Consider the following 89,048-nt stretch of genomic DNA (forward strand, 5'->3'; position numbering starts at 1 on the left):
CCACTTTCGACAGTAACTCTCGATTGCCCGGAGGAGGGGGCCGACTTCCTCCGGATCTACCACGGCGGCGTGGTGTTTGGTGCTTGCCGGTGCCAGTGCATCCCGGAGATCGGCCGTCACGTCTCGCTCGGCTCGTCCGGTGGCGATGGCGTACCGCATGACCTGCCCGGTCAGTGCCTTCACTCGATGGGCGGTCTCCGTATGCCCCTGGTTGGCCACGCGGCGCAGAACCTGGAGGACCTCCGGGGCCGTGATCTCCGCGATGGGGCGGCGGCCCAGGGCTGGGAAGGCCAGCCGCTCCAGCCGGCGCAGATTGCGATGAGCGTGGCTCTCCGTGACCTCTTGGGTGTGCTTCGTCTCGTACCACTCCCGGGCCACCGCTTCGAAGGTGGTCGCCGCTGCCACGGTCTGCGCGGCCTTTTCCGCTTGCTTATGGGCGCTCGGATCGATGCCCTCATCCAGCAGGTCCCGGGCCTCATTCCTCTTTTTGCGCGCTCCTTTGAGCTTGGTGTCCGGGTAGGTCCCCAGGCTGATCCGCTTCTCCTTGCCCCCAAAGCGGTACTTCAGCCGCCACCGCTTGCCCCCGCTGGGGGTGACCTCAAGATACAGTCCCTTCTCATCGCTGACCTTGTAGGTCTTGTCGGCGGGCTTGGCTTGCCGGACGCCGGTGTCCGTCAGGGGCATGGGGGCAACCTCCGTGGCTTGTGGGGGCAACCTCTGCCCGTTGCCCCCGGGTTGCCCCCAAAGTTGCCCCCACTTACCCATGGCTGTCAACGGATCTCCATGGACCTGGGTGGACGCCAAAACGGCGTATATCACTGATTTAAGGCAATAAAAAAGCCGCCCGAGGGCGGCTTTGGAAGGTTGTTTGGTGGAGGCGGCGCCCGCCGCCGTGGGGCTGCGCCTAGTAGCGCCAAGTAACGCAAGCCCCTGAACGCGCACAGTTTAACCTTTGACCCTTGTAACGTGAAGTAACGACGCGTAGCATCCGATAATACGCCCTTTGTTGGGTAGGTTGGAGGTTACGCAATGCCAAAGAAAGCCAAGGAACTGACCGCCACGCAGGTGCGGAGACTGACCGCTAAACCGGGGCTGCACGCCGTGGGCGGAGTCTCCGGCCTGCTGTTGCAGGTGACCAAGAGCGGCGCCACGTCTTGGGTGCTGCGTTACTCCACCGGAGAGATGCGCACCACGGCCAGCGGGGAAGCGTATGCCGTCCGGCACGACATGGGGTTGGGGCCGTTTCCCGAGGTGACGCTTGCGCAGGCGCGTGACGCGGCGCGAGAGGCCAAGCAACAGATTCGGGAGGGTATCGACCCGGTTGCCGAGCGAAAAGCCGCGAGAGACGCCACCAGGGCCGCACAGGCGAAGCGTAAGACCTTTGAGCAGGTTGCCCGCGAATGCCACCACGTCAAGGCGCAAGACTTCCGAAGCGAGAAGCACCGCGCCGACTGGATTAGCAGCCTTGAACGGTACGCGTTCGAGAAACTGGGCAGCCTGCCGGTGGACGCTATCGAGCTGCCGCACGTTAAAGACGTGCTGGACCCGATCTGGACCAGCAAGACCGAGACCGCCACGCGCGTGCGCCAGCGCGTGGAATCGGTCCTGACCTTCGCCACGGTCTCCGGCTACCGGGAAGGCGAGAACCCGGCCCGCTGGGACGGCAACCTCAAGGAGGTTATGCCGAATGTGGGCAAGCGCAAGCGGACCAAGCACCACCCCGCATTGCCGTGGCAACAGGTGCCGGAGTTCATGGCCGACCTGCACACGCGCGAAGGCGTAGGGGCGCGGGCGCTAGAGTTCGCGATCCTGACGGCGGCCCGTTCCGGCGAAGTGCGCAAAGCAACGTGGGACGAAATAGACCTGAATGCTCGCGTTTGGACTGTGCCGGGCGAACGGATGAAGGCAGGCAAGCCGCACCGTGTGCCCCTAAGCGATCAAGCGGTGGCCCTGTTGGAGTCTTTGCCGCGCATGGAGGGCGGCTATCTGTTTACGGCCCCGCGTGGTGGCGAGCTATCCGATATGAGCATTAGCGCCGTCTGCCGCCGCATGGGCTACACCGAACCCACCACGGGGCGCGTGGTGGTCCCGCACGGGTTCCGTTCATCGTTCAAGGATTGGGCGCGGTCCCGCACCGCCTACCCGGATGAAGTCTCGGAACTGGCCCTTGCCCATGTGAACAGCGACGCCACCCGCGCGGCCTATGCTCGTGACGAACTACTGCCGCAACGGTCGCGCCTGATGGTCGATTGGGCGCGGTTTCTGAATGAAGGAGTGCCGGAGTCGGCGGAAGTGAGAGAAATCGGGGAGGCGCGGGGATGAGTGACGATTTTCTGAAGACGCTGCCGAAACTGGAAAAGGAGCTAGGCCGCGAAGGCGCGCGGCAGTTCCTTGAGCTTCTGCGGCAGCGTGCGTTTGACGCTGAAGCGCAAATGCACGAGGCATGGACGCGCGCCACCGGCGACGTGCCGCCTGAAAGCGTTGTGAAGCTAACCGGGCGCTATGTGCGCCGCGCAGTGGCCGAGCACAGAGACATGGCCGAAGAAATCCGGCGTGCTACCCGCTGGGAGCGCGTGGCGGGAACATCCATGCTCGCAATGGGACAGAAAAAGATTCAGGGCGGAGAGACAACCGCAGAATTGCGAAAGGAAGAAGCTGAAGAAACACGCCGTAAGATCGTGGAGATTTGGCACTCCCTCACGACAATTCAAGAACGAAACCGGGCTGCCGTGATTGCCAAACGCGTTGGGCTCACAGCGCGCCAAGTTCGCGAGCATTTGAAAAAAGCGGAAGTGCGCTAAGCGTCCCCGCCAACCCCCCGCGTGTACTGCACCCGTCGCTACCAAAAACGACGGAGTGCAGACAAATGAACCAAACAAAACCGACCCACCTTTCTGATAAGCAGATCGCTGCCCTTTACAACGTTCACCCGAAAACCCCTTGGCGGTGGGCGCGTGAAGGCACCTTTCCCAAACCCGTAAAACTCACGACCGGCTGCACGCGGTGGCGCGTTGCCGACCTTGAGGCGTGGGAAGCGGAACGGGAGGGCGGCGCCCATGCTTGAAACTAAAAACCCCGCCGCCGGGGTAACGGCGAACGGGGTAGACGCGAGCGGGGGGATGCTCGGGGTTGATTATAGCACTGCGGACACGTCTGCAAAGCTAACGCCAGACCTTGAAGCAGCCAGCGACTTCTTGACGTTCCTGGATGAAGACGCAGAGCGTTTTACATTCCAGACCTTCGCGGATACCCCAGAGGCCAAGGCCGAAGATGCCGCGAATAAAAAAGCAGATCGACCAAAGAAATACGCCCGGACGCTGCATGGGACGCTAGACCAGCACGCGCCGGAACTTGAGCGCCTAAACGGTCTCGGTGCTGGCGTATTCGTCTCGTTAAACGAGACGGACGGCCAAGGCCGTAAGGCGCAAAACATGACGCGGGTTCGCGCTGTTTTTTCCGATACGGACGGCGCGCCATTGGGGCCGATCCTTCAGCACGGGTTGGAGCCGCAACGGATCAACGAGACCAGCCCGGGCAAGTGGCATGCGTTCTGGCTGGTGGATGGGCTAGAGCCTGCCGAGTTTGAAGGCGTACAACGCCGGATCGCGGAAACGTTCGGCTCTGATCCGTCTGTTCACGACCTGCCGCGCGTGGTGCGCGTGCCGGGATTCTGGCACCGCAAAGCCGAGCCGTTCCAGGTGCGCGCCTATCACCAAGGCGGAGGCCGCCCGTATGACGCGGAAACCATCCGCCGCGTATTCCCGCCCCTACCACGCGAGGAAAGCAGCGAGAAACCGGCGCTAGGCGATCTGAACGCGGACATGCAGGCCGCCCATGCTAAGGGGCTTGAGCCGCACCACCTGGGCGGGGGCAAGTGGTCCATTCGGTGCCCGTGGGAAGCTGAGCACACCACGCCCGGCAATGGCAGCGACTCGGTTTATTGGGAACCCTACACCGGCGGTTTCAAGGGTGGCGGGTTCAAGTGCCTGCATGCGCACTGTACCGACCGGACCATCCGAGACTTTCGGGCCGCCGTGGGTGCTCCCGAACCTGACGCCGAAGCGTTCGACACCCGCGACCCGGTGGCCCCGTTCGATATGGACGCCGCCCGAGTGGGCGAACTGCTGGACCGCGAACCGCCCGAGCGCGAATGGCTGGTCACGGATCGCCTGCCGCTTGGCGTGGTGGGCCTGCTGGCCGCAGCGGGCGGTACGGGTAAGAGCATGGCGACCCTGCAACTCGCTGTTTCCGTCTGCACGGGGGTGCCCTGGCTTCAAATGCCGATGGGCGAACCCGGCACCGTGATGATCTTCAGCGCGGAGGATGACCGGGACGAAGTACACCGCCGCCTTGCCCGCGTGGTGGGCATGTACCGGGACAACGTGACCGGATACGGCCTGCTAGACCACCACGCATGGAACGAACACGACGAAAGCATCCGCCGCCGTCTGTTCGTGTTCGACCGCGTAGGCGAGAACAACCAACTCACGAGGAAGGTGCACGGCACCACGGAGCGCACCGAGTTTGCGGAGCGCGTGATCCGCACCGCCCACCAGGCACCCGAACCCCCGCGTCTAATCGTGTTGGACCCGCTAAGCCGTTTTGACGGTGGGGAGCCTAACGACAACGCGGACGGCACCCGACTGGTGGAGGCTGCCGAGCAAATCCGCAAACAGACCGGCGCCACCGTCCTACTACCCCACCACGTCGCAAAAGCCAGCATGAAAGACAGCGAGGCCGGGCAGGAGGCAGTACGCGGCGCGTCCGGGCTGGTGGATGGGGCGCGCTGGGTTGGCCTGCTGCAAACGATGGGAACCGATACGGCCAAGCACTTCGGCATTGATGAAACCGAGGCCGGGCGCTATGTGCGGTTCAGCACGCCGAAGGCCAACTATTCCGCGCCGTGGGGTGCCTTGTGGCTCGAACGGCAAGCCGGGGGCGTGATGGTGCCCGCCGAACTGAAGCCCACCAAGGCCACCACCCGGGAACGGAAGGCCGATGCCGAGTATCACGAACTGATGCGCCGGATCGCCAAGCTAATCGACGAAAAAGGGCCGATGCCGAAACGGCGTATTGCCGACGATTGGGGCGGCACGACCAACACCCTGAAGGCCGGGCAGAAGAAGGTACGCGACACGATCCAGCGCGCCATTGAGGAAGGCCACCTAGTGACCCGCGTAGAGGACAGCAAGGAGCTTGTCGGCCTGCCCGAGACCTCCACGCAAGAGGCGGCGGCATGAACGGGCAACCGGGCGGGCAACGGGCAAACGGGCAACGGGCAAATTGCCCGCCAAAACTGCCCGCCCGTGGTTTTTGGCGTCATGGCGCCGTTTCCCGAGGGCAGCGGGCAAAACCTTATTTTGCCCGTGGGTACGCCACAGCCCGCGCCACACAAGGGCGGGCAACGGTCAGCGGGCAACCCCCTACGGGGGAACGGGCAGTTTTGCCCGCCCCCTTGGGTGGCGGCGCAAAGACCGCCGCAACCGGACAGAAACAGACGAACAGGAGCAAGGCATGAACAACCACACGCAACAGACCATCGGCCCCGGCGTAATCGTTGGGGAGTACCGGGACCGGATTCCGGCGCACTGGCCCGCCATTGATGTAGAGCCATTGGGTAGCAAGCGCACCCGTGTCTCTGTACTGCCCCCGGAAGGCGAGGCGCTCACCCTGGCGATGCTTGCGCCCGTACTGGACGCAATAGCGGTTCGAGCGGATGAAGTCATGGTGACGATGGAGGGTGGAGGGGATCGCGTTTCGATTGTGGTCCCGAGTGCCTACGCGCCCCGATTGGCGCAGCGGCTTTGGCGTCTATGCGGATAGACGAACAAGCGCACCCGGTGGAGTAGCCCCGCATATATCGGGGGCTTTCCGAACCGGGGGAGGGTCGCACCAGCAAAAAACCGAGTTCGATTCCCAATTGCTCCGCCCCGCTCCATTGCTGTGATGCGCCTGAGCCGTAGAATGGAAGCCGTACCCAACAAACTACCCCACCAAAAGGCGCGCGATGAACACAAAACAGGCAGAGATACCCGCGCGGTATTCATCCGACTGGATCGAATCGCTGGACGGGCGCACCCGGCTGGCGCAGGCCGCCCGCGCTCGCCTGGACGCATTGCAGGCCGATCTTGGCGGTGCGGATGCCCTGAGCTATCAGCGCCGGAGCCTCGCCAAGCGGATCGTTTGGCTGGAGGTACAGATTGAACAGCGGGAAGCCGCGCTTGCCCGTGGCGAGGAAATCGACGAAGCCCGGCACACGAACAACGTGAACACGCTGGTGGGCCTGCTGAAATCGGTGGGGCTGGACCGCAAGGCAAAGGACGTGCCCGATCTGGCGACGTACCTGCAACAACGCAGCGAGGCCGCGCAGTGACCGTCACGATTCGCGACGCGATGACCGATCCGGCCCTGTTCGGGCACCAGTTCGGCGCGGATAGCTGGGAAGGCTGGAGGGCGCTGCTGGTGGGCTTTTATGGCCTGCCCCTGACCGATGCCGAGGCCGAACACTGGCACGCGCTGACAGGCCGCGAGAGCGCGCCACAGAGCGCCCATGACGAGCTTTGGATGGCGATAGGCCGCAGGGGCGGGAAGTCCCAATGTGCGGCGCTGTTGGCGGTCTACGAAGCGGCCTTTCGTGACCATGCCGACCGGCTTTCTCCCGGCGAAGTGGCGACCGTCGCGGTACTCGCTGCCGACCGCAAACAGGCGCGGGCCGTGTTTCGGTATGTCTCCGGCCTGATGCGCTCTAACCCGATGCTAGAGCGGATGATCGTTCGCGAGGATAAGGAGGCAATCGAGCTATCGAACCGGGCCGTTATCGAGATCACCACGGCCAGTTTCCGCGCCACCCGTGGTTACACCTTCGCCGCCGTGATCGCAGACGAGATTGCATTCTGGCGTTCGGATGAATCCGCGAACCCTGACGCGGAGATTATCAACGCGGTACGCCCTGGCCTCGCCACGCTACAAGGCCCCCTGATTGCGCTTTCCAGCCCCTACGCCAAGCGGGGCGAACTTTGGAATGCGTACTCGCGGCACTTTGGCGAGGGCGGCCCCATCCTGGTGGCGCAGGCGTCCAGCCGAACAATGAACCCGGAACTTCCCGAGCGCGTGGTGCAGCAAGCCTATGACCGCGACGCAGCCAGCGCCCGCGCAGAGTATGGGGGGCAGTTTCGCGACGATGTTGCCGCGTTCCTGCCGCGTGAGGTCGTTGACCAGGCGTTGCGCGCGTCCCCCCTTGAACTGCCCTGGAGCCGCAAGGCCCGCTATCACGGGTTCGTGGACCCGGCAGGCGGCGGACAAGACGAATACGCGATGGCGATTGGACACCGCGAAGGCGAGCGCCTGGTGGTGGACGTACTGCGCGCCCGCAAAGGAGAACCCGCCGCGATCACAGCCGAGTATGCGGAGGCGTTCAAGGCGTATGGAGTCCGACACGTTCATTCGGACCGCTACGCCGGCGAATGGCCGGTCACGGAGTTCGAGCGCCACGGCGTCACTGTGGAGCAGGGGGCCAAGCCCAAAAGTGACTTATATCGCGACGCCCTCGCCGCCTTCAATTCCGGGCGCGTGGAGATTCCACCAGACGACAAGTTGCAGGCGCAACTGGTCAGTCTGGAGCGCCGCACCGCTCGTGGTGGGCGTGACTCTATCGACCATCCCCCCGGCGGCCACGATGATCGCGCCAATGCGGTGGCCGGATTGGTGGCGATGAATAGCCGCGATTCCCATTCACGCATGGTGGCCTTGACCACCTGGTAACCGAAGCAAACCCCGAGGAAAGACGATGACACCGAAACTCAAACATTCACCGCAGCGCACCCAATGGGTAACGGGCCACGTTGCCCGCAATCACGGCGACGTGAGCCACGCCAAGCTGGAACAGATTGTGGCCGACGCCCTGGAAGGGGCACTGATCCACGATCACGACAGCATGACCACACACCGTAAATTCGGACGCGCAGACGCCGCGCCCGCTGGTGGAATCCGAACTGATGGAGGTAATCCGACCATGACCAAACGAAACCAAGATGACGCAGCCGACCGCATCCGCGCCAAGCAGGATGCGGCGATGGATGATCTGCGCAACGCACACCGCCGTCCCTCGCGAGGCATGACCAAAGCAGACGCCAAGGCGGCCACCGTAGGTACTACCCGTGCCGCGCAGCCGAAGACGACCACCGACGCCAGCGCCGAGAGTGCGTTCGAGGCGATGAAGAATGCGCACCGGAGGGCGAAGTGATGGGTAAGCAAACGCACGTCGCGAAACTGGAAACCGACATTGCCGAGGCGTACCGCCTGAACGAACAGTCCGCCGATGCGGCGGATAAGGCGCGAGCGGAATACGAATCAGCTATTTCGGCTGGCAACTTCGACGATGCCAAGGCCCACCAATCGGCAGCCGCCGAACACGACGCCGAGGCCCGGCGGTGGAAGGATCGCATTGATGCCCTTGAGGCCAAGCGCCCCGAAGCCGAATCGAAGGACGCCATGCCGACCTACCGGCAGGCGCAGAAGGAAGCGCAGGGCGCCATTCAGGCCGAGGCCGATTGCCACCAGCGCGTGGCCGAGGCGATCCAGCATCTAAGCGAACTGCGCCGGGAGCTGGACCAAGTTCACTCCGCTGCCGGTGGTGCCATTGCCGCCGCCCATCGTGCAGCCGACGCTGCCCACCAGCCGCGCGACGAGTTCAAACAACGGTCGCGCTTCGAGGCGGTCGCCGACCTGGGCACGCTGGCCGACCTGTCGCGCGAACTGCGCAACATGGCCGGGCACCAGGCGCAGACCATGCAGGCGGCCCGCGAGCGCGCCCGCAAGGCTGCGTAGAGTTCTCGGGTAGGTTTGCGGCGCACCTTTAAGCGCCGTGGCGCCCTGGCAGTCCTCCGGCTGTTGGGGCGTTTTTTTTGTGTCTCGCCGTTGTTGGGTAGGTGATGGGGCAAAAGAAAAAGGCACCCGTAGGTGCCTGATTTTACTGCTTAACTGGTGGAGGCGGCGGGAATCGAACCCGCGTCCGCAGGCCCTCCGCCCTCGGCTCTACATGCTTATCCTGTCTTTGCGTTTAACCAGCCGCTACCCGACAGGCAGGGAAGACGTCTGGCGATCCCGGTTGAGTTTTAACGGATCCGCGCCGGGCACGCTTCACCGCGAGCTTGTGAGAGTCGACGCCCGATACTGGACGCACAAGCACGGCTCCAGTCGGACGGCACCCTACCGGGTTTTAAGCGGCGAGTGCGTAGTTGTCGTCGTTGGCAACTATTTTTTTGCAGTGATTTTTACGAGGCTCACTACATCCTCGGCATGCACCTCAGGTTTCGCGACCCGCGTCGAATCCAGGTCGCCCCCTTTGCAACTACTCGGACAGGGTACCGCAGTCGGAGTTCCCGTGCACCTCCGACATTCTCCCGGAGGTGGCGGTGCTCCGGTACAATGCGCGGCTCGAAACAGGTCCAACCACGGCACACCGGGTGAAGATGATGCGGGTTTTTCAAGGCGGCACGGCGGTTTCCTCCTTTCGACTGCGGACGCTGGAAGCGGCGCTGGAGGAGCGCACCGGGGTGCCGGTCCGCCTGGCGGCGCGTCATCTGTATTTCGTGCATCTGCACCGCCGGCTCCATGCGGACGAGGAGAAGCGTCTGGCCGCGCTGCTGGACGAAGGCGAGGCCTGGTCCGCTCCGGCATTCGAGGCGGTGCGCGAACCCGTGGTGATCCCGCGCCCGGGCACGATCAGCGCCTGGTCATCCAAGGCCACCGAGATTGCCCGTCATGCGGGGCTGGAATCCGCCGTGGAGCGGATCGAACGGGGTACCCACTGGTACGTGGGTGGTGAGCTGCCGCAGGGGCTGGATCTTGTGGACATGGCTGCGCCCCTGTTCGACCGCATGACCGAGGCGGTCATCGAAGATCCCGCGGACGCGGGCGCCCTGTTCCGCACGGAGACGCCGCGTTCGCTGCAACGGGTGGGCCTGGAGCCGGATGCCCGAAGCGCGCTGGCGCGCGCCAACGGGGAGCTGGGGCTGGCGCTGTCGGAAGAGGAGATCGATTACCTGGCCGAAGGCTATCGAGCGCTGGGGCGGGCCCCGACCGACGCCGAGCTGATGATGTTCGCGCAGGCGAACTCCGAACACTGCCGGCACAAGATCTTCAACGCCCGCTGGGTAGTGGATGGCGAGGAGCAGGACCGCACGCTTTTCGGAATGATCCGCGAGACCCATCGGCTCCATCCGGACGGGGTGCTGTCTGCCTACAGCGACAACGCCTCGGTGATCGCGGGGCATCGCGGGGTGCGGCTGATGCCCGGGCCCGATGGCGAATACCGTCGCGAGGACCTGGATCTTCCGGTGCTTATGAAGGTGGAAACCCACAATCATCCGACCGCGATCTCGCCGTGGCCGGGAGCGGCCACGGGCTCCGGCGGCGAAATCCGGGACGAGGGCGCCACCGGGCGGGGGTCGAAGCCCAAGGCCGGCCTGACCGGGTTTACTGTGTCCAACCTGCGTATTCCGGCGTATCCGCAGCCGTGGGAACGGGATTTCGGGCGCCCGGGACGGATCGAGAGTGCGCTGAACATCATGCTGGAGGGGCCGATCGGTGCCGCGGCCTTCAATAACGAATTCGGACGACCGGCGCTGTGCGGGTATTTCCGCACGCTGGAGTCCGCGTTGCCGCAGCCGGACGGTGGAGAGGTCCTGTACGGTTACCACAAGCCCGTGATGCTGGCCGGCGGCGTGGGGTCGATGCGTGCCGAACACGTGCACAAGGGCGAGGTGCCCGCACAGACGCCCATCGTGGTGCTGGGCGGTCCCGCCATGCTGATCGGACTGGGCGGTGGGGCCGCGTCGTCGATGGCCAGCGGCTCGAGCAGCGAGGCCCTGGATTATGCCTCGGTGCAGCGTGGCAACCCCGAGATCCAGCGGCGCTGCCAGGAGGTGATCGATCGCTGCACCGCGCTGGGTGAAGGCAACCCGATCCGTTCCATCCACGACGTGGGTGCCGGCGGACTGTCCAACGCGATCCCGGAGATCCTCGACGATGCCGGACGGGGCGGGCACATGGAGCTGCGCGAGGTACCCACCGCCGAGCCCGGCCTGTCGCCGATGGAACTGTGGTGCAACGAGGCGCAGGAGCGCTATGTGCTGGCGGTGGACGCCGCGGCCCTCGAAACCTTCCGCGCGATCTGCGAGCGCGAGCGCGCGCCGTTCGCGGTGGTCGGGCAGGCGACCGATGACGGCCACCTGCGAGTGGATGACCGGCTGTTCAACGAGCCGGCGGTGGACATGCCGATGGGCATGCTGCTGGGCGCCACACCGAAGATGACGCGCGAGGACGCGCGCCGGGCCGCGCCGGTCACGACGCTGGAGACGGCCGGTACGGATCTGGCCGAGGCGCTGGAGCGAGTGCTCAATCTGCCGGCGGTGGCCGCCAAGCACTTCCTGATCAGCATCGGTGACCGTTCGGTGGGCGGCCTGGTGGCGCGGGATCCCATGGTCGGCCCCTGGCAGGTGCCGGTGGCCGACTGCGCCGTGACGCTGACCGACTTCGATGGGTATACCGGCGAGGCCATGGCCATGGGTGAACGTTCGCCGGTGGCGATCCTCTCCGGGCCGGCCTCCGGACGCATGGCGATCGGCGAGGTGGTGACCAACCTGGCCGCCGCGGACATCGATGGCACCCGGGCGATTCGCCTGTCGGCGAACTGGATGGCCGCAGCGGGGGTGTCGGGCGAGGAGGCCGGCCTGTTCGATACCGTCCGGGCGGTCGCCGAGGATCTGTGCCCGCAGCTCGGCATCAGCATCCCGGTGGGCAAGGATTCGCTGTCGATGCGCACGGTCTGGCAGGACGCCGACGGTCACGAGCGCCACATGCATGCGCCGGTGACCCTGGTGGTGTCGGGCTTTGCGCCGGTGACGGACGCGCGCCGGACCCTGACGTCGGAGCCGGATGCCCGCGAGGGGGGCAGCCTGTGGTTCGTGGATCTGGCGGCCGGCCAGATGCGGCTGGGCGGCTCGGCCCTGGCGCAGACGGCGGGTGGCATCGGTGAAGTGCCTCCGGATGTGGAAGATCCGGCGGCGTTGCGCGCATTCGTGGACGCGGTCGGCCACCTGCGCCGCGAGGGGCTGCTGTGTGCCTACCACGACCGTTCCGACGGAGGCCTGATCACGACCCTGCTGGAGATGGGCTTTGCCGGGCGTCTCGGCCTGGACATCGACGTGCCGCCGGAGGTGGACCCGGCTGCCTGGCTGTTCAACGAGGAACTGGGGGCGGTTCTGCAGGTGCGGACCGGGGCGGAGGAGGCCCTGCGCGAGGCGATGCAACAGGCCGGTCTCGGCGCGCATCTGCACGAGGTGGCCCGTCTGCGCAGGGACGAGACGGTCACGGTCGCGCAGGCCGGGCAGAACCTGCTGGAGTCGACGCGCGCCGGGCTCCAGCGCCAGTGGCAGGCGACCACCCGACACATGCAGCGGTTGCGCGACAATCCCGAATGCGCCGACGAGGAATACGCACGTATCGAGGCCGATGACGGACTTACCGAACGCCTGCATTTCGATCCCTCGGAAGATATCGCGGCGCCGTTCATCGCCAGCGGGGAACGGCCACGCGTGGCGATCCTGCGCGAGCAGGGTGTCAACGGTCAGCTGGAGATGGCGGCGGCCTTCGAACGGGCGGGCTTCCAGCCGGTGGACGTGCACATGACGGACCTGCTCGAGGGCCGGCGGGATCTGGCCGACATGCAGGGCCTGGCGGCCTGCGGGGGGTTTTCCTACGGTGACGTGCTGGGCGCCGGCGGGGGCTGGGCCCGCACGATTCTCAATCACGAGGGGCTGCGCACGCAGTTTGCGACCTTTTTCGAGCGCAACGATACCTTCAGTCTCGGGGTGTGCAATGGCTGCCAGATGCTGTCGCGGCTGGCGCCGCTGATCCCGGGGGCCGGGCACTGGCCCCGCTTTGTGCGCAATCGTTCGGAACAGTTCGAGGCGCGCCTGTCGCTGGTGCGGGTGGAGCCGGGGCCGTCGGTGCTGCTGGACGGGATGGGGGGCTCGGTGCTGCCGGTGGTGGTGTCGCACGGAGAAGGGCGCGTGGAATATCCCGGCGAGGCCCCGGTGTACGACCAGGCGGCGCTGCGCTACGTGGAGGCCGACGACTCCCCGGCCGAGGCCTACCCGGCCAACCCCAACGGTTCGCCGCGCGGCGCGACCGCCTTTACCAGCGAGGATGGCCGCGCGACCATCATGATGCCGCATCCCGAACGGGTGTTCCGCACGGTGCAGCACAGCTGGCATCCGGCCGAGTGGGGCGAGGACGGTCCGTGGATGCGGCTTTTCCGCAATGCACGGGTGTTCGTCGGTTGAGCCTGATCAGGAATCGAGCGGGGGAGTGACACCATGAGTGAACGGGACTGGAGTGACTGGCTGGGCGAGACCCTGACGGTTAGTACGTCGCTGGCGGTCGGGCCAACCATGCGTCCCGTCACCCACGGCGAGCTGGCCGCGCGACTGGTGGACGGAATCGAGCTGTTCGAGGCCAGTGGCAGCCGCAACCACCCCGCACACGGTGCGGCGGACGAGACCGCGCTGGAACTGCAGCGCCTGGAGCGCAAGCTGGACCTGCTCGTTCACCTGCTGGCCGAATCCCTGGATCCGGAACGGCCACCGGTTCGGCAGGTGGTCATCAGCCGCGGTGGCGTGGTACTCCCGGCGGGCACGCTGCCTGATGATGCCGATCGCCTGGCGTTGTATTTGAGCGACTTTCTGCCGCAGCCGCTGGTGCTGGGTGTGGAACCTCCGACACGTCATGACGAGGCCCAGTTGATCCACTGGAGCCCGCATGATGACCGCATGCACGACGCCCTGGGGCGCTGGATTTTTCGTCTGCATCGACGCGACGTCGCGGAGAAACGACAGAAAGTTGACGGGGGTGGGTGATCGCTATAATACTGTGATCGGCTTCACGCATGAGGCCACTCATACTCCGACCCGGGCCTTACAGCATGGCGACATCCGCGGACGACGAACACGGACTCCACATCGCCCTGGGCGGCGAACCCGAAGCTGCCCGTGATACACGGGCCATCCTGGCCTCCATGGGCTGCGAGGCCGAGACCCGCATTGACGCACACGGCCTGACCGACAGTACCCGCGAACCCGCCGCGATCTGGCTCTGCGGCCCGGCAACGGCGGTTGCGGCGCAGGCCGCCGTTGCCCCGGACAACCTGCCGGTGGTGGCCCAGCCGACCGATGGCGGAAAGGTGGAGCACCAGGCGGTCGACTGGGTGGTGGAACACCCGTTATCGGTATCGCGGGTTACGCAGATTCTGCAGTGGCTGCGCTTCGGCGGGGAGCGCGTCCACGACGACGTACCGGGTCTGGTCGGGCACCACCCGACGATGGTTGGCGTGAAGCGGCTCGTAGCGCAGGTGGCGCGCACGGATGCCACCGCACTGATCCTCGGCGAGACCGGCTCGGGCAAGGAAGTGGTCGCGCAGGCCATCCATGACGCGTCGGACCGTGCCGACAAGCCGTTCGTCGCGGTCAACTGCGGCGCGATTCCCCCGGATCTGCTGGAAAGCGAGCTTTTCGGTCACGAGAAGGGTGCGTTCACCGGGGCCTTCACCGCGCGCACCGGACGCTTCGAGCTGGCGCAGGACGGCACGCTGTTCCTCGACGAAATCGGAGACATGCCCCTGCCCATGCAGGTCAAGCTTCTGCGGGTCCTGCAGGAACGGGTGTTCGAGCGCGTGGGCTCGAACAAGTCCATCACCACCCACGCGCGCATCATTGCGGCGACCCATCGCAACCTCGACGAGGCCGTGGCGGAGGGGAATTTCCGTCAGGACCTGTTCTTCCGTCTCAACGTCTTCCCCATTGAGCTGCCGCCGTTGCGCGAACGCGCCAGTGACATTCCGCAGCTGATCACGGCGCTGGAGGAGCGGCTGCGCGAACAGGGGGGCAGCCCCGCGCACCTGACGCCGGCGGTGGTGGCTCACCTGGAACGTCTGGACTGGACCGGCAACATCCGCGAACTGGGCAATCTGCTGGAACAGCTGTCCATCATGTACCCCGATCTGCCGGTGGACCTGGGGCAGCTGCCGCCGCGCGTGCGTCCGGAAGGGGTGGAGGATCGCAGCGGTGCGGCGGCGGAACCGGGCGGGGCATCGGCCGGGTCGTCGGCATCGGCCACCGGCCCGAACATGCCGGGACCGGATGGCCTGCCACCGGAAGGCGTCGATCTGCGCGATTATCTCAACGACCTGGAACGCTCGATGATCGAAGCGGCGCTGGCCGATACCGGTCATGTGGTGGCGCGGGCCGCGCGGCGGCTCGGCATGCGGCGGACGACGCTGGTTGAGCGCATGCGCAAGTTCGGACTGGGACGGGATTCTGACGGCTGAGCCTCCGTGGCAAGGTGTTGCCGCTGTCGAGATCCCGACGAAAACCGGCAACATTGTTTGCAGGACCCTGAATAAAAAGGGTTTATTCATAGTGGCACACTACCTGCTTGGGGCAGTCCGAATCCCATCGACAGGACTGCACCGATGCCTCGAGCGACCCTTCTTCTGGTCAATGCCGACGCCGCCCTGCGTGAACGCGTGGTGCAGGTGCTGGCCACCATCCCGCGGGTTCGCCTCCAGGACTGCACCGACGGAGAGCTCGAGCGCTCCCTGGAAGCGCAGCGCCCCGAGGTCGTCCTGATCGCCCATCCCGCGACCGCCGCGCTGCGTGAACGGATCCCGGCACGGTTGCCGGTCGCGGTGATCAGTCCGGATGCGACCCATGACAACGAGATCGCCGCCATGCGCGCCGGCGTGGATGCCCATTTCGGCCTCCCGGACATGGCGGCGCCGCTGGCGCAGTGGCTGCGCGATCAGCTCCCCGGCCCCGGCACCCGGGCCCGGATCCCGGAAATGGTGGCGCACAGCGAGCGCATGCGTTCGCTGGATGCCTTTGCCGAACGGATCGCGCAAACCGCTGCGACGGTCTTCATTACGGGCGAGTCGGGGGTCGGCAAGGAGGTGCTGGCGCGGCAGATCCATGCGCGCTCGGCCCGTGCGCAGGGGCCGTTCGAGGCGATCAACTGCGCCGCGCTGCCCGAGGCCATGCTGGAGGCCCTGCTGTTCGGGCACGCGAAGGGGGCCTTTACCGGCGCGATCGAGGCGCGGCCGGGCAAGTTCGTACAGGCGGACGGTGGCACGCTGCTGCTGGATGAGGTGACGGAAATCCCCGTGCATCTGCAGCCCAAGCTGCTGCGTGTGCTGCAGGAACGGGAAGTGGAACCGCTGGGCGGCCGGCGCACCCGTCCGGTCGACGTGCGGGTGATCGCAACCTCCAATCGTGATTTGCGCGAGGCGGTGGCCGAGGGGGTACTCCGCGAGGACCTGTATTACCGCCTGAGCGTGTTCCCGGTGCGGATCCCGCCGCTGCGCGAGCGGCCGGAGGACATTCCGTCGCTGGCGCGGGCGCTGCTGACCCGTGCCAGCCAGGGCCGGCTCGTGGAACTGGCACCGGAGGCCGAATCGCGGCTGATGGGGCATGACTGGCCCGGGAATGCCCGCGAGCTGGCCAACGTGATGGAGCGGGCGGCCACTCTGGCCGGCGAGCGCAGCGACGGGCGGGTCACGGCCGAGTCCATCTGGCTGGATGCCGACATGCTGGAGCATGGCGAAGGTGTCAGTGCGGCTGGCGCTCCTTCCGTTCCGGCGGCTTCGGATGACGACATCCCGTCGGCCCCTCTGCTGGAACAGACCCTGCAGACCCAGGAAAGCCGGGTGATCCTCAACGTGCTGCGAGAAGCGGGAGGGCGCCGCAAGGAGGCCGCGGAACGGCTGGGAATCAGCCCGCGCACCCTGCGCTACAAGCTCGCGCGACTGCGCGAATCGGGCATCCATGTCCCCCGCACCGGAGTGGTCTGAGAGCTGGCCCGGCATTTGCTTGGGATTGGGTTGAGCGGGGGCGAGGCACCGTCGTCCCGTGTGGAAGCCGGAGGTAACGCATGAGTGAAATGCAGATCCAGAACGTGTTGCAGCAGATGCGGCAGCTCTCGGAAAGCGGGAGCGTCGAGGCTCCTGCGTCCGGAGGTGGAACCGGTCAGGCCGGTGGCGCCGACTTCCAGAACGTCCTGCGTGACTCGCTGCGCAACGTGAACGAGGTGCAGCAGGAGGCGACCGATCTGCAGACCCGTTTTGAACTGGGCGATGAAAACGTGTCCCTGCCGCAGGTGATGGTGGCGATGAACAAGTCCAGCCTGGCGTTCGAGGCCACCAATCAGGTGCGCAACCGCCTGCTGGATGCCTATCAGGAAATCATGCGGATGCAGGTGTAGGCCTGTAATCCCTCCGGAGAGACGTGATCATGGCCGCAGCACAGCAAAGTCTGCCCGCCGTCGTCAGCGGCGGCATCAAGGATTTCGGCACCATGCCGGCCGGCCGACAGCTGGCCCTGATCGGCATGCTGGCCGGCGCGCTGGCCGTGATCGCGGGGATCGTATTCTGGGCGATGAGCCCCACCTTCGTCCCGCTGTATTCGTCGCTCGACCAGGACGAGGCCGCGGAGGTGGTGACCGCACTGGACGGGGCCGGCATCCGCTATCGCATTGATGCGAATACCGGTCAGATCAAGGTGCCGCGCGGCGATGTGGGTGAAGCCCGCCTGCATCTGGCCGGTGAAGGGCTGCCGCGTTCCGGGGATGTCGGCTTCGAGCTCCTGCAGGAGGACACCGGGATCGGCACCAGCCGGATGATGGAAAGCGCGCGCCATCGCCGGGCGATGGAAGGCGAGCTGGGCCGTACCGTCTCTTCGCTGGACGCGGTCGAGCGTGCCCGCGTGCACATCGCCGAAGGACAGGATTCGGTCTTCGTGCGTGAACGCACCCCGGCGACCGCCTCGGTAACCGTGCACCTGCACGGGGGCCGCTCCCTGAGCGAATCGCAGGTCCGGGCCATCGTCCACATGGTGGCCTCCAGTACCTCGGACCTGTCGCCCGAAAACGTGACCGTGGTCGACCAGCAGGGCCGGCTGCTGACCGAGGACGGAATGGAAGAGGGCGGCATGCGCAGCAGTGGCGACCGTCTGTCGTTCCAGGGCCAGGTGGAGCGCCGTTATGCCGAGGCGATCCGGGACCTGCTGTCGCCGCTCGTTGGCGGCGACCGCGTGCGGGTGCAGGTGTCGGCGGACATCGATTTTTCCGAAATCGAACGTACCGAAGAACTCTACGACCCCGACACGATCGCGCTGCGTTCGGAGCAGATCTCCGAAGATGTTCGCGGGGACGCCGGCGAAGGGCCGATGGGCGTGCCGGGCGCGCTGACCAATCAGCCGCCCGCCGGGGGCGCCGTGGGCGAAGAAGAAGGCGAAGGCGCGGAAAATGGTGAGAATGGGGCGGCCGGTCAGCGCTCGGGGTCCGCGACGCGCAACTACGAGGTGGATCGTCGCATCGCCCACATCCGGGAAATGCCCGGCGGCGTCGAGCGGCTGTCGACCGCCGTGGTGGTCGATTTCCGCGAGGAAGTGGGCGAGGATGGCGAGGTCCAGCGCGTCGCACGCGACGCCGAGGAGATCGAGCGTCTGGAGAACCTGGTCCGCCAGGCGGTGGGCTTCAGCGAGCAGCGCGGGGATTCGATCAACGTGGTCAGTGCTCCGTTCGAGGCGCCGGTGGAGGAAGAAATCGTCGAGGCAGAACGCCCGTTCTGGACCCAGGCCTGGTTCATGGAGCTGGCCAAGCTCATCGGGGCGCTGCTGCTGGCCCTGATCATCCTGCTGACCGTGATCCGTCCGGCCCTGAAACATCTGATGAGCGGTGCAACCGCGCGCCCGGCGCAGCAGCCGCAGGCGGAGTCGGACGAGAATCTCGCCCTGACCGACCAGAGCGGGGAATCCGCGGCCGGTGGTGGCGGTCCCAGCGGTGAGGGCTCCGCGGTGGCTTCGCTGACCGGGCCGGAAGAGGATCAGCAGGAGATGGACCTCGAGGCCGTGCGGGGGATGGTGAAGGAAGATCCCAAGCGCGTGGCGCAGGTAATGAAGACCTGGTTGAACGAAGATGGCCGATAGCAAGAAGTCCAAACTGGATGGCGCGGAACGGGCGGCCGTGTTCATGATGAGCCTCGGTGAGGATTCCGCCGCCGAGGTCATGCGCCACATGGGGCCCAAGGAGGTCCAGAAGATCGGCGCGGCCATGGCCAACATGGAGCGCATCTCGCGCACCGACGTGAACGCGGTGCTGGAGGACTTCTCCGGGCACGTGCGCGAGCAGACCGCGCTGGGTATCGGCGCCGACGATTACGTGCGCAGCGTGCTGCAGAACGCGCTGGGCGAGGACAAGGCCGAGGGCCTGATCGACCGTATCCTGCTGGGACGCAACTCCAAGGGGATCGATGCCCTGAAGTGGCTGGACCCGCGCGCGATTGCCGACATGCTGCGCAACGAGCACCCGCAGATCGTCGCCATCGTGATGTCGCACGTGGACGCGGATCAGGCCGCCGAGACCCTCAGCTATCTGCCCAAGCGGGTACAGTCCGACGTGGTGATGCGCATCGCGACCCTGGACGGGGTGCAGCCCTCGGCACTGCAGGAGCTGGATGACATCCTCGACCGTCAGCTTTCCGGCAACAACACCGCCAAGACCTCGATGGTCGGCGGGGTGAAGACGGCCGCGGACATCATGAACCTGATGGACGGGTCGCGCGAGGCGGAGATCATGGATACGGTCAGCGAGATGGACCAGGATCTGGCCGGCCGTATCGAGGAGCTGATGTTCGTCTTCGACAACCTGATCGACGTCGACGACCGCGGGATCCAGACCCTGCTGCGGGAGGTGTCCACCGAATCCCTGGTGCTGGCGATGAAGGGTGCCGACGACGACCTGAAAGACAAGATCTTCAGCAACATGTCCAAACGCGCCGCCGAAATGCTGCGCGAGGACCTGGAAGCCAAGGGGCCGGTGCGCGTGTCCGAGGTCGAGGGGGCGCAGAAGGAGATCCTGCAGGTCGCTCGCCGCCTGGCGGAGAACGGTGAGATCGTGCTTGGCGGCAAGGGCGGGGAGCAGATGCTGTGAGCGTGCACGACGCCGGGTCCGCCAGCGCGGCCTCCCTGTGGGAGCCGCCGGAGTTCGACGAGAACGGCAACGAGCCGGAACAGCGGCGCCTGCCCACCGCCGCCGAGATCGAGGCGATCGAGGAAGAGGCGCGCCAGAACGGTTTCGAGCGGGGCTACGCCGAGGGCCATGAACTGGGCAAGCAGGAGGCCGAAAAGGCGGCGCGGGCGCGCGAGGAAAAGAAGCTGCGCGAGGCCGTGGCGGCCCTGGAGTCGGTGGGTCAGGGGCTCAGCGATCCGCTGGCCGATGCCGCGGATTCCCTGGAACCGGAACTCCTGTCGCTGGTGACCGCGCTGGCGCGCCAGGTGATCCGGGTGGAGCTGCAGACCCGTCCGGAGATCATCCGCGAGGTACTGGATGAGGCGATGCGGCAGCTGCCGGGGCGCAATCGCAGCGTGCGGGTCCATCTGAACCCCGAGGACCAGGCCCTGGTCGAGCAATGGGGGTCCGCGCAGGCGGGCGAGATCAGCTGGGTCCCGGACCCGGAACTGGCGCGCGGTGGCTGTCGGGTTGAGGCGGGTGCGTCCGAAGTGGATGCCAGTCTGGAGCGCCGTCTGCGGCAGGCCGTGGAGGCCATCTGGGACGGCCACGCGAACGTGCCGGACACGGATCCGGAGCCGCGCGAGCCGGTCGAGGCCCCCGCGCATGACAGGGCTGCCCCGGAGAAGCGAGAGGAACCCGGGGACGATGCGTCGGCCCGTGATGAGGAGGATCCGGCATGACCGCCAGTATTCGCGATGCCCATACACGCCAGCGCGACGGGCTCACCGCGGGCCTGCGCGAACGGCTGGAGCAGTCGCGCGGGCGGGTCGAACGGGTGGCGGCCCCGCAGTCGCAGGGGATCCTGTCGCGCGTGACCGGTCTGACCCTGGAGGCCGAGGGCCTGCGCCTGCCGCTGGGCGGCCGCGCCCTGATCCATGGCGAACGGGGCGAAACCGTGCCCGCCGAGGTCGTCGGATTCCAGAACGACCGGACGTTCCTGATGCCGGAGGAGGCGGCCGCCGGGCTGGTGCCCGGGGCCCGCATCGAGCCGGTGGACACCCAGCGTTCGATCCCGGTGGGCAATGGCCTGCTGGGGCGGGTGATCGACGCCCGTGGCGAGCCACTGGACGGCCTCGGGCCGATCCGAACGCATGACCGCGCCACCCTCAACGGACAGCCGATCAACCCGCTGTCGCGCGCCCCGGTGCGCGAGCCTCTGGATACCGGCGTACGCGCGATCAACGCGCTGCTGTCGGTCGGGCGCGGCCAGCGGCTGGGGCTGTTCGCCGGTTCCGGCGTGGGCAAGAGCGTGCTGCTGGGGATGATGACCCGCCACACCAGCGCCGACGTGATCGTGGTCGGGCTGATCGGGGAACGCGGGCGCGAGGTCAACGACTTCATCCACGAGATCCTGGACGAGGAATCCCGCCGGCGTACGGTGGTGGTGGCGGTCCCGGCCGATCAATCGCCGCTGCTGCGCCAGCACGGGGCCTGGGTGGCGACCACGGTGGCGGAACAGTTCCGTGACCAGGGGCTGAACGTGCTGCTGCTGATGGACTCGCTGACCCGCTTCGCCCAGGGCGCGCGCGAGATCGCGATGGCCATCGGCGAACCGCCGGCCTCCAAGGGGTATGCGGCCTCGGTGTTCGCGCGCCTGCCGCAGCTGGTGGAGCGTGCCGGCAATGGTGACGTGGGCGGGGGCTCGATCACCGGATTTTATACGGTGCTGGCCGAGGGGGATGACCCCAACGATCCGATCGTGGACGCCGCGCGGGCGATCCTTGACGGGCATGTGGTGCTCTCGCGCGAGATCGNNCGATCTCGCGCGTGATGAGTGCGCTGACGACGCCCGAGCACGAGAAGGCGGCACGGCGGTTCCGTGATCTGGCCGCCACCTATCAGCGCAACCGCGACCTGATCTCGGTGGGGGCCTACCGCAAGGGTGCCGATCCACACCTCGACCAGGCCGTGGCGATGCATGACCGGCTGGAGCAGTTCCTGGCACAGGGCACGACCGAGGCGGTGGATTTTGCCACCGCGCGGGATCAGCTGGTCGCACTCACCGGGGGCGGGGCATGAATCCTCAGCGCATCGAACGGCTGTTGCGCATCCGCCAGATCGGCGAGACCGAGGCGACTCGCGAACTGGGCGAACGCATCGCTCAGCTGAACGCGGCCGAGGCCCAGCGCGAGCAGCTGGAAACCTTCCAGCAGGAATACCTGGCGGCCTCCATGCCGCAGGACCCCAACACCCTCAAGTGGCTGGCCGGCATGCGGCAGAAGCTGCGCGAGGCGCTGGAACAGCAGGCCCTGCGCATCCAGGCGGCCGAAAGCCAGGTGGAGACGGCTCGCGAGCAATGGCTGGAACACCATCGCGACTGCATGTCGCTGGAAAAGCTGCTGGAACGCACGCGAGCCGAAGACCAGCGTCATCAGGCCCGGCGGCAGCAGGTGGAGCAGGACATGTGGGCGACCCGCCAGGCCTTCGCACGGGAACCGGAATCCGGTGAACGTACGGTGAACTGGCAGGAATCTTGAAAGGCACGAGTACGCAGACCCCGCAGGGGCGGACGCGCGCGGTGCGCGCAACAAGGCGAGGACGGGACATGATCGCAGCACAGGCATCGGGACAGGGGCTGGGAGCGCTGGCGCAGCTGCTCGACGGCGGCGAGGGCATGGATCGGCTCAAAGAATTGAAAGACAAGGGAAAAGGCGGGGAAGACGGTTTCCTGAAGGCACTCCGCCCGCAGCTGGAAGCGATGCTGGGCGCGCTCGGGGTGGATGATTCCGAGCTGGCCGAGCTGGATCTGGAAGGACTGATCCAGCGGTTCCAGGATCTCCTGCAGGGGCAGGATCTGACCGCTGTGGACGGCATGCAATTGCCGCCCGGCTGGCTCACCGGCGAGGAAGGTGACGGAGAGATCGACGGCCGCGAGCTGCGCAGTCTGCTGGAAGACGGGCCCGAGTCCGGAGCGGCGGGCGACGGCATCCCGGTTTCCCTGATGCGCCTGTTCCTGCAGGCCGGCCCGGAAGGGCAGAACCCGGGGTCGCGGCTGCAGGAACTTGCTCCGGGGGCGCTGACCGGCGGTGGCTCGCGTGAAGGGACCACCGAGGTCCTGGCCCAGTGGCTGACGCAGGCCTCGGAATCGGCGCGCAGCGGCCGTGAGAATGCGCAGGCACTGGCTCAGCCGGCGGCCCAGGCCTCCGATGCCGAGGGCGCGCGGGGCGGCGGGATGCGGCTGGATCTGACCCGTCTGCTGCAGACTTCGGGCGATCGCCAGCTTGCGGAGCAGATCCAGATGATGGCGCAGGCCCGTGGCGGGCGCACCGAGATGAAACTGCATCCGCCTCAGCTGGGGGTCCTGGATGTGCGGGTCAGCATGGAGGGGGATCGTGCCAGCGTACAGTTCTTCAGTACCAACCCCGTGACCCGCGAGGTGCTGGAAGCGGCAATGCCGCGCCTGCGTGACAGTCTGGCCGACAGCGGGCTCGAGCTCGCCGATGCCTCGGTGTCGGATGAACCGCCGGAGGATTCCGCGGATACCGAGATGGCCGGCGACGGTTACGGCGGCGGGGATGAGCCCGGTGTCGCCACGGGTGCGGATGGCGAAGGGAGCGATGAAGAAGAAGGCCCCGTCGCCCCCGGCAGCACCCTTTCCTTCCTCAACCGTCGGGTGGACCTCTTTGCCTGAGGCCCGTTCCGGCAGACCGCCCGCCAGAATTTCGACGCGTCGCTCGGACGAACAACCGGTTCGTTGACGCATGAATCGGGCGGCGCCTTGACCCCGCAGGGTGTCTTTTCCACTGAAAAGACCACAACCTTCTGTTTCTAAAATAATCTTTGTTCATGGCACCGCGCTTGCTTGGGTTCGGGCAGCGAATCCACGCAACGCGGGTGTGTCATGGCGGAGAAGGAAGTCGAACTCGAGAACAAGGGGGGCGGCGGCAAGAAATGGATGATCATCATCCTCCTGGTCGTCGCCGTTCTGCTCGCCGGCGGCGGAGGCGCGGCCGCCTGGTTTCTGCTGTCTCAGGAGGCTGACGAAACGGCGGAAGATCTGCCGCCCGAGCGCCACTATTCATCGCTCGATCCCATGACGGTGAACATCGATGCCCCGGGAAGCGTGCAGTTCCTGCGCGTGCAGATCGGTCTGGTGTCCACCGACCCGGCGGTCCTGGAAGCCGTGGAGGATCATCTTCCCGTAGTCCGCAACGACATCCTCGGCGTCCTCTCGGATCAGGAATATACCGAGCTGAACACGCGGGAAGGCAAGGAAGCGCTGGCGGAGGACCTGACGGCCACCGTCCGTGTGATCCTGGAGTCGCGCGAAGCGCCCTTCGATCTGGAGCGCGTGGTGTTCACCGAACTGGTCATGCAGTAAGGCGCGCGTCATGGCACAGCAAACCGACATCCTGAGCCAGGACGAGATCGACGCGCTGCTGCACGGCGTCGATGCCGGTGACGTCGAGACCGAGGAGGAAGAGTTCCCCAGCGACGGTCAGGCGCGCGAATTCAACTTTGCTACCCAGGACCGGATCGTGCGCGGGCGCATGCCCACGCTCGAGATGATCAACGAGCGCTTTGCCCGGCATCTGCGCGTGCGGCTGTTCAACATGCTGCGGCGTTCGGCCGAGATCTCGGTCAGCGGCACCCGGCTGACCAAGTTTTCCGAGTACATGCACTCGCTGTTCGTGCCCACCAGCCTGAACCTGGTGCGCGCGCATCCACTGCATGGCACCGGACTGTTCGTGTTCGATCCCAAGCTGGTGTTCATCCTGGTGGACAACTTCTTCGGCGGCGACGGGCGCTTCTACACCCGCATCGAGGGCCGTGACTTCACCCCGATGGAAATGCGGGTGGTGCACAGCATCCTCGAGGGCGCGTTCGAGGACATGACCAAGGCCTGGGAGCCGGTCATGGACATCGACTTCGAGTTCCTCAACTCCGAGGTCAATCCCCAGTTCGCGAACATCGTGAGCCCCACCGAGATCGTGGTGATCAACGAATTCCACATCGAGCTGGATGGCGGCGGCGGCAATCTCCACGTGACCCTGCCGTATTCGATGATCGAACCGATCCGCGAGCAGCTGGATACCGGTATCCAGTCGGATCGCTCCGATGTCGATCAGCGCTGGATGAACGCCCTGCGGGAAGAGGTTCAGGACGCGGACGTGGAGATCGCCTCGGTGCTCACCGAGGCGGAGGTCACCGTGCAGGAGCTGCTGGACATCAAGCCGGGCGACATCATTCCGGTGGACATCCCCGAAGAAGTCACTCTGAAGGTCGAGGATATCCCGCTGCTGCGCGGCAAGTTCGGGGTTTCGAATGGCCAGAACGCGATCAAGATCAACGGTCGCGTACAACGATAGGAAAGAGGACAGGACGATGGCAGACGACGACAAGCGTCCGGATCAGGAAACCGAACAGGGCGACGGCGAGGAGTCGGTGGATCAGGATGCCCTGGCCGATGAATGGGCCGCGGCCCTGGCGGAGCAGGATGACAGTTCCGGGGGCGAGGCGGAGGACCCCGACGCACTGCTGGCCCAGGCACAGTCCAATTCGCACGAGAGCGATGCGGCCAACGCAGCGTCCACCGGCACCGGCGGCCGCAGCAAGGCGGCTACCGGGGGCGAAAAGGAACGCAAGCACAAGCCGGATCCCAACGCACAGCCACTGGAACCGGATGAACTGACCGATTCCGGGGGCGGCGAAGAAGAAGACGTGAATCTGGACATGGTGCTGGACGTGCCGGTGACCATCTCCATGGAGATCGGCCGCACCCGCATCCCGATCCGTAACCTTCTGCAGCTCAACCAGGGTTCGGTCGTGGAGCTGGAACGCCTGGCCGGCGAGCCGCTGGACGTGCTGGTCAACGGGACCCTGATCGCCCACGGCGAGGTGGTGGTGGTGAACGAGAAATTCGGGATCCGCCTGACCGACGTGATCAGCCCCAGCGAACGCATCCGGAAGCTGAAATAGTCATGTTCTCGCGTGTTCTTCCCGGATCGCTGTGGCTGCTGGCGCTGCTGCCGGCCGGCGCCCTGGCCGACGAGGACGGCGGCGCAATGAACGCCGCGGCCTACCTGACGCAGCTGATCGGCGGCCTGATGATCGTGATTGTGGCAATCGTTGTGCTGGCCTGGGTGCTCCGGCGCACGCAGGGGAGCGTGGGCCACGGCCGGCAGATGATCGATGTCCAGTCGGTCCGCTCGGTGGGTGCTCGTGAACGGCTGATGCTGGTTCGCGTGGGCGACGAACAGGTGCTGATCGGCGTGGCGCCTTCGGGGATCCGCACGCTGCACACCATGGAGACGCCGGTCGAGGTGCCGGCCGGCGGCGAAGGCCCCGATTTTTCCGGCGTGCTGAAGCGCGCGGTGCGTTCGCGCCGCGCCAGCGGGGGAGGTCAGGAGTCGTGAGTCTGCGGAGCTATTTCCCCTGGCTGCTGCTGGGGCTGTGGCTGCTGCCCGGCCTGGCGGGCGCTCAGGTGGGGCAGGGCATCGAGGCGGTGACCATCACCACGGACGAGGACGGCGGGGAGACCTGGTCGGTGACCCTGCAGATCCTCGTGCTGATGACGCTGCTGACCCTGCTGCCGGCGGCCCTGATCATGATGACCGCCTTCACCCGGATCCTGATCGTGCTGGCGATCCTGCGCCAGGGCCTGGGCACGTCCCAGACACCGTCCAACCAGATCCTGATCGGCCTGGCGTTCTTTCTCACGCTGTTCGTGATGGCGCCGGTGTTCGAAGAGATCCACGAGGTGGCGGTGGAGCCCTACCTGGCCGAGGAGATCGGCACCGAAGAGGCCCTGGAAACGGGTATCCAGCCGCTGCGGGGTTTCATGCTGGAGCAGACCCGCGAAAGCGATCTGCGCATGTTCGCGGAGATCAACGGTATCGACGGCTTCGAGGATCCCGACGACATCCCGCTGTCGCTGCTGGTGCCGTCGTTCGTGACCAGTGAGCTGAAGACGGCGTTCCAGATCGGGTTCCTGATCCTGATCCCGTTCCTGATCATCGATCTGGTGGTGGCCTCGGTGCTGATGTCGATGGGCATGGTGATGCTGTCGCCGCTGATCATCTCGCTGCCGTTCAAGGTGATGCTGTTCGTGCTGGTGGACGGCTGGGCCCTGCTGATGAACACGCTGGCAACCAGCTTTTTTGTTTAGGAGAGGCGGATGACACCCGAAACGGTCGTGGATATCGGGCGCGAGACGCTGATGGTGGTGGTCCTCCTGGCGGCGCCGCCGCTGCTGACGGCGCTGGCCGTGGGCCTGGCGATCGGCATGCTGCAGGCGGCGACCCAGATCCAGGAAATGACCCTGTCGTTCATTCCCAAGCTGCTGGCGATGTTCGCCGCGCTGCTGATCAGTGGACACTGGATGCTGTCGCTGGTGATCGAGTTCACCGAGCGCCTGTACGAGAGCGCGCCGGGAATGGTGGGCTAGGGGGCCTCGTGGAGATCACCACCGACCAGATGCTGGTGTGGGTGGCCGCAGTGATGTGGCCGCTGGCCCGGATTGGCGCGATGCTGGTGGTCATGCCGATCTTTGGCGGCGACCAGCTGAACGCGCGCATGCGCATGGGTCTGGCGCTGGTGCTGGCGGTGGTGGTGGCGATGCAGGAGCCCGCCCTGCCCGAGGTGGATCCGATCAGCCTGGAGGGGACGATCGTGACCCTGCATCAGGTCCTGATCGGTTTGACCATGGGTTTCATCCTGCAGCTGGTGTTCTCCGCACTGACGCAGGCGGGGGAGGTGGTGGCCCTGTCGATGGGGCTGGGCTTCGCCTCGGTCATGGATCCGGCGCAGGGCATTCAGGTACCGGTGATCTCCACGGTGTTCGTGACCATGGCCACGCTGATCTTTCTCGCCCTGAACGGCCATCTGATCCTGTTCGAACTGCTGCTGGCGAGCTTCGAGACCATGCCGGTCGCGCCATCCGGACTGGATGCGGAGGCCTTCATGCAGGTGGCGCTGTTCGGCCAGACGATGTTTGCCGGGGCGGTGCTGGTAGCACTGCCCGCGGTCGCCTCGCTGCTGGTGGTGAACATCTCCATGGGGGTCATCACGCGGGCCTCGCCTCAGCTGAATATCTTCGCCGTCGGCTTCCCGATGATGATCCTGATGGGCTTCGTCCTCCTGCTGCTGATCCTGCCGGGGCTGCCCGAGCGCGTGGGCGAGCTGGTCATGGAAGGTTTCGGACTGATGCAGGTCCTGCTGGGGTTCTGACATGGCCGAGAACGAGAACGGACAGGAAAAAACCGAAGAGCCGACCGAGAAACGGCTCCGTGAGGCGCGCGAGAAGGGCCAGGTCCCGCGCTCGCGGGAGCTGTCGACCTTTCTGGTGCTGATCACCGCCGGTATCTTCATGCTGTTCTTCGGCCCGACCCTGGGTGGGCAACTGGCCAACCAGACCCGGGCCCGTCTGGACTTCGAGCCGGAGCTGGCCCATGACCCGGATCTGTTGCTGCCCTATCTGGCGGATCAGATCTTCCAGACGCTGATGGCGCTGCTGCCGCTGTTCGGGATCCTGATGGTGGCGGCCGTGATGGCGCCCATCCTGATCGGCGGCGCCAATTTCTCCTGGCAGGCGGCGGCGCCCAAGGCGTCGAAGCTGAACCCGATCAAGGGCCTGCAGCGGATATTTTCCTGGCAGGGGCTGATGGAGTTCGGCAAGACCCTCGCCAAGTTCACGCTGGTCGGCACGGTCGCGATGCTGACCCTGTGGACGTTCTCCGACCGTCTGCTGGGGCTGGGCTACGAGCCACTGCACCAGGGTGTGTCGCATGCGGCCCAGATCGCGCTCGGCACCTTCATCGCGGTGTCGGCGGCGCTGATCATCGTCGCGGCGATCGACGCGCCGTTCCAGATGTGGAATCACCAGAAGCAGCTGCGGATGACGCGGCAGGAGCTCAAGGACGAGTACAAGGAGACCGACGGCAAGCCCGAGGTCAAGCAGAAGATCCGCCAGCAACAGCAGGAAATGGCCCAGCGCCGGATGATGGAAGAGGTGCCGAAGGCCGACGTGGTGATCACCAACCCCACGCACTATGCCGTGGCGATCGTCTACGAGGCCTCGAAGATGTCGGCGCCGAAGGTGGTGGCCAAGGGCGTCGACGAGGTCGCGGCGAATATCCGCGAGATCGCCGACGAGCACGAGATCATCCGGGTCGAGGCACCGAAGGTGGCGCGCGCACTCTATTTCACCACCGACCTGGACCGGGAGATTCCCGACGGCCTGTTCGTCGCGGTGGCGCGCATCCTCGCCTACGTGTATCAGCTCAAGCGGGCCGACCAGGGCGTGGACATGCCGGACGACCTGCCGGTGCCGGACGAATATCTCGATCCCCACCAGGGACGCCACGGCCGGCGCCGGGAGGATGACGCATGAGCTTCCTCGATCGCCTGAGCGGCATGGGCCGCTGGGGGCTGGGCGCCCCGCTGCTGCTGATCGCGATGCTGTCGATGATGGTGCTGCCGCTGCCGCCGGTGGCGCTGGACGTGCTGTTCACCTTCAACATCGCGCTGTCGCTGGTGGTGATCATGGTCGCGGTGTACACCCCGCGGCCGCTGGAATTCGCGGTGTTTCCCACGGTGCTTCTGGTGGCAACCCTGCTGCGTCTGGCGCTGAACATCGCCTCCACCCGGGTGATCCTGCTGGAAGGGCATACCGGAACGGACGCGGCCGGGCAGGTCATCCAGGCCTTCGGCGACTTCGTGGTCGGCGGCAACTACGCGGTCGGCCTGGTGGTGTTCGCGATCCTGATCATCATCAACTTCGTGGTGGTAACCAAGGGTGCGGGGCGCGTGTCCGAGGTCAGCGCCCGCTTTACCCTGGATTCGATGCCGGGCAAGCAGATGGCGATCGACGCCGACCTCAATGCGGGCCTTCTGACCCAGGAAGAGGCGCGCCGACGGCGTGACGAGATCGCCCAGGAGGCCGACTTCTACGGTTCCATGGACGGGGCCTCGAAGTTCGTGCGCGGGGACGCCATCGCCGGGATTTTGATCCTGTTCGTGAACATCATCGGCGGACTCACCATCGGCGCCCTGCAGCACGGGATGTCCATCGGCGATGCCGCCACCAACTATGTCCTGCTGACCATCGGTGACGGCCTGGTGGCGCAGATCCCGTCGCTGGTGCTGTCCTCGGCCACGGCCATCATCGTGACCCGCGTATCCACCACCCAGGACATGGGCCAGCAGGTCATCGGCCAGATGTTCTCCAACCCGCGCGTGATGTACGTCGTGGGTGGGGTGATCGCGTCGCTGGGCATGGTGCCGGGGATGCCCAATGCGGTGTTCCTGGGCCTGGCTTCGCTGGTCGCCGGCGGCGGTTACCTGATGTCGCGCCGGCGGCACGAGGAGGCAGCCGAGGTGGAGCGTCTGCCGGAGGCCGAGCAGGAACCCTCGCCGGAGAACCGCGAGCTGTCGTGGGACGACGTGCCGCCGGTGGACCTGGTGTCGCTGGAGGTCGGCTACCGCCTGATCCCGCTGGTGGACCGGACCCAGGACGGCCAGCTGATGGGGCGGATCAAGGGCGTACGCCGCAAGCTGTCGCAGGAGCTGGGCTTCCTGCTGCAGCCGGTGCATATCCGCGACAACCTCGAGCTGAGTCCGAACACCTACCGCATCGCCCTTCTGGGCGTGACCGTCGCCGAGGCCGAGGTGTTCCAGGACAAGGAGCTGGCGATCAATCCGGGCGAGGTCTTCGGTGAGGTACCGGGGACGCCGACCAAGGATCCGACGTTCAACCTGGATGCCCTGTGGATCGACCCCGAGAACCGCGAACAGGCGCAGGGGGCCGGCTACACCGTGGTGGACGTGTCCACGGTGATCGCGACCCATCTGTCGCAGGTGTTCCGCGAAAACGCGCACCGGCTGATCGGCCACGAGGAGGCCCAGCACCTGCTGGACCAGCTGGCGCAGCGTTCGCCCAAGCTGGTGGAAAACCTGGTGCCGAAGACGCTGTCGCTGAGCGTGATCCTGAAGGTGCTGCAGAACCTGCTGGCCGAGCAGGTCTCCATCCGCGATCTGCGCACGATCGCCGAAACCCTGGCAGAGGAGGGTGCCAAGAGTCAGGATCCCGGCACTTTGACCGCCGCGGTGCGGGTCGCGCTGTCGCGCTCCATCGTCCAGGACCTGGTGGGACCGGAGGAGGAGCTGCCCCTGATCGCCCTCGACCCTTCGTTGGAACAGCTTTTGCATAAGTCTCTGCAGGGCAGCAATGGCGACACCGTCGGACTGGAGCCGGGCCTGGCCGAACGCCTGCAACGATCGGTGGGCGAGGCCGCCCAGCGCCAGGAGGCGGCGGGACAGCCGGCGGTGCTGGTGGTGGCCCCGGAAATCCGCTCCTGGATCGCCGGGTGGCTGCGGGGCGCGGTGCGCAACCTGACCGTGCTCGCATTCACCGAGATCCCGGACAACCGGCGGATCCGGGTGGTGGCCACGGTGGGACAGGATGAAGCAGACAAGAAGTCGGCGTGATGTGCGAACGGGCATGGCCTGAAGCACCAGTCAACGATCGGCGGGAGAGCGAACGATGAATGTCAGACGATACCGGGCACGGGACATGCGCGACGCGATGCGCCAGGTCCGCGAGGAGCAGGGCGAGGACGCCGTGATCCTGTCCAGCCGCCGGGTCGACGGCTGGCTGGAGGTGGTCGCGGCCCTCGATGGCGGCGAGGCGCCCGCCGGAACGGCGGCGGGTGACGGCCGGGGTGCCCCGCGGCAGGACGACGCCGGTAGCGGGGCACGCTCCGCCCGGGAATCGGCGCGACAGGGTGTGCGCGATGAACCGGCCCCGCGCGGTGAGCACCCCCGCGCGCCGGAGCCCGCGGCGGCTTCCGCCGGCGGGGGGGCGGGTGCCGGGTCCCGGCAGCGACCGGCCCCGCAGTGGCCCACCGACCCCGAGGTGTCCGCGATGCGTCAGGAACTGCGGGATCTGCGCAGTCTGCTGACGCGGCAGTACGAAGAGAACGAGCAGGCCCGCTGGGCGGCACGGCATCCACTGGCGGCCGAATGCAAGGCGCGGCTGATGGATCTGGGCTTCCGCGAGCCGCTGGCGCGCAGCCTGTCCGGCAGCATCCTCGACGATCACACCTCGGAGGAGGCATGGGAGCGCCTGCGGGCGCGCCTGTCGGGTGCCATCGTGACCGCGCGCGCCTCCATCCTCGACGAGGGCGGGGTGCTCGCGCTGGAGGGACCGACGGGGGTCGGCAAGACCACCACCATTGCACGGATTGCACTGCGCCAGATCCGCCGCATGGGGCCGGATTCGGTCACCCTGGTCACCATGGACGCCCAGCGCATCGGCGCGACGCGGCAGTTGCAGGCCTTCGGCCAGATGGCGGGAACCGCGGTGCGTGTGGTGGAAACCGAGGCCGAGCTGCGCGAGATGGCGCGGCGCTCGGCGGGCAGCGGGCACCTGATCCTGGTGGATACCGCCGGGCAGTCGCCGCGTACCGCTCCGCGGGAACCCCTGCTGACGGACATGCCTGCGGACGTGCGCGCGGAGACCTGGCTGGTGATCGCGGCCACTACCCAGGGCATGGCCCTGCGCCGGGTGCTGGAGGCTTTCGCCCCCACGGAACCCTCGGCCCTGGTACTGACCAAGCTGGACGAGGCGGAACAGCTGGGCGAGGTGCTTTCGGTACTGCTGGACCAGCCGCTGGGTGTTGCGTTCATGAGCGACGGCCAGCGCATCGCCGAGGATTTCCATCGCGTGGATACCGGACATCTGACCCGCCTGGCGCTGCAGGAAGAGCCCGAACACGGCGAGGCCGACGCCTGGGTCGACGAGGCGATGCAGGCCTGGCGGCGGCGCGAGGCCTCGGAGCGCGAGGCCCGGCGGCCCCGATCCGAAGATGAACCCGCCGCGGGCGAGGAGCCCGCGCCGCTCGAAATGATTCAACCGGTGCTGAAGGGACATCATGTCACACAACACTAAGCCCCTGAAGGTCGTCGCGGTGGCCTCGGGCAAGGGCGGGGTCGGCAAGACCAATGTCTCGGTCAACCTGTCGGTCGGACTGGCCCGACTGGGACGCGAGGTCATGCTGTTCGATGCCGACCTGGGGCTCGCGAACGTCGATGTGCTGCTGGGCCTGCGTCCGCAGCGGACGCTGCACGACCTGGTGACCGGGGACGTCGAGGATCTGGAAGACGTGATCATCGAGGGCCCGGAGGGAATCCGCGTGGTGCCTTCCGCGTCCGGGATCGCGACCATGGCCAACCTGAGCCGGCCGGAACATCACGGCCTGATCCAGGCCTTCAGCATGTATACGCGACCGCTGGACGTGCTGGTGGTGGATACCGCGGCCGGGTTGCAGGAGTCGGTGACCAGTTTCTGTCAGGCCGTGCAGGAGACCCTGGTGGTGGTCACCGACGAGCCGGCATCGATGACCGACGCCTATGCGCTGATCAAGGTCCTGCATCGGGATCATGGCGTGAACCGGTTCCGCGTGGTCGCGAACATGGTGCAGGGCCGTGCCGGGGCGGAACGCGTGATGCAGAAGCTGCAGGCGGTTTGTTCCACCTATCTGCCGGAGGTCATACTGGATCTGGTGGGCGTGATTCCGCTGGATGATGCCCTGCGCCAGGCGGTGCAGAAACGGGCGCCGGTGGTGCAGCAGTCCCCGGGCAGCCCGGCGGGACGGGCGTTCCTCGAGCTCGCGCGCAAGGTCGACGGCTGGCCGGTGGCCCGCGGCGCCAGCGGGGGGGTTGGATTCTTCGTCGAGAGGATGCTGCAAAGCGCATGAACACGCCAAAGAACAGACTTTCGGGATACGCCCGGGCGGGGACCGGGGGACCGGATCAGCTGGTCGCGGACCACGTCGAGCTGGTGAATCGGATCGCCCATCACCTGATGGCCCGGCTGCCGGCCTCGGTCCAGGTGGATGACCTGGTGCAGGCAGGCATGGTGGGGCTGATCGAGGCCGCGCGGCAGTTCGAAGGCGGCCAGGGGGCGACCTTCGCCACCTACGCCGGGATCCGCATCCGCGGGGCGATGATCGACGAGCTGCGTCGCAGCGACTGGACGCCGCGCTCGGTGCACCGCAACAGCCGGCGGATCTCCGAGGCGATGCAGACGGTGGAGGCCCGCGAGGGCCGCGCCGCTCGCGCTCCGGAGATCGCCGAGGAGCTGGGCGTCCCGGTGGAAACCTACTACCAGATGCTGGATGATCATGCCGGTGCCCATCTGTTCGCGCTGGACGAGGTGGGCGGCCCGGAGGGCGAGGCGGATCGCGTGCTGGAAGGGCAGGAGCAGTCCCCGTCGCGGCGCATCGAGGCCGGGGAGTTCCGCGAGGAACTGGCCGGCGCACTGGGCGATCTGCCCGAGCGCGAACGACTGGTGCTCAACCTGTACTACACCGAAGAACTCAACCTGCGCGAGATCGGTGCGGTGCTGGACGTGACCGAATCGCGCGTCAGCCAGATCCGCAGCCAGGCGGTGCACCGTCTGCGGGCGCGTCTGGGCTCGTGGCTCGAAGACGTCGAGTCCCTGCAGATATTCTAAGGTTCAAACACATTCCCGGAGCGAACTGTGGACAAGGGTATGAAAATCCTGATCGTGGACGACTTCTCCACGATGCGGCGCATCATCAAGAATCTCCTGCGGGATCTTGGCTTCAACAACACCATGGAGGCCGACGACGGAAGCACCGCCCTGCCGATGCTGCAGAACGGCGACTTTGATTTCCTGATCACCGACTGGAACATGCCCAACATGCCGGGCATCGATTTATTGCGCGAGGTGCGCAAGGATGATCGGCTGAAATCGCTGCCCGTGCTGATGGTTACGGCCGAGGCGAAACGCGACCAGATCGTGGAGGCGGCGGAGGCGGGCGTGAACGGGTACATTGTGAAGCCGTTCACGGCCGAGACCCTCAAGGAAAAGATCGAAAAGATCTTTGAACGTATTGAGGCGCAAGGCTGAAAGCCATCAGTGGCCGACATGGCAAGAGAGACCCGATGACCGAACAAGAGAATGCCTCCGGGGACGACCCGCTCGCGCTGGCACGGCAGCTGGTGGGTGCTCTGGAAAGCGGTGACGAAGATAACTCGCGTCGCTTGATCCAGGAGCTCGCGCGGCCCTATGAGCGCGAGCTGTTCGATGAGCTGGGAAAACTGACCCGGGAACTGCACGAGGCGCTGGAGAGCTTCCGCGGGGACTCGCGCCTGGTGGAACTGGCCCAGGACGAGATCCCGGATGCCCGCGAGCGCCTGAGCTACGTGGTGACGCAGACCGAGCAGGCGACGCACGAGACGTTGAACGCGGTGGAGTCCTCCCTGCCCATTGCCGAGGACTTCGCCAGCCGCGCCGCGGACCTCACCGAGAAATGGACCCGGTTCCGCAACCGGGAGCTCTCGGTGGAGGAATTCCGCGAGTTTGCACGCGAACTCGATATCTTCTTCGAACAGACGGGGAAGGACACCGAGGAACTGCGGCGGCTGCTTTCGCAGGTCCTGATGGCGCAGAGCTACCAGGACCTGACCGGCCAGGTGATCCGGCGGGTGATCCAGCTGGTGACGGACCTGGAGGAAAGCCTGGTGTCGCTCATCCGGCTGTCCTCCGGCCGTCTGGAGAGAGATGTCGAACCGGAGGCGGATGAGCGGCCCCCGGAGGAGGACACGGCGAGCCGTGAGGCGGATCGACGCGGACATGGTCCGGCGGTACCCCATACTCAAGATTCGGGCACCGAGGTCGTTCAAGGACAGGACGAGGTGGATGATCTGCTGTCGAGCCTGGGATTCTAAGGTCCGCCCTGCAATCCCGCTTGACCGGCCGCCATCAGCCGACGATTCGAGTCACCGGAACGGAGAAACCGCATGGCCATCGATCCCAACGACGAAATCCTCCAGGACTTCCTGATCGAGGCGGGGGAACTGCTGGAAGGCCTGAACGAGCAGTTGATCGATCTGGAGCAGCACCCGGACGACACCGATCTACTGAATGCGGTCTTCCGCAGCTTCCACACGATCAAGGGCGGGGCAGGTTTTCTCGGGCTGGATCCGCTGGTGACGGTCTGTCACAACGCCGAGGACGTCTTCAACCTGCTGCGCAATCACGAACGTCAGGTGGACGGTCATCTGATGGACACGATGCTGCGGGTCCTGGACTCGCTCAACGTGATGTTCGGCGAACTGCGCGACGGCCAGGAGCCGACCCCGGCGCCCGAGGATCTGGTCGACACCCTGCGACGCATGGCGCGCAACGAAACGGTCCCGGCCGCCGGTGGCGGGGACGATGCCGCCCCGGTCGCGGGAGAAACGCCGGATGCAGCCCCGGCCGGGGAGGCAGCTCCGGCATCGGCCGACGACTGGCCGGCGGAGGCGCTGGAGGAAGCGGCCGAGCCGCCGTCCGCGCCGGCGCCGGCAGCGGATGACGCGCCGGGCGACGACGAAGTCCGCGTGGGTGCCGGAGACGAGATCACCGACGACGAGTTCGAGGCCCTGCTGGACAGCCTGCACGGGGACCAGCCACCGAAACCGGTGGATCCGGGCACGGCAGCGGAGTCGGCCCCGGAGGTCGCGGCCGCGGATGGCGGCGACGCGGGTGGTGGCGACGACGAGATCACCGACGATGAGTTCGAGAGCCTGCTCGACGAACTGCAGGCGAAAGGAGCCGGCCCACCCACCACGCCGGCCGAACCGGCCGAGCCGGGCCCGTCCGCCGCTGCGGAACCGGTTCCGGAAGGTTCGGCGTCCGCCGCCGGGGCCGGCGGCACCGAACACGCGGACACGGCGCCTGCCGCAGAGCCGGCGGCAGCCTCGCCCGGAGGCACGGGCGGGAAGGAACAGAAGGCGGAAAGTTCCGGTCCGGCGCCCGCGTCCGGCGGTGGGCGCGGCGGTGCTTCCGGCGGGGGTGCCGGGGGCGGCGGCCAGGGCGGTGGCGGAAATCAGGGCGAGACTTCGGTACGCGTGGATACCGAGCGCCTCGACGAGATCATGAATCTTGTGGGCGAGCTGGTGCTGGTGCGCAACCGGCTGAGCATGCTGCGCTCCGAGCACGTGGACGATGAACTGGGCAAGGCGATCAGTTCGCTGGCGCTGGTGACCTCCGACCTCCAGGCCTCGGTAATGAAGACCCGCATGCAGCCGGTGAAGAAGGTCTTCAACCGTTTCCCTCGCGTGATCCGCGATCTCTCCCGGAATCTGGGCAAGGAAATCGACCTGGAGATCTTCGGCGAGGAGACCGATCTCGACAAGAACCTGGTCGAGGCCCTGGCGGACCCGATGGTGCATCTGGTGCGCAATGCGGTGGACCACGGGATCGAGATGCCCGACGAGCGCGAGGCGGCCGGCAAGCCGCGGCGCGGCACGGTGGTCCTCGGGGCCGCCCAGGAGGGCGACCATATCGCCCTGATCATCAAGGACGACGGACGTGGTATGGATCCGGATGCGCTACGCCGCAAGGCGGTGGAAAAGGAGCTGATGGAGCCCGCGATGGCCGAGCGCATGACCGACCGCGAGGCCTTCAACGTGATCTTCATGGCCGGCTTTTCGACCAAGGCCGAGATCTCGGATGTCTCCGGCCGGGGCGTGGGCATGGACGTGGTCAAGACCAGCCTGAACCAGCTCAACGGCACCGTGGAGATCGAATCGGAGGTCGGCGTCGGCACGACGTTGCGGGTGAAGCTGCCGCTGACCCTGGCGATCCTGCCGGCGCTGATGGTGATTCTGGGCGAACGGCGTTTCGCGATCCCGCTGGCGGCGGTCTCCGAGATCCTCGATCTGGACCTCACACAGACCCATTACGTGGACGAGCAGGAAGTCATCGTGGTGCGCAACCAGACCCTGCCGATCCATTATCTGGCGCGCTGGGCGAAGCCCGGCGTGGAGCCCGAGCCCTGTGAGAACGCCCATGTAGTCGTGGTCCATGCGGCCGATCGCAAGGTCGGCCTGGTGGTGGATGGTCTTGTGGGGCAGGAAGAGGTTGTCATCAAGCCCCTGGGCCAGAATCTTCAGGGGGTCAAGGGCCTGGCGGGCGCCACCATTACCGGCGATGGTGGCATTGCACTCATTCTGGATGTCTCGGATCTGGTCACCCTGCTGGTGAATCAGGTACCGGGCAGCGGGCGAGCGCGCCGGGCCGCCCGACGAGCTGAGGGCTGAGGATGCCGGTCAAGGTTCTGGTGGTGGATGATTCCGGGTTTTTCCGACGCCGGATTGCGGAGATCCTGAACGCGGATATCGGGATCGAGGTCGTGGGCACGGCCGAGGATGGCCAGAAGGCGGTCGACGCCGTGAAGGAACTGGACCCGGATGTCGTGACCATGGACATCGAGATGCCGGTGATGGACGGCATCACGGCGGTCCGCAAGATCATGGCCGACCATCCGCGGCCGATCCTGATGTTCTCCAGCCTGACCACCGAGGGTGCCCAGGCAACCCTGGACGCGCTGGAGGCCGGTGCGGTCGACTTTCTGCCCAAACGCTTCTCCGACATGGCCGGGGACGAAGACAGTGCGCGTGCCCTGCTGCGCCGGCGGGTCCGCAGCCTGGCACGCAGCCGCGCTCGTTCCTCCAGCGCGCCGGGAGGGGACCGGCCGAAAACCGAGGCACCGGTCTCGGAACGCCGTCAGGCGGCGGACCGCAAGGCGAGCGAAACCGCGCGCGAGACCCCCAAGCCGCCGGTGGCCCGTCCGCCGGCACCGCTCAGCTCCCTGCGCGCGGTGCTGATCGGGACCTCCACCGGCGGGCCGGTGGCGTTGCAGGAGGTGCTCAAGCACCTGCCGGCGAACTTTCCGCTCCCGGTGGTGCTGGTCCAGCACATGCCGGCAAGCTTCACCCCGGCGTTCGCCGAACGACTGGACGCGATCTGCCCGATCCGCATCAAGCAGGCGGTGGACGGCGACTTTCTGCGTCCGGGCACGGCTCTGCTGGCCCCCGGTGGCCAGCAGCTGACGCTGGAACGCGGTTCCCAGACCCGCGTGCGGGTGACCGAGAGTCCGGCGGGCACCATCTACAAGCCGAGCGTGGACGCGGCCTTCGAATCGGCCGTCGATGCGCTGCGCGGCCAGGTCCTGGCCGTCATCCTGACCGGCATGGGGGCGGACGGCCGCGAGGGCGTGCGCGCGCTGAAGGGTTGCGGGGCCCAGGTGTGGTCACAGGATGCGGCGACCTCGGTGGTGTACGGCATGCCGGCGGCCGTCGCGGAGGCCGGATTGACGGACCACGTGTATCCGTTGCAGGAGATCGGGCCGGCACTGGTCAAGGGGTTCTGCTGACGTGGATATCCTGAGCCTCATCGGGATTCTCCTGGGGCTCGTTGCGGTGCTGGGCGGCAGCATCGCCAAGGGTAGCGGGATCGGTGCGCTGTGGAATGCCGCGGCATTCATCATCGTGGTGCTGGGAACCCTCGGCGCGACGCTGGTGCAGGCGCGCCTGGGAGTCTTCATGCACGGCATGAAGATGCTGCCGTGGGTCTTTCGTCCGCCGGCGATCGACAACGCTGCGATGATTCGCCGCGTGGTGGAATGGTCGAACATCGCGCGCAAGGAAGGACTTCTCGGACTGGAGAGCGTAGCCGAAGAGGAACGCGACCCGTTCGCCCGCAAGGGGCTGCAGCTGCTGGTGGACGGATCCGAACCGCAGGTGATCCGGCAGATCCTGGAATCCGACGTGGACAACCGCGAGGCCTTCGATCTGCAAGGCGCCAAGGTCTTCGAGAGCATGGGGGTGTATGCGCCCACGCTCGGCATCGTGGGCGCGGTCATGGGGCTGATGGCGGTAATGCAGAACCTGACCGATCCGGATCGCCTGGGCGCCGGGATCGCGGCCGCGTTCGTGGCCACGGTCTACGGGATCGCTTCGGCGAATCTGCTGTTCCTGCCGGTGGCCAACAAGCTGAAGGCACTGGTGCAGGAACGCTCCCGTCACCAGGAGATGCTGATGGAGGGTCTGATCGCGATCGCGGAGGGAGAGAACCCCCGCAATATCGAGAGCAAGCTCGGCGGCTACGTGCACGGGTAGGACGAACATGGCCCGGCGCAAACATCAGGAGGAGGAAGCCAACCACGAAGCCTGGGCAATCCCCTACGGCGATCTTGTGACGCTGCTGCTCGCGTTTTTCGTGGTGATGTATGCGATCTCCTCGGTCGACGAAGGCAAGTACCGGGTGCTGTCCGACTCGCTGGTGGAAGCCTTCGGCACCCCGGGGCAGCTGGAACCGATCCAGGTCGGCGATCCCGGTGTGGTCGCACCACCGTCGGACGCAGACGTACCGCGTTCGCTGGCGCCCATCGACATCCGGCCGGGGCTGCTGGACGAGGGCCCGCAAGCTCTGGACCGGGCGGCCTCGGGTCTGTTCGAGGAGCGCGGTGACGAAGACCTGCAGGGCCTGCTGGACGAGATCGCCGAGGTCGCCGCCGAGATCGAATCGGCGATGGCACCGATGATCGAGGACGGACAGGTGGACGTGACGCGGGACACCTACTGGCTGGAGATCGAGATCACCAGCCAGTTGCTGTTCCCCAGCGCCGAGGCCACCCTGAACCCGGACGCGGAGCCCGTGCTGGAAGATATCGCGGGGGTGCTGGCGCCGCGCGCGGCGCGCATTCACGTCGAGGGGCATACCGACAATGTGCCGATTACCACCGCGGTCTATCCTTCCAACTGGGAACTGTCCGCCGCGCGGGCGGCCACAGTGGTCAGGATGTTCGAACAACAGGGCATGGACCCGGCCGACATGGTGGCGCTGGGGCACGGGGAATATCGACCGGTGGCGGACAACGAGACCGCGGCCGGGCGGGCGGAAAACCGCCGGGTGGCGATCGTGGTGCTGCCCGGGGCTCCCCCGCGCGAAGACGGACAACGGGAACCGGAACAGCTGCGCGACGAATTGCCGTCGCCGTAGCCACGAGAGGACGTCGCATGAAGATCTGGGCAGTGGCCAACCAGAAGGGCGGGGTGGGCAAGACCACCACGACGGTGACCCTGGGCGGACTGCTGTCCGGTCCGGACCAGCGTGTGCTGCTGGTGGACATGGACCCTCACGGCTCGCTCACCGCGTATTTCGGACACGACCCCGAGACCGCGACGCGTGGCGTGTACGAACTGTTCAATCAGGCGGTGGAAGGCGAGCGTCCGGACCCGGCCGGGCTGATACGCGAGACACCGTTCCCGGGACTGGATCTGCTGACCGCGAGTACCGCGCTGGCGACGCTTGACCGTCAGCTCGGTACGCGGGGCGGCATGGGGCTGGTGCTGCGCCATGCCCTGGAGGGCGTGCAGGACGACTACGACTATGTCCTGATGGATTGCCCGCCGATGCTGGGCGTGCTGATGGTGAACGCCCTGGCGGCCTGCGACGAACTGCTGGTCCCGGTACAGACGGAATTCCTCGCCCTGAAGGGGCTGGAGCGCATGATCAACACCCTGACGATGGTCCAGAAATCGCGCAAGGCACAGCTGAACTACCGCATCATCCCGACCCTGTTCGACCGGCGAACCCGCGCGGCGCACGAGGCGCTGGCCGAGTTGCGGCGGCAGTACGGCGACGAGGTCTGGTCCGGGGTGATTCCGGTGGATACCAAGTTCCGTGATGCCTCCAGCGCAGGACAGCCGCTGTGCTTCATGATCCCGGATGCCCGCGGCGTGCTGGCCTATGCCGACCTGCTGGAAACCATCGGCGGACGGCTGCCCCGGACCCATGGGGAGAGGAGACAGGCAAAATGAGCCGTCACCGGCAACAGAACGGGCCGCTGCTCGCCGAGCCGCAGGCCCTCGAGGACTACTTCGGCGACCTGCTGGATGCGCCGGAGCCGGCCCCCGCCGAACAGGAGGAAGAACGACCCGCGCAGAACCCCCGTACTCGGGTGGCGGAGGCGCCGCCGGGTCCGCGCAGCCTGATGCGCGACGACATCCTGGAGCCGGCAGACACCCCGGTGGAGGTTCCGGCGAGCGAACTGGCGCCGGTTTCCGGCCCCGCCGCGCCGCCGCCGGAAACTCCCGTGGGTCCGACGTATCCCCGGCCGGAGAAACCATTCTCGGCCCTGGTGATCGAAGCCGGGCCCCTGACCCTGCTGGCACCCCTGGTGGATCTCGGCGGCGTGACGCCGCTGGATCAGCTGAACATCCGCCCGACGCCGGCGCATTCCCCCTGGTATCTGGGGATCGCGGACAGCAAGCAGGGGCGGGTGCAGTTGATCGACCTGGCCGCCATCGTGACGCCGTCGGACCGGGAGTACGAACCGGACACCGCGCGTCAGGTGGTCTTCCTCGCGAACTCGCGCTTCGCGCTGGCCTGCCGGGCGATCCACGGGACCCGCACGATCGATCCCGAGCAGTTGCGCTGGCGCAGCGAACGGCGCCGGCTGCCGTGGCTGGCGGGCGTGGATCGCGAGAAGATGGCGACCCTGCTGGACCTGACGGCATTGCACGGCAGTCTCGAGGCCGGGGACTGGGAGTCCGGCCAGGAGTGAACCACCGGCCGGAGCAGGTGGCATTCAAGTCGCCGGGACGTCGGCCGTTACATTGAAAAAGAATCCATGTTGCGTGTCCGTCCCGCGGACACGACCGCTCCAAGAGGATGAGCATGAGCGCACAAGACGTTGAATCCATGGCCAAGGCCGATACCGCTCCGTACGTAACCTTCAGCCTGGCCGACGAGACCTACGCCATCGACGTGCTCCAGGTCCAGGAGGTGCTGAAGGTGTCGGACATCGCGCCGGTACCCGGCGTACCGGATTACATCCTCGGCATCATCAACCTGCGCGGCAACGTGGTCACGGTGATTGATGCGCGTCGGCGCATGGGGCTGGAGGATCGCGAGCCGGACGATGCCTCGCGTATCGTCATCATCGACGTGGACGATCAGAACGTGGGGATCCTGGTGGATTCGGTGTCCGAGGTGGTACGGATTTCGCCCGACAGCGTGGAGGCGGCGCCGGAGGTCGGCAACGACGAAAGCAGCCGTTTCATCCAGGGCGTAACCAGTACCGAAGCGGGTCTGACCATTCTGGTCGACCTGAACAAGCTCCTCTCCGACGAGGAGTGGGCGCAGCTGCGGGAGCTGTAGCTCGGCGCTGGCTTCGCCCGGTCGGGCGGGACGGCGCACCGATGCACGGGCAGACCGTGCGGGAGGTAAAAAAATGGTGGACGAGCTCCAGCACGACCGTTCCGTACGGCCGCTTTACCCGGTCCTCAGGCCACCTCGCGACGTGCGTCCGGTGCACACCAGTGTGGCCGGCCACGCCCTCAGCGACGACCATGATCGCGACCCGATCCTGCGCCCCGGGATCCCCCCGGCCCAGCAGAAACCGCCACGCCTGGCCGAACGCGAACGGCGCCGGGGCGGGCGGATCGACGAATACGCCTGATTGCCGTCGCATCGCATCTCCGGACTGGCCTCGGACCGTGACTTCACGCGACAATCGGGCCAGCCAACGGGGAGCACGGGTTGATGGGAGAGAATCTACTGGTCTGGCTTGCGGCGGGGATCGCGCTGCTGGCCACCATCGTGGCGGGATTCGCCGTTGCGCTGGTGCTGCTGCTGCGGCGGCAGCTCACGGCTCTGCGGCAGGACTACCAGCGCCAGGCGACCTCCCTGATGGCCCTGCAGGGGGCGATGAAGGTCCTGTCCGAGGGGGTAATCAATCACGGTCAGGCGCAGGCTTCGGTACAGCGGGCGCTGGAACGCCTGCACGACCAGCACACCGAGCTGCGTGCGCGTGACCCGGACCAGGGGTCGTACGAGAAAGCCATCCAGCTGGTCCGCGAGGGTTATCCGCGCGAGGAAGTCCGCCGGCTCTGCAGCCTGACCGCCGCGGAACTGGACCTGATCTACAGCCTGCACGGTGCCGGGAGCGCGCGTGACGACGACTGACGGGGGCTGATCAGGATCGTCCGAGGTCCTCCGGCGTGATCCCCGCCAGCAGGAACACGAAGGCCAGTACCTCCGCCACGGCAACGTAAAGCTCCTCGGGGATCTCCTCGCCCAGCGGCACCTGGGCCAGGGCCTCGGTCAGCGCGGCGTCCTGATGCAGCGGGATATCGTGTTCCTCGGCGATCCGGAGGATCTCCCCCGCCGTCACCCCGGCGCCCGACGCGGTGATGCGCGGTGCCTGCCGGCGATCCCACTCCAGGGCGACGGCCCGGTCATGCCCCGGTGCCCCCGTGGCCNNGGCCACGGGTCATGCTTGTTCGTCCAGCATGCCGTGCGCCCGGTCCGGCCGGGCCTGCGGATCGGTATCCACGTCGCCCTGGCGCACCGCAAGACTCGCCGGTTCCAGGTCGCGCGCGGCCAGGTTGTCGCGCAGGGACCCCTGGCCGGCCTGCAGGCGTTCCACGGTCTCCGCACGTTCGGCGGTAAAATGTACGTGCAGTTGTCCGGCCCGTGAATGCAGCACGATGAGGGTCGGACCCAGGGCCGGCAGATCGAGGGTCAGGTGACAGCGCCAGTCGCCTTCGGTGGCCCCGTCGTGCTCGCCGGCGTGTCGTTCGATCTCGCCATGCAGGCCCTGTACCCCCTGCGGGGTGCGAAACGGCAGTTCGAACAGCCAGCGCTGAGGATCCGCTCCGTCGCCGGTGGCCTGCAGCTGGAGACTGGCGAGGCGAGCCAGCATGCCCTCCAGCAGCGGGCCCGTCCCGCCCGCGGGGGCCGACCCGGCACCGCCGCCCGGGCCGGTACCGGGCATCTGCCGCAGGGCGTCGGCCGCCCGCAGCAGCCGGGCTTTGAGGTCGCCCGACACGTTCGGGCCCGCGCTGCCCGGTGTGCCGGACTGGGCCAGCATGGACTCCAGCCACACCCCGGAGGCACGCGTCGCCTGCTGCAGCCCTTCGGGGCGGGTCAGGCCGGAGGCGTCGGGGAGACCGCGCACCAGGGCGTCGATGCGCGTCGAGGCCGTGTCGGCGCGGGGGTCCGGAGGCGTTGCCGCGGCGGAGAGGGCCTGCAGCGTTGGCGCCAGGGCGCGCGCCGCGGGCAGGGTCCGGCGCAGCAAGGCCGCCAGGCGATCCGTCTCCGCCGGCGACCCGGTCCCGATGCCCGGTGAACCCGCGGACGGCAGGAGCCGCACTTCCAGCGAGGGCGAGCTGCGCGTGACCTCGGCCGTCAGGCGCTGGCCGCTTTCGGCACGGGCAGCCAGCGCCTCGGACATCGCGCCGGCCAGCCGAGCGACCATCACGCCGGGGCGATCGCCACTACCACCGCTACCACCCCCGGTGGCGGGCACTTGCAGCCGGACGTTGCCGTCCGCCAGGCGCTCGATCATGCGGACCTCCATCCGCTGTCCAACGGCGGCCAGCGGATCGCGGACCCCGCCGGCACGCGCACCGTCCGCGGAGGCGGGGAGGGGTAGCAGAGGACGCGAGCCGGTGAAATCGCCCATGGGAACGCTCTTCTCGCTGGAATGCCGAATCAGCATGGCACAAAGCCCGGCTCGGGCGGAATCTCGGGCACGAGCATGCCTGCTTGTCACAAGGGCCGCGGCCGGGCAGGCTCCTGCCGCGTCGAGTCATTTATTCATCAACAGAGGAAACAACATGTCCAAGCTGCGTGTACTCATGGTCTGCATGGGTAACATCTGTCGTTCGCCGATGGCACATGGCGTACTCGAACAGCGCCTGCGCGAGCGCGGGCTGGAGAACGTGATCGAAGTCGATTCTGCCGGGACCCATGGCTACCACATCGGCTCCGGGCCGGATCCCCGGGCGCGCGATGAAGCCCGGGGCCGCGGCTACGACATCAGCCACCTGCGCGCGCGCCAGCTGGAGCGCGAAGATTTCGATGAATTCGACTACATCCTGGTAATGGACGAGGCGAACGAGCGGATTGCTCGCCAGTTGCAGGGCAAGGATACGCGCGCGCGCCTGCAACGCTTCCCCGAGTACGCCGTGAACCGGCCGGAAACCGAGGTCCCGGACCCGTATTACGGTGGAGGGGAGGGTTTCGTCCATGTGATGGACCTGGTCGAGGCGGCCGCGGACGGCCTGCTCGCGCACTTCGAACGCGAGCACGGCATCAGGCCGCGGAAGGGATCCACTGGCTGACCGGGAATCCCGCCTCCACAGGTACATGCCTGCGGGGACGGGATTCATGGAACCGGGCCTCAGTCCTTCTTCGACCCGGAACCGTCTGCGTCCGTCTCGCCGCCGGTGTCTGCGGGCGCGCTGTCCGCGGGCTTGCTGTCCCCGGCGTCCGCCGCCGGGCTGGCGTCGGAGGCCTCGCTCGCGGGTGCGCTCTTGCGGGACCGGGTCGAGCTCGTGCGGCGACGGCGGCTGGACGGGGCCGTGCTGGCCTCCGGGGATTCGTCGGATGATCCGGCTTCGGGCGCGGATGCGGAAGCCGCGTCGCTGGCGGGCTCCGTCACCGGCTCCGCGCTGCCCTCGTCACTCGTATCGCCCTCCGCCTTTTGCGCAGCCCGCGAACGTCCGCGGCTGCCGGAGGAACGCCGCCGACGGCTGCTGCTTCCACTCGCGTCTTCGCCGGTGTCATCGCTGGCCGCCTCCGGAGCCTGCTCCGCCTGTGCCTCGGCCGGGGCCTCGTTGTCCGCGTCCCCTTCGCTGGCGGCGGATTCCTTCTTTTTCGCCGGCTTGCGGGTGCGGGGCTTCCGCCCGCCGGATGCCGATGCCGCCTCGCTGTCTTCCTGCGAGGGGCTCGGCTCCGGCGCTTCGGCGTCCGGCGCCGGTTCGGCGTCGGAGCGGACCGGGGTGGTGGCCTGCGATCCGGATTCACTGCTGTCGGCCGTGGGCTCGCCGGAGTCGGTGCCGCCGGAATCGGTGGCGTTGGCGTCCTGGTCGTCACGGGGCTCCTGGCTGTCCGCTGCCGCGTCGCTGCTGCGGGCACGGCCACCGCGACGCCGGCCACCACGGCGGGAACGCCGGCTGCGGGTCCGCCCCTTGCCGTCATCCCCGCTGTCCTCGCCGCTACCGGAGGTCTCCGGCGCACGATCCGCGGCTTCCTGTGTGGTGGCCTCTACGGGCGTATCCGCGCTGGTTTCGGCCGTCTTCGGGCCTTCATTCGCGCCTTCAGGGGCGGTCTTGTCGTCGCTTTTGTCTTCACCCTTGCGGGACTTGTCGGCGCCGCCGGCCTTGCCGGAACGCCCGCCGCCGGCGGACTTGCCCTTGCCTTCGCCGGGGTCGCTGGTCCTCTCCTTGCGCGGCTTGTCATCACCTTCGGGCTTGCCGCCGTTGCGGCCGCCACCCTTGCCGGTGCGCGTTTCCTCCCCGGACTTGTCGGGTTTGTCGGACTTGCGGGACTTGTCACCCTTGCCGCCGCGGGAACGGCGGTTGCCGCCATTGCCACCGCTGTCGCCACTCCTGTCGCCGGACTTGCGGTTGCGATCCGGCCCGCGCTCGCCACCCTTGCCACGGCGCCGGCCACGCGCTTCGCCCTCTGCCGGCGTGTCCGCTTCGGTCGGCGTGCCGGCGGTGCTGGCCGGGGGACGGCTGTTGGGGAACAGCGCGGACCAGATGCGTCCGAAGAAGCCAGGCTGGGCTACCGGTTCCGGCGGCGGCCCGGCCGGAGCGGAGGGGGCCGCACCGGTCGGCGGCGCGGCCGGGGACTCCGGCGGTGGTGCGGATACCCTGACGCCCTGAACCAGCGGCTTTTCCGGCTTCTGCCGACGCTCCTGGTGCGGGTCCGGGTCTTCCTCCACGATCTCCACCAGCTGGTGGCTGCTGCGATCGCTGACCACGTCCTCGCGTTCGTCGCCGCGCACGCGCTGCACGGTGAAATGCGGGGTAAAGAACTGCGGGTTGGGGATGATGCTGATCTCGACCCCATGACGCTCTTCGATCTCGCCGATGGCCTGGCGCTTCTCGTTGAGCAGGAAGGTGCCCACGTCCACCGGGACCTGGGCCAGGACCAGGCCCGTACGGTCCTTCATGCCTTCCTCCTCCATCAGGCGCAGGATGGACAGCGCCATGGATTCCACGCTGCGGATCTGGCCGTGGCCGTGGCAGCGCGGGCAGGTGATCTGACTGGATTCGCCCAGCGAGGAACGCAGCCGCTGGCGCGACATTTCCAGCAGCCCGAAGCGGCTGATGCGGCCGACCTGAACGCGCGCGCGGTCCATCTCCAGCGCCTCGCGCAGGCGGTTCTCGACCTCGCGCTGATGCTTGTTGGCGCTCATGTCGATGAAGTCGATGACGATCAGGCCGCCGAGATCACGGATCCGCAGCTGCCGCGCGACTTCCTCGGCCGCTTCCAGGTTGGTGTGGAAGGCCGTCTCCTCGATGTCGCCGCCCTTGGTCGAGCGCGCCGAGTTGACGTCGATGGAGATCAGCGCCTCGGTATGGTCGATCACCAGGGCACCGCCGGACGGCAGCTGCACCTCGCGGTCAAAGGCACTCTCGATCTGGCTTTCGATCTGGTAGCGGTTGAACAGCGGGACCGGGTCGGTGTAGTGCTTCAGCTTGCGCAGGCTGTTAGGCATGACCATGCGCACGAACTCGTCGGCCTGTTCGTAGATGGTGTCATCGTCGATGATCACCTCGCCGACATCGGTGCGCATGTGGTCGCGCAGGGCACGGATGATGACGTTGCTTTCCTGGTGGATCAGGGCAGGGGCCCGGGCCTTTTTCGAGGCCTCGGTCACCGCCGACCACAGCGCTGTCATGTAATCGAGGTCCCACTGGAGCTCTTCGGTGCTGCGGCCGACACCGGCGGTGCGGGCAATCAGGCCCATCTCTTCGGGGATGTTCAGGCCCGACAGAGCCTCGCGCAGTTCGGCCCGGTCCTCGCCCTCGATACGGCGCGAGACGCCGCCGGCCTTCGGGTTGTTGGGCATCAGGACCAGGTAGCGCCCGGCCAGGCTGATGAAGGTCGTGAGCGCCGCCCCCTTGGTGCCACGCTCTTCCTTTTCGACCTGGACCAGGATCTCCAGGCCTTCCTTCAGGAACTCGCGGACGGGCTTGTCGCTGTCGGCCGGTGCCCCCACCGCCGAATGCGCGATTTCCTTGAACGGCAGGAAGCCGTGGCGGTCAGCCCCGAAGTTGACGAAGGCCGCTTCGAGGCTGGGCTCGACGCGGGTGATCTTCGCCTTGTAGATGTTGGCTTTCTTGCGCTCGCGCGAGGGAAGTTCGATGTCGAGGTCGTACAGCCGCTGGCCGTCGACCATGGCGACGCGCAGCTCTTCCGGCTGCGTTGCGTTGATCAGGATGCGTTTCATGCGATGGACTCGTTGGGGCGTCCCGCTGCTCCCCGACAGGGCCGGTCGGGCGGGCGGTGACCGTGCGGCACGGATGCTGTGCTGAAAGAGTGCGCGCAGGGGCGGCGCGTAGCGTGAGCCAGCGCGCCAGCCAGGTATTCACCAGCAGCCACGGGATCAGCCGTCCTTCTGGACAGCGACCGGGGAAGCAGGACTGGGTTAAAAGAAATAGTGTCACGCGTTCGCTCTTGGCGAGGGCCGTCCGGCCCCGGCGCCTGAGGCGCGGGCCGGAGCGGTGGATGATTCGTGGCGGCGTACGCCCGAAACGGGGTACCGCCAGCGGGCAATGTAGGATACAAGGCCCTGCCGCGGCAAGTTTTTTGCTACTTTATGATGACGGACGGCAGGATCCGTTCTGTTCCCCGGGTGAGATCGTCGCGGCGTCGGCAAGCACGGCGCGCATGGCCGCGGGCAGGGGACTGCGGTAGCATTCCGCGCATGAAATCCCGATCTTCCGACGCCGGCGCTTCCGGCCCCCGCGAGCTGGTGGTGGGCGAGCGCGCCGACGGCCAGCGTCTCGACAATTTCCTGTTGCGCGAACTCAAGGGCGTGCCGCGGAGTCTGCTCTACCGGCTGATCCGCAAGGGGGCCATCCGCGTGGACGGCCGGCGGGTCAGCGCGCGCCAGCGCCTGGCCACGGGCTCGAAGGTCCGCGTGCCGGACCTCGAGCGTCCGCAGGAGACCGGGACCCCGGATGTGCCGCCGAAGGTGCTGGAACGCCTGCGCGGGGCGATCCTGTTCGAGGACGACGACTACCTGGTGCTGGACAAGCCCTCGGGTCTGGCGGTGCACGGGGGCAGCGGTCTGCCCTTCGGGATCATCGAGGCGATGCGGGTGTTGCGGCCGGATGCGTCGCTGGAACTGGGTCACCGCCTGGACCGCGAGACCTCCGGGTGTTTGGTGCTGGCCAAGGGGCGCGAGCCGCTGCAGGCCCTGCACGAAGCCCTGCGCGACGGGCGCGTGGACAAGCGTTACCTGGCGTTGCTGGTCGGCCGCTGGAAAGATGATCAGCCCATCCATTGCGATGCCCCGCTGGGCGCGGATCGCGGCGACGACGGGCGCCGTCGCATGTCCGCGGCGGGCGACACCGGCGGACGCCAGCGCGCGGCGAACAGTGTGTTCATGCCGCTGGAAGCCCATGGCGCCTTTCAGCTGGCCGAGGTCCGCATCGGCACCGGACGGACCCACCAGATCCGGGTGCATGGCCGCGAGATCGGTCATCCGGTCGCGGGCGATCACGAGTACGGCCTGCCGGATGCCAATCGCAGGCTGCGTCAGCTGGGCCTCGAACGCCTGTTCCTGCATGCCCAGGCGCTGCGCTTCGAGGACGGAAGGGGCGAGGAGCGGATCTTTTCCGCTCCCATGCCGGACGAACTGCAGCAGGTGCTGGAAAATCTGGACACGGCGGACACGACGACATGAAGGCAACGGGCACGGATACGCAGGTGGCATTGCTTCCGCCCGACACCGGGGAGCTCCGCCTGGTGGTCTTCGACTGGGACGGGACGCTGATGGACTCGCCGCGGCGCATCATCCATTGCCTGCGCCGCGCGGCCCGCGAGCACGGCCTTCCCGAGCGCGAGGAAAGCGCGCTGCGTGGCATCATCGGGCTGGGGGTGCAGGCGGCGGTACGTCAGCTCCATCCCGAACTGGACGATGCCGGGATACAGGCGTTCGCCGCGAGCTACCGCCAGTGTTACCTGGAGGCCACGGATGCCCCGGACGAGCCGCTTTACGCCGGCGTGGAGGCGCTGCTGGAGGACCTGGACCGGCGCGAGATCCTGCTGGCGGTGGCCACGAGCAAATCCCGCGCCGGGCTCGACCGGACGCTGGCGGCCAGTGGACTGGGCCCCCGCTTCGTGGCCACCGTGACCAGTGACGAGCAGCCGTCCAAGCCCGGCCCCGCGATGCTGGAGGACCTGTTGCGGCGTACCGGGGTCGCCCGCGAGCGGGCGCTGATGGTGGGCGACAGCATCTACGATCTGCAGATGGCGCGGGCGGCCGGGGTACGGGCAGTGGGGATCACCCACGGGGCCCACTCGGATGCGCGCCTCGCCGCCGAGGAACCGGCGGCGCTGGTGCCGGACATTCCCGCGCTGCACCGCCGACTGATGGAACCGTGACGGACCGCGGCTAGAAGAGGACGAACGAGATGGGATGGTCGAAAGACGACAAGCCGGGCTGGGAACGTGAAACCCTGGAGAACCTGGTCCAGGCGCAGGTCATCGAACAGCGCCGCGCGCGCCGTTGGGGCATCTTTTTCAAGATCCTGCTGTTCGCCTATCTGTTCGCCCTGCTGATCCTGGTGCGGGGCGACGGCTTCGACAGCTGGTTCGAAACCGACAGGAAACCCTCGGAACACGTGGCCGTGGTGGACGTGGACGGCATGATCGCGGCCTCGGCCCGCGCCAATGCGGAGGACCTTACCCGGACGCTCAAGCGGGCGTTCGAGGATGACGGCACGCAGGCGGTGATGCTGCGCATCAACTCCGGTGGCGGCAGTCCGGTGCAGGCCGGGATCATCCACGACGAACTGCTGCGCCTGAAGGAGGAACACGAAGACATCCCCCTGTACGCGGTGATCGGGGACATCGGGGCTTCGGGCGCGTATTACATCGCGGTAGCGGCCGACGAGATCTACGCCGACCGCGCCAGCCTGGTGGGCTCCATCGGCGTGCGTCTGGACAGCTTTGGCGTGGTGGACCTGATCGACAACATCGGTGTCGAGCGCCGGCTGTTCACCGCGGGCGAGAACAAGGCCTTCCTCGACCCGTTCCTGCCGCTGGAGCCGGACCATGTGGATCACATGGAAGGCCTGATCACGGACGTCCATCAGCAGTTCATTGATGTGGTCCGTGCCGGACGCGGCGAACGTCTGGACGAAGACGCCGATATTTTCAACGGGCTCACCTGGACCGGCGAACGGTCCGTGGAGCTCGGGCTGACCGACGGTCTCGGCAATCCGCGCAGCGTGGCTCGCGACGTGATCGGAATCGAGGAAATGGTGGAATTCCGTCCGCGCCGCACGCCCATCCAGCTGTTCCTGGAGGACCTGGGCACGGTGGTGATGCAGCAGGTGCTGAATCTGGAATCCACGCCTCAGTGGCGATGAGCCGGCGAACCGGAACCCGGCAGGGGCTGGGCCGCCCCGCGGACTCCATGTCCGGCGGGCGCGCGCCTCAGTCGCTGGTGTCGATGCGCGTGACGCGCGCGATCATGCCGACGACCGGGTGATCAAGATAGAACAGGTCGTCGCCCGAGTTCATCCGCTGATGCCCCCGGACGGCAATGGCGGTATCCCCGGCGGTCGCGTCATGGAAGATCAGGTCGGTCTCCAGATGCAGGAAACGACCGACCCAGACCCGCAGGCGGCCTTCCAGTTCGTGACGTTCCTCTGCCGGTTCCTGCAGGATCGGTGAGACCGGACCACGATCGTCGTACAGCGGCGTGCGGCGGTCGAGCGAGCGTCCCTCACTTACCGTCAGCCACGGCGTGGAGGCATGGTCCCGGCCGCGCTGGTCCCACGCGAGGGTTGCAATCAGGCGGCTGTCGCGATCGTCCTCGATGCGCCGGACCACATGGCCGAGGTCGAAGCCCCGGCGCGAACGCCGGTAGGTCCCTTCGCCGATCGGGCCGGAGCCGGGAGACGGCTGCAACGCGGCCCCCGTCGTTTCCAGCAACCGGCGGCTTTCTTCGGTCAGGTGCTGGAAGATCACCAGCTCGATGCGGTACTCACGCCCGACCTGGGCCAGCGCCGGAGCGGCGGGCACCAGCCAGGGCAGGGCCACCAGCGCGCCCAGCAGCCGGCGCCGACCGGGGCTGTGCGGACCGGACCGGACGTCGGTCGACGGGGACTCGCGATGTTTGCGTGACATTCAGGCCGCCTCCTGGTTGCGGCTGATGGTGTTCAACAGGCGGTGAACCGCCTCGGTTCGGGCTTCCAGCGTCTCCATGCTGCCATGGAAGTGGAAGGCCTTCTGTCCGTCCAGACGATACCCCTGCGGGTCCGACTGCACCAGTTCCACCAGGGCGCCGATGTCCAGATCGGGATCCGTTCCAAAGACCAGGCGACCGCCGGCCGGCCCCATCTCCAGCTTGCGGATGCCCAGAGGGGTCAGCCGCAGGCGCAGGCGCGCCGCCGCGAACAGGGTGCGCGCCGGGTCCGGGAGCAGGCCGAATCGGTCGACCAGCTCCACTTCCAGATCGCGCAGGGCTTCCTCGGAATCGGCGTTGCTGATCCGTTTGTACAGGATCAGCCGGGTATGCACGTCGGGGACGTATTCGTCCGGCAGCAGCGCCGGCATTCCCAGCTCGACCTCGGTGCCGGCGGGCTCGGGGGCCTCCAGCTCGGGCATCTTGCCGGAGCGCAGGGCGTTCACCGCGCGGTTGAGGAGGTCGTTGTACATGTTGAAACCGACCTCGGTGATCTGCCCGCTCTGTTCGTCGCCCAGCAGCTCCCCGGCGCCGCGGATCTCCAGGTCGTGCGAGGCGAGGGTGAAGCCGACCCCCAGGTCCTCCAGCGAGGCGATCGCCTCCAGACGCTTCTTCGCGTCCGCGGTGAGGCTCTTCCACGGCGGGGTCAGGAGATAGGCGTAGGCGCGATGATGCGAGCGGCCGACGCGGCCGCGCAGCTGGTGCATCTGCGCCAGACCCAGCTTGTCGGCGCGGTTCATCACGATGGTGTTGGCGGTGGGCACGTCGATCCCGGTCTCGATGATGGTGGAGCAGACCAGGATGTTGTAGCGACGGTGATAGAAATCGAGCATCACCTGTTCCAGCTCGCTCTCGCGCATCTGGCCATGCGCCACGCCGACCCGCGCGCCGGGCAGCAGTTCGCGCACCTGCGCGGCGGTCTTGTCGATGGTGTTGACCTCGTTGTGCACGAAGTACACCTGTCCGCCGCGCCGGATCTCGCGCAGGCAGGCCTCCTGGATGACCGCGTCGTTCCATTCGTTGACGAAGGTCTTCACCGCCAGGCGCTCGCGCGGCGGGGTGGTGATGACCGACAGGTCGCGCAGGCCGGCCAGCGCCATGTTGAGCGTGCGCGGTATCGGCGTGGCGGTCATGGTCAGCATGTCCACCTGCGCGCGCAGCTTCTTCAGGGCCTCCTTGTGGCGCACGCCGAAGCGCTGTTCCTCGTCGACGATCACCAGCCCGAGGTTCTCGATCTTCAGATCCTTCTGCAGCAGCTTGTGAGTGCCGATCACGATGTCGACCTTCCCTTCGCGCAGGCCCTCGAGCACGGCTTCCTGCTGTTTGGCCGAGCGGAACCGCGACAGCGATTCGATCTGCACCGGCCAGTCGGCGAAGCGGTCGATAAAGTTCTGGTGATGCTGCTGCGCGAGCAGAGTGGTGGGCACCAGCACCACCACCTGCTTGTGGTTCTGCACCGCGACGAAGGCGGCACGCATCGCCACTTCGGTCTTGCCGAAGCCCACGTCGCCGCAGATCACCCGGTCCATCGGTTGATCCGCAGCCATGTCGGACAGCACCGCATCGATCGCCTGCTGCTGGTCGAGGGTCTCCTCGAACGGGAAGCCGGCGGCGAAGGCGTGATATTCGGGGGTCTCGGTCTCGAACACCGTGCCCTGCGTTGCGGCCCGGCGGGCATGGATATCCAGCAGCTCCGCGGCCACGTCACGCGCCTTCTCCGCAGCCTTGCGCCGGGCCTTGCTCCATTGCTCGCTGCCGAGGCGGTGCAGCGGGGCGTGTTCGGCATCGGCCCCGGCGTAACGGCTGATCAGGTGCAGCGAGGAGACCGGCACGTACAGGCGCGCGCCATCGGCATACTCGAGGGTGAGGAATTCGGAGGGCTGGCCGTTGATCTCCATGGTCTGCAGGCCCAGATAACGGCCCACGCCCTGTTCCTCGTGCACCACCGGGGCGCCAATGGTCAGGTCGGAGAGGTTCTGGATCACCGCGTCCGCGTCGCGGGTAGGGCGCGCCCGCCGCCGGGTCTGGCGTGCGCGCTCGCCCATCAGGGCGGATTCGGGGACCACGATACGGTCATCCGGCAGCCGGAATCCTGCCGCCAGTGTACCGACGGTCACGTGCAGCCCCGGTTCGCTCGCGAGGAAGTCCTCCCAGCCAGCCACCGCATGATGGTCCAGGCCGTGATCCCGCAGCAGGGTCAGCAGGGCCTCGCGGCGTCCGGCGGACTCGGTGGTCACCAGCACACGCGGGCCTCCGGAGAGCACGTCCTGCAGCCGCCGCGCCGGGTCGTCGCGGGCGGGTTCCAGGGCCATGTCGGGGTGATCCTCGCACTGGAATCTCACCTCGCGCCCGCGCCCGGCGGGCAGGGGAGCGGGGTTGGCTCCCAGGGCGAGCCCGGACGTGTCCCCCAGTGCTCCGGCCAGCGCCTCGGGGTTGAGATACAGCTCGTCCGGAGGGAGCAGGGGCCGGTCCACCTGATGACGCAGCTGGTCATAGCGCTGGAAGACCTCGTCGGCGAACTGTCCGGCCGCTGTGGCGATGTCGCCCACCTGCACCACGCGGGCCTGCGGGCAGTAGTCGAACACCGTATCCAGCGCTTCGAAGAACAGCGGCAGATAGGATTCGATGCCCGGCGGCACAAGTCCTTCCGAGATGTCGCGATAGATCGGGTGGCTGCCGGGATCACCTTCGAAACGGGTGCGGTAGCGGCTGCGAAATTCCCGGATCGCCTCTTCATGCAGCGGAAATTCGTGGCTGGGCAGGATCTCGAGGCGCTCGGTGGTCTCGGTGGAGCGCTGGGATTCCGGGTCGAAATGGCGCAGCGAGTCGATCTCGTCGTCGAGGAACTCGATGCGCACCGGCTGTTCCGCGCCCATCGGGAACAGATCCAGGATCTCCCCGCGTACCGCGAATTCGCCGTGGCTGATCACCTGCTGTACCGGGTTGTAGCCCGCCTGAACCAGGTCCTCGCGCAGCTGCATGCGGTCGAGACGCTGACCCTTGCGCAGCGCGATGCCCTGTTCCGCCAGCCACTGGCGCGGGGGCAGGCGCTGCATCAGGGTGGCGACCGGCATCAGGATGATGCCGCGCTCCAGACCCGGCAGACGGTACAGGGTGCGCAGCCGCTCGGAGATGATGTCCTCGTGGGGCGAGAACACATCGAACGGCAGGGTCTCCCAGTCCGGCAGGCGCAGCAGAGGGATATCCCGCCCCGCGGTAAAGAACGACCATTCCTCTTCCCACTGGTCCGCGGCCTCGTTGGACTCGGTGATGACCAGTAGCGGATGAGGGAAATCCTGCACTGCCTGCCCCAGTGCCAGCGTGCTGGCACTGGGGCCCAGGCCGGTCCAGGTCTCGAACCCGGAGCGGGGAAGGCGGCCGGGATTCAGGGGGTTGCGCAGTTCTTCGGACATGCGGTGTGAAGCTTTCGGAATGGCGGACGCGGCATTATACGGATTCCGCGCTTACGATTCCGGGTCGATGTAGCGCTTCAGGATGGGGTCGTAGGCGTCGATGCGCCGGTCCCGCAGGAACGGCCACATGCGCCGGACGGTGTCGACGCGGGCGATGTCCAGGGTAAACGCCAGGACCTCGGGCGCGTGCTCGCCGGCGCGGGCGAGGAATTCGCCCTGCGGGCCGGCCACAAAGCTGCTGCCCCAGAAATGGGCGCCGGCAGACGCGCCCGACGGGTCGCGTTCGTGCCCGGTGCGATTGCACGCGACGAGCGGCAGACCGTTGGCCACCGCGTGCCCGCGCTGAACCGTGATCCAGGCTTCGCGCTGGCGTTCGCGTTCGTCCGGGGGATCCTCCGGATCCCAGCCAATGGCGGTGGGATAGATCAGTACCTCGGCTCCGGACAGGGCCGTGATCCGGGCGGCTTCGGGGTACCACTGGTCCCAGCAGACGAGCACGCCCAGCCGGCCCACGGAAGTATCGATCGGCCTGAAGCCGGTATCTCCGGGGGTGAAATAGAACTTCTCGTAATAGCCCGGATCGTCGGGGATGTGCATCTTGCGGTACGTGCCCACCAGGCGCCCGTCGCTTTCCAGCACCACCGCGGTGTTGTGGTAGAGGCCGGGTGCGCGGCGCTCGAACAGCGACCCCACCAGCACCACGCCGTGGCGCCGGGCGATCTCGCCGAGGCGGCGGGTGGAGGGGCCGGGGATCGGCTCGGCGCGATCAAAGGTCGCGGCGTCCTCGGTCTGGCAGAAGTAGGGGCCGGTGTGCAGCTCGGCCAGCACGACCAGCCGTGCGCCACCGGCCGCGGCCTCGGCCACCGCGTCCTCGGTAACCTGCAGGTTGGCGTCGACGCTGCCGGCATCGCGATGCTGGACCAGTGCGGCCTGCAGGGGCGCCCGGCGATCGGGACGGGGTGCGGCGGTCATGCGTTGGCGGCTTCGTCTTCCTCCGGGATGCCGAGGGCGCCCCGCGGATAATGCATGGTCAGACAGTGCAGACTGCCACCCTGACGCAGTACCGCACGGGCGTCCAGCAGCAGGACGTCGCGTCCGGGAAAGGCCTCGGCCAGACGTTCGCGGGCCACGGCATCGGCCGGATCATCGTGCGCCGGCACCAGCACCGCACCGTTGAGCAGGACGAAATTGGCGTAGGTGGCCGGCAGGCGCCGGCCGGCATGCTCCAGGGGCCGCGGCCAGGGCAGAGGGATCAGGCGGTAGGGCTCGCCCGAGGCCTGATGCAGTACCTCGAGCTGACGCTCCATCGCCGCCAGTTCCGCGTAGTGCGGGTCGTCGGGGTCGTCGCAGTGCTGGTAGGCGATGGTGTCCGGGGCGCAGAAGCGCGCCAGGGTGTCGATGTGGCCATCGGTGTCATCGCCTTCCAGGTGGCCGTGTTCCAGCCAGAGGATCCGCCGGGCGCCCAGGTGCTGGCGCAACGCGGCCTCGATGGTTGCATCGTCGAGTTCCGGATTGCGGCCGGCGTGGCGCAGGCAGGAGCGGGTCACCAGAAGGGTGTCCTGACCGTCACTCTCGATGCTGCCCCCCTCCAGCACCAGGGGGACGTCCTCCACCGGGCTGGTGCCGAAGACCCCCTGCGCGGCGAGGGCGGCGGTGATCGCATCGTCCCGGTCGGCCGGATATTTGCCGCCCCAGCCATTGAAGGTGAAATCCAGCAGATGTGGCCGACCCTGGTGATACACCGTGATCGGGCCGTAATCGCGCGCCCAGGTGTCGTTGGAGTCGGCGAGCGCGAACCACAGACGGTCGCTGCGGATACCGGCTTCCACCAGCAGCCCGGAAAAAGACTCGATGTGTTCGGGATCACGGGCCACGATCAGGACCGGTTCGTACTGGCTGATGGCGGCCGCAAGCCGGGCGAACACCGGCTCGACCTCTTCCAGGCTGTCGGCCCAGTCGCTGTCCGCATGCGGCCAGGTCAGCTGAATACCCGCATGCGGCTCCCATTCCGCCGGCAGCCGGCGGATATTTTCGTGTCCGGTTTCCAAGGCGGCGTCAGTCGTCGTTGCCGTGCACGATGGTGTGGATCACCCAGCGATCCTCGAACACCACCGAAAAGCGGCCGTAGTCCCAGCGGGTGATCGGTGGCTCGCCCACGGTCGGATGCCGGGTTGCCGGCTCGCCGTAACGGCCGCGTACCGTTTCCTTGGTCTGCCCGCGAGTTGGCACGCTCTCGCGTTCCTTGATGGTGAACGAACCGTCCTCGAGCCGCAGGATGTCGGCCTGGGCGGTTCCGGCAAGCCCCGCGCCGCCGGCGAGAAGGAGGGCGGCAAGCACTCCGGTCGCACGGTGGATCGGGGATCGGGAGGCAACGCGTTTCCCTGGCATGGCCATGTCTCCGTCTGGATGTGGGTCCCGGGGTCGGACCGGGCTGGCTCGCACTTATAGTAGGGGAATATGGGATTTTGTGCATCCGCGTTGCGGCCCTTGCCGGTAGAACCACTACCGGCTGCGTACCGCGCCTTGTCTCGGAAAACCCGGGGTGCCGGCCAGAGCGTGTACATCGATCGGTGTTTCTTCGGGGGATGGGCGGACGTTCGCAGTTCTGGCATGCTTGCGGGATGTTCCGACCCCTGTCCGTTGCGATCGGCCTGCGCTATACGCGCGCCAAACGTCGCAATCATTTTATTTCGTTCATCTCCGTGGTCTCGATCCTTGGCCTGATCCTGGGCGTGATGGCGCTGATCACGGTGCTGTCGGTGATGAACGGCTTCGAGAAGGAGCTGCGCGAGCGGATCCTCGGCATGGCGTCGCACGCCACGCTGGAGGAGAGCCGACGGGCCCTGGCGGACTGGGAAAGCGTGAAGGAACGCGTGCTCGCCGTCGACGAACGCGTGCTGGCCGCGGCCCCCTACGTTCAGCGCGAGGCCATGCTGAGCGCACGCAACCGGATTTCCGGCGGCATGATCCGGGGAGTGGATCCGGCACTGGAACTGGAAGTGGCACCGATTGGCGAGCACATGGAGGAGGGTGCGCTGGAACAGCTCGAAGGCGGCGCCTACCGCATCATTCTGGGCCGCGAACTGGCCGCGGAACTGCAGGTGCGGGTGGGTGAATCGCTGATCCTGATGGCCCCGCAGGCGAGCGTGTCTCCCGCCGGGGTAATGCCGCGCATGCGGCGCTTCGAGGTGGTCGGGCTATTCGAGGTCGGCATGTATGAATACGACCGGGGTACGGCCTTCATTCATCTGGACGACGCCCGCGCGGTGTTCCGCACCGGCGAGGATGTCTCCGGGCTGCGCCTGCGCGTGGACGACATGATGCAGGCGGGCCGGATCGCTCAGGACCTGACGCGCGAACTCAACGGCGCCTATTTCATCTCCGACTGGACCCGGCAGCATGCGAATCTGTTCCGGGCGATCCAGATCGAGAAGATGGTGATGTTCATCATCCTGTCGCTGATCGTCGCCGTGGCGGCCTTCAACATCGTGTCCACGTTGATCATGCTGGTCACCGACAAACAGGGCGATATCGCGATCCTGCGCACCCTCGGGATGCCGCCCTCCGGCATCATGGCGGTATTCGTGGTCCAGGGGATGGTGATCGGTCTGTTCGGGATCCTTCTGGGGACGGCGGCGGGTGTTGCGCTGGCGCTCAACATCGACGTGGTGGTGCCGTTCATCGAACAGGTGACCGGGGTCGAATTCCTGTCCGCCGATGTCTATTACATCAGCGATTTGCCATCGGAACTGGATCCGGCGGATGTGCTGCGCGTGGGCGGGGTGGCGTTCCTGCTGACCGTGCTGGCGACCCTGTTCCCGGCCTGGCGCGCGGCACGGACTCAGCCGGCGGAGGCGCTGCGCCATGACTGATCACGACGTGCATGCAACGGTACTGGAGGCGCGGGGTCTGGAACGCCGCTTTCGCGACGGCAAGCTGGACGTGACCGTGCTCGGCGGGGTGGATTTCACCCTGGAGCCCGGCGCGCTGGTCGCGATCATCGGCGCCTCCGGCAGCGGCAAGAGCACGCTCCTGCATCTGCTCGGCGGCCTGGACCGTCCGACCGCCGGCGAAGTCCGGCTGCTGGGCACGCCCTGGTCCGGGATGAGCGAGGCCCGGCGCGGGCGCCTGCGCAACCGGCATCTGGGCTTCGTGTACCAGTTCCACCATCTCCTGCCCGAGCTGACGGCGGCCGAAAATGTCGCCATGCCGCTGCTGATCCGCCGGACCCCGGGGCCGCAGGCACGCCGCGAGGCGCTGCACTGGCTGGAACAGGTGGAGCTGGGTGATCGTGCGGAGCACAAGCCCGCGGAGCTTTCCGGTGGCGAGCGGCAGCGCGTTGCCATTGCCCGCGCGCTGGTGACACGCCCCTCGGCGATCCTCGCGGACGAGCCAACCGGCAACCTCGACCAGGAACGGGCACAGCACGTCTTCGCTCTGCTGCGGGAGATGAACCGCGCCACGGGCACGGCGCTGGCCCTGGTCACCCACGACACCACGCTGGCCGCGCAGATGGACCGTTCGGTTCACCTGGTCAAGGGCCACCTGCAGGGTAACGGCGACTGAGGGAAACACTGATCAATGCGGGCGCGAACGGTCGTCGTCGCCGGAACGCGTGCCGGAAGCCTGCGAGTCCGCTTGCCGTTCGACGGCCTTCGTCTCGCGTGATTCCCGCGGCGCTTCCGGATCGACCGGGCTGCGGGAGAAGACCTCGCGCAGCTCGGCCTCGCGCTCGCGCCGCTGGCGTGCGAGGTACCGCCGATGGCGCACGCGCTGGATCACGTTCAGGCGCCACAGACCCCGCACCAGCAGATAGCCGGCCAGTCCTGCCGCCACGCCCAGTACCAGTGACCCGGTCATCAACGGCTTCCACACCGTCAGCATCTCGGTGGCGAACCATTCCCAGGTGATCTCGGTGCTGAATTGGCGCGGTTCTTCGCCCAGGAGCTTGCGGCCCACGGTATAGGCCGTATACAACATGGGGGGCATGGTCACCGGGTTGGAAATCCACACCAGGATGACCGAGATGGGCAGGTTGACCCGGGCCAGAATGGCGATCGCACCCGCGATCAGCATCTGCATCGGGAGTGGCAGGAAGGCCACGAACAGCCCCACGGCAAAAGCACCGGCCACGGAGCGGCGGTTGAGATGCCACAGATCCGGCGAGCGCAGGCGGGGCCCCAGCGGGGCCAGCGCACGGTGTCCCCGCAGGCGGTCCATGCCGGGGAACAGCTTCTTGATGATGTGTCGGGCCATGGTCTCGGGTTCGACTCCTGCCGGCCTTGCGCGTCACCGCCTGGGGCAGGCGGACCCTACCCCGTGGATGCCCCGCGGACAATGCCGGGGCAGGCATGATTCCCTTCGCAGCGGGTTTTGTGGCCGCTCTGTGGCTGGTGCACCAACTGCCGGCCCTGCCGCCACCGTGGATCTTCGCGGCGCTCGCCACCACTCTCGTCGCCTCCATGGTAACGCGCCATCCGGCGGCACTGCCCGCGATCCTGGCGGGGACCCTCGCAGGGCTGCTGCTGGGGACCGTTCATGCCACGACCTGGCTGGACCGGGTGGTGACGCAAGCCGAACCGGAGGCCACGCTGAGTGGCCGGGTCGTGGACCTGCCGCGCCACGGCGAACGCAGCTCGCGATTCCATCTGGCGACGCACGGCGACCCACCGCGCCGGCTGGAGGTCTCGGTCTATCCCCCGCGGGCGGATGTTGAGGCCGGGGACGTGCTGCGCCTGAAGGGGCGCCTGTATCCACCGCAGGGCCGTGCCAATCGTGCCGGCTTCGACCGTGAGGCGTGGTTCTATCGCGCAGGCCTCCATGGTCGCCTGAACGTCTCGGCCGCTGACCTGCGTCATGCGGTCGATGACACGGCCCCGGGGGCCCTGCGCGGAGCCCTGCACCGACAGCGCGCCACGCTCCGGGACCGCCTGCAGGCCGCCGCTCCGGAACTGCGCCACCCGGGACTGGTGCAGGCGCTGGTGATCGGCGAGCGCAGCGGCATGACGGATGCCGAATGGACTGCCTTCCTGCAGACCGGCACCAATCACCTGATGGCGATCTCGGGGTTGCACGTGGGCCTTGTGGCGGGGTTCGCGGCCCTGCTGGCCACGCTGCTCTGGCGTCATGTGGCCGGCGTACGGGAACGCTGGCCCCGCCGCGTGCTGGCGGCCACCGCGGCGGCCCTGGCCGCGCTGGGATATGCGGCGCTGGCGGGTTTCAGTATCCCCACCCAGCGCGCTCTGCTGATGCTGCTGGCGGTGCTGGCCGCGTTGCTGCTGGGGCGGGGCGGGACCCCGTGGCGGGCGCTGGTGCTCGCAGCGCTCATCATCCTGATCCGTGACCCGCCCGGCGTACTGGCGCCGGGCTTCTGGTTCTCGTTTGGTGCCGTGGCGGTGATCCTCGGCCTGCTTCAGGGGCGCCGCGCTCGCCCCGGGCTGCGCGAAGCCATGGCGATCCAGGTGCTGCTGGCGCTCGCCATGCTGCCGCTGGCGCTGGCATGGTTCCAGCTGGGATCGTGGATCGCGCCGCTGGCCAACATCGTGGCCGTCCCGTTGATCTCCTTTGTGGTACTCCCGGCACTGCTGACAGGGGCCGGACTGGCCATGCTGTGGCCGCCCCTGGGCGGCCCGCCGTTGTGGCTCGGCGATGCGGTGCTGGGGCTGCTGGTCACGCTGCTGCAGGCCCTGGCCGACCTGCCGGCCGCGGTGGCCGAACGGGGCGTTCCGCTTGCGGCGGCCCTGCTCGCCGGCCTGGCGGTGATCTTTCTGCTCCTGCCCGGACGTCGCCGGATGGCCCCCTGGGTGCTGCTGGCGGCCCTGCCGCTGGGTTTACCCCTGCGCCCGGACCTGTCCCACGGCGAGCTGCGGGCGGAATTGCTGGATACCGGGCGCGAGGCGGTGGTCCTGCTGGAGACCCGCAACCACGTGGTGGTCTACGGCCCGGGGCGTGCCCGCGACGTGGAATCGGCCTTGCTGCCTGCCCTGCGGGCACGCCAGCGAAACCGAATCGACCGGGTCATCGTGGCCGACGGGCGGCTTGACGACAGCGGGTCGCGCGCCGCCGCACTGCAGGCACTGACCGCGGCCGTGAAGGTGGAGCGGGTGCTGCACCGCGACGAGCGACCCCCCCGACGGATCCGCGAGTCCGGTCCGGTCTATCGGGCCTGCCGGGCCGGGCAGCAGTGGCAACGGGACGGGGTGGTGTTTCGCGTCCTGCATCCACCACGCGGCTGGGACGCCTCGCGCGCCGCCAGTTGCGTGCTGCGGATCGAGACCGCCGGTGGCGCATTGTTGCTGACCGGCGGGCTGCGCGGACTCGGTGCGGCGGTGCTGGGCCACGAAACGCCCGACGAGGACCTGCAGGCACGCCTGCTGGTGACCGCCGAACCCGCGAAGGCCGTCGACGACGGAGAGGGGCGGGCCGGGGTGCGGGCACCCACCCGCTGGGTAGCCGGCACGATGCCCGACGGGCCCGTCGGGTCGGGCGCTGGCGGCCTGCGTGCCACGTCCACGGACGGGGCCCTGCGCCTGCGGGCCGGAACCGCCTGGGAGCCGGGAGCGGGTTGGCGGAACGAACGTCGCCGGTTCTGGCAACGGCCGCACCCCTGAACGGCCGAGGCAATCCATGTCAGTCCACGATAAACTGGGCGGATGAACGATTTTGTCTCCGATACGATTCGCCCCGTCCGCTTTGCCGACGACCGTCTGTGGCTTCTGGACCAGCGCCGTCTGCCCGCGCAGGAAACCTTCCTGCCCCTGGATGATGCCCCGGCGGTGGCAGACGCGATCCGCGAAATGGTGGTACGCGGGGCTCCCGCGATCGGCATCACCGCGGCGTTCGGCGTGGTGCTGGCCTGCCATCAGGCACTGCAGGCCACGGACTGGCGCGAGCGCGTGGGCGCCGACATCGCGACCCTGCGGGCGGCGCGGCCCACCGCCGTGAACCTGTTCTGGGCGCTGGACCGGATGCAGGCGGTGGTGGCGGCCGCCGGAAGCGCCCGGGCCGCGCTGACCGCGACGCGCGAGACAGCCATGGCGATGCTGGAAGCCGACATCGCCGGCAATCGCGAGCTCGGCGCCCATGGCGCCGCGCTGATCGAACCGGGCCGCGCCGTGCTGACCCATTGCAACACCGGCTCTCTGGCGACCGGGGGCTACGGGACCGCGCTGGGAGTGATTCGCGCCGCCTGGGACCAGGGGCGCATCACCGGGGTCTACGCCGACGAGACCCGTCCCTGGATGCAGGGCAGCCGGCTGACGGCCTGGGAGCTGGTGCATGACGGGATTCCGGTGACCCTGCTGTGCGAAGGCGCCGCGGCGCGGCTGCTGCAGAGCGGGGAGGTCGGCTGCGTGGTGGTGGGGGCGGATCGCATTGCGGCCAATGGCGACACCGCCAACAAGATCGGCACTTACGGGCTGGCATTGCTGGCGCGCGCGCACGGCGTGCGTTTCATGGTCGCCGCCCCGGTCGCCACCATCGATTATGCAACCCCCGCCGGCGATGCCATCCCGATCGAACAGCGCGATGCCGGAGAAGTACTGACGCTCGCGGGCCAGCCCCTGGCAGCCGCCGGGGCTGCCGCCTACAACCCGGCATTCGATGTCACCCCCGCCGGGCTGATCGACGCCATCGTGACCGAGCGGGGAGTGATCGAAAACCCCGACGCCGAACGGCTGGCGGCGTGGCGGCCGCACCCCGGAGATACCCCCGAACCGCGAGGCGTTCACGAGGGAACCTGACCGCCCCGGCAGGGCTCCTCCGGCGGGGGAATATGGTATGATCGCGGGCTTGTTCTAACGGACGGCGTGACCCATCAATGGCTGAATTCGCCAAGGAAATCTTCCCGGTCAATCTCGAAGACGAGATGCAGCAGTCCTACCTCGATTACGCGATGAGCGTGATTGTGGGACGCGCGCTCCCCGATGTGCGCGACGGCCTCAAGCCCGTCCATCGTCGTGTGCTCTACGCCATGCGCGAGCTGGGCAACGACTGGAACAAACCGTACAAGAAATCGGCCCGCGTGGTCGGTGACGTGATCGGTAAATACCACCCGCACGGCGACTCGGCCGTATACGACGCCATCGTCCGCATGGCGCAGTCGTTCTCGATGCGCTACATGCTGGCCGACGGGCAGGGCAACTTCGGTTCCATCGACGGCGACTCGCCGGCCGCGATGCGTTACACCGAAGTACGCATGGCGCGGATCGCAACCGAGCTGCTGGCCGACATCGACAAGGAAACCGTCGATTTTGTCGACAACTACGACGGTTCGGAACAGGAACCTTCGGTCCTGCCGGCAAAATTCCCGAATCTGCTGGTCAACGGCTCCTCCGGGATCGCCGTGGGCATGGCCACCAACATCCCGCCGCACAACCTGCGCGAGGTCATCAATGCCTGCGTAGCGCTGATCGACCACCCCGAGATCGACATCGACGGCCTGATGCAGTACCTGCCGGGCCCGGATTTCCCCACTGCCGGGATCATCAACGGCCTCGAGGGGATCCGCGAGGCCTACCGCACCGGGCGCGGTCGGGCGGTGATCCGTGCGCGTTCGCACGTGGAGCCGCTGGAAGGCGGGCAGCGCGAGGCCATCGTGGTCACCGAGCTGCCGTACCAGGTGAACAAGGCGCGCCTGACCGAGAAGATCGCCGAGCTGGTCAAGGAAAAGCGCATCGAGGGCATCTCCGAGCTGCGCGACGAGTCCGACAAGGACGGCATGCGCCTGGTCATCGAGCTCAAGCGCGGCGAGATGAGCGAGGTGGTGCTCAACCATCTGTACATGCACACCCAGATGCAGAACGTGTTCGGCATCAACCTGGTGGCGCTGGTCGACGGCCAGCCGAAGGTGCTGAACCTGCGGCAGATCCTCGAGGCGTTCCTGCGCCACCGCCGCGAGGTGGTGACCCGCCGCACCATCTACGACCTGCGCAAGGCACGGGAGCGGGCCCATGTACTGGAAGGGCTGGCGATCGCGCTGGCCAACATCGATCCGGTGATCGAACTGATCCGCAACGCACCCAATCCGGCCGAGGCGAAGGCCGGACTGCTGGCGCGCAGCTGGCCGCCGGGCATGGTGGAGGGGATGCTCGACCGCGCCGGGGCCGCGGCCTCGCGCCCGGAAGACCTGGAAGCCGAATTCGGCATGGGCGAGGACGGCTACCGCCTGTCCGAGACCCAGGCCCAGGCGATCCTCGACCTGCGCCTGCACCGCCTGACCGGGCTGGAACAGGACAAGATCGTCGACGAATATCGCCAGCTGCTGGATACCATCGAGGACCTGCTGGACATTCTCGGCTCGCCCGAACGCCTGCAGCAGGAGATCCGGGGCGAGCTGCTGGGCGTGGCCGAGCGCTTCGGCGACGAGCGCATGAGCGAGATCCGCGAGCAGCAGGCCAACCTGACGCTGGAGGACCTGATCGGCGAGGAGGACGTGGTCGTTACGCTGTCGCACACCGGTTACGTGAAGTACCAGCCGGTGGCGGACTACCGCGCACAGCGCCGCGGCGGACGCGGCAAGGCGGCGGCCAGCTTCAAGGAAGAGGACTTCATCGACCGCCTGCTGGTGGCCAATACGCACGATACGGTGCTGTGTTTCTCCAGCCGCGGCCGGGTGTACTGGCTGAAGGTCTACGAGCTGCCACAGGGCTCACGCGCATCCAGGGGCAAGCCCATCGTCAATCTGTTGCCTCTCGAATCCGACGAGCGCATCAATGCGATCCTCCCGGTGCGCAGCTACGATCCGGATCATTACGTGTTCATGGTCACCGCCCAGGGCACGGTCAAGAAGACGCCGCTGACGGACTTCTCGCGGCGGCGCGCCAGCGGCATCATCGCCGTGGATCTGCGCGAGGGCGACCACCTGGTGGACGTGTCGCTGACCGACGGCAGCCAGGACGTGATGCTGGTGACCACCGCGGGCAAGGCGGTGCGCTTCTCCGAGACCGACGTGCGCGCCATGGGTCGCACGGCCTGCGGGGTGCGCGGCGTGCGCATGGACGACGACCAGCGGGTGATCGCACTGCTCAACGTGGACGAAGGCGCGGCGCTGTTTGCCACCGAGAACGGCTACGGCAAGCGCACCCGCTTCGACGAGTTCCCGGTTCACCGGCGCGGCGGCCAGGGCGTGATCGCGATCCAGACCGAAGGGCGCAACGGCGCCCTGGTGGGGGCCGCCCGGGTGCAGGAAGACGACGAGGCGATGCTGATCACCAATGGCGGCACGCTGGTACGCATGCCGGTGGAAGAGATTCCGCTGATCGGCCGCAACACCCAGGGCGTACGCCTGATCCGTCTGGATTCCGGCGAACAGCTGGTGGAACTGGCACGGGTGGCGCGCTTCGCCGGCGACGAGGACGACACTGACGCGGAAGCCGACACGGAGAATCAACAGTCGGCCGCCCCGGAAACGCACGAGGACGAGCCGCAGGGCGGCCGCGAACCCAGCGAAAAGGGAGATGAAGAATGAGCCGAATCTGGAACTTCAGCGCCGGCCCCGCGGCCCTGCCGCAGGCGGTGCTGGAACGGGCACGCGACGAGATGCTGGACTTCCACGGTACCGGGATGTCGGTGATGGAGATGAGTCATCGCGGCAAACCCTTCATGGAAGTCGCTGAAAAGGCGGAAGCCGATCTGCGCAAGCTGATGGGCATCCCCGACGACTACGCGGTGCTGTTCCTGCAGGGCGGGGCGACCGGGCAGTTTTCCGCGATCCCGATGAACCTGCAGCCGGGTGGCCAGCCGATGGACTACATCGATACCGGGGCCTGGTCCGGAAAGGCGATCAAGGAAGCGCAGAAGGTGGGGCCGGTGAACATCGTCGCCAGTTCCCAGGCCGAGGGCTATGCGTCCATCCCCGAGCGTTCGACCTGGAAACTCGATCCGAACGCCGCCTACGTGCACTACACGCCGAACGAGACCATCGGCGGCGTGGAATTCCACGAGGTGCCCGACGTGGGCGACAAGCCGCTGGTGGCGGACATGTCCTCCACCATCCTGTCGCGTCCGATCGATGTCTCGAAGTTCGGCGTGATTTACGCCGGCGCCCAGAAGAACATTGGTCCGGCCGGCGTGACCGTGGTGATCGTGCGCAAGGACCTGCTGGAACGCGAGAAGGGCCAGGTACCCGCCGTCCTGGACTGGAAGCTGCAGGCCGACAACGACTCCATGTACAACACCCCGCCGACCTTCGGCTGGTATTTCGCCGGCCTGGTCTTCGAATGGCTGCTGGAGCAGGGCGGGCTGGAAAAGATGGCCGAGATCAACCAGCGCAAGGCGGACAAGCTCTATCGTTTCATCGACAACTCGGCGTTTTATCGCAACCCGGTGGAGCCCAGTGCGCGTTCGTGGATGAACGTGCCGTTCATCCTCGCCGACGACAGCCTCGACGGTCCGTTCCTGAAGGAAGCCGACGCGGCTGGTCTGTCCTCGCTGAAGGGCCACCGCTCGGTGGGCGGCATGCGCGCGAGCATCTACAACGCAGTGCCTGAAGAGGCCGTCGACGCCCTGATCGAATTCATGGCGGATTTCGAGGAACGCCACGCCTGAAAAGGAGGTCGTGATGTACCGCGTCAAGACCTACAACAACATTGCGCTGCGGGGGCTGGAACGCTTCCCGCGCGAAACCTACGAAGTCGCCTCCGGTCTGGAAGACCCGGATGCGATCATGCTGCGCTCGCATGACCTGCACGGGGAGACCATCCCGGATTCGGTGCTGGCCGTGGGGCGCGCCGGCAGCGGGGTGAACAACATCCCGGTGCAGGATCTCACCGAGCGCGGCGTCGCGGTCTTCAATGCCCCCGGGGCCAACGCCAACGCGGTCAAGGAGCTGGTGATCGCGGGGCTGCTTCTCGGAGCGCGGAATCTGGTGCCGGCCGCCGGTTATGTGCAGTCCCTGGATCCCGATGATTCAGGGTTCACGGCCGCAGTAGAACAGGGCAAAAAGCGCTTTAGTGGCTTCGAACTCCCGGGGCGGCGGCTGGCCGTGCTCGGCCTGGGGGCGATCGGGGTCAAGGTGGCGAACGCCGCCCGGTCCATGGGGATGGAGGTCGTGGGCTTCGACCCCAAGATCACCGTGGAGAGCGCCTGGCAGATGGCATCGGACATCGAGCGCGCGCGTTCGGTGGATGCGGCGCTGGAAGGGGCGGATGCGGTCACGGTTCACGTACCCCTGACCGAAAACACGCAGAACCTGGTCAATGCCGAGCGCATCCGTTCGATGAACCCCGGCGCGATGGTGCTGAACATGGCCCGCGACGGGATCGTCGACGACGCCGCGGCCGGCGAGGCCCTCAACGAGGGCCACCTGCACGCCTACGTGACCGATTTCCCGGTCCCCGGCCTGCTGGATCACCCGCGGGTGATCACTCTGCCGCACCTGGGGGCGTCGACCACCGAGTCGGAAGAAAACTGCGCGGTGATGATCGCCGACCAGATGCGGGACTATCTCGAGAACGGCAACGTCGTCAATTCGGTGAACCTGCCAACCCTGGTACTGGAGCGGAAGGGGCAGGCGCGCATCGCCGTAATCAACCGCAACCTGCCGGACCGTGTAGCGCAGATCTCGCACGTCATCGGTGAATCGGACATCAATATCCTGCATCTGATGAACGACTCGCGTGGCGACATCGCCTACACCATGCTGGACGTGGACGGACATCCCAGTCCGACCACGCTGGATGCGCTCTATCGCATCGACGGTGTACTGCGGGCGCGGGTGCTCTAGGTCGTGAGCGAAGGGGAGTCCCTCGCATCGCTGCGCGCGCGGATCGATGCGATCGACGGCGAGTTGCTTGCCCTGCTCAGCGAGCGGGCCCGCTGCGCGGAATCGGTCGCGCGGGTCAAGCGCGACAACGGCGAGGAGCCGGTGTTCTACCGGCCGGAACGCGAAGCCGAGATCCTGCGTCGGGTGCGGGAGGAGAATCCGGGGCCGCTGGCGGATGACGTGATCGTCCGGCTGTTCCGGGAGATCATGTCCGAATGTCTGGCCCTGGAGCATCCGCTGACGGTGGCCTATCTGGGGCCGGAGGGGACCTTCACCCACCTGGCCGCGCGCAAGCATTTCGGCCATGCGGTCACGACCACGCCGCTGGCGTCCATCGACGCCGTGTTCGGCGCGGTGGAAACCGGGCGGGCGCAGTTCGGCGTGGTTCCGATCGAGAACAGTTCCGAGGGCGTGGTCACGCATACGGTGGACTGCTTCATGGACTCGTCGCTGCAGATCTGCGGCGAGGTCGTGACGCCGATCCACCATCACCTGCTGTCGCAAAGTGCCGGTCTCGGCGAGGTCCGCCAGGTACTGGCCCACGCCCAGGCCCTGGCGCAGTGCCGGGAGTGGCTGGATACCTGGCTGCCGCACGCCGAGCGCCATGCGGTGGCCAGCAACGCCCGCGCGGCGGAACTGGCGGCCGGGGATGGGTCCGCGGCGGCGATTGCGTCGCGCGTGGCGGCGGAGCACTACGGGGTTCCGGTGCAGGTGGAGCACGTGGAGGACCGCGCCGACAACACCACCCGGTTCCTGATCATCGGCACGGCCACCACCCGTCCCAGCGGCGCGGACCGTACGTCGATCATGCTGAGCACGGCCAACCGGCCGGGCTCGCTGTACGCGTTGCTGAAGCCGATCGCCGAGGCCGGCATCAGCCTTACGCGCATCGAATCCCGTCCCTCGCGCTGTGCGCAGTGGACCTACGTGTTCTTCCTCGACCTGCTGGGACACCAGGAGGACCCGGAAATCGCCGGGTGCCTGGAACAGCTGAGGGAGACCGCCGACACGGTGAAGATCCTGGGCAGTTATCCCCGGGCCGCAACCTGAGAGGCATCCATGGCAACGAATCCTTCCGAATCCGCAGCCCCCGGGCCGGGTCCGGCCGCCCGGGCCGTGTCCGGCGTGCAGGGACTGCAGCCGTATCAGCCGGGCAAACCGGTGTCCGAGCTGGAACGCGAGCTGGGCATCAGCGAGGCGGTCAAGCTCGCTTCCAACGAAAACCCGCTGGGGCCGTCGCCGCGCGCCGTGAAGGCCGCCCGGGGCGTGCTGGGCGAAGCCCATGTCTACCCCGACGGTAACGGGTTCGAGCTGAAGGCGGCCCTGGCCGCCCGGCACGGCGTGGATCCGGCGCAGATTACCCTGGGCAACGGGTCCAACGAGGTGCTGGAACTGATCGCGCGGACCTGGCTGGCGCCGGGGCGGGCGTCGGTGTTTTCCGCCCATGCCTTCGCGGTGTATCCGCTGGTGACGCAGGCCACCGGGGCCGAGGCCCGCGTGGTCCCGGCCGTGTCGGCGGACGATGCCCGCCAGCCGTTCGGGCACGATCTGGATGCGATGCGGGCCCGGGTGGATGACGACACCGCGGTGGTGTTCGTGGCGAACCCGAACAACCCGACCGGTACCTGGCTGGATGCGCAGGCGCTGGAGGCCTTCGTGGCGGCGATGCCGCCGCAGACCATCGTCGTGATCGACGAGGCGTATGCCGAATACGTGGAAGAAGACGGTTATCCGGACGCCACACGCTGGCTGGACCGCTATCCCAACGTGGTCGTCACCCGGACTTTTTCCAAGATCCAGGGGCTGGCGGGGCTGCGCCTGGGCTATGCCGTGAGTTCGGCGCCGGTGGCCGACATGCTCAACCGCGTGCGTCAGCCGTTCAACGTGAACGCGGTCGCTCAGGCGGCCGGTCTGGCCGCGCTCGAGGACAGCGACCACATCCGGCACTCGGTGGCGGTCAACCGGGAAGGCCTGGTGCAGCTGGGGCGCGAACTCCGGGCCATGGGCCTGCGGGTCATCCCCTCGGTCGGCAATTTCATTACCTTCGACACCGGCACCGACGTCAACGCGGTACATGACCGCCTGCAGCGGCGTGGGGTCATTGCCCGGCCGGTGGAAAACTACGGGCTGCCCGGGCATCTGCGCGTCACGGTCTCGACCGCGGAGGATAACGAACGATTCCTGGCCGCCCTGCGCGAGGCCCTTGCATGATCGACCGGCTGGTCATTTTCGGAGTCGGCCTCATCGGCGGTTCGCTGGCCCTGGCGCTGCGCGAGGCCGGGGAGGTGGGGACGGTCGTGGGCTGTTCGCGCAATCCGGACAATCTGCGCGAGGCCGAACGCCTCGGCGTGATCGACGAATGGACCACCGATCCGGCCGAGGCCGCCCGGGGGGCCGACATGGGCGTGCTGGCCGTACCCCTGGGGGCCATGGAAGGGCTGGCGGCATCGCTCGCCGGGATCTGGCCGGAGGATGCGCCGCTGACCGACGTGGGCAGCAGCAAACAGGCGGTGCTGGAGGCCCTGGCGCGGGGGTTCGGCGAGGTTCCGCGGCAGTTCGTCCCCGGGCATCCGATCGCCGGCACCGAGCAGAGCGGGGTGGCGGCCGCCTTTCCCGAACTGTTCCGCGAACGGCTGGTGATCCTGACGCCGGCCGACGCCACCAGCGTAATGGCGACCAACCGCGTGACTGCGATGTGGCAGACCGCCGGCGCGCGGGTCGAATTCATGACGCCGGCGCATCACGATCACGTGCTGGCAGCCACCAGCCACCTCCCGCACGTGCTGGCCTTTACCCTGGTGGCGTCGCTGTCGAAGATGAGCGACCGCGACGAGATCTTCCATTATGCGGCGGGCGGTTTCCGCGACTTCACCCGCATTGCCTCCAGCGATCCGGTCGTCTGGCGCGACATCTGTCTTGCCAACGGGCCCTCCATCCTGGAGGTGATCGAACGTTACCAGGCCGATCTCGAATCCCTGCGGCAGGCGATCGAGCAGGGCGACGGGCAGCGCCTGGAGCAGGAATTCACTCACGCCAAGACCACGCGGGATCGTTTCTGTGATCCCGCCCGAGCTCAACTGGATACCTGAACCGATGGATACCCTGACCGTTCAACCCGGCGGCGTCCTCAGCGGGACCCTGCGGGTCGCCGGCGACAAGTCGATTTCGCATCGGGCGATCATGCTGGGGGCGCTGGCCGAAGGCACCACCCACGTGACCGGCTTCCTCGAAGGGGAAGACTGCCTCGCCACCCTGGAAGCATTTCGCGCGATGGGTGTCCCCATCCGCCGCGAAGGGCCGGGCGAGGTCATCATCGAGGGGGTCGGGATGCACGGCCTGCGTGCGCCCGAGGGTCCGCTGGACATGGGCAATTCGGGTACCGCCATGCGACTTTTGTGCGGTGTGCTCGCCGGGCAGGCGTTCGACAGCGAGCTCACCGGCGACACCTCCCTGTCGCGTCGGCCCATGCGCCGGGTCACCGAGCCGCTGACGCGCATGGGCGCGCAGATCGACACCGCCGAAGGCGGCACCCCGCCGTTGCGGGTGCGGGGCGGACAGCCGCTGCAGGGCACGGAATACGCCCTCGAGGTCGCCTCCGCCCAGGTCAAGTCCGCACTGCTCCTTGCCGGCCTGTGGGCCGAGGGCCGCACCTGCGTGACCGAACCCGCGCCAACCCGCGATCACACCGAACGCATGCTGGAAGGTTTCGGCGTCGAAGTGGAACGTGACGGGGCCACGGCCTGTGTGGCCGGCGGCGGGCGCCTGCGCGGTGGCGACGTGGACGTACCCGCGGACATCTCTTCGGCCGCCTTCTTCATGGTCGGGGCGTCGATCGCGCCGGGTTCCCACGTGATCCTGCGCCACGTCGGGGTCAATCCGACCCGGACCGGCGTGATCGAGATCCTCCGCCGCATGGGCGCCGATATTCGTCTGCTGGATCTGCGCGAGGTCAGTGGCGAACCGGTGGCCGACATCGAGGTGCTGTCGCACGAGCTGCGCGGGATCGAGATCCCGGAGGATCAGGTGCCGCTGGCCATCGATGAATTCCCGGCCATCTTCATCGCCGCCGCCTGCGCCCACGGCGAGACCGTGCTGACCGGCGCCGAGGAATTGCGCGTCAAGGAAAGCGACCGCATCCAGGTGATGGCCGACGGCCTCGCGGCCCTCGGCGTCGACTGCGAGGTTCGGCCGGACGGTATCCGCATTCAGGGGGGCGACGGTTTTCAGGGTGGCGAGATCCAGAGCCACGGAGATCACCGCATCGCCATGGCCTTCGCCATGGCCGCACTCCGCGCCGACGCGCCCGTCACCATTCACGATTGCCGCAACGTCGCGACGTCGTTCCCCGACTTCGCCGACCTGGCGCGGCAGACCGGACTGCATCTGGAGGCCCAATGACCCCGGTACTGACCATCGACGGTCCCGGCGGCGCAGGCAAGGGTACCGTCTGCATGCGCATCGCGGCGGCCATGGGCTGGCACCTGCTCGACAGCGGCGCGCTGTACCGCCTGGTGGGCCTGGCCGCACGCCGGCAGGGTGTGGAGCCGGACGACGCGGCGGCCGTCCCCGACCTGGCTCAGGCGCTGGACGTACGCTTTGAAATCGACCGCGATGCCACACGGGTCACGACCCTGCTGGAAGGCGACCCCGTCGACGAGGAGCTCCGCACCGAGCAGGCGGGCAACGACGCCTCGCGTGCAGCAGCCATTCCCGCCGTACGCGAGGCACTGCTGCAGCGCCAGCGCGATTTCGCGGTGCCGCCGGGCCTGGTCGCCGACGGGCGCGACATGGGGACCATCGTGTTCCCCGAAGCGGATCTGAAGATCTTTCTCGATGCCAGTGCCGAGGAACGTGCGCGGCGTCGCCAACTGCAGTTGCTGGAACAAGGACTTAGTGCTAGCCTTGAAGAACTTCGGGAAGAGATGGAAGAACGCGACCGTCGCGACCGCGAACGCAGCGTCGCGCCGCTCAAGCCGGCCGAGGATGCCTGGGTCCTGGATACCACGGATCTGGACATCGTCGCCGTGGTCGATCTCATCCTGGAGCGCCTGCGGGACGTACTCCCGGAAGACCGCCCCCCTGCCGACGAAACCCCGGGCAGCGGGATCGAGAACACTTGAAACCGGTTTCAGGAAGTTTCTGTAACCGCATTTAATTTAACAGGTTTTTAAATCCATGAGTGAAAGTTTCGCGCAACTGCTCGAAGAGAGCATGGCCTACACCCAGATGCAGCCGGGTGCCATCCTCAGTGCCACCGTCATTGAGGTGAACCCGGAAGTCGTCGTGGTGAACGCGGGCCTGAAGTCCGAGGGAGTCATCCCCACCGAGCAGTTCATGAACGACGAAGGGGAACTCGAAGTCGCCGTGGGCGATGTCGTGGAAGTTGCCCTGGAAACCCCGGAAGACGGCTTCGGCGAGACCCGCATGTCTCGCGAGAAGGCCAAGCGTGCCAAGGCCTGGGATCGCCTCGAACGGGCGATGGAAGACGAGGAATACGTCACCGGCAAGATCTCCGGCAAGGTCAAGGGCGGCTACACCGTCGAACTGGGCGACATCCGTGCATTCCTGCCGGGTTCACTCGTGGATGTCCGTCCGGTGCGCGATACCGCGTATCTGGAAGGCAAGGAGCTGGAGTTCAAGCTCATCAAGCTGGATCGCCGTCGCAACAACGTGGTCGTGTCGCGTCGCGCCGTGGTCGAGCAGGAATACAGCGCCGAGCGCGAGGAACTGCTCAAGAACCTGCAGGAAGGTGCGCAGGTCAAGGGTATCGTCAAGAACCTCACCGACTACGGTGCGTTCCTGGATCTGGGCGGCATCGACGGCCTGCTCCACATCACCGACATGGCCTGGAAGCGCGTCAAGCATCCGTCCGATGTCGTTGAAATCGGCCAGGAAGTCGAAGTCAAGGTGCTCAAGTTCGATCGCGAGCGCATGCGTGTCTCGCTGGGCCTGAAGCAGCTGGGCGAGGATCCGTGGGAGAACATCACCCGCCGTTACCCGACCGGCACCCGCATCTTCGGCAAGGTCACCAACATCACCGACTACGGCTGCTTCGTCGAGATCGAAGACGGTGTGGAAGGCCTGGTGCACGTCTCCGAAATGGACTGGACCAACAAGAACGTGAACCCGGGCAAGGTCGTGGCCATTGGCGACGAGGTCGAGGTGATGATCCTGGACCTGGACGAAGAGCGTCGCCGTATCTCGCTGGGCATGAAGCAGTGCCAGTCCAACCCGTGGGACGACTTCGCCGCCAACCACAACCGTGGCGAGAAGGTCCGTGGCCAGATCAAGTCGATCACCGATTTCGGCGTGTTCGTGGGCCTGGAAGGCGGCATCGACGGCCTGATCCACCTGTCGGATCTCTCCTGGAGCGAGTCGGGCGAAGAGGCTATCCGCAACTTCAAGAAGGGTGACGAGGTCGAGGCCGTGGTCCTGTCCGTGGATCCGGAACGCGAGCGCATCTCCCTGGGCCTGAAGCAGCTGGACCGCGACCCGTTCGCCAACTTCGTGGCCGAACACAGCAAGGGCAGCATCGTGAAGGGTACGGTCAAGGAAGTGGACGCCAAGGCCGCCGTGATCGAACTGGCCGATGGCATCGACGGGATCCTGCGCGCCGCCGACATCTCCCAGGACCGCGTGGAAGACGCGCGCACGGTGCTCAACGTGGGCGACGAGGTCGAGGCCAAGTTCATGGGTGTGGACAAGAAGACCCGTGCGATCAGCCTGTCCATCAAGGCGAAGGATCGTGCCGAGGAGGCCGAAGCCGTGTCCGAATACGGGCAGGGCGGCGGCGCCACCACCTCGCTGGGCGACCTGCTGAAGGAACAGATGGGCAAGAACGACTAAGCCCCGTTCCACCGCCCGCATCCGCGTCGCCATCGCGGGTGCGGGCCTTTTTTTGTCTTTCCTCCCCCTTTGCTGCGAGTGCCAGATGACCAAATCGGAATTGATCGACAATCTTGCCCGCAAATCACCGCACCTTCCGCCACGCGACGTCGAGCTGAGCGTCAAGGCCCTGCTGGAGCGGATGAGTCAGGCACTGGCCAGTGGCGAACGGGTGGAAATTCGCGGATTCGGCAGCTTTGCGCTGCATTTCCGGCCCCCGCGCATGGGTCGGAATCCCAAGACCGGCGAGGGCGTGGCCCTGCCCGGCAAATATGTCCCTCACTTCAAGCCCGGCAAGGAATTGCGGGAACGCGTCAATGACGGCGCGCAAAAGGACCAGTAGGCGGATACGACGAATGGCCGAGCACGGAAAGTCCCGGCTGCGGCACTGGGTCGCATTCGTGGCCCTGATCCTGATCTCCTCCGGCATCGGGATCCTGGTGGTGTTCAACGAGGGCGCCGCCACCCTTCATCTCCCCGGTCTCACCCTCGAGGCCCCCTTGATCGTGCTCCTGGGCCTGAGCGCCCTGGCGGGTGTACTGATTGCATCCCTGATCTTCTGGCTCAGGCTGCGGCGTCTGCAACGCAAGATCGACCGGCTGCGGGATGAGAACCGTGCGCTGCGGGTCGAAGTGGAACAGCTGCGGACCGCGCCGATGCGGGATTTCTACTGAACCGGAATGATTGAGGACTGGTTCTGGCTGCTGTTGCCGGTTGCCGCCGCCAGTGGCTGGTGGGCCGCGCGCCGAGGTGTTCCCGAGGAGGAAGAAACCCGCGATCCCGCGCTGGACCGCTATCTTCAGGGCGTACGATATCTGCTGGACGATCGTACCGACGATGCCCTGCAGACCTTCATCGAAATGGTCGAAGTCGACCATGAAACCTTTGAAACGCACGTGATCCTGGGGCGCCTGTTCCGGCGGCGGGGCGAGGTGGACCGCGCGATCCGCATTCACCAGAACCTGGTGGCGCGCCCGGCGCTGACCGACGCACAGCGGGCACAGGCGCTGTGCGAACTGGGCCAGGACTTCCTGCTGGCGGGGGTGCTCGATCGGGCCGAGGGAGTGTTCCGCGAACTCATGAATTCGCCGAACCAGGCCTCCGAGGCACTGGAAGGCTTGCGGCACGTGTACGAGACGCAGCGCGAGTGGGACAAGGCGATCGAGGTCGGCAACCGGCTGCGCGCCGAGGGCTCGCCACAGGAACCCCTGCGGGTTGCGCATTACCATTGCGAACTGGCGAGCGAGGCGCTGGAACGCAATGACCTGGCCGAGGCCTCCGAGCGGGCAGGCCAGGCCGAAGCCCTGGTACCGGGCCTGTCGCGGGCCCTGCTGCTGAAATCGGAAATCGCCGAACGCGAGGGACGCATTCGCGAGGCCATTGATCACGGCAGCGACGCAGTCGCCCGGACGCCGCGGCTGGCACCGTTGCTGGTCCCGCGGCTGGAGCAGTTGCATCAGGCCCTGCCGGGCGAGCATCGTCTGGCGGCGCTGGAACAAGTACTGACCGACCTGGCCGAGGAACGCGGCGTGACCATGGCGCGTATCGCACTGATGCGGCTGTATCGACGGACCGGACGCATGGACCGGGCGCTGCATGAGCTGGGGGTCATCCTGGCCCAGCGTCCGGTGCCCACGTCGGGGCTGCTGGAGGCGGTGCGCTGGATGAAGGTACTGCCCGCGGTGCAGAGCTACGTGAGCGAATTTACGGCCTTCGAGAAGGCGCTGTCGGATCAGCTGCGCAGTCAGCACCTGTATCAATGCACCAACTGCGGCTACCAGGGCCGCGGCCATGTCTGGCAATGCCCCAGCTGCCGGCGCTGGGACACCCTGCGCGGGCTGGATTTCGATATCGATCAGACCACCGAAGACGCCGAAGCGGCGCTGATTCGCGAGGAGAGCCACTGAATGGACCCGGTAACGGAAAACCCGAACCTGCAGGAGCCGCGGCTGATCGTCGCCCTGGACTTCGCCTCCGGCGACGAGGCGCTGGCCTTCGCCCGCGGTCTGGACCCCCACCAGTGTGCGCTGAAGGTGGGTTTCGAGCTGTTCGTAGTCGCCGGACCGGACCTGGTCGATCGCCTGCACGCTCTCGGCTTCCGGGTATTCCTGGACCTCAAGTTTCACGACATCCCCAACACGGTTGCGGCCGCCTGTCGCGCGGCTGCCCGCATGGATGTGTGGCTGGTGAACCTGCACGCTTCCGGCGGCCTGGCGATGATGCGGGCGGCCCGTGACGCGGTCCGCGAGGTCAATGAACAGACGGTCCTGCTGGCCGTAACGGTGCTGACCTCCAGTGACCGCGCAACCCTGGAGGAGACCGGCGTACAGGACACCCCGGATGGCCAGGTCATGCGCCTGGGGCGCCTGGCGGTGGAGCAGGCGGGGCTGGACGGGCTGGTCTGCTCGGCGCGCGAAGCGGCGATGCTGCGCCGGGAGCTGGGAGCGGCGCCCAGACTGGTGACGCCCGGGATTCGCCTGGAGACGGCCGGGGGCGACGACCAGAAACGGGTGATGACGCCGGAACGGGCACTGGAGGCCGGCGCCAGTGCCATTGTGGTCGGCCGGCCGATCACCCGTGCGCAGGATCCCGCCGCGGCGATGCGGACGATCGCGGGACGCATGCAGGGGGTTTCCCCGACGCAGTGATCGGGCTAGGATCCATGGTGAGCGCACGGAAGATGGCGCTCGCCACCATTGAAAAAACAAGGAGGTTCACCATGATCCGTACTGTATCCATGTTCCGTTTTGCCCGGGTGTTGCTGCCCGCCATGGCGCTGGGGCTGAGCCTCGGCTCGCCGGTCACTGCCGGCGAACAGGTGCCCGTCAACGTCAATTCGGCACCGCTGGAGGAGCTGGTCACCCTGAGCAATGTCGGTGAGGTCACGGCGCGTGCCATCCTCGAACACCGGGAAGAACACGGTGATTTCGAATCCGTGCAGGCCCTGACCGAGGTGTCCGGCATTGGCGAACGGACGGTGGAAATGAATCTGGATCGGATTGAACTGGAATAGGGAGAGCGGCCGGGGCATGACCGCCATCCTGCGGCCATGCCCCGCAGCCCGGAGGGCACATGACCGAAAAGAGCAAACGAATCCGTACCGCGGTCTTTCCCGTGGCCGGCATGGGGACGCGCTTTCTGCCGGCGACCAAGGCCAACCCCAAGGAAATGCTCCCGGTGGTGGACAAGCCGCTGATCCAGTATGCCGCCGAAGAGGCCGTCGCGGCGGGGATCGATACCCTGGTGTTCGTCACCGGACGTAACAAGCGCGCCATTCCCGATCACTTCGACAAGGCGTACGAGCTGGAGAACGAGCTGGAGGAACGGGGCAAGACCAAGCTCCTCGAACGCATCCGCAACATCGTTCCATCGAGCGTTACCTGCGTGTATCTGCGCCAGGCCGAAGCCCTGGGGCTGGGGCATGCGGTCGCGTGCGCGCGCCCCGTGGTGCGCGAAGAACCGTTCGCCGTGATCCTGGCGGATGACCTGATCGAGGCGGTCGATGGCGGGGCCACCGCGCAGATGGTGGAACAGTACAACAGCCATGGTTGCAGCGTGCTGGGCGTGGAAGAGGTGCCCGAAGACCGCACCCATCAGTACGGCATCATCGATCCGGAACGCACAGCCCCCCGCAGCTGGGACGTGAAGGGCATCGTGGAAAAACCCGATCCGGCCGATGCGCCGTCGAACGTGGCCGTGGTCGGGCGCTATGTGCTGACGCCGCGGATCTTCGATCTGCTGGAACGGCAGGAACCCGGGGCCGGCGGCGAGATCCAGCTGACCGATGCCATCGACCGCCTGCGCGAGGAGGAGCGCGTGACGGCCTGGGAGTTTTCCGGGCGACGTTTCGACTGCGGCAGCAAACTCGGCTACCTCGAAGCCACGGTCGAGTTCGCGCTCAAGCACCCCGAACTCAAGGACGATTTCCGCGACTACCTGCGCACGCGGACGGACAGCTGACGCGTCCGGGCCCGGCGCTCACCACCAGAGCCGACGATGCCGGGGCCGAACCGGCAACCGCCCGCGCCAGTACTGGATCATCAGCAGGCCGACCACCATGCCGCCCAGATGCGCGAAATGGGCGATCCCCGACATGGTCCCGGACACCCCCAGATAGAGCTCGAGGATGCCGTAGCCGATCACGAAGTACTTGGCCTTGATCGGAATCGGCAGGAAGATCAGGAACAGGCGCTGGTTGGGGAACATCATCCCGAATGCCAGCAGCACCCCGAACACCCCGCCGGAGGCCCCCACCGTGGGGTAGATGGCATCACCGTTGCCCCCCGCTGTAACCACCAGCTGCACCAGACCGGCCCCGATCACGCAGATCAGGAAATAGGTCGCGAACATGCGCGAACCCCATGAATTCTCGACCTGAACACCCAGCATCCACACCACGAACATGTTGACGAACAGGTGCAGCGGCCCGCCATGCAGGAAGCCGTAGGTCACCAGCTGCCAGACTTGGAAATCCGGCACGCGCATCATCGACCCGTCCTGCATGATCGTGGACGGGGTGCCGATCGGCCACAGGGCGAAATGGGCCATCAGCCAGTTGCCCAGCGCGGGCATGGCCAGGAACAGCAGGACGTTGGTGACCAGCAGAAAGCCGATCACCGGAGGCATCATGCTGAAGCGCGGCGAGCGCGGGTCAGGATGGGTCATGTGGAGGATGCGCCGATCCGGCTCAGAAGTCGTCGGTCACGGCACCGCGGCTGGCCGATCCCACCGTGCGCGCGTATTTGGCAAGCACGCCGCGGGCCACCGGGGGCTCCGGGGCCTTCCAGGCCGCCCGGCGGCGTTCCAGTTCCTCGGGGTCGATATCCAGATCCAGCTGGTTCCGGTCGGCGTCGATCACGATCGGGTCGCCTTCCTGCACCAGCGCGATGGGTCCACCGGCGGCCGCCTCGGGCGCAACATGACCCACGACCATGCCGTAGGTGCCGCCGGAGAACCGTCCGTCGGTGACCAGGCCGACTGCATCTCCCAGACCGGCACCGATCAGCGCCGCGGTGGGGGCCAGCATCTCGCGCATCCCGGGCCCGCCGCGCGGTCCTTCATGGCGAATGACGATCACGTCGCCCTCGCGGATCTTGCCGGCGAGAATCGCGTCCAGGCAGTCCTCCTCGGAGTCGAAGACCCGGGCGGGTCCCCGGATGCTGCGCCGCTTGAGGCCGGTCACCTTGGCCACGCCACCTTCGGGGGCCAGACTGCCCTTGAGGATCGCCAGGTGGCCCTGTGGATAGAGCGGGTCGGCCGGGGTGCGGACCATGTCGGTGGCCTCCGCCGGCGGGGCGGCGGGCGCATCGCGAAGGGTTTCCGCCAGGGTCTCGCCGGTGATCGTCAGGCACTCCCCGTGCAGAAGCCCGGCGTCCAGCAGCAGGCGCATCACCAGCGGGGTGCCGCCGGCCTGATGGAAGGCGGTGGTGACGTAACGCCCGGAGGGCTTGAGATCGCACAGGACCGGGGTGCGACGGCGAATCCGTTCGACATCGTCCAGATCCAGGGGCACCTCGGCGGCGTGCGCGATCGCCAGCAGGTGGAGCACCGCGTTGGTGGAGCCGCCCAGGGCCATGACCACCGCGAGGGCATTCTCGAACGCCGGCCGGGTGAGGATGTCACGCGGCTTGCGATCGGCATGGATCGCCTCCAGCAGAACCTCGCCGGAACGCGCCGCGGACTCGCCCTTTTCCGGATCCTCGGCAGCCTGGGTCGAGGATCCGGGCAGGCTCATCCCCAGCGCCTCGAAGGCCGAGGACATGGTATTGGCGGTGTACATTCCCCCGCAGGAGCCGGCGCCGGGACAGGCGTTGCGCTCCACGCCCTGCAGGTCCTCGTCGGACAGCCGACCGGCGCCGTGCTGCCCCACGGCCTCGAAGGCACTGACGATGGTCAGTTCCTGGCCCTTGTAATGCCCGGGCTTGATGGTGCCGCCATAGACGAAGATGCCCGGCACGTTGAGGCGGGCGAGGGCGATCATCGCCCCGGGCATGTTCTTGTCGCAGCCCCCGGTGGCCAGCACCCCGTCCATGCTCTGCCCGTTGACCACGGTTTCGATCGCATCGGCGATCACCTCGCGCGAGACCAGCGAGTACTTCATCCCCGGCGTGCCCATGGAGATGCCGTCGGAGATGGTGATGGTGCCGAAGGTCTGGGGCATGCCGCCGGCCTGACGCACCGCCCGTTCCGCGCGTTCGGCAAGCGCGCCGATCCCCGTGTTGCAGGGGGTAATCGTACTGTGCGCGTTGGCAATCCCGACGATCGGACGCTGGAAATCGTCGTCTCCGAACCCGACGGCGCGCAGCATGGCACGATTGGGTGTGCGGCGTGGCCCTTCGGTGACCACGCGCGAGCGGCGGTTGTCCTGGCTCATGGTGTCCTCAGTGTGTCCGGGTCTGGTTTTCGCGACTGTAACGCCCGTTCATGAAACGGTCGAAGAACTTGCCCAGGTCCGGGTGATCGATCTGTTCACCCGAGGTGTCGCTTTCCAGATGGCGCTCGGCCACATAGGTGCTGTGGGTGTAGCCATCCACCAGCACGTGGTACCACGGCTGGTCCTTGGGCGGCCGGCTCTTCGCGACCGTCTCGTACCATTCGTCCGAGCCGTTGTAGACCGGGTCGACATCCACGATGACGCCGCGGTAATCATACTTGAGGTGATGGACGATCTCGCCCACCGAAAAACGGGTGCCGCTGGCCATGGTGCAATCTCTCTGCTCGCAGGGGTGAAAACAAAAGAATAGACCGGGCGAGCCCGGGGCGCGTCACGCCGTCTCAGGGTTCGTCCGGTTCCTGTCCGGATCCGTTCGGGGCCGCCTCCCGCCGCGGGCCGTACTGCTTGAAGGCCTCCCGCACGCGCTGCATCTCCGCAGCATCCAGCAGGGCGGGGCCGCCGATGGACAGGCTCAGCACGTACTGCTGCGCCAGCAGTTCGACCTCCTCGGTGAGCCACAGCGCGCGTGCGAGGTCCGGCCCGGTGGCGATCATCCCGTGGTTCGCCAGCAGACAGGCGTAGCGGTCATCCAGTGCGGCAAGCGCATGTCGCGAGAGTTCCGGGGTCCCGAAGGTGGCATACGGGGCACAGCGGATGGAGTCGCCGCCGGCGGCCGCGATCATGTAATGCAGCGGCGGGATGTCGCGCTGCTGGATCGCGACCACGCTGGCGTACACCGAATGCACGTGCACCACCGCATGGATATCTTCGCGTTCCCGCAGGATCGCGCGATGAAAATGCCATTCGCTGGAAGGCTTCTGGTGCGCCGGCCAGTGTCCGTCGGCATCCATGTACACCAGATCCTCCGGCGCCAGGTCCTCGTACGCCACGCCGGAGGGGGTGATCAGCAGGCCGTGACCGCAGCGTACACTGACGTTACCGGATGTACCCTGGTTGAGGCCGCGCCGGTTGGTTTCCAGCGCCGTGTCGATCACCGCCTCGCGCAACTGTTGCTCGTTCATGCGCCTGCCTTCGTCCGGAACCGTCCCGCGCATTCTGCCTGACGGGCGCGCCCGGAGCATCCGGCCGCAAGGGTTCCGGGGAGTTCGCCCCGGGCAAGCACCCGTCCGTTCGCGGCCAAGGCCGCTCCTACCTCTGCAGGAGCCTGCCTGCAGGCGAACAGGGCCGGAGTCGCCGACAAGCCCAGCGCGAGTTCGCCCCCGGCGAGGGCGTCTGTGGGAGCCTGCTTGCAGGCGAACCGAGCCGGAGTCGCCGAAACGGCCAGCGCGAGCGCCAGCAGCAGGATCATCGTGGTGGCCACGCGCCCGATAACCGGCCAGCGATGCAGCTGGCGTTCGGTCAGGGTCCACCAGTGGGCCAGCCGGGCCATGCCGGGCGGGGGGCGCGGGGCGCTTCGGTCCGGTCCGGGTTGCCGCGCCGCGACCGTGCCGATCCCGGGCCACCGGGATCGCAGCCACCATGCCCCGCCTGCCAGCACCCCGGCCAGTAGCAGCGGCCAGAGGCCGTCCCCGAGGGCCGTTGAAATCAGGGCGTATTCGCGCAGGGAGGTATCCGCTAACCACCAGGGCAACAGCAGCCCCGCAACGAGGGTCAGCAACCAGGGTGTCATGCCCCTGGTGTCAACGGCGCCGCCGGTCGTCGGCTTCAAGTCGGGCTCCGGGGGATGGCTGGCCGCGCGGCGCAGGAAATGCAGCATCAGCAGGGCGGTGGCGGTGCCGGTCACCCCCGCCAGCCAGCCGGGCATTCCGGTCGTGAGGGCGGCCTTGGCCAGGGCGCCGCCGGAGAGCGGCGCGGCCGCGAGCGCGGCCCCGGCCAGCACCAGGCCAAACAGCAACGCCCTCCGGGTGCACCGATCCGCCGCCGTGGCCAGCAGCCCCGTTCCGAGGAACAGCGCCCCCTTGGCCAGACCGTGATGAGCGAGCATCACCGCCAGGCCCGCCCAGACCGCGGCCGGCGACGTCCCGGCCGCGGCCATCCCGAGCAGGGCGACCACCAGACCCATCTGACTGACGCTGGACCAGGCGAGGATGGTCTTGGGTTCGGACTGGCGCAGACCCGCGGCCACGGCATAAAAGGTGCCCGTGAGGCCCAGCGCGGTCAGGATCAGGGGGCCGTGCCCGGGGATCTCAAGACCGCCTTCCAGCAGTCGCCATGCCCCCAGGGCGCCGACCTTGATCATCACCCCGCTCAGCACCGCACTGGCCGGCACCGGCGCCACCGCGTGGGCCCGGGGCAGCCAGGCATGCAGCCCCGGCGCGCCCAGCTTCAGGCCGAAGCCGATCGCGAACAGCAGGGCGGCGGCCGATTCCATGCCCGCACCCAGTCCGACGAGATCCGGCGAATTCCCCGGACCGGCGAGCATGGTGGTCCAGGCCACCGCCGTGAACAGCGCGACCTCGCCGATCAGCATCAGGCCGAGGTAGAGCCGTCCGGCCCGCAGGGCCGTCACGCCGCCGGTGTGGGTGACCAGACCGTAGGCCGCGAAGGTCATCAGCGCGAAGCCGGCATAGAAGGTGAGCAGATCCGCCGCCAGCACCAGCAGCAGGTAGCCGGCCAGGGTCAGCAGCCAGAACACGGCAAACCGCAGCGGGTGTGTCAGCGGGTGTCGATGGGCGTACGCCCCGGCGAGCAGCCACAACAGGGCGCCGGGCAACAGAAAGGCGCGGGCCGTGCCATCCAGCGCCAGACGGGCCTGATCCAGCAGCCCGGGCAGCACGATCCCGGCATCGGGGTCGGGGCCTGCCAGGGCCAGCAAGAGCGCCGGCAGGGCCGCCAGCGGCAGCAGGATGGTGGCCCGGCGACGCAGGGCGGGGAGCGCGAGCGCGGTCAGGGCCAGCCATGGCGCCAGCACGGCCAGCAGCAGTGCGAGCTGCGTGGCGTTCATCCGGCCAGCCCCCCGGCCGCAAAGGCCGAGCGCAGCGCCGTGGCGAACAGGCCGCTCCCGATCGCCGCCAGGGCCAGCAGCAATGCGGCCCGGGGCATGGCGAGCGGAATGGGCAGCGGTTGCCCCTGTGCGGGCACCACGGCCGCGTCATCGCTTCCCAACCGCAACGGATCCCGCAGGATGCGCCACAGGTATCCGGCGGTGATGAACGTCCCGAGCACGATCACTGCCGCCCAGGGCCAGGCGCGCGCGGCCAGGGCCGATTCCAGCAGCCACCACTTGGCAACGAAGCCCCCGCTGGGCGGCAGACCCACCAGACTCGCCGCCGCCAGCGCGATCGCGATCCAGGCCAGCAGGCTGCCGCCGGCCATCGGCGGGCCGATACGGCGCAGATGGTCGCTGCCCCATTGCCACGCCAGGCAGCCCGCTGCCAGGAAGAGGCTGCCCTTGGCCAGGCCATGGGCCAGCAGCAGCATCAGCATGCCCGCGTGGGCCTGGTCGGGCAGGGCCCCGGCGGTCGCCAGCGGGAACACCAGCAGGCCGAAGCCCAGCTGCGAGACGGTCGAATACGCGATCACCATCTTCAGATGGCGCTGGAGCATGGCCAGCACACCGCCCCAGATCACCGCCGCCGCCCCCAGCAGGCCCAGCAGCTGTGCCGGCAACCCCGGAAGCATTCCGGCAAACGGACCGAACCACAGACGCACCAGCAGATAGAACGCCGCGGTCACCACCACAGCGGAAAGCACCGCACTGACCGCCGCATGCGCTCGCCCATGGGCCGAGGGCAGCCAGAAATGCAGCGGGAAGATCGCCCCCTTGAGCAACAGACCCAGGGTGATCATCACCGCGGCCGCCAGGGTGACGGGTTCCTCCGCGGCCCGGCCGGTCAGCAGGGCGATATCCAGCGCGCCGTACTGTCCGTAGAGCAGGGCGACGCCCAGAAGATACAGCGTGGACCCCAGCAGCGTTGCGAGGAAATAGCGCCATGCCGCGGCGAGCGCCGGCCCGCCGGCGGCGGCGATCAGGGCCACCGCCGCCAGCGCCACCATCTCCAGGATCACGTAGAGATTGAACAGGTCGGCGGACAGGAACAAGGCATTGAGCCCGCCCCACAGGAACAGCCACAACGGCCAGAAATAACGTCTCTGGCGACTGTCCGGCACCAGACGGCGCTCGGCAAGGCGATAGATCGCCGCGGCCAGCGCGACCACAGTGGTCAGGACAAGCAGGGTCAGGGCGAGGGCATCGATCTGCCAGCCGATTCCCAATGGCGCGGCCCAGCCCCCCAGATCCTGGCGCCAGGGGCCGGTGCGCAGGTTTTCGAGGACCAGAACGGCCAGTACCGGCAACAGCAGCAGTCCGGTACCCAGCGTCGCCATGCGGCCCCGGCGCGGATGCGCGAAGGCGACGGCCGCCGCCATCAGCGGCAGCCCCACCACCATGGCCGTGGCCAGCGCGATGCTCACGGGTCGCGCGAGTCCCGGCCGTGGTGGCCGTTCGCGGGCCCGCCACGCTGCTCCAGCAGGCGAACCATCAGCCCCAGCGCCACCGCCGTGGTCGACACCGTCACCACGATGCCCGTCAGCACCATCGCGTGAGGCACGGGGTCCAGTACCTCGGCGGCATGCGCCAGCGCCACCAGCAGCAGGAAGACCGCGGTGGTCAGGACGTTCAGCGCGAGGATCTTGCGCATCAGCTGCGCACGGACGAACAGCCCGTGCAGGCCGATGATCAGCAGCGCGATGGCCAGCAGCAGATACAGGGTCATGCCGGCCTCCGGGTGTCCCAGTCGGCCGGGGGCTCGCCACCCAGATACAGCGCGAACAGCAGCAGCGCGATGGAGAGCCCCGCGGCAAGCTCCAGCAGCAGGATCAGCCAGCCGGCCAGCTCGACCGGGTACTCGAAGAACCCGTGCCCCCCGGCCATCACTGCGAAGGCCACCCCCAGCATCGCGGTCATCCCCAGCGCGAGCGCCCAGCGCCACGGGCCGTAGACGTCACCCGACAGCCAGGGCCGGGCGCCGGCCAGCAGCATCAGCACCCCACCGGCGCCCATCACCGCGCCCGCGGGGAAGGCACCCCCCGGCGCATGACTGCCGCGCCACAGCAGATAGGCCGAGACCAGCACGAAGGCAGGGAACAGCACCCGGCCCAGAGCGGGCAGGGCGGGCGACACCAGTTCGGGCGAGGAAGGCCAGGGGGTGGGGCCCAGCGACCACAGCACGACCACGCCCAGCAGCAGAATGGCGATCTCCAGCAAGGTGTCGAAGGCGCGGAAGTTGAGCAGTACGGCGGTGACCGGGTTTTCCACCCCGGAGCGCCCGAGTTCCGCGGCCACCGGTTCGCCCAGCCCCGGGGCCGGGAGCAGCCACGCCGCCCCGCCCAGGCCGGCCAGCAGCAACAGCCCCATCGGCAGCCAGAACGCCCGGTCGCGCCCGCGCTGGCACACATCCGACGCGCGCCCCGCCTCCCAGTCCAGCCGCCCCAGCGCGGACAGCAGCAGC

The 89,048-nt window shown here is 67.4% G+C and carries 82 protein-coding genes, 1 other RNA gene and 2 pseudogenes; 66 read left to right on the forward strand and 19 right to left on the reverse strand.

The genetic code is table 11. From position 1 onward, the window contains the following. A partial coding sequence (locus tag B1A74_RS00720) for a tyrosine-type recombinase/integrase (RefSeq protein ID WP_143592219.1) occupies window positions 1-684 on the reverse strand: 684 nt, incomplete at its 3' end. Window positions 685-1,029: 345 nt separating this feature from the next. On the opposite strand from B1A74_RS00720, the gene B1A74_RS00725 reads away from it, so the two are divergent. The 9 genes from B1A74_RS00725 (at window position 1,030) to B1A74_RS00765 (ending at window position 8,826) form a co-directional block, all read left to right on the forward strand. Next, complete coding sequence (locus tag B1A74_RS00725; RefSeq protein ID WP_077243487.1) at window positions 1,030-2,322, forward strand: tyrosine-type recombinase/integrase; 1,293 nt, start codon at window positions 1,030-1,032, stop codon at window positions 2,320-2,322. Beyond that, window positions 2,319-2,801, forward strand: a complete 483-nt coding sequence (locus B1A74_RS00730) for a hypothetical protein (protein ID WP_077243488.1) — start codon at window positions 2,319-2,321, stop codon at window positions 2,799-2,801. The genes B1A74_RS00725 and B1A74_RS00730 overlap by 4 nt, the downstream gene beginning before the upstream one ends. A 65-nt stretch (window positions 2,802-2,866) precedes the next feature. After that, window positions 2,867-3,064 carry a helix-turn-helix transcriptional regulator gene (locus B1A74_RS14580; protein WP_077243489.1) on the forward strand — a complete coding sequence of 66 codons (198 nt, stop codon included), beginning with the start codon at window positions 2,867-2,869 and terminating at the stop codon, window positions 3,062-3,064. Then, the gene (locus B1A74_RS00740) at window positions 3,057-5,240 is read left to right on the forward strand and encodes an AAA family ATPase (RefSeq protein WP_077243490.1); all 2,184 of its coding nucleotides are present in this window, start codon (window positions 3,057-3,059) and stop codon (window positions 5,238-5,240) included. Before B1A74_RS14580 ends, B1A74_RS00740 begins: the two co-directional genes overlap by 8 nt. A gap of 274 nt (window positions 5,241-5,514) precedes the next feature. Continuing rightward, entirely contained in the window at window positions 5,515-5,823 is a 309-nt protein-coding gene (locus B1A74_RS00745; protein ID WP_077243491.1) for a hypothetical protein, read from the forward strand. A gap of 184 nt (window positions 5,824-6,007) precedes the next feature. After that, a complete protein-coding gene (locus B1A74_RS00750) occupies window positions 6,008-6,373 on the forward strand; it encodes a hypothetical protein (protein WP_077243492.1) in 366 nt (121 codons plus the stop codon). Continuing rightward, the gene (locus tag B1A74_RS00755) at window positions 6,370-7,761 is read left to right on the forward strand and encodes a hypothetical protein (protein WP_077243493.1); all 1,392 of its coding nucleotides are present in this window, start codon (window positions 6,370-6,372) and stop codon (window positions 7,759-7,761) included. Before B1A74_RS00750 ends, B1A74_RS00755 begins: the two co-directional genes overlap by 4 nt. A gap of 25 nt (window positions 7,762-7,786) precedes the next feature. Beyond that, the gene (locus tag B1A74_RS00760) at window positions 7,787-8,242 is read left to right on the forward strand and encodes a hypothetical protein (RefSeq protein ID WP_077243494.1); all 456 of its coding nucleotides are present in this window, start codon (window positions 7,787-7,789) and stop codon (window positions 8,240-8,242) included. Then, a complete protein-coding gene (locus tag B1A74_RS00765; protein WP_077243495.1) occupies window positions 8,242-8,826 on the forward strand; it encodes a hypothetical protein in 585 nt (194 codons plus the stop codon). The genes B1A74_RS00760 and B1A74_RS00765 overlap by 1 nt, the downstream gene beginning before the upstream one ends. A gap of 154 nt (window positions 8,827-8,980) precedes the next feature. On the opposite strand, the gene ssrA is transcribed toward B1A74_RS00765, so the two are convergent. After that, window positions 8,981-9,342, reverse strand: a transfer-messenger RNA (tmRNA) gene (ssrA, locus tag B1A74_RS00770). A 131-nt stretch (window positions 9,343-9,473) separates the two neighbouring features. On the opposite strand from ssrA, the gene purL reads away from it, so the two are divergent. From purL to B1A74_RS00940, 34 genes and pseudogenes are all read left to right on the forward strand, one after another. After that, window positions 9,474-13,346, forward strand: a complete 3,873-nt coding sequence (gene purL / locus B1A74_RS00775; RefSeq protein WP_077243527.1) for a phosphoribosylformylglycinamidine synthase — start codon at window positions 9,474-9,476, stop codon at window positions 13,344-13,346. Between the two features lie 33 nt (window positions 13,347-13,379). Further along, window positions 13,380-13,919 carry a PilZ domain-containing protein gene (locus B1A74_RS00780; RefSeq protein ID WP_024328913.1) on the forward strand — a complete coding sequence of 180 codons (540 nt, stop codon included), beginning with the start codon at window positions 13,380-13,382 and terminating at the stop codon, window positions 13,917-13,919. A gap of 65 nt (window positions 13,920-13,984) precedes the next feature. After that, a complete protein-coding gene (locus B1A74_RS00785; protein ID WP_024328912.1) occupies window positions 13,985-15,385 on the forward strand; it encodes a sigma-54 interaction domain-containing protein in 1,401 nt (466 codons plus the stop codon). A 144-nt stretch (window positions 15,386-15,529) separates the two neighbouring features. Next, window positions 15,530-16,903, forward strand: a complete 1,374-nt coding sequence (locus tag B1A74_RS00790; RefSeq protein ID WP_077243496.1) for a sigma-54 interaction domain-containing protein — start codon at window positions 15,530-15,532, stop codon at window positions 16,901-16,903. Window positions 16,904-16,983: 80 nt separating this feature from the next. Further along, the gene (fliE, locus tag B1A74_RS00795) at window positions 16,984-17,313 is read left to right on the forward strand and encodes a flagellar hook-basal body complex protein FliE (RefSeq protein ID WP_018869492.1); all 330 of its coding nucleotides are present in this window, start codon (window positions 16,984-16,986) and stop codon (window positions 17,311-17,313) included. Window positions 17,314-17,342: 29 nt separating this feature from the next. Continuing rightward, window positions 17,343-19,037 (forward strand): flagellar basal-body MS-ring/collar protein FliF, encoded by a 1,695-nt coding sequence (gene fliF, locus B1A74_RS00800; RefSeq protein ID WP_077243528.1) that lies wholly within the window; start codon window positions 17,343-17,345, stop codon window positions 19,035-19,037. Next, entirely contained in the window at window positions 19,027-20,040 is a 1,014-nt protein-coding gene (gene fliG / locus B1A74_RS00805; RefSeq protein WP_018945934.1) for a flagellar motor switch protein FliG, read from the forward strand. The genes fliF and fliG overlap by 11 nt, the downstream gene beginning before the upstream one ends. After that, window positions 20,037-20,801, forward strand: coding sequence for a FliH/SctL family protein (locus B1A74_RS00810; RefSeq protein ID WP_018945935.1), 765 nt, complete (start codon window positions 20,037-20,039; stop codon window positions 20,799-20,801). Before fliG ends, B1A74_RS00810 begins: the two co-directional genes overlap by 4 nt. Continuing rightward, window positions 20,798-22,140 (forward strand): annotated as a pseudogene (locus B1A74_RS00815) (FliI/YscN family ATPase). Before B1A74_RS00810 ends, B1A74_RS00815 begins: the two are co-directional and overlap by 4 nt. Beyond that, window positions 22,137-22,598 carry a flagellar export protein FliJ gene (gene fliJ / locus B1A74_RS00820; RefSeq protein ID WP_018945937.1) on the forward strand — a complete coding sequence of 154 codons (462 nt, stop codon included), beginning with the start codon at window positions 22,137-22,139 and terminating at the stop codon, window positions 22,596-22,598. The pseudogene B1A74_RS00815 and the gene fliJ overlap by 4 nt, the downstream one beginning before the upstream one ends. Before the next feature lie 68 nt (window positions 22,599-22,666). Continuing rightward, the gene (locus B1A74_RS00825; RefSeq protein WP_077243497.1) at window positions 22,667-23,752 is read left to right on the forward strand and encodes a flagellar hook-length control protein FliK; all 1,086 of its coding nucleotides are present in this window, start codon (window positions 22,667-22,669) and stop codon (window positions 23,750-23,752) included. A 210-nt stretch (window positions 23,753-23,962) separates the two neighbouring features. After that, window positions 23,963-24,442, forward strand: a complete 480-nt coding sequence (locus B1A74_RS00830) for a flagellar basal body-associated FliL family protein (RefSeq protein WP_024328906.1) — start codon at window positions 23,963-23,965, stop codon at window positions 24,440-24,442. Between the two features lie 10 nt (window positions 24,443-24,452). Beyond that, the gene (fliM, locus tag B1A74_RS00835; RefSeq protein ID WP_018945940.1) at window positions 24,453-25,430 is read left to right on the forward strand and encodes a flagellar motor switch protein FliM; all 978 of its coding nucleotides are present in this window, start codon (window positions 24,453-24,455) and stop codon (window positions 25,428-25,430) included. Window positions 25,431-25,446: 16 nt separating this feature from the next. After that, on the forward strand, window positions 25,447-26,040 hold the full coding sequence (gene fliN, locus B1A74_RS00840; RefSeq protein ID WP_077243498.1) for a flagellar motor switch protein FliN: 594 nt from the start codon (window positions 25,447-25,449) through the stop codon (window positions 26,038-26,040). A gap of 2 nt (window positions 26,041-26,042) precedes the next feature. Beyond that, window positions 26,043-26,477 carry a flagellar biosynthetic protein FliO gene (gene fliO / locus B1A74_RS00845; protein WP_077243499.1) on the forward strand — a complete coding sequence of 145 codons (435 nt, stop codon included), beginning with the start codon at window positions 26,043-26,045 and terminating at the stop codon, window positions 26,475-26,477. Further along, on the forward strand, window positions 26,474-27,229 hold the full coding sequence (fliP, locus tag B1A74_RS00850) for a flagellar type III secretion system pore protein FliP (RefSeq protein WP_018869481.1): 756 nt from the start codon (window positions 26,474-26,476) through the stop codon (window positions 27,227-27,229). Before fliO ends, fliP begins: the two co-directional genes overlap by 4 nt. A gap of 9 nt (window positions 27,230-27,238) precedes the next feature. Next, window positions 27,239-27,508, forward strand: a complete 270-nt coding sequence (gene fliQ / locus B1A74_RS00855) for a flagellar biosynthesis protein FliQ (RefSeq protein WP_077243500.1) — start codon at window positions 27,239-27,241, stop codon at window positions 27,506-27,508. Window positions 27,509-27,537: 29 nt separating this feature from the next. After that, window positions 27,538-28,290, forward strand: coding sequence for a flagellar biosynthetic protein FliR (gene fliR / locus B1A74_RS00860; RefSeq protein WP_425274666.1), 753 nt, complete (start codon window positions 27,538-27,540; stop codon window positions 28,288-28,290). 1 nt (window position 28,291) lies between these two features. After that, window positions 28,292-29,452, forward strand: a complete 1,161-nt coding sequence (flhB, locus tag B1A74_RS00865) for a flagellar biosynthesis protein FlhB (protein ID WP_077243502.1) — start codon at window positions 28,292-28,294, stop codon at window positions 29,450-29,452. Further along, complete coding sequence (gene flhA, locus B1A74_RS00870) at window positions 29,449-31,548, forward strand: flagellar biosynthesis protein FlhA (protein WP_077243503.1); 2,100 nt, start codon at window positions 29,449-29,451, stop codon at window positions 31,546-31,548. Before flhB ends, flhA begins: the two co-directional genes overlap by 4 nt. A 55-nt stretch (window positions 31,549-31,603) precedes the next feature. Next, a complete protein-coding gene (gene flhF / locus B1A74_RS00875; protein ID WP_077243504.1) occupies window positions 31,604-33,010 on the forward strand; it encodes a flagellar biosynthesis GTPase FlhF in 1,407 nt (468 codons plus the stop codon). Next, window positions 32,994-33,818: a MinD/ParA family protein gene (locus B1A74_RS00880; RefSeq protein WP_019570004.1), complete on the forward strand. Its 825-nt coding sequence runs from the start codon at window positions 32,994-32,996 to the stop codon at window positions 33,816-33,818. The genes flhF and B1A74_RS00880 overlap by 17 nt, the downstream gene beginning before the upstream one ends. Then, window positions 33,815-34,576: an RNA polymerase sigma factor FliA gene (locus B1A74_RS00885; RefSeq protein ID WP_018945948.1), complete on the forward strand. Its 762-nt coding sequence runs from the start codon at window positions 33,815-33,817 to the stop codon at window positions 34,574-34,576. The genes B1A74_RS00880 and B1A74_RS00885 overlap by 4 nt, the downstream gene beginning before the upstream one ends. 39 nt (window positions 34,577-34,615) lie before the next feature. Then, window positions 34,616-34,996: a chemotaxis response regulator CheY gene (locus B1A74_RS00890; RefSeq protein WP_026287584.1), complete on the forward strand. Its 381-nt coding sequence runs from the start codon at window positions 34,616-34,618 to the stop codon at window positions 34,994-34,996. Window positions 34,997-35,031: 35 nt separating this feature from the next. Continuing rightward, window positions 35,032-35,817 (forward strand): protein phosphatase CheZ, encoded by a 786-nt coding sequence (locus B1A74_RS00895; RefSeq protein ID WP_077243505.1) that lies wholly within the window; start codon window positions 35,032-35,034, stop codon window positions 35,815-35,817. Window positions 35,818-35,889: 72 nt separating this feature from the next. Continuing rightward, window positions 35,890-38,175: a chemotaxis protein CheA gene (locus B1A74_RS00900; protein WP_077243506.1), complete on the forward strand. Its 2,286-nt coding sequence runs from the start codon at window positions 35,890-35,892 to the stop codon at window positions 38,173-38,175. A 2-nt stretch (window positions 38,176-38,177) separates the two neighbouring features. Further along, a complete protein-coding gene (locus B1A74_RS00905; RefSeq protein ID WP_018945952.1) occupies window positions 38,178-39,290 on the forward strand; it encodes a protein-glutamate methylesterase/protein-glutamine glutaminase in 1,113 nt (370 codons plus the stop codon). Window position 39,291: 1 nt separating this feature from the next. After that, window positions 39,292-40,035: a flagellar motor protein gene (locus B1A74_RS00910; RefSeq protein ID WP_018945953.1), complete on the forward strand. Its 744-nt coding sequence runs from the start codon at window positions 39,292-39,294 to the stop codon at window positions 40,033-40,035. A 7-nt stretch (window positions 40,036-40,042) separates the two neighbouring features. Continuing rightward, window positions 40,043-40,918 carry a flagellar motor protein MotD gene (motD, locus tag B1A74_RS00915; protein ID WP_077243507.1) on the forward strand — a complete coding sequence of 292 codons (876 nt, stop codon included), beginning with the start codon at window positions 40,043-40,045 and terminating at the stop codon, window positions 40,916-40,918. A 17-nt stretch (window positions 40,919-40,935) separates the two neighbouring features. After that, window positions 40,936-41,739 (forward strand): ParA family protein, encoded by an 804-nt coding sequence (locus B1A74_RS00920; protein WP_018869467.1) that lies wholly within the window; start codon window positions 40,936-40,938, stop codon window positions 41,737-41,739. After that, the gene (locus B1A74_RS00925) at window positions 41,736-42,485 is read left to right on the forward strand and encodes a chemotaxis protein CheW (RefSeq protein ID WP_077243508.1); all 750 of its coding nucleotides are present in this window, start codon (window positions 41,736-41,738) and stop codon (window positions 42,483-42,485) included. Before B1A74_RS00920 ends, B1A74_RS00925 begins: the two co-directional genes overlap by 4 nt. A gap of 137 nt (window positions 42,486-42,622) precedes the next feature. Beyond that, entirely contained in the window at window positions 42,623-43,081 is a 459-nt protein-coding gene (locus B1A74_RS00930) for a chemotaxis protein CheW (RefSeq protein WP_018869465.1), read from the forward strand. 73 nt (window positions 43,082-43,154) lie between these two features. Next, a complete protein-coding gene (locus B1A74_RS00935) occupies window positions 43,155-43,382 on the forward strand; it encodes a hypothetical protein (RefSeq protein WP_018869464.1) in 228 nt (75 codons plus the stop codon). Between the two features lie 83 nt (window positions 43,383-43,465). Further along, on the forward strand, window positions 43,466-43,888 hold the full coding sequence (locus B1A74_RS00940) for a DUF2802 domain-containing protein (protein ID WP_018869463.1): 423 nt from the start codon (window positions 43,466-43,468) through the stop codon (window positions 43,886-43,888). 10 nt (window positions 43,889-43,898) lie between these two features. On the opposite strand, the gene B1A74_RS00945 is transcribed toward B1A74_RS00940, so the two are convergent. Both B1A74_RS00945 and fliK read right to left on the reverse strand, forming a co-directional pair. Beyond that, complete coding sequence (locus B1A74_RS00945) at window positions 43,899-44,192, reverse strand: EscU/YscU/HrcU family type III secretion system export apparatus switch protein (RefSeq protein ID WP_077243509.1); 294 nt, start codon at window positions 44,190-44,192, stop codon at window positions 43,899-43,901. A gap of 3 nt (window positions 44,193-44,195) precedes the next feature. After that, window positions 44,196-45,389, reverse strand: coding sequence for a flagellar hook-length control protein FliK (fliK, locus tag B1A74_RS00950; protein WP_026288861.1), 1,194 nt, complete (start codon window positions 45,387-45,389; stop codon window positions 44,196-44,198). 154 nt (window positions 45,390-45,543) lie between these two features. On the opposite strand from fliK, the gene B1A74_RS00955 reads away from it, so the two are divergent. Further along, window positions 45,544-46,050 carry a low molecular weight protein-tyrosine-phosphatase gene (locus B1A74_RS00955; RefSeq protein WP_018945958.1) on the forward strand — a complete coding sequence of 169 codons (507 nt, stop codon included), beginning with the start codon at window positions 45,544-45,546 and terminating at the stop codon, window positions 46,048-46,050. Window positions 46,051-46,109: 59 nt separating this feature from the next. On the opposite strand, the gene B1A74_RS00960 is transcribed toward B1A74_RS00955, so the two are convergent. Further along, window positions 46,110-49,172 carry an Rne/Rng family ribonuclease gene (locus B1A74_RS00960; protein WP_077243510.1) on the reverse strand — a complete coding sequence of 1,021 codons (3,063 nt, stop codon included), beginning with the start codon at window positions 49,170-49,172 and terminating at the stop codon, window positions 46,110-46,112. Between the two features lie 477 nt (window positions 49,173-49,649). Here B1A74_RS00960 and B1A74_RS00965 point away from each other — a divergent pair, with 477 nt between their 5' ends. From B1A74_RS00965 to B1A74_RS00975, 3 genes are read left to right on the forward strand one after another with little or no spacing between them, the layout of a single operon-like run. After that, a complete protein-coding gene (locus B1A74_RS00965; protein ID WP_018945960.1) occupies window positions 49,650-50,633 on the forward strand; it encodes an RluA family pseudouridine synthase in 984 nt (327 codons plus the stop codon). Then, window positions 50,630-51,334, forward strand: a complete 705-nt coding sequence (locus B1A74_RS00970; RefSeq protein ID WP_018945961.1) for an HAD family hydrolase — start codon at window positions 50,630-50,632, stop codon at window positions 51,332-51,334. The genes B1A74_RS00965 and B1A74_RS00970 overlap by 4 nt, the downstream gene beginning before the upstream one ends. A 29-nt stretch (window positions 51,335-51,363) precedes the next feature. Continuing rightward, complete coding sequence (locus B1A74_RS00975; RefSeq protein ID WP_018945962.1) at window positions 51,364-52,323, forward strand: S49 family peptidase; 960 nt, start codon at window positions 51,364-51,366, stop codon at window positions 52,321-52,323. Window positions 52,324-52,390: 67 nt separating this feature from the next. On the opposite strand, the gene B1A74_RS00980 is transcribed toward B1A74_RS00975, so the two are convergent. Genes B1A74_RS00980 through B1A74_RS01000 form a run of 5 tightly spaced genes read right to left on the reverse strand, consistent with a single transcriptional unit; the run spans window position 52,391 to window position 58,894 of the window. Continuing rightward, window positions 52,391-53,086, reverse strand: coding sequence for a CsiV family protein (locus tag B1A74_RS00980; RefSeq protein ID WP_018945963.1), 696 nt, complete (start codon window positions 53,084-53,086; stop codon window positions 52,391-52,393). Next, window positions 53,087-56,557, reverse strand: coding sequence for a transcription-repair coupling factor (gene mfd, locus B1A74_RS00985; protein WP_077243511.1), 3,471 nt, complete (start codon window positions 56,555-56,557; stop codon window positions 53,087-53,089). A 51-nt stretch (window positions 56,558-56,608) separates the two neighbouring features. Further along, on the reverse strand, window positions 56,609-57,529 hold the full coding sequence (locus B1A74_RS00990; protein WP_018945965.1) for a carbon-nitrogen hydrolase: 921 nt from the start codon (window positions 57,527-57,529) through the stop codon (window positions 56,609-56,611). Continuing rightward, window positions 57,526-58,605: an agmatine deiminase family protein gene (locus B1A74_RS00995; protein WP_077243512.1), complete on the reverse strand. Its 1,080-nt coding sequence runs from the start codon at window positions 58,603-58,605 to the stop codon at window positions 57,526-57,528. Before B1A74_RS00995 ends, B1A74_RS00990 begins: the two co-directional genes overlap by 4 nt. A gap of 7 nt (window positions 58,606-58,612) precedes the next feature. Further along, entirely contained in the window at window positions 58,613-58,894 is a 282-nt protein-coding gene (locus B1A74_RS01000; RefSeq protein WP_018945967.1) for a hypothetical protein, read from the reverse strand. Window positions 58,895-59,178: 284 nt separating this feature from the next. On the opposite strand from B1A74_RS01000, the gene B1A74_RS01005 reads away from it, so the two are divergent. Further along, complete coding sequence (locus tag B1A74_RS01005; RefSeq protein WP_018945968.1) at window positions 59,179-60,429, forward strand: lipoprotein-releasing ABC transporter permease subunit; 1,251 nt, start codon at window positions 59,179-59,181, stop codon at window positions 60,427-60,429. Next, window positions 60,422-61,123 carry an ABC transporter ATP-binding protein gene (locus tag B1A74_RS01010; RefSeq protein ID WP_018945969.1) on the forward strand — a complete coding sequence of 234 codons (702 nt, stop codon included), beginning with the start codon at window positions 60,422-60,424 and terminating at the stop codon, window positions 61,121-61,123. The genes B1A74_RS01005 and B1A74_RS01010 overlap by 8 nt, the downstream gene beginning before the upstream one ends. A 12-nt stretch (window positions 61,124-61,135) precedes the next feature. On the opposite strand, the gene B1A74_RS01015 is transcribed toward B1A74_RS01010, so the two are convergent. Next, window positions 61,136-61,813, reverse strand: coding sequence for a DUF2062 domain-containing protein (locus tag B1A74_RS01015; protein WP_018945970.1), 678 nt, complete (start codon window positions 61,811-61,813; stop codon window positions 61,136-61,138). Between the two features lie 95 nt (window positions 61,814-61,908). On the opposite strand from B1A74_RS01015, the gene B1A74_RS01020 reads away from it, so the two are divergent. From B1A74_RS01020 to galU, 17 genes and pseudogenes are all read left to right on the forward strand, one after another. Beyond that, window positions 61,909-64,167, forward strand: a complete 2,259-nt coding sequence (locus B1A74_RS01020) for a ComEC/Rec2 family competence protein (RefSeq protein WP_077243513.1) — start codon at window positions 61,909-61,911, stop codon at window positions 64,165-64,167. A 42-nt stretch (window positions 64,168-64,209) separates the two neighbouring features. Continuing rightward, window positions 64,210-65,298 (forward strand): S-methyl-5-thioribose-1-phosphate isomerase, encoded by a 1,089-nt coding sequence (gene mtnA / locus B1A74_RS01025; protein ID WP_077243514.1) that lies wholly within the window; start codon window positions 64,210-64,212, stop codon window positions 65,296-65,298. A gap of 77 nt (window positions 65,299-65,375) precedes the next feature. After that, window positions 65,376-67,899: pseudogene (gene gyrA, locus B1A74_RS01030) on the forward strand (DNA gyrase subunit A); the annotation flags it as partial. Window positions 67,900-68,020: 121 nt separating this feature from the next. Beyond that, window positions 68,021-69,103 carry a 3-phosphoserine/phosphohydroxythreonine transaminase gene (gene serC / locus B1A74_RS01035; protein ID WP_018945974.1) on the forward strand — a complete coding sequence of 361 codons (1,083 nt, stop codon included), beginning with the start codon at window positions 68,021-68,023 and terminating at the stop codon, window positions 69,101-69,103. 13 nt (window positions 69,104-69,116) lie between these two features. Then, window positions 69,117-70,280, forward strand: a complete 1,164-nt coding sequence (locus B1A74_RS01040) for a phosphoglycerate dehydrogenase (protein WP_018945975.1) — start codon at window positions 69,117-69,119, stop codon at window positions 70,278-70,280. 3 nt (window positions 70,281-70,283) lie between these two features. Further along, entirely contained in the window at window positions 70,284-71,369 is a 1,086-nt protein-coding gene (gene pheA / locus B1A74_RS01045) for a prephenate dehydratase (protein WP_077243516.1), read from the forward strand. Window positions 71,370-71,378: 9 nt separating this feature from the next. Next, a complete protein-coding gene (gene hisC, locus B1A74_RS01050) occupies window positions 71,379-72,530 on the forward strand; it encodes a histidinol-phosphate transaminase (RefSeq protein ID WP_077243517.1) in 1,152 nt (383 codons plus the stop codon). After that, on the forward strand, window positions 72,527-73,408 hold the full coding sequence (locus tag B1A74_RS01055; protein WP_018869440.1) for a prephenate dehydrogenase: 882 nt from the start codon (window positions 72,527-72,529) through the stop codon (window positions 73,406-73,408). Before hisC ends, B1A74_RS01055 begins: the two co-directional genes overlap by 4 nt. A 4-nt stretch (window positions 73,409-73,412) precedes the next feature. Next, window positions 73,413-74,717: a 3-phosphoshikimate 1-carboxyvinyltransferase gene (aroA, locus tag B1A74_RS01060; RefSeq protein WP_077243518.1), complete on the forward strand. Its 1,305-nt coding sequence runs from the start codon at window positions 73,413-73,415 to the stop codon at window positions 74,715-74,717. Further along, window positions 74,714-75,439, forward strand: coding sequence for a (d)CMP kinase (cmk, locus tag B1A74_RS01065; RefSeq protein WP_077243519.1), 726 nt, complete (start codon window positions 74,714-74,716; stop codon window positions 75,437-75,439). The genes aroA and cmk overlap by 4 nt, the downstream gene beginning before the upstream one ends. Before the next feature lie 55 nt (window positions 75,440-75,494). Next, on the forward strand, window positions 75,495-77,165 hold the full coding sequence (rpsA, locus tag B1A74_RS01070) for a 30S ribosomal protein S1 (RefSeq protein WP_018869437.1): 1,671 nt from the start codon (window positions 75,495-75,497) through the stop codon (window positions 77,163-77,165). A gap of 85 nt (window positions 77,166-77,250) precedes the next feature. Then, window positions 77,251-77,547 (forward strand): integration host factor subunit beta, encoded by a 297-nt coding sequence (locus B1A74_RS01075; protein WP_018869436.1) that lies wholly within the window; start codon window positions 77,251-77,253, stop codon window positions 77,545-77,547. A gap of 13 nt (window positions 77,548-77,560) precedes the next feature. Next, window positions 77,561-77,878 carry a LapA family protein gene (locus B1A74_RS01080; protein WP_019022076.1) on the forward strand — a complete coding sequence of 106 codons (318 nt, stop codon included), beginning with the start codon at window positions 77,561-77,563 and terminating at the stop codon, window positions 77,876-77,878. Window positions 77,879-77,884: 6 nt separating this feature from the next. Then, the gene (locus B1A74_RS01085; RefSeq protein WP_077243520.1) at window positions 77,885-79,111 is read left to right on the forward strand and encodes a tetratricopeptide repeat protein; all 1,227 of its coding nucleotides are present in this window, start codon (window positions 77,885-77,887) and stop codon (window positions 79,109-79,111) included. Then, the gene (gene pyrF / locus B1A74_RS01090; RefSeq protein ID WP_077243521.1) at window positions 79,112-79,852 is read left to right on the forward strand and encodes an orotidine-5'-phosphate decarboxylase; all 741 of its coding nucleotides are present in this window, start codon (window positions 79,112-79,114) and stop codon (window positions 79,850-79,852) included. It abuts the gene before it with no gap. Between the two features lie 122 nt (window positions 79,853-79,974). Beyond that, the gene (locus B1A74_RS01095; protein WP_051073616.1) at window positions 79,975-80,217 is read left to right on the forward strand and encodes a ComEA family DNA-binding protein; all 243 of its coding nucleotides are present in this window, start codon (window positions 79,975-79,977) and stop codon (window positions 80,215-80,217) included. Between the two features lie 59 nt (window positions 80,218-80,276). After that, window positions 80,277-81,164 carry a UTP--glucose-1-phosphate uridylyltransferase GalU gene (gene galU, locus B1A74_RS01100; protein WP_018945984.1) on the forward strand — a complete coding sequence of 296 codons (888 nt, stop codon included), beginning with the start codon at window positions 80,277-80,279 and terminating at the stop codon, window positions 81,162-81,164. 18 nt (window positions 81,165-81,182) lie between these two features. On the opposite strand, the gene B1A74_RS01105 is transcribed toward galU, so the two are convergent. From B1A74_RS01105 to B1A74_RS01140, 8 genes are all read right to left on the reverse strand, one after another. Next, complete coding sequence (locus B1A74_RS01105; protein WP_018945985.1) at window positions 81,183-81,869, reverse strand: rhomboid family intramembrane serine protease; 687 nt, start codon at window positions 81,867-81,869, stop codon at window positions 81,183-81,185. A gap of 22 nt (window positions 81,870-81,891) precedes the next feature. Further along, window positions 81,892-83,577 (reverse strand): dihydroxy-acid dehydratase, encoded by a 1,686-nt coding sequence (gene ilvD, locus B1A74_RS01110; RefSeq protein WP_077243522.1) that lies wholly within the window; start codon window positions 83,575-83,577, stop codon window positions 81,892-81,894. A 7-nt stretch (window positions 83,578-83,584) separates the two neighbouring features. Then, a complete protein-coding gene (gene hspQ / locus B1A74_RS01115; protein ID WP_018869428.1) occupies window positions 83,585-83,905 on the reverse strand; it encodes a heat shock protein HspQ in 321 nt (106 codons plus the stop codon). Window positions 83,906-83,978: 73 nt separating this feature from the next. After that, a complete protein-coding gene (locus B1A74_RS01120; protein WP_167769394.1) occupies window positions 83,979-84,659 on the reverse strand; it encodes a class II aldolase/adducin family protein in 681 nt (226 codons plus the stop codon). Continuing rightward, a complete protein-coding gene (locus tag B1A74_RS01125; protein WP_077243524.1) occupies window positions 84,656-86,542 on the reverse strand; it encodes a complex I subunit 5 family protein in 1,887 nt (628 codons plus the stop codon). Before B1A74_RS01125 ends, B1A74_RS01120 begins: the two co-directional genes overlap by 4 nt. Next, entirely contained in the window at window positions 86,539-88,011 is a 1,473-nt protein-coding gene (locus tag B1A74_RS01130) for a complex I subunit 5 family protein (protein WP_077243525.1), read from the reverse strand. Before B1A74_RS01130 ends, B1A74_RS01125 begins: the two co-directional genes overlap by 4 nt. Then, window positions 88,008-88,313: an NADH-quinone oxidoreductase subunit K gene (locus B1A74_RS01135; protein ID WP_077243526.1), complete on the reverse strand. Its 306-nt coding sequence runs from the start codon at window positions 88,311-88,313 to the stop codon at window positions 88,008-88,010. Before B1A74_RS01135 ends, B1A74_RS01130 begins: the two co-directional genes overlap by 4 nt. Next, window positions 88,310-89,048: MnhB domain-containing protein (locus B1A74_RS01140; RefSeq protein ID WP_244269144.1), on the reverse strand; the 739-nt coding region annotated here is incomplete at its 5' end. The genes B1A74_RS01140 and B1A74_RS01135, both read right to left, overlap by 4 nt.

Origin of the sequence: Thioalkalivibrio halophilus (assembly GCF_001995255.1) — a bacterium.
Taxonomy (GTDB): Bacteria; Pseudomonadota; Gammaproteobacteria; order Ectothiorhodospirales; family Ectothiorhodospiraceae; genus Thioalkalivibrio; species Thioalkalivibrio halophilus.

What these genes read in the sequence shown, in the direction of transcription:
- B1A74_RS00960 (WP_077243510.1), bottom strand. Translation starts at nt 49,172, where the DNA reads ATGAAACGCATCCTGATCAACGCAACGCAGCCGGAAGAGCTGCGCGTC.
- fliJ (WP_018945937.1), top strand. Translation starts at nt 22,137, where the DNA reads ATGAATCCTCAGCGCATCGAACGGCTGTTGCGCATCCGCCAGATCGGC.
- B1A74_RS00765 (WP_077243495.1), top strand. Translation starts at nt 8,242, where the DNA reads ATGGGTAAGCAAACGCACGTCGCGAAACTGGAAACCGACATTGCCGAG.
- B1A74_RS01105 (WP_018945985.1), bottom strand. Translation starts at nt 81,869, where the DNA reads ATGACCCATCCTGACCCGCGCTCGCCGCGCTTCAGCATGATGCCTCCG.
- B1A74_RS01010 (WP_018945969.1), top strand. Translation starts at nt 60,422, where the DNA reads ATGACTGATCACGACGTGCATGCAACGGTACTGGAGGCGCGGGGTCTG.
- B1A74_RS00830 (WP_024328906.1), top strand. Translation starts at nt 23,963, where the DNA reads ATGGCGGAGAAGGAAGTCGAACTCGAGAACAAGGGGGGCGGCGGCAAG.
- B1A74_RS14580 (WP_077243489.1), top strand. Translation starts at nt 2,867, where the DNA reads ATGAACCAAACAAAACCGACCCACCTTTCTGATAAGCAGATCGCTGCC.
- motD (WP_077243507.1), top strand. Translation starts at nt 40,043, where the DNA reads ATGGCCCGGCGCAAACATCAGGAGGAGGAAGCCAACCACGAAGCCTGG.
- fliF (WP_077243528.1), top strand. Translation starts at nt 17,343, where the DNA reads ATGGCCGCAGCACAGCAAAGTCTGCCCGCCGTCGTCAGCGGCGGCATC.
- rpsA (WP_018869437.1), top strand. Translation starts at nt 75,495, where the DNA reads ATGAGTGAAAGTTTCGCGCAACTGCTCGAAGAGAGCATGGCCTACACC.
- B1A74_RS00750 (WP_077243492.1), top strand. Translation starts at nt 6,008, where the DNA reads ATGAACACAAAACAGGCAGAGATACCCGCGCGGTATTCATCCGACTGG.
- fliN (WP_077243498.1), top strand. Translation starts at nt 25,447, where the DNA reads ATGGCAGACGACGACAAGCGTCCGGATCAGGAAACCGAACAGGGCGAC.
- B1A74_RS01055 (WP_018869440.1), top strand. Translation starts at nt 72,527, where the DNA reads ATGATCGACCGGCTGGTCATTTTCGGAGTCGGCCTCATCGGCGGTTCG.
- fliG (WP_018945934.1), top strand. Translation starts at nt 19,027, where the DNA reads ATGGCCGATAGCAAGAAGTCCAAACTGGATGGCGCGGAACGGGCGGCC.
- B1A74_RS00975 (WP_018945962.1), top strand. Translation starts at nt 51,364, where the DNA reads ATGGGATGGTCGAAAGACGACAAGCCGGGCTGGGAACGTGAAACCCTG.
- B1A74_RS01095 (WP_051073616.1), top strand. Translation starts at nt 79,975, where the DNA reads ATGGCGCTGGGGCTGAGCCTCGGCTCGCCGGTCACTGCCGGCGAACAG.
- B1A74_RS00745 (WP_077243491.1), top strand. Translation starts at nt 5,515, where the DNA reads ATGAACAACCACACGCAACAGACCATCGGCCCCGGCGTAATCGTTGGG.
- B1A74_RS00880 (WP_019570004.1), top strand. Translation starts at nt 32,994, where the DNA reads ATGTCACACAACACTAAGCCCCTGAAGGTCGTCGCGGTGGCCTCGGGC.
- B1A74_RS00905 (WP_018945952.1), top strand. Translation starts at nt 38,178, where the DNA reads ATGCCGGTCAAGGTTCTGGTGGTGGATGATTCCGGGTTTTTCCGACGC.
- B1A74_RS00990 (WP_018945965.1), bottom strand. Translation starts at nt 57,529, where the DNA reads ATGACCGCCGCACCCCGTCCCGATCGCCGGGCGCCCCTGCAGGCCGCA.
- B1A74_RS01040 (WP_018945975.1), top strand. Translation starts at nt 69,117, where the DNA reads ATGTACCGCGTCAAGACCTACAACAACATTGCGCTGCGGGGGCTGGAA.
- B1A74_RS00955 (WP_018945958.1), top strand. Translation starts at nt 45,544, where the DNA reads ATGTCCAAGCTGCGTGTACTCATGGTCTGCATGGGTAACATCTGTCGT.
- hspQ (WP_018869428.1), bottom strand. Translation starts at nt 83,905, where the DNA reads ATGGCCAGCGGCACCCGTTTTTCGGTGGGCGAGATCGTCCATCACCTC.
- fliQ (WP_077243500.1), top strand. Translation starts at nt 27,239, where the DNA reads ATGACACCCGAAACGGTCGTGGATATCGGGCGCGAGACGCTGATGGTG.
- purL (WP_077243527.1), top strand. Translation starts at nt 9,474, where the DNA reads ATGCGGGTTTTTCAAGGCGGCACGGCGGTTTCCTCCTTTCGACTGCGG.
- B1A74_RS01020 (WP_077243513.1), top strand. Translation starts at nt 61,909, where the DNA reads ATGATTCCCTTCGCAGCGGGTTTTGTGGCCGCTCTGTGGCTGGTGCAC.
- mtnA (WP_077243514.1), top strand. Translation starts at nt 64,210, where the DNA reads ATGAACGATTTTGTCTCCGATACGATTCGCCCCGTCCGCTTTGCCGAC.
- B1A74_RS00965 (WP_018945960.1), top strand. Translation starts at nt 49,650, where the DNA reads ATGAAATCCCGATCTTCCGACGCCGGCGCTTCCGGCCCCCGCGAGCTG.
- galU (WP_018945984.1), top strand. Translation starts at nt 80,277, where the DNA reads ATGACCGAAAAGAGCAAACGAATCCGTACCGCGGTCTTTCCCGTGGCC.
- B1A74_RS00760 (WP_077243494.1), top strand. Translation starts at nt 7,787, where the DNA reads ATGACACCGAAACTCAAACATTCACCGCAGCGCACCCAATGGGTAACG.
- ilvD (WP_077243522.1), bottom strand. Translation starts at nt 83,577, where the DNA reads ATGAGCCAGGACAACCGCCGCTCGCGCGTGGTCACCGAAGGGCCACGC.
- serC (WP_018945974.1), top strand. Translation starts at nt 68,021, where the DNA reads ATGAGCCGAATCTGGAACTTCAGCGCCGGCCCCGCGGCCCTGCCGCAG.
- B1A74_RS00740 (WP_077243490.1), top strand. Translation starts at nt 3,057, where the DNA reads ATGCTTGAAACTAAAAACCCCGCCGCCGGGGTAACGGCGAACGGGGTA.
- B1A74_RS00790 (WP_077243496.1), top strand. Translation starts at nt 15,530, where the DNA reads ATGCCTCGAGCGACCCTTCTTCTGGTCAATGCCGACGCCGCCCTGCGT.
- B1A74_RS00730 (WP_077243488.1), top strand. Translation starts at nt 2,319, where the DNA reads ATGAGTGACGATTTTCTGAAGACGCTGCCGAAACTGGAAAAGGAGCTA.
- B1A74_RS00940 (WP_018869463.1), top strand. Translation starts at nt 43,466, where the DNA reads ATGGGAGAGAATCTACTGGTCTGGCTTGCGGCGGGGATCGCGCTGCTG.
- fliK (WP_026288861.1), bottom strand. Translation starts at nt 45,389, where the DNA reads ATGGGCGATTTCACCGGCTCGCGTCCTCTGCTACCCCTCCCCGCCTCC.
- B1A74_RS00890 (WP_026287584.1), top strand. Translation starts at nt 34,616, where the DNA reads ATGAAAATCCTGATCGTGGACGACTTCTCCACGATGCGGCGCATCATC.
- B1A74_RS00895 (WP_077243505.1), top strand. Translation starts at nt 35,032, where the DNA reads ATGACCGAACAAGAGAATGCCTCCGGGGACGACCCGCTCGCGCTGGCA.
- flhB (WP_077243502.1), top strand. Translation starts at nt 28,292, where the DNA reads ATGGCCGAGAACGAGAACGGACAGGAAAAAACCGAAGAGCCGACCGAG.
- B1A74_RS01120 (WP_167769394.1), bottom strand. Translation starts at nt 84,659, where the DNA reads ATGAACGAGCAACAGTTGCGCGAGGCGGTGATCGACACGGCGCTGGAA.
- fliE (WP_018869492.1), top strand. Translation starts at nt 16,984, where the DNA reads ATGAGTGAAATGCAGATCCAGAACGTGTTGCAGCAGATGCGGCAGCTC.
- hisC (WP_077243517.1), top strand. Translation starts at nt 71,379, where the DNA reads ATGGCAACGAATCCTTCCGAATCCGCAGCCCCCGGGCCGGGTCCGGCC.
- B1A74_RS01125 (WP_077243524.1), bottom strand. Translation starts at nt 86,542, where the DNA reads ATGAACGCCACGCAGCTCGCACTGCTGCTGGCCGTGCTGGCGCCATGG.
- pyrF (WP_077243521.1), top strand. Translation starts at nt 79,112, where the DNA reads ATGGACCCGGTAACGGAAAACCCGAACCTGCAGGAGCCGCGGCTGATC.
- B1A74_RS00930 (WP_018869465.1), top strand. Translation starts at nt 42,623, where the DNA reads ATGGCCAAGGCCGATACCGCTCCGTACGTAACCTTCAGCCTGGCCGAC.
- B1A74_RS01005 (WP_018945968.1), top strand. Translation starts at nt 59,179, where the DNA reads ATGTTCCGACCCCTGTCCGTTGCGATCGGCCTGCGCTATACGCGCGCC.
- aroA (WP_077243518.1), top strand. Translation starts at nt 73,413, where the DNA reads ATGGATACCCTGACCGTTCAACCCGGCGGCGTCCTCAGCGGGACCCTG.
- B1A74_RS01015 (WP_018945970.1), bottom strand. Translation starts at nt 61,813, where the DNA reads ATGGCCCGACACATCATCAAGAAGCTGTTCCCCGGCATGGACCGCCTG.
- B1A74_RS00825 (WP_077243497.1), top strand. Translation starts at nt 22,667, where the DNA reads ATGATCGCAGCACAGGCATCGGGACAGGGGCTGGGAGCGCTGGCGCAG.
- fliR (WP_425274666.1), top strand. Translation starts at nt 27,538, where the DNA reads ATGCTGGTGTGGGTGGCCGCAGTGATGTGGCCGCTGGCCCGGATTGGC.
- B1A74_RS00900 (WP_077243506.1), top strand. Translation starts at nt 35,890, where the DNA reads ATGGCCATCGATCCCAACGACGAAATCCTCCAGGACTTCCTGATCGAG.
- cmk (WP_077243519.1), top strand. Translation starts at nt 74,714, where the DNA reads ATGACCCCGGTACTGACCATCGACGGTCCCGGCGGCGCAGGCAAGGGT.
- B1A74_RS00885 (WP_018945948.1), top strand. Translation starts at nt 33,815, where the DNA reads ATGAACACGCCAAAGAACAGACTTTCGGGATACGCCCGGGCGGGGACC.
- B1A74_RS01075 (WP_018869436.1), top strand. Translation starts at nt 77,251, where the DNA reads ATGACCAAATCGGAATTGATCGACAATCTTGCCCGCAAATCACCGCAC.
- B1A74_RS01135 (WP_077243526.1), bottom strand. Translation starts at nt 88,313, where the DNA reads ATGACCCTGTATCTGCTGCTGGCCATCGCGCTGCTGATCATCGGCCTG.
- B1A74_RS00920 (WP_018869467.1), top strand. Translation starts at nt 40,936, where the DNA reads ATGAAGATCTGGGCAGTGGCCAACCAGAAGGGCGGGGTGGGCAAGACC.
- fliM (WP_018945940.1), top strand. Translation starts at nt 24,453, where the DNA reads ATGGCACAGCAAACCGACATCCTGAGCCAGGACGAGATCGACGCGCTG.
- B1A74_RS00925 (WP_077243508.1), top strand. Translation starts at nt 41,736, where the DNA reads ATGAGCCGTCACCGGCAACAGAACGGGCCGCTGCTCGCCGAGCCGCAG.
- mfd (WP_077243511.1), bottom strand. Translation starts at nt 56,557, where the DNA reads ATGTCCGAAGAACTGCGCAACCCCCTGAATCCCGGCCGCCTTCCCCGC.
- B1A74_RS01080 (WP_019022076.1), top strand. Translation starts at nt 77,561, where the DNA reads ATGGCCGAGCACGGAAAGTCCCGGCTGCGGCACTGGGTCGCATTCGTG.
- B1A74_RS00780 (WP_024328913.1), top strand. Translation starts at nt 13,380, where the DNA reads ATGAGTGAACGGGACTGGAGTGACTGGCTGGGCGAGACCCTGACGGTT.
- B1A74_RS01085 (WP_077243520.1), top strand. Translation starts at nt 77,885, where the DNA reads ATGATTGAGGACTGGTTCTGGCTGCTGTTGCCGGTTGCCGCCGCCAGT.
- B1A74_RS00725 (WP_077243487.1), top strand. Translation starts at nt 1,030, where the DNA reads ATGCCAAAGAAAGCCAAGGAACTGACCGCCACGCAGGTGCGGAGACTG.
- B1A74_RS00785 (WP_024328912.1), top strand. Translation starts at nt 13,985, where the DNA reads ATGGCGACATCCGCGGACGACGAACACGGACTCCACATCGCCCTGGGC.
- flhA (WP_077243503.1), top strand. Translation starts at nt 29,449, where the DNA reads ATGAGCTTCCTCGATCGCCTGAGCGGCATGGGCCGCTGGGGGCTGGGC.
- B1A74_RS00980 (WP_018945963.1), bottom strand. Translation starts at nt 53,086, where the DNA reads ATGTCACGCAAACATCGCGAGTCCCCGTCGACCGACGTCCGGTCCGGT.
- fliO (WP_077243499.1), top strand. Translation starts at nt 26,043, where the DNA reads ATGTTCTCGCGTGTTCTTCCCGGATCGCTGTGGCTGCTGGCGCTGCTG.
- B1A74_RS00970 (WP_018945961.1), top strand. Translation starts at nt 50,630, where the DNA reads ATGAAGGCAACGGGCACGGATACGCAGGTGGCATTGCTTCCGCCCGAC.
- flhF (WP_077243504.1), top strand. Translation starts at nt 31,604, where the DNA reads ATGAATGTCAGACGATACCGGGCACGGGACATGCGCGACGCGATGCGC.
- B1A74_RS00935 (WP_018869464.1), top strand. Translation starts at nt 43,155, where the DNA reads ATGGTGGACGAGCTCCAGCACGACCGTTCCGTACGGCCGCTTTACCCG.